120 protein-coding genes and 2 tRNA genes (1 of these 122 running past the window's edge) are annotated in these 110,771 nt (G+C 57.6%); 43 read left to right on the top strand and 79 right to left on the bottom strand.

Features of this window, described 5'->3' with window-relative positions; translation table 11 throughout:
* Window positions 1–36: 36 nt before the first annotated feature.
* The 4 genes from MWU39_RS11995 to MWU39_RS12010 form a co-directional block, all read right to left on the bottom strand.
* Entirely contained in the window at window positions 37–2,262 is a 2,226-nt protein-coding gene (locus MWU39_RS11995) for a PBP1A family penicillin-binding protein (protein ID WP_247160375.1), read from the bottom strand.
* Window positions 2,263–2,355: 93 nt separating this feature from the next.
* Window positions 2,356–2,760, bottom strand: a complete 405-nt coding sequence (msrB, locus tag MWU39_RS12000; protein ID WP_247160376.1) for a peptide-methionine (R)-S-oxide reductase MsrB — start codon at window positions 2,758–2,760, stop codon at window positions 2,356–2,358.
* 53 nt (window positions 2,761–2,813) lie between these two features.
* A complete protein-coding gene (locus MWU39_RS12005) occupies window positions 2,814–3,485 on the bottom strand; it encodes a glutathione S-transferase family protein (RefSeq protein WP_247160377.1) in 672 nt (223 codons plus the stop codon).
* Window positions 3,486–3,551: 66 nt separating this feature from the next.
* Window positions 3,552–3,920: a hypothetical protein gene (locus tag MWU39_RS12010; RefSeq protein WP_247160378.1), complete on the bottom strand. Its 369-nt coding sequence runs from the start codon at window positions 3,918–3,920 to the stop codon at window positions 3,552–3,554.
* Between the two features lie 123 nt (window positions 3,921–4,043).
* On the opposite strand from MWU39_RS12010, the gene MWU39_RS12015 reads away from it, so the two are divergent.
* Window positions 4,044–4,436 carry a VOC family protein gene (locus tag MWU39_RS12015; protein ID WP_247160379.1) on the top strand — a complete coding sequence of 131 codons (393 nt, stop codon included), beginning with the start codon at window positions 4,044–4,046 and terminating at the stop codon, window positions 4,434–4,436.
* 99 nt (window positions 4,437–4,535) lie between these two features.
* Window positions 4,536–5,234 (top strand): hypothetical protein, encoded by a 699-nt coding sequence (locus tag MWU39_RS12020; RefSeq protein WP_247160380.1) that lies wholly within the window; start codon window positions 4,536–4,538, stop codon window positions 5,232–5,234.
* 28 nt (window positions 5,235–5,262) lie between these two features.
* Here MWU39_RS12020 and metW read toward each other — a convergent pair whose 3' ends face one another.
* Window positions 5,263–5,850: a methionine biosynthesis protein MetW gene (metW, locus tag MWU39_RS12025; protein ID WP_247160381.1), complete on the bottom strand. Its 588-nt coding sequence runs from the start codon at window positions 5,848–5,850 to the stop codon at window positions 5,263–5,265.
* A complete protein-coding gene (locus MWU39_RS12030; RefSeq protein WP_247160382.1) occupies window positions 5,847–6,944 on the bottom strand; it encodes a homoserine O-acetyltransferase in 1,098 nt (365 codons plus the stop codon). The genes metW and MWU39_RS12030 overlap by 4 nt, the downstream gene beginning before the upstream one ends.
* Window positions 6,945–7,037: 93 nt before the next feature.
* Between MWU39_RS12030 and hisC the strand changes: the two genes are divergently transcribed.
* A complete protein-coding gene (gene hisC / locus MWU39_RS12035) occupies window positions 7,038–8,141 on the top strand; it encodes a histidinol-phosphate transaminase (protein ID WP_247160383.1) in 1,104 nt (367 codons plus the stop codon).
* Window positions 8,138–9,040, top strand: a complete 903-nt coding sequence (locus tag MWU39_RS12040) for a prephenate/arogenate dehydrogenase family protein (RefSeq protein ID WP_247160384.1) — start codon at window positions 8,138–8,140, stop codon at window positions 9,038–9,040. The genes hisC and MWU39_RS12040 overlap by 4 nt, the downstream gene beginning before the upstream one ends.
* Here the strand turns inward: MWU39_RS12040 and MWU39_RS12045 are convergent.
* Genes MWU39_RS12045 through ftsE form a run of 4 tightly spaced genes read right to left on the bottom strand, consistent with a single transcriptional unit; the run spans window position 9,037 to window position 11,958 of the window.
* Window positions 9,037–9,714, bottom strand: coding sequence for a lysophospholipid acyltransferase family protein (locus MWU39_RS12045; RefSeq protein ID WP_247160385.1), 678 nt, complete (start codon window positions 9,712–9,714; stop codon window positions 9,037–9,039). The two genes, MWU39_RS12040 and MWU39_RS12045, sit on opposite strands and share 4 nt — an antisense overlap.
* An 11-nt stretch (window positions 9,715–9,725) precedes the next feature.
* On the bottom strand, window positions 9,726–10,256 hold the full coding sequence (locus tag MWU39_RS12050; RefSeq protein ID WP_247160386.1) for a YdcF family protein: 531 nt from the start codon (window positions 10,254–10,256) through the stop codon (window positions 9,726–9,728).
* An 11-nt stretch (window positions 10,257–10,267) separates the two neighbouring features.
* Window positions 10,268–11,224, bottom strand: coding sequence for an FtsX-like permease family protein (locus MWU39_RS12055; protein ID WP_247160387.1), 957 nt, complete (start codon window positions 11,222–11,224; stop codon window positions 10,268–10,270).
* Window positions 11,224–11,958, bottom strand: a complete 735-nt coding sequence (gene ftsE / locus MWU39_RS12060; protein WP_247160388.1) for a cell division ATP-binding protein FtsE — start codon at window positions 11,956–11,958, stop codon at window positions 11,224–11,226. The genes MWU39_RS12055 and ftsE overlap by 1 nt, the downstream gene beginning before the upstream one ends.
* 166 nt (window positions 11,959–12,124) lie before the next feature.
* Here ftsE and MWU39_RS12065 point away from each other — a divergent pair, with 166 nt between their 5' ends.
* On the top strand, window positions 12,125–13,030 hold the full coding sequence (locus MWU39_RS12065; protein ID WP_247160389.1) for a zinc-ribbon domain-containing protein: 906 nt from the start codon (window positions 12,125–12,127) through the stop codon (window positions 13,028–13,030).
* Window positions 13,031–13,139: 109 nt separating this feature from the next.
* Window positions 13,140–13,226 (top strand) — tRNA-Leu (locus tag MWU39_RS12070).
* Window positions 13,227–13,877: 651 nt separating this feature from the next.
* Here the strand turns inward: MWU39_RS12070 and MWU39_RS12075 are convergent.
* From MWU39_RS12075 to MWU39_RS12100, 6 genes are all read right to left on the bottom strand, one after another.
* Entirely contained in the window at window positions 13,878–14,762 is an 885-nt protein-coding gene (locus MWU39_RS12075; RefSeq protein ID WP_247160390.1) for a cupin domain-containing protein, read from the bottom strand.
* A gap of 345 nt (window positions 14,763–15,107) precedes the next feature.
* The gene (locus MWU39_RS12080; RefSeq protein ID WP_247160391.1) at window positions 15,108–16,964 is read right to left on the bottom strand and encodes an asparagine synthase-related protein; all 1,857 of its coding nucleotides are present in this window, start codon (window positions 16,962–16,964) and stop codon (window positions 15,108–15,110) included.
* A gap of 5 nt (window positions 16,965–16,969) precedes the next feature.
* Window positions 16,970–17,263, bottom strand: coding sequence for a PqqD family peptide modification chaperone (locus MWU39_RS12085; RefSeq protein ID WP_247160392.1), 294 nt, complete (start codon window positions 17,261–17,263; stop codon window positions 16,970–16,972).
* A gap of 21 nt (window positions 17,264–17,284) precedes the next feature.
* Window positions 17,285–18,232, bottom strand: coding sequence for a hypothetical protein (locus MWU39_RS12090; protein WP_247160393.1), 948 nt, complete (start codon window positions 18,230–18,232; stop codon window positions 17,285–17,287).
* A gap of 209 nt (window positions 18,233–18,441) precedes the next feature.
* Complete coding sequence (locus MWU39_RS12095; RefSeq protein WP_247160394.1) at window positions 18,442–19,092, bottom strand: 2OG-Fe(II) oxygenase; 651 nt, start codon at window positions 19,090–19,092, stop codon at window positions 18,442–18,444.
* Complete coding sequence (locus MWU39_RS12100; protein ID WP_247160395.1) at window positions 19,079–19,663, bottom strand: hypothetical protein; 585 nt, start codon at window positions 19,661–19,663, stop codon at window positions 19,079–19,081. Before MWU39_RS12100 ends, MWU39_RS12095 begins: the two co-directional genes overlap by 14 nt.
* A 236-nt stretch (window positions 19,664–19,899) precedes the next feature.
* Between MWU39_RS12100 and MWU39_RS12105 the strand changes: the two genes are divergently transcribed.
* From MWU39_RS12105 to fghA, 3 genes are read left to right on the top strand one after another with little or no spacing between them, the layout of a single operon-like run.
* Window positions 19,900–21,006 (top strand): S-(hydroxymethyl)glutathione dehydrogenase/class III alcohol dehydrogenase, encoded by a 1,107-nt coding sequence (locus tag MWU39_RS12105; RefSeq protein ID WP_247160396.1) that lies wholly within the window; start codon window positions 19,900–19,902, stop codon window positions 21,004–21,006.
* Entirely contained in the window at window positions 21,006–21,377 is a 372-nt protein-coding gene (locus MWU39_RS12110; protein WP_247160397.1) for a cupin domain-containing protein, read from the top strand. The genes MWU39_RS12105 and MWU39_RS12110 overlap by 1 nt, the downstream gene beginning before the upstream one ends.
* 1 nt (window position 21,378) lies before the next feature.
* Window positions 21,379–22,227 (top strand): S-formylglutathione hydrolase, encoded by an 849-nt coding sequence (gene fghA / locus MWU39_RS12115; RefSeq protein WP_247160398.1) that lies wholly within the window; start codon window positions 21,379–21,381, stop codon window positions 22,225–22,227.
* A gap of 69 nt (window positions 22,228–22,296) precedes the next feature.
* Here fghA and MWU39_RS12120 read toward each other — a convergent pair whose 3' ends face one another.
* A complete protein-coding gene (locus tag MWU39_RS12120; protein ID WP_247160399.1) occupies window positions 22,297–22,905 on the bottom strand; it encodes a TetR/AcrR family transcriptional regulator in 609 nt (202 codons plus the stop codon).
* Window positions 22,902–23,414 (bottom strand): flavin reductase family protein, encoded by a 513-nt coding sequence (locus MWU39_RS12125; protein ID WP_247160400.1) that lies wholly within the window; start codon window positions 23,412–23,414, stop codon window positions 22,902–22,904. The genes MWU39_RS12120 and MWU39_RS12125 overlap by 4 nt, the downstream gene beginning before the upstream one ends.
* Before the next feature lie 256 nt (window positions 23,415–23,670).
* Here MWU39_RS12125 and nhaA point away from each other — a divergent pair, with 256 nt between their 5' ends.
* On the top strand, window positions 23,671–24,864 hold the full coding sequence (gene nhaA / locus MWU39_RS12130; RefSeq protein WP_247160401.1) for a Na+/H+ antiporter NhaA: 1,194 nt from the start codon (window positions 23,671–23,673) through the stop codon (window positions 24,862–24,864).
* On the top strand, window positions 24,861–25,727 hold the full coding sequence (locus MWU39_RS12135; protein ID WP_247160402.1) for an alpha/beta hydrolase: 867 nt from the start codon (window positions 24,861–24,863) through the stop codon (window positions 25,725–25,727). The genes nhaA and MWU39_RS12135 overlap by 4 nt, the downstream gene beginning before the upstream one ends.
* Here MWU39_RS12135 and MWU39_RS12140 read toward each other — a convergent pair.
* The 18 genes from MWU39_RS12140 to MWU39_RS12225 all read right to left on the bottom strand — a co-directional run bounded on the left by MWU39_RS12140 (window position 25,714) and on the right by MWU39_RS12225 (window position 41,127).
* Window positions 25,714–26,103 (bottom strand): flagellar protein FliS, encoded by a 390-nt coding sequence (locus MWU39_RS12140; RefSeq protein ID WP_247160403.1) that lies wholly within the window; start codon window positions 26,101–26,103, stop codon window positions 25,714–25,716. The genes MWU39_RS12135 and MWU39_RS12140 overlap by 14 nt on opposite strands.
* 17 nt (window positions 26,104–26,120) lie before the next feature.
* Entirely contained in the window at window positions 26,121–27,503 is a 1,383-nt protein-coding gene (fliD, locus tag MWU39_RS12145; RefSeq protein ID WP_247160404.1) for a flagellar filament capping protein FliD, read from the bottom strand.
* Window positions 27,504–27,613: 110 nt separating this feature from the next.
* Window positions 27,614–28,744 (bottom strand): EscU/YscU/HrcU family type III secretion system export apparatus switch protein, encoded by a 1,131-nt coding sequence (locus tag MWU39_RS12150; RefSeq protein WP_247160405.1) that lies wholly within the window; start codon window positions 28,742–28,744, stop codon window positions 27,614–27,616.
* Window positions 28,741–29,538, bottom strand: a complete 798-nt coding sequence (locus MWU39_RS12155; RefSeq protein ID WP_247160406.1) for a flagellar biosynthetic protein FliR — start codon at window positions 29,536–29,538, stop codon at window positions 28,741–28,743. The genes MWU39_RS12150 and MWU39_RS12155 overlap by 4 nt, the downstream gene beginning before the upstream one ends.
* On the bottom strand, window positions 29,535–29,807 hold the full coding sequence (locus tag MWU39_RS12160; RefSeq protein WP_218404195.1) for a flagellar biosynthetic protein FliQ: 273 nt from the start codon (window positions 29,805–29,807) through the stop codon (window positions 29,535–29,537). Before MWU39_RS12160 ends, MWU39_RS12155 begins: the two co-directional genes overlap by 4 nt.
* 13 nt (window positions 29,808–29,820) lie before the next feature.
* Complete coding sequence (fliP, locus tag MWU39_RS12165) at window positions 29,821–30,609, bottom strand: flagellar type III secretion system pore protein FliP (protein ID WP_247160407.1); 789 nt, start codon at window positions 30,607–30,609, stop codon at window positions 29,821–29,823.
* Window positions 30,609–30,887 (bottom strand): flagellar biogenesis protein, encoded by a 279-nt coding sequence (locus MWU39_RS12170; protein ID WP_247160408.1) that lies wholly within the window; start codon window positions 30,885–30,887, stop codon window positions 30,609–30,611. Before MWU39_RS12170 ends, fliP begins: the two co-directional genes overlap by 1 nt.
* Window positions 30,884–31,204, bottom strand: coding sequence for a FliM/FliN family flagellar motor switch protein (locus MWU39_RS12175; RefSeq protein WP_247160409.1), 321 nt, complete (start codon window positions 31,202–31,204; stop codon window positions 30,884–30,886). Before MWU39_RS12175 ends, MWU39_RS12170 begins: the two co-directional genes overlap by 4 nt.
* Complete coding sequence (locus MWU39_RS12180) at window positions 31,201–32,148, bottom strand: FliM/FliN family flagellar motor C-terminal domain-containing protein (RefSeq protein WP_247160410.1); 948 nt, start codon at window positions 32,146–32,148, stop codon at window positions 31,201–31,203. Before MWU39_RS12180 ends, MWU39_RS12175 begins: the two co-directional genes overlap by 4 nt.
* A complete protein-coding gene (locus MWU39_RS12185; protein WP_247160411.1) occupies window positions 32,145–32,732 on the bottom strand; it encodes a flagellar basal body-associated FliL family protein in 588 nt (195 codons plus the stop codon). Before MWU39_RS12185 ends, MWU39_RS12180 begins: the two co-directional genes overlap by 4 nt.
* 33 nt (window positions 32,733–32,765) lie before the next feature.
* Window positions 32,766–34,349: a hypothetical protein gene (locus tag MWU39_RS12190; RefSeq protein WP_247160412.1), complete on the bottom strand. Its 1,584-nt coding sequence runs from the start codon at window positions 34,347–34,349 to the stop codon at window positions 32,766–32,768.
* Window positions 34,346–34,828: a hypothetical protein gene (locus tag MWU39_RS12195; RefSeq protein WP_247160413.1), complete on the bottom strand. Its 483-nt coding sequence runs from the start codon at window positions 34,826–34,828 to the stop codon at window positions 34,346–34,348. The genes MWU39_RS12190 and MWU39_RS12195 overlap by 4 nt, the downstream gene beginning before the upstream one ends.
* Window positions 34,794–36,122: a FliI/YscN family ATPase gene (locus MWU39_RS12200; protein ID WP_247161080.1), complete on the bottom strand. Its 1,329-nt coding sequence runs from the start codon at window positions 36,120–36,122 to the stop codon at window positions 34,794–34,796. The genes MWU39_RS12195 and MWU39_RS12200 overlap by 35 nt, the downstream gene beginning before the upstream one ends.
* Before the next feature lie 8 nt (window positions 36,123–36,130).
* Window positions 36,131–36,778: a FliH/SctL family protein gene (locus MWU39_RS12205; RefSeq protein ID WP_247160414.1), complete on the bottom strand. Its 648-nt coding sequence runs from the start codon at window positions 36,776–36,778 to the stop codon at window positions 36,131–36,133.
* On the bottom strand, window positions 36,762–37,808 hold the full coding sequence (gene fliG, locus MWU39_RS12210; RefSeq protein ID WP_247160415.1) for a flagellar motor switch protein FliG: 1,047 nt from the start codon (window positions 37,806–37,808) through the stop codon (window positions 36,762–36,764). Before fliG ends, MWU39_RS12205 begins: the two co-directional genes overlap by 17 nt.
* Window positions 37,805–39,442, bottom strand: a complete 1,638-nt coding sequence (gene fliF, locus MWU39_RS12215; RefSeq protein ID WP_247160416.1) for a flagellar basal-body MS-ring/collar protein FliF — start codon at window positions 39,440–39,442, stop codon at window positions 37,805–37,807. Before fliF ends, fliG begins: the two co-directional genes overlap by 4 nt.
* Before the next feature lie 3 nt (window positions 39,443–39,445).
* The gene (gene fliE, locus MWU39_RS12220; RefSeq protein WP_247160417.1) at window positions 39,446–39,802 is read right to left on the bottom strand and encodes a flagellar hook-basal body complex protein FliE; all 357 of its coding nucleotides are present in this window, start codon (window positions 39,800–39,802) and stop codon (window positions 39,446–39,448) included.
* A complete protein-coding gene (locus tag MWU39_RS12225; RefSeq protein ID WP_247160418.1) occupies window positions 39,799–41,127 on the bottom strand; it encodes a sigma 54-interacting transcriptional regulator in 1,329 nt (442 codons plus the stop codon). The genes fliE and MWU39_RS12225 overlap by 4 nt, the downstream gene beginning before the upstream one ends.
* 270 nt (window positions 41,128–41,397) lie before the next feature.
* Between MWU39_RS12225 and MWU39_RS12230 the strand changes: the two genes are divergently transcribed.
* On the top strand, window positions 41,398–42,216 hold the full coding sequence (locus tag MWU39_RS12230; protein WP_247160419.1) for a flagellin: 819 nt from the start codon (window positions 41,398–41,400) through the stop codon (window positions 42,214–42,216).
* Between the two features lie 105 nt (window positions 42,217–42,321).
* Here MWU39_RS12230 and MWU39_RS12235 read toward each other — a convergent pair whose 3' ends face one another.
* Genes MWU39_RS12235 through flgB form a run of 15 tightly spaced genes read right to left on the bottom strand, consistent with a single transcriptional unit; the run spans window position 42,322 to window position 55,453 of the window.
* Window positions 42,322–43,143: a class I SAM-dependent methyltransferase gene (locus MWU39_RS12235; RefSeq protein WP_247160420.1), complete on the bottom strand. Its 822-nt coding sequence runs from the start codon at window positions 43,141–43,143 to the stop codon at window positions 42,322–42,324.
* Complete coding sequence (locus MWU39_RS12240; protein WP_247160421.1) at window positions 43,140–45,578, bottom strand: HAD family hydrolase; 2,439 nt, start codon at window positions 45,576–45,578, stop codon at window positions 43,140–43,142. Before MWU39_RS12240 ends, MWU39_RS12235 begins: the two co-directional genes overlap by 4 nt.
* Window positions 45,579–45,630: 52 nt before the next feature.
* Window positions 45,631–46,566 (bottom strand): flagellar motor protein MotB, encoded by a 936-nt coding sequence (locus tag MWU39_RS12245; protein ID WP_247160422.1) that lies wholly within the window; start codon window positions 46,564–46,566, stop codon window positions 45,631–45,633.
* A 1-nt stretch (window position 46,567) separates the two neighbouring features.
* Window positions 46,568–47,431, bottom strand: a complete 864-nt coding sequence (gene motA / locus MWU39_RS12250; protein WP_247160423.1) for a flagellar motor stator protein MotA — start codon at window positions 47,429–47,431, stop codon at window positions 46,568–46,570.
* A 37-nt stretch (window positions 47,432–47,468) separates the two neighbouring features.
* Complete coding sequence (locus MWU39_RS12255) at window positions 47,469–48,386, bottom strand: flagellar biosynthesis protein FlgL (RefSeq protein WP_247160424.1); 918 nt, start codon at window positions 48,384–48,386, stop codon at window positions 47,469–47,471.
* An 18-nt stretch (window positions 48,387–48,404) separates the two neighbouring features.
* Complete coding sequence (gene flgK, locus MWU39_RS12260) at window positions 48,405–49,745, bottom strand: flagellar hook-associated protein FlgK (protein ID WP_247160425.1); 1,341 nt, start codon at window positions 49,743–49,745, stop codon at window positions 48,405–48,407.
* Window positions 49,745–50,047 (bottom strand): rod-binding protein, encoded by a 303-nt coding sequence (locus MWU39_RS12265; protein ID WP_247160426.1) that lies wholly within the window; start codon window positions 50,045–50,047, stop codon window positions 49,745–49,747. Before MWU39_RS12265 ends, flgK begins: the two co-directional genes overlap by 1 nt.
* The gene (locus MWU39_RS12270; RefSeq protein WP_247160427.1) at window positions 50,044–51,150 is read right to left on the bottom strand and encodes a flagellar basal body P-ring protein FlgI; all 1,107 of its coding nucleotides are present in this window, start codon (window positions 51,148–51,150) and stop codon (window positions 50,044–50,046) included. The genes MWU39_RS12265 and MWU39_RS12270 overlap by 4 nt, the downstream gene beginning before the upstream one ends.
* Before the next feature lie 28 nt (window positions 51,151–51,178).
* Window positions 51,179–51,883, bottom strand: a complete 705-nt coding sequence (locus MWU39_RS12275) for a flagellar basal body L-ring protein FlgH (protein WP_247160428.1) — start codon at window positions 51,881–51,883, stop codon at window positions 51,179–51,181.
* 14 nt (window positions 51,884–51,897) lie between these two features.
* Complete coding sequence (flgG, locus tag MWU39_RS12280; RefSeq protein ID WP_247160429.1) at window positions 51,898–52,689, bottom strand: flagellar basal-body rod protein FlgG; 792 nt, start codon at window positions 52,687–52,689, stop codon at window positions 51,898–51,900.
* Between the two features lie 43 nt (window positions 52,690–52,732).
* Entirely contained in the window at window positions 52,733–53,473 is a 741-nt protein-coding gene (flgF, locus tag MWU39_RS12285) for a flagellar basal body rod protein FlgF (RefSeq protein WP_247160430.1), read from the bottom strand.
* A 10-nt stretch (window positions 53,474–53,483) separates the two neighbouring features.
* A complete protein-coding gene (locus MWU39_RS12290; RefSeq protein ID WP_247160431.1) occupies window positions 53,484–54,296 on the bottom strand; it encodes a flagellar hook basal-body protein in 813 nt (270 codons plus the stop codon).
* A gap of 28 nt (window positions 54,297–54,324) precedes the next feature.
* Window positions 54,325–54,678, bottom strand: a complete 354-nt coding sequence (locus tag MWU39_RS12295; RefSeq protein ID WP_247160432.1) for a flagellar hook capping FlgD N-terminal domain-containing protein — start codon at window positions 54,676–54,678, stop codon at window positions 54,325–54,327.
* A 2-nt stretch (window positions 54,679–54,680) separates the two neighbouring features.
* Window positions 54,681–55,091 carry a flagellar basal body rod protein FlgC gene (gene flgC / locus MWU39_RS12300; protein WP_247160433.1) on the bottom strand — a complete coding sequence of 137 codons (411 nt, stop codon included), beginning with the start codon at window positions 55,089–55,091 and terminating at the stop codon, window positions 54,681–54,683.
* 2 nt (window positions 55,092–55,093) lie between these two features.
* Window positions 55,094–55,453 (bottom strand): flagellar basal body rod protein FlgB, encoded by a 360-nt coding sequence (gene flgB, locus MWU39_RS12305; RefSeq protein ID WP_247160434.1) that lies wholly within the window; start codon window positions 55,451–55,453, stop codon window positions 55,094–55,096.
* A 326-nt stretch (window positions 55,454–55,779) separates the two neighbouring features.
* On the opposite strand from flgB, the gene MWU39_RS12310 reads away from it, so the two are divergent.
* On the top strand, window positions 55,780–56,376 hold the full coding sequence (locus MWU39_RS12310; protein ID WP_247160435.1) for a MotA/TolQ/ExbB proton channel family protein: 597 nt from the start codon (window positions 55,780–55,782) through the stop codon (window positions 56,374–56,376).
* A complete protein-coding gene (locus MWU39_RS12315; RefSeq protein ID WP_247160436.1) occupies window positions 56,373–56,795 on the top strand; it encodes a hypothetical protein in 423 nt (140 codons plus the stop codon). Before MWU39_RS12310 ends, MWU39_RS12315 begins: the two co-directional genes overlap by 4 nt.
* Here MWU39_RS12315 and MWU39_RS12320 read toward each other — a convergent pair.
* A complete protein-coding gene (locus MWU39_RS12320) occupies window positions 56,792–57,808 on the bottom strand; it encodes a GGDEF domain-containing protein (protein WP_247160437.1) in 1,017 nt (338 codons plus the stop codon). The genes MWU39_RS12315 and MWU39_RS12320 overlap by 4 nt on opposite strands.
* Before the next feature lie 254 nt (window positions 57,809–58,062).
* Between MWU39_RS12320 and MWU39_RS12325 the strand changes: the two genes are divergently transcribed.
* The 6 genes from MWU39_RS12325 (at window position 58,063) to MWU39_RS12350 (ending at window position 63,252) form a co-directional block, all read left to right on the top strand.
* Window positions 58,063–58,596, top strand: coding sequence for a flagella basal body P-ring formation protein FlgA (locus tag MWU39_RS12325; protein WP_247160438.1), 534 nt, complete (start codon window positions 58,063–58,065; stop codon window positions 58,594–58,596).
* A 69-nt stretch (window positions 58,597–58,665) separates the two neighbouring features.
* Window positions 58,666–58,965 (top strand): flagellar biosynthesis anti-sigma factor FlgM, encoded by a 300-nt coding sequence (locus MWU39_RS12330; RefSeq protein ID WP_247160439.1) that lies wholly within the window; start codon window positions 58,666–58,668, stop codon window positions 58,963–58,965.
* Window positions 58,962–59,279 (top strand): flagellar protein FlgN, encoded by a 318-nt coding sequence (locus MWU39_RS12335; RefSeq protein WP_247160440.1) that lies wholly within the window; start codon window positions 58,962–58,964, stop codon window positions 59,277–59,279. The genes MWU39_RS12330 and MWU39_RS12335 overlap by 4 nt, the downstream gene beginning before the upstream one ends.
* Window positions 59,280–59,369: 90 nt before the next feature.
* On the top strand, window positions 59,370–60,374 hold the full coding sequence (locus MWU39_RS12340) for a transglycosylase SLT domain-containing protein (RefSeq protein WP_247160441.1): 1,005 nt from the start codon (window positions 59,370–59,372) through the stop codon (window positions 60,372–60,374).
* The gene (locus tag MWU39_RS12345) at window positions 60,371–62,512 is read left to right on the top strand and encodes a flagellar biosynthesis protein FlhA (protein WP_247160442.1); all 2,142 of its coding nucleotides are present in this window, start codon (window positions 60,371–60,373) and stop codon (window positions 62,510–62,512) included. Before MWU39_RS12340 ends, MWU39_RS12345 begins: the two co-directional genes overlap by 4 nt.
* Window positions 62,512–63,252 carry a sigma-70 family RNA polymerase sigma factor gene (locus MWU39_RS12350; RefSeq protein ID WP_247160443.1) on the top strand — a complete coding sequence of 247 codons (741 nt, stop codon included), beginning with the start codon at window positions 62,512–62,514 and terminating at the stop codon, window positions 63,250–63,252. Before MWU39_RS12345 ends, MWU39_RS12350 begins: the two co-directional genes overlap by 1 nt.
* Here MWU39_RS12350 and MWU39_RS12355 read toward each other — a convergent pair.
* The 3 genes from MWU39_RS12355 to MWU39_RS12365 form a co-directional block, all read right to left on the bottom strand.
* Window positions 63,249–66,569 (bottom strand): amidohydrolase family protein, encoded by a 3,321-nt coding sequence (locus MWU39_RS12355; RefSeq protein WP_247160444.1) that lies wholly within the window; start codon window positions 66,567–66,569, stop codon window positions 63,249–63,251. The two genes, MWU39_RS12350 and MWU39_RS12355, sit on opposite strands and share 4 nt — an antisense overlap.
* 70 nt (window positions 66,570–66,639) lie before the next feature.
* Window positions 66,640–67,938: an acyl-CoA dehydrogenase family protein gene (locus tag MWU39_RS12360; RefSeq protein ID WP_247160445.1), complete on the bottom strand. Its 1,299-nt coding sequence runs from the start codon at window positions 67,936–67,938 to the stop codon at window positions 66,640–66,642.
* Window positions 67,938–69,281, bottom strand: a complete 1,344-nt coding sequence (locus MWU39_RS12365; RefSeq protein ID WP_247160446.1) for a phosphotransferase — start codon at window positions 69,279–69,281, stop codon at window positions 67,938–67,940. Before MWU39_RS12365 ends, MWU39_RS12360 begins: the two co-directional genes overlap by 1 nt.
* 68 nt (window positions 69,282–69,349) lie before the next feature.
* On the opposite strand from MWU39_RS12365, the gene MWU39_RS12370 reads away from it, so the two are divergent.
* Window positions 69,350–70,690: a dienelactone hydrolase family protein gene (locus tag MWU39_RS12370; protein ID WP_247160447.1), complete on the top strand. Its 1,341-nt coding sequence runs from the start codon at window positions 69,350–69,352 to the stop codon at window positions 70,688–70,690.
* A 69-nt stretch (window positions 70,691–70,759) separates the two neighbouring features.
* Here MWU39_RS12370 and MWU39_RS12375 read toward each other — a convergent pair whose 3' ends face one another.
* A complete protein-coding gene (locus MWU39_RS12375) occupies window positions 70,760–71,521 on the bottom strand; it encodes a M48 family metalloprotease (RefSeq protein ID WP_247160448.1) in 762 nt (253 codons plus the stop codon).
* Between the two features lie 30 nt (window positions 71,522–71,551).
* Entirely contained in the window at window positions 71,552–72,979 is a 1,428-nt protein-coding gene (locus tag MWU39_RS12380; protein WP_247160449.1) for an aldehyde dehydrogenase family protein, read from the bottom strand.
* Between the two features lie 174 nt (window positions 72,980–73,153).
* Here MWU39_RS12380 and MWU39_RS12385 point away from each other — a divergent pair, with 174 nt between their 5' ends.
* Together MWU39_RS12385 and mtnP are read left to right on the top strand one after the other, a co-directional pair.
* Window positions 73,154–73,858, top strand: coding sequence for a glutathione S-transferase family protein (locus tag MWU39_RS12385; RefSeq protein ID WP_247160450.1), 705 nt, complete (start codon window positions 73,154–73,156; stop codon window positions 73,856–73,858).
* Between the two features lie 42 nt (window positions 73,859–73,900).
* The gene (gene mtnP / locus MWU39_RS12390; protein WP_247160451.1) at window positions 73,901–74,767 is read left to right on the top strand and encodes an S-methyl-5'-thioadenosine phosphorylase; all 867 of its coding nucleotides are present in this window, start codon (window positions 73,901–73,903) and stop codon (window positions 74,765–74,767) included.
* A 51-nt stretch (window positions 74,768–74,818) separates the two neighbouring features.
* Here mtnP and MWU39_RS12395 read toward each other — a convergent pair whose 3' ends face one another.
* Window positions 74,819–75,322: a MarR family transcriptional regulator gene (locus MWU39_RS12395; protein WP_247160452.1), complete on the bottom strand. Its 504-nt coding sequence runs from the start codon at window positions 75,320–75,322 to the stop codon at window positions 74,819–74,821.
* Between the two features lie 101 nt (window positions 75,323–75,423).
* On the opposite strand from MWU39_RS12395, the gene MWU39_RS12400 reads away from it, so the two are divergent.
* The gene (locus MWU39_RS12400; protein ID WP_247160453.1) at window positions 75,424–75,831 is read left to right on the top strand and encodes a nuclear transport factor 2 family protein; all 408 of its coding nucleotides are present in this window, start codon (window positions 75,424–75,426) and stop codon (window positions 75,829–75,831) included.
* 12 nt (window positions 75,832–75,843) lie between these two features.
* Here MWU39_RS12400 and MWU39_RS12405 read toward each other — a convergent pair whose 3' ends face one another.
* Window positions 75,844–76,137, bottom strand: coding sequence for a YciI family protein (locus MWU39_RS12405; RefSeq protein WP_247160454.1), 294 nt, complete (start codon window positions 76,135–76,137; stop codon window positions 75,844–75,846).
* Window positions 76,138–76,317: 180 nt separating this feature from the next.
* On the opposite strand from MWU39_RS12405, the gene putA reads away from it, so the two are divergent.
* Entirely contained in the window at window positions 76,318–79,461 is a 3,144-nt protein-coding gene (putA, locus tag MWU39_RS12410) for a bifunctional proline dehydrogenase/L-glutamate gamma-semialdehyde dehydrogenase PutA (protein ID WP_247160455.1), read from the top strand.
* A gap of 46 nt (window positions 79,462–79,507) precedes the next feature.
* On the top strand, window positions 79,508–80,035 hold the full coding sequence (locus MWU39_RS12415) for a hypothetical protein (RefSeq protein WP_247160456.1): 528 nt from the start codon (window positions 79,508–79,510) through the stop codon (window positions 80,033–80,035).
* Between the two features lie 10 nt (window positions 80,036–80,045).
* Here MWU39_RS12415 and MWU39_RS12420 read toward each other — a convergent pair whose 3' ends face one another.
* Entirely contained in the window at window positions 80,046–80,501 is a 456-nt protein-coding gene (locus MWU39_RS12420) for a PaaI family thioesterase (protein ID WP_247160457.1), read from the bottom strand.
* 80 nt (window positions 80,502–80,581) lie between these two features.
* Between MWU39_RS12420 and MWU39_RS12425 the strand changes: the two genes are divergently transcribed.
* The 6 genes from MWU39_RS12425 (at window position 80,582) to MWU39_RS12450 (ending at window position 85,135) form a co-directional block, all read left to right on the top strand.
* The gene (locus MWU39_RS12425) at window positions 80,582–80,923 is read left to right on the top strand and encodes a helix-turn-helix domain-containing protein (RefSeq protein ID WP_247160458.1); all 342 of its coding nucleotides are present in this window, start codon (window positions 80,582–80,584) and stop codon (window positions 80,921–80,923) included.
* Entirely contained in the window at window positions 80,920–81,186 is a 267-nt protein-coding gene (locus MWU39_RS12430) for a hypothetical protein (RefSeq protein WP_247160459.1), read from the top strand. Before MWU39_RS12425 ends, MWU39_RS12430 begins: the two co-directional genes overlap by 4 nt.
* A gap of 91 nt (window positions 81,187–81,277) precedes the next feature.
* The gene (dcd, locus tag MWU39_RS12435; protein WP_218404148.1) at window positions 81,278–81,832 is read left to right on the top strand and encodes a dCTP deaminase; all 555 of its coding nucleotides are present in this window, start codon (window positions 81,278–81,280) and stop codon (window positions 81,830–81,832) included.
* Between the two features lie 66 nt (window positions 81,833–81,898).
* On the top strand, window positions 81,899–82,960 hold the full coding sequence (locus MWU39_RS12440) for a helix-turn-helix domain-containing protein (RefSeq protein ID WP_247160460.1): 1,062 nt from the start codon (window positions 81,899–81,901) through the stop codon (window positions 82,958–82,960).
* 103 nt (window positions 82,961–83,063) lie between these two features.
* On the top strand, window positions 83,064–83,600 hold the full coding sequence (locus MWU39_RS12445; protein WP_247160461.1) for a hypothetical protein: 537 nt from the start codon (window positions 83,064–83,066) through the stop codon (window positions 83,598–83,600).
* 359 nt (window positions 83,601–83,959) lie between these two features.
* The gene (locus tag MWU39_RS12450; protein ID WP_247160462.1) at window positions 83,960–85,135 is read left to right on the top strand and encodes a saccharopine dehydrogenase NADP-binding domain-containing protein; all 1,176 of its coding nucleotides are present in this window, start codon (window positions 83,960–83,962) and stop codon (window positions 85,133–85,135) included.
* Between the two features lie 79 nt (window positions 85,136–85,214).
* On the opposite strand, the gene MWU39_RS12455 is transcribed toward MWU39_RS12450, so the two are convergent.
* Together MWU39_RS12455 and MWU39_RS12460 are read right to left on the bottom strand one after the other, a co-directional pair.
* Complete coding sequence (locus MWU39_RS12455; protein WP_247160463.1) at window positions 85,215–87,410, bottom strand: TonB-dependent receptor; 2,196 nt, start codon at window positions 87,408–87,410, stop codon at window positions 85,215–85,217.
* 186 nt (window positions 87,411–87,596) lie between these two features.
* Window positions 87,597–87,671: transfer RNA gene (locus tag MWU39_RS12460), tRNA-Gly, on the bottom strand.
* A 235-nt stretch (window positions 87,672–87,906) separates the two neighbouring features.
* On the opposite strand from MWU39_RS12460, the gene MWU39_RS12465 reads away from it, so the two are divergent.
* The 4 genes from MWU39_RS12465 (at window position 87,907) to MWU39_RS12480 (ending at window position 90,603) form a co-directional block, all read left to right on the top strand.
* The gene (locus tag MWU39_RS12465; RefSeq protein ID WP_247161082.1) at window positions 87,907–88,845 is read left to right on the top strand and encodes a tetratricopeptide repeat protein; all 939 of its coding nucleotides are present in this window, start codon (window positions 87,907–87,909) and stop codon (window positions 88,843–88,845) included.
* Window positions 88,797–89,462: an LON peptidase substrate-binding domain-containing protein gene (locus MWU39_RS12470; RefSeq protein WP_247160464.1), complete on the top strand. Its 666-nt coding sequence runs from the start codon at window positions 88,797–88,799 to the stop codon at window positions 89,460–89,462. Before MWU39_RS12465 ends, MWU39_RS12470 begins: the two co-directional genes overlap by 49 nt.
* 74 nt (window positions 89,463–89,536) lie before the next feature.
* Window positions 89,537–90,181, top strand: coding sequence for a TetR/AcrR family transcriptional regulator (locus tag MWU39_RS12475; protein WP_247160465.1), 645 nt, complete (start codon window positions 89,537–89,539; stop codon window positions 90,179–90,181).
* Window positions 90,178–90,603 (top strand): MAPEG family protein, encoded by a 426-nt coding sequence (locus tag MWU39_RS12480; RefSeq protein WP_247160466.1) that lies wholly within the window; start codon window positions 90,178–90,180, stop codon window positions 90,601–90,603. The genes MWU39_RS12475 and MWU39_RS12480 overlap by 4 nt, the downstream gene beginning before the upstream one ends.
* Window positions 90,604–90,612: 9 nt before the next feature.
* Here the strand turns inward: MWU39_RS12480 and MWU39_RS12485 are convergent, their stop codons facing one another.
* The 6 genes from MWU39_RS12485 to argB form a co-directional block, all read right to left on the bottom strand.
* Window positions 90,613–91,239 carry a MarC family protein gene (locus tag MWU39_RS12485; protein WP_247160467.1) on the bottom strand — a complete coding sequence of 209 codons (627 nt, stop codon included), beginning with the start codon at window positions 91,237–91,239 and terminating at the stop codon, window positions 90,613–90,615.
* Window positions 91,240–91,294: 55 nt separating this feature from the next.
* Window positions 91,295–92,056, bottom strand: coding sequence for a hypothetical protein (locus tag MWU39_RS12490; protein WP_247160468.1), 762 nt, complete (start codon window positions 92,054–92,056; stop codon window positions 91,295–91,297).
* 45 nt (window positions 92,057–92,101) lie between these two features.
* Entirely contained in the window at window positions 92,102–92,752 is a 651-nt protein-coding gene (locus tag MWU39_RS12495; RefSeq protein ID WP_247160469.1) for a hypothetical protein, read from the bottom strand.
* Window positions 92,749–93,642, bottom strand: a complete 894-nt coding sequence (folD, locus tag MWU39_RS12500; protein WP_247160470.1) for a bifunctional methylenetetrahydrofolate dehydrogenase/methenyltetrahydrofolate cyclohydrolase FolD — start codon at window positions 93,640–93,642, stop codon at window positions 92,749–92,751. Before folD ends, MWU39_RS12495 begins: the two co-directional genes overlap by 4 nt.
* 30 nt (window positions 93,643–93,672) lie before the next feature.
* Entirely contained in the window at window positions 93,673–93,945 is a 273-nt protein-coding gene (locus MWU39_RS12505) for a YggT family protein (protein ID WP_247160471.1), read from the bottom strand.
* A gap of 129 nt (window positions 93,946–94,074) precedes the next feature.
* Window positions 94,075–94,962 (bottom strand): acetylglutamate kinase, encoded by an 888-nt coding sequence (argB, locus tag MWU39_RS12510; RefSeq protein ID WP_247161083.1) that lies wholly within the window; start codon window positions 94,960–94,962, stop codon window positions 94,075–94,077.
* Window positions 94,963–95,201: 239 nt separating this feature from the next.
* On the opposite strand from argB, the gene MWU39_RS12515 reads away from it, so the two are divergent.
* The 4 genes from MWU39_RS12515 to MWU39_RS12530 all read left to right on the top strand — a co-directional run bounded on the left by MWU39_RS12515 (window position 95,202) and on the right by MWU39_RS12530 (window position 97,600).
* Window positions 95,202–95,543 carry a DUF2282 domain-containing protein gene (locus tag MWU39_RS12515; protein ID WP_247160472.1) on the top strand — a complete coding sequence of 114 codons (342 nt, stop codon included), beginning with the start codon at window positions 95,202–95,204 and terminating at the stop codon, window positions 95,541–95,543.
* A gap of 493 nt (window positions 95,544–96,036) precedes the next feature.
* Window positions 96,037–96,507, top strand: a complete 471-nt coding sequence (locus MWU39_RS12520) for a hypothetical protein (protein WP_247160473.1) — start codon at window positions 96,037–96,039, stop codon at window positions 96,505–96,507.
* Window positions 96,508–96,581: 74 nt separating this feature from the next.
* A complete protein-coding gene (locus MWU39_RS12525; protein WP_247160474.1) occupies window positions 96,582–96,935 on the top strand; it encodes a hypothetical protein in 354 nt (117 codons plus the stop codon).
* Between the two features lie 5 nt (window positions 96,936–96,940).
* A complete protein-coding gene (locus tag MWU39_RS12530) occupies window positions 96,941–97,600 on the top strand; it encodes a hypothetical protein (protein WP_247160475.1) in 660 nt (219 codons plus the stop codon).
* 18 nt (window positions 97,601–97,618) lie between these two features.
* On the opposite strand, the gene MWU39_RS12535 is transcribed toward MWU39_RS12530, so the two are convergent.
* Window positions 97,619–97,825, bottom strand: coding sequence for a hypothetical protein (locus MWU39_RS12535; protein ID WP_247160476.1), 207 nt, complete (start codon window positions 97,823–97,825; stop codon window positions 97,619–97,621).
* A gap of 250 nt (window positions 97,826–98,075) precedes the next feature.
* Between MWU39_RS12535 and MWU39_RS12540 the strand changes: the two genes are divergently transcribed.
* Window positions 98,076–98,525, top strand: a complete 450-nt coding sequence (locus MWU39_RS12540; protein ID WP_247160477.1) for a hypothetical protein — start codon at window positions 98,076–98,078, stop codon at window positions 98,523–98,525.
* A gap of 190 nt (window positions 98,526–98,715) precedes the next feature.
* Here MWU39_RS12540 and MWU39_RS12545 read toward each other — a convergent pair whose 3' ends face one another.
* Window positions 98,716–99,273: a DUF4440 domain-containing protein gene (locus tag MWU39_RS12545; protein WP_247160478.1), complete on the bottom strand. Its 558-nt coding sequence runs from the start codon at window positions 99,271–99,273 to the stop codon at window positions 98,716–98,718.
* 146 nt (window positions 99,274–99,419) lie between these two features.
* On the opposite strand from MWU39_RS12545, the gene MWU39_RS12550 reads away from it, so the two are divergent.
* On the top strand, window positions 99,420–99,890 hold the full coding sequence (locus MWU39_RS12550) for a hypothetical protein (protein WP_247160479.1): 471 nt from the start codon (window positions 99,420–99,422) through the stop codon (window positions 99,888–99,890).
* Window positions 99,891–99,897: 7 nt separating this feature from the next.
* Here MWU39_RS12550 and MWU39_RS12555 read toward each other — a convergent pair whose 3' ends face one another.
* The 3 genes from MWU39_RS12555 to MWU39_RS12565 all read right to left on the bottom strand — a co-directional run bounded on the left by MWU39_RS12555 (window position 99,898) and on the right by MWU39_RS12565 (window position 102,558).
* On the bottom strand, window positions 99,898–100,155 hold the full coding sequence (locus tag MWU39_RS12555; protein WP_247160480.1) for a DUF465 domain-containing protein: 258 nt from the start codon (window positions 100,153–100,155) through the stop codon (window positions 99,898–99,900).
* Between the two features lie 127 nt (window positions 100,156–100,282).
* Window positions 100,283–101,257, bottom strand: a complete 975-nt coding sequence (locus MWU39_RS12560) for a PIN domain-containing protein (protein WP_247160481.1) — start codon at window positions 101,255–101,257, stop codon at window positions 100,283–100,285.
* A 251-nt stretch (window positions 101,258–101,508) separates the two neighbouring features.
* Window positions 101,509–102,558 carry a ribonucleotide-diphosphate reductase subunit beta gene (locus MWU39_RS12565; protein WP_247160482.1) on the bottom strand — a complete coding sequence of 350 codons (1,050 nt, stop codon included), beginning with the start codon at window positions 102,556–102,558 and terminating at the stop codon, window positions 101,509–101,511.
* 274 nt (window positions 102,559–102,832) lie between these two features.
* On the opposite strand from MWU39_RS12565, the gene MWU39_RS14605 reads away from it, so the two are divergent.
* Window positions 102,833–104,140, top strand: coding sequence for a GGDEF domain-containing protein (locus MWU39_RS14605; RefSeq protein ID WP_247160483.1), 1,308 nt, complete (start codon window positions 102,833–102,835; stop codon window positions 104,138–104,140).
* Between the two features lie 129 nt (window positions 104,141–104,269).
* Here MWU39_RS14605 and MWU39_RS12575 read toward each other — a convergent pair whose 3' ends face one another.
* From MWU39_RS12575 to MWU39_RS12600, 6 genes are all read right to left on the bottom strand, one after another.
* On the bottom strand, window positions 104,270–104,629 hold the full coding sequence (locus MWU39_RS12575; RefSeq protein WP_247160484.1) for a PilZ domain-containing protein: 360 nt from the start codon (window positions 104,627–104,629) through the stop codon (window positions 104,270–104,272).
* A gap of 120 nt (window positions 104,630–104,749) precedes the next feature.
* Entirely contained in the window at window positions 104,750–106,780 is a 2,031-nt protein-coding gene (locus MWU39_RS12580) for a ribonucleoside-diphosphate reductase subunit alpha (RefSeq protein ID WP_247160485.1), read from the bottom strand.
* A 656-nt stretch (window positions 106,781–107,436) separates the two neighbouring features.
* Window positions 107,437–108,339, bottom strand: coding sequence for an alpha/beta hydrolase (locus MWU39_RS12585; RefSeq protein WP_247160486.1), 903 nt, complete (start codon window positions 108,337–108,339; stop codon window positions 107,437–107,439).
* Window positions 108,340–108,518: 179 nt separating this feature from the next.
* Window positions 108,519–109,037 carry a hypothetical protein gene (locus MWU39_RS12590; protein WP_247160487.1) on the bottom strand — a complete coding sequence of 173 codons (519 nt, stop codon included), beginning with the start codon at window positions 109,035–109,037 and terminating at the stop codon, window positions 108,519–108,521.
* A gap of 280 nt (window positions 109,038–109,317) precedes the next feature.
* Complete coding sequence (locus MWU39_RS12595) at window positions 109,318–110,238, bottom strand: TraB/GumN family protein (RefSeq protein ID WP_247160488.1); 921 nt, start codon at window positions 110,236–110,238, stop codon at window positions 109,318–109,320.
* Between the two features lie 49 nt (window positions 110,239–110,287).
* On the bottom strand, window positions 110,288–110,771 hold the 3' portion of the coding sequence (locus MWU39_RS12600; RefSeq protein ID WP_247160489.1) for a hypothetical protein. It continues 203 nt past the right edge of the window; only the last 484 of its 687 coding nucleotides appear in the window; its start codon lies beyond the right edge, outside the window — the gene reads right to left on this strand; its stop codon occupies window positions 110,288–110,290.

Below are 110,771 nucleotides of genomic sequence, written 5' to 3' on the forward strand. Positions count from 1 at the left end.
CTCAGCGCCCTTCTCTTTGTTTACTTTCAGGCCCCGCTATCGCGGCGGCGGCTGAGCCGGAGGCGGCCTTTGCTGACTCGGTTCGAGAATGCCCGGAGGAGTGCCTCCGGTCGGGTCGGGCGGCAACGCGCCTCCAGTAGCCCGCTCAAGAAAGTCCTCGCTCACGGCAGTCGGGGGCTCCTCTGGTGCCGGCGCATCAGGCCGTTCGCCGTCAACATCAAATGGATTGTCTGAAGGGTCACGGCGTCCGGGCTCAACCAGATTGCCTTGCTCATCGATAAAGTAATAATCGTCGGGATCGCCGAACAGATATTCCTCATCGGGTTCCAAACGCCATTCGGGCAGATTGAGCTCAGTATCAAACTTCTCGACAGCGCGGTCTTTTACGGCGTAGCGCATATAGGCGGCGAAGGCGCGGGCAGGTGCGCGTCCACCTTGCAAGCCGGGAACAGCCTTCGCATCATCGCGGCCCATCCAGACGCCAGTCGTAATCCCTGATGAAAATCCGACAAACCAGCCGTCTTTGTTTGAACTGGTCGTTCCCGTTTTGCCGGCTACAGGCCTGCCAATCTGGGCCGCACGGCCCGTACCTGTTTGAACAGCGGCTTGCAGCAGATCAGTCATTCCTGCGACGACATAATCTGGCACCAGAGCCGTGTCTCGCGGCTTCTCTCGCTCATAGAGCAGCTCTCCGCTGGCTGTCGTCACTTTGAGAATACCGTATGGCTCAACCGATTTGCCCTTTGCAGAGATAGAGGCAAAAGCGCGGGTCATCTCGATCAAACGGACTTCGGATGAACCGAGAACCATTGAAGGATAGGTGGAAACAGGCGAGCTGACGCCAAAACGCCGCGCCATTGACGCAACCGTACCAAAGCCGACCTCATTACCCAGCTGTGCGGCGACGGTGTTGATCGAATAAGCAAAGGATGTGCGCAGGCTTGTCTCGCCAACATTGCGCCCATTCGAATTGCGCGGGCTCCATCCATCAATCGTGACAGGCGTATCAACCACGCGGTCGTCTGGTGTGTAGCCCGCTTCCAGTGCTGCCAGATAGACAAACAATTTCCACGAGGAACCGGGCTGCCGCATCGCATTGGTAGCGCGGTTGAAATTGGTTTCGACATAATCGGTGCCGCCCACCAGCGCGAGAATTGCGCCATCACGATCGACACTGACCAGCGCCCCCTGTGATCCGTCCGGCGTGTTGGATGCAATTGATGCGGTCGCAGCGCGCTGCATACCCACATCAAGTGTCGTCCAAACCTCGATTGGTGCGAATGTTTCGGGCAGCAGAATATCGAGCTGCGGGAGCGCCCAGTCGGTAAAATACCGCACCGAATTTTGCCCCGACTGCTGTTTCAGCTCAACAGTATCAACATCGACTGAAGCCTGCTCAGGAGTGATATAGCCCTGCTCTCGCATCAGCCGTAAAACCACTTTGGCGCGGTTCACCGCCGCTTGAACATCCGCAGTTGGGGAATACCGGCTTGGCGCTTTCACAAGACCGGCGATGATCGACGATTCGGCAACGCTCAATTCCCGCGCCGGGTGGCTAAAGAATTTGCGGCTCGCGCTGTCGATGCCATACGCACCGCCGCCGAAATAGACTTTGTTCAGATACAGCTCGAGGATTTGTTCCTTCGAGAATTTCCACTCTAACGCCATCGCCAGAACGGCTTCACGCGCCTTACGATCAAAGGTACGGTTCGAATTGAGGAACACGTTCCGCGCCAACTGCTGCGTGATTGTGGACGTGCCGCCAACCCGCGACCGCGAGCCCGTAATCCCTTCGACAACTGCGCCGGTCGTCCGGATCGGGTCGACACCGTAATGCGAGAAATATCGCTTATCCTCGACGGCGACCATCGCGTTTTTCATGTTGTCGGGGATGTCATCGTAATCGAGCCATTCGCCAAAGCTCGGGCCGATCTCGACGATCTCGCTACCATCGCGCGCACGAACCAAAATGGTCTGCGCATTTTGAGTGGATTTCAGCTGGTAGAAACTCGGGATAGACTGCGCGGCGAAGCCGACTGCAAAGGCGAGGAAAATTGCACCGAGCAAAGCCGCAGCTCCGCCCCAAAGCGTGAGCCGTTTTACCCACCGCCAAAATGCTGACCCGCCTCCAACAGCAGCAGCTTTCTTTGGCTTCTTGCGCTTTTGAGAACGCGAGCCAGACCGCGACGAAGCACGCTCCGCCGCCGCTCGGCGAGAACCGCGCTTGCCCTTGTTTGTCACACGGTCACCGCGTTTCGACATTATTGCTCATTCAGCCTGTTCATACTTCCTCGCTGCTCTTGCATAGGCAAGTTGTAACGCCGCGTGAACACTGGGGCCCAGGCTTATCCGTGCTTATCCGTCTTTCTCGAAATCGAGCGCGGCGGAATTGATGCAATACCGCATGCCACCTGCCTCTGGCGGACCGTCGGGAAAGACATGGCCAAGATGTCCGCCGCAATTGGAACAGAGCACTTCAGTGCGGATCATGCCGAACGATACATCGCGCTTTTCTTCGACGGTTTCACCCTGTGCAGGCTTCGTAAAAGCAGGCCAGCCGCATCCGCTATTGTACTTCGAATCGCTGGCGAACAGCACCGCCCCACACCCGGCGCAGGCATATTCGCCTTCTTCGTAGAACTTGTCATATTTGCCAGTGAATGCGCGCTCGGTGCCCGCTTCGCGCAGAACATGGTATTGTTCTGGCGAGAGCTTCTTGCGCCAATCATCGTCGCTTAGTGTTTTGGGATCGTCAGTCATTCATGTGTCTCCATCACACCATAAATGGTGCGGGCGACAACATGTTCCAACCCTCAACCATCGACCAATGCGTAATGCGCAGGCGGTTTGATCACGTCCATACGCTCGGTAAGAAGCGGCCGGAAGCTTGGGCGGCTCTTGAACACTGCGTACCAGCCGCGCGTTTGTTCGTGCCCCGTCCAATCGATTCCGCCAAGGTAATCCGCCACAGAAATCTGCGCAGCCGCGGCAAGGTCTGCCATGCTCATCGTTGATCCGGCAAGCCAAGGGCGATTGTCGATCAACCAATCCATGTAGTCGAGATGACCGTGAGCCATCTTCATCGCTTCTCGCAAGGCGCGGCTATCTGGTGGCTGGCGCAGTACAATCCGCTTCTTCATCCGCTCTGACAAAAGCGGCGCGGTTACATCGTTGTAGAAGTTCTCATCGAACAAGGCGGTCAAGCGGCGGATTTCGGCGCGGCCAGTCGCGGTGCCGTTGATCATCGGCGAGCGGTCCACAGTCTCTTCGAAATATTCGCCGATCGCCCGGCTATCCGCGATCACCACATCCTTTACCTCGTTCACCAGAACAGGTGTGCGGCCAGCCGGATTGAGGTTGTAGAACAAGTCAGATGCTGCCCACGGGTCTTCGCGCACCAATTCGTACGCAATGTTCTTCTCACCCATCAGCAAGCGGATTTTGCGACTAAAAGGACAGAGGGGGAATTGATAGAGTTGCCACATTACACCTTATCCAATGCCCGAATTTGGCAGAGAAATCCATCGCAATACGCTGCGGTGCACAACTATTCAGACGCCGGAGGAATCCAGCATGACAAGGCATGCTGGCATAACCTTCTGAACCTCTCCATTGTCGGCGAGACGCTGCGCTTCCTTGCCAACCAAGTCCGCGATTCCATCCCGGTCGAGGCCGGTTTCATCCATCATTTGAGCCATTGAGCGAACAAAGAACTCACGCCCTCGGGTGGTGACATCAGGCCATTTCAGGGCATCTTCGTGGCCGTTCGCTTGACCATACGAGATCAAGGCAAACGCTGCCGAACAGCGCAGAACGGCTTTGCTCTCTTGCGAGAGTTTAGTCGCGGCGGCCGCGTTATCAGGCGTCGTGGCCTGCGCAGATACGCTCAAAAGCGCTGCGCTAATCAAGGTTGTCATCATAACCCACTCACTAGCACGGGCGATGTGAACCGCACACTACAGGTTGCATTTCAGGATTGGTTCTTGCCGCAAAGATGCGCCTCGCTTACTCAAAGCGTCCATCCAAGAGAGGAGATTCCCCAAATGCTTAATCACATCATGATCGGCAGCAACGATATCGAGCGCTCCAAGGCGTTCTACACCAAGGTGCTTGGCGTGCTCGGCGCAGGCGAGCCGATGGCTCACGTCAACGACACCGGCCAAACCCGTTTGTTCTACATCCATAACGGCGACACGTTCTCGATCAGCGAGCCGATCAATGGCGAGCCCGCCAATTGCGCCAACGGTTTCACTATCGGCTTCAAGTGCGACTCGCTTGATCAGGTGAAGGAACTTCACGATGTCGCCGTCGCCAATGGCGGCACCACATGCGAAGACCCTCCCGGCCCGCGCGAAGGCAGCATGGGTGTGATGAACCTTTGCTACTTCACTGATCCAGACGGCCACAAAATCTGCGGCATCCACCGCCCGGGCTAAACGCCAATAACGGTTGATAGTCTCACGGGGTCTCGCTTATCGACTGGCGAGACCCCGTGAGAAACAAACGCTTACCCAACTGTTCAAAGGATCAAATTCATGAAAATCCGTGCTACATCGAAACCTGTGTCGCTCATTGTTGCTTTATCGCTTGGGCTTACCGCTTGTGGCGGGGATAGCGATGCAGAAAGCACGACCGGCGGCGATCGCTCTTCAAGTGATGACGCAGCGTCCGGCGCGGCCTTCACGCTGGAAGACAACGGATTGGACATTTGCTTTAAAGCGGCGGCGGAGAAACTTGGCGCGAACACCAAAGTGGCCAGCCTTTCGACGAATTTCGGGGTCGGCGAAAACCTTGAGCAATACACTGTGGTGTCAACGGAACCTGGCCAGTTGAAGAGTTGCTCGTTGGACTACCAAGACCCCGAAAACCCGAATAAGCTGCTGCGCACGGATATGGATGTCGCAACTGGAGAGTTTAAAGCGCCTCAGCCTGTTGAAATCAGCGTCATGGGAAATGCTGCTGATTTCAGTCTGGAGAATATCGTCGTGCCTCTATCCGACATCAAAACAGCCGGATTTGCCGGAACTGTTGATGGAGCCAAAGCGCAGCTGGATGAAACCTTCAGCAGCCATGCTTTATCGAGTGTCCGTTTATCGGGGCCAAACCCGGGCCGTGCAGAGCACAGCATTTCTGTTGATTTTGTGGGCCGGCTCAAATCCAACGACATCCTTGACCAAGGAAGCATTGCCTTCGCAGTCGATGGCAGCCAGCTGTACAATAATATCGGTAAGTAAGCCTGATCGCCTCCACGGGTCGTCGCCCTCAGCGGCTCAGCTGAAACACCGCAAATTCGGCGCGCCAGTTTGATGCTGGTGCGCCGATTTGTTTTTCGCCGGAGAAAAACCACTCGCGTTCGATCTTTGCGCCCTTCGCTTTGGCAAGTTCGCGGAAGTCGTCGATCGTCACGTGGTGGATGTTGGTCGTCTCATACCAGCTTACTGGCAAAGCCCGTGTAACCGGCATCCGGCCACCAAACATCAAAGCGGCGCGCGTGCGCCAATGGGCAAAATTCGGGAAGCTGACAAAAGCCTTCGTTCCGACCCGCAGCAGTTCATCAAGGATGAGATCGGGACGAACCGCCGTTTGCAAAGTCTGGCTGAGAATTGCGTAATCGAACGCCTTGTCGGGATAATTCACGAGATCGGTGTTCGCATCGCCCTGAACCACCGAAAGTCCGCGCGAAACGCAGCGTTCGACCAGCTGCGGGCTCAATTCCATTCCGCGCGCATCGACGCGGCTGGCACTTTCCAGTTCAGCCATCAAAGCGCCGTCACCGCAGCCGATATCCAGCACCCGTGAGCCGGGCGCAATATGAGCCGCAATCGCGGCGAGATCTGGACGCAAACTCATCCGATAAAGCCCTTAATCACGCGGTCCAATTGCTCGTGCGGGAGCAAGAAGCTGTCATGGCCATTGGGCGCGGACAATTCGACGAAGCTGACTTTTGCTCCCGCTGCATTAAGCGCATGAACGATGTGCTGGCTTTCTGATGTTGGATAAAGCCAGTCGGTATCGAAGCTGACCAGACAGAACCGTGCCGAAGTGCCCTCGAATGCATTGGCGAGTTTCCCGCCGTGCTCCTCCGCAAGATCGAAATAATCCATGGCGCGAGTGATATAGAGGTAGGAATTTGCATCGAAGCGCTGGGTGAAGCCGCTGCCCTGATAGCGCAGATAGCTTTCGACCTGAAAATCCGCGTCAAAACCAAAGCTCTTGCTGTCACGGTCTTGCAGGCGGCGACCGAATTTCTCCGTCAGCCCCTCTTCGGAAAGATAGGTAATATGCGCGGCCATGCGGGCCACCGCGAGGCCGTTATCCGGCGAGGCTTCGCCGGCGTAATAATCGCCATCTGACCAGGCGGGGTCGGCCATGATCGCTTGCCGACCCACTTCATGAAACGCGATATTCTGAGCCGAGTGCCGCGCAGTCGATGCAACTACGAGCACACGCGCAGCGCGGTCTGGCCAGTTGGCAGCAAGGCTTAAAGCCTGCATCCCGCCCATCGAACCTCCGACGACCGCGTGCAGTTCTTCGATACCCAGCCCATCGAGCAATGCCACCAATCCGCGCACCATGTCGCGGATGGTGATGACCGGGAAACGCATCGCATAGGGCGCGCCTTCGCTCGCCTCGCTCGCGGGGCCAGTCGACCCCATGCAGCTGCCGATCACATTGGCACAGATCACAAAGTAGCGATCCGTATCGATATGTTTGCCGGGCCCGACCATGCGCTCCCACCAGCCGGGTTTACCAGTGATCGGATGGTCACTGGCGACAAATTGATCGCCGGTCAGCGCGTGGCAAATCAGGATCGCATTCGACTTATCATGAGCCAGTTCACCATAGGTTTCATAAGCAATCTGGGCGTCAGTGAGCACCTGACCGCTATCAAGCGGTAGGTCATGCGGGATCGCATGAATTTTCGATGGCTCTCCGGCGTTCATAGGCGAAGCGGATTGGGCGAGCGCCGCCGCCCTGTCAATTGCTCTGTTATTGCCCTGTTATTAAACGCGCGAAGCGGTTATCGCCCACCCGCTATGACGACGCAGCCAGAACCCAAACCGTGGATCCTTGGCATTCACGCCTACACGCCGGGCAAATCCACCGCGAGCGATGGCCGCGCATTGGTCAAATTGTCCGCCAATGAAAACCCGCTAGGCTCTAGCCCGGCGGCAATGGCGGCGATTGCCGAAACACGCGCAGAGGCGGCGACCTATCCTGATCCCGGCGCACATGAATTGCGCGAGAAACTGGCCGAACTGCACGGCTTGGATGCAGACCGCATCGTGTGCGGAACAGGCTCGGACGAGCTGCTCAACCTCGCGGCTCAGGGGTTTGCTGGGCAAGGCGATGAAGTGCTGTTCAGCCGTCACTCCTTCGCGGTTTACGATATCGCTGCACGGCGCTGCGGCGCGACGCCAGTAGAGGCCGACGACCGCGATTTCATCGCCGACGTCGATGCCTTGCTCGCCGCAGTGACAGAAAAAACCCGGGTTGTGTTTCTCGCCAACCCCAACAATCCGACAGGCACATGGATCGCGCCATCCGAAGTCGAGCGGCTTCATGCTGCATTGCCATCGAATGTGTTGCTCGTGATCGACGAAGCCTATGCCGAGTATCTCGATCCAGATTTGCAGCATGTAGGTTTCGATCTTGCCGCAGCGCACGACAATGTCTTGGTGACACGGACATTTTCGAAAATCTACGGGCTTGCCGCAGAGCGGATCGGATGGGCGACCGGTGCGCCCGGCCTGATAGACGTGCTCAACCGCATCAGAGGCCCGTTCAACGTGACTGTAAGCGGTCAGAAAGCAGCACTGTCGGCGCTCAGCGACCAGAGTTTTGTTAACGAAAGCCGCGCGCACAATACGTCTGAGCGCGCGCGTTTCGCAGAGGCTATTGCGGCGCTCGGCAATCACGGCCTTTCGGTTGTGCCAAGCGAGGCCAATTTCTTGCTCGTGGAATTCGCAGGCGATGTCACTGCCGTGGCTGCGCTCGATGCAATCGCAAAGGCTGGTTATGCGGTGCGTCACTTGCCCGAACCGGGACTGAAACATTGCCTGCGCATCACCATCGGCAAAAGCGAAGATATGGACCGAGTCACCGCAGCCCTGCGCGAATTATGCGGAGAGGCAGCATGATCAGCAATGTTGCGATTATCGGCCTTGGATTACTGGGCGGCTCAATCGGCCTTGCCATCGATGAACTCGCGCCAGAGATCACTACTACCGGCTATGATCGCGATCCGGCAACGCGCGCCGCAGCAGCCAAGCGGAACCTTGTCGGTACGGTCTGCGAAACAGCCGGTGAAGCGGTCGCCAACGCAGATCTTGTGATCCTGTGCGTGCCCGTTGGCGCGATGGAGGATGCCGCGCGTGAAATGGCTGATGCTCTCCCCAAAAACGCAATCATCAGCGATGTCGGCTCTTCGAAGCAAAGCGTGGGTGAAGCTCTCGCCAAGGCTCTGCCAGATCACACCATCATCCCCGCGCACCCAGTTGCGGGCACCGAGCAAAGCGGGCCAGAAGCAGGCTTTGCCTCGCTGTTCACCAATCGCTGGTGCATTCTCACTCCGGCGGCTGACGCCAATAAAAATGCCGTCCAATCGCTCAGCGAATTCTGGACGAAGCTCGGCGCGAATGTCGAGATTATGGATGCCGAGCATCACGATCTCGTCCTGGCTGTGACCAGCCACATTCCGCACCTTATCGCCTTTACGATCGTGGGCACCGCCAGCGACCTTGAAGAAGTCACGCGAAGCGAGGTGATCAAATATTCCGCTGGTGGCTTCCGCGATTTCACACGCATTGCGGCCTCCGATCCAGTGATGTGGCGCGATGTGTTCTTGTCTAACAAATCAGCCGTGCTGGAAATGCTGGGCCGTTTCTCAGAAGACCTCACCGCCCTACAACGCGCGATCCGCTCAGGCGACGGCGATACGCTGCATGAACTCTTCAGCCGCACCCGCGCGATCCGGCGTCAGGTGATCGAAGAAGGGCAAGATGATGATCGGCCCGACTTTGGACGGGAAGATCATTAGTTCAGAGCGTTAAGCGCTGCGTGCGCGCGCGCTTCAACCTCGTCACGCGGCAATCCAGCCGGTATGGTTTCACCCACATGATACGTGATGGTGCCCGGCTGTTTGATGATCCGGTTGTAAAGCGGTCCGCTGTTCACCGCGACCGGCACGACTGGCAGTTTGAGCAATTTATAGATACCCGCAAAGCCCGATTGCAGCGGCGGTTTCTTGCCATGTTCAACGCGCGTCCCCTCAGGGAAGAGCACCAGCGGGCGCCTCTCCTCAATCCGCTTGCGAGCTGTAGCAATCATCGCACGCAGCGACTTGGCTCCGCCGTCGCGAGCAACCGGAATCAGGCCGTAAACCTTCGCCGAAAACCCCCAGCCCGGAATCGCGAACAATTCTTTCTTCGCAAAGACCGTCGGAAAGGCAAACAAGCGCGGCATATCAATCGCCTCGAAAAAGCTCTCATGCTTCACGAGGATCAGCACCGGTTCGTCCGGGATCACACCTTCCTGCACGATTTTAATTCCAAGCAGGTTGGTGACGCACCAATGATGCCACACGCCCCATGTTGCCACGACATACCGCAAACGGTTCCGGCCAAATGGAATGGCGAGCACCGACGCGACCACAAGAATGGCCGAAAACCCGTAAAAGGCGGGGTAGAACAAAAGGCTGCGTAGAATCGCCACGATGTGCGCCATTAGAGGCCGATTAGGCCGGACGTCCAGCTTGCTAGCAGCTTATGGTATTCAAGAAACAACGATCCGAAGCTCGGCTCTGATGGAACGGCATCACGGATAACCTTCACACCGTCAGGCAATTTGCGAGACAGCTCGCCCGCCGCACGCCGCATATGCCAATCTGTTGTGACCAGTCGAAGCGAAGACACCTCATTGTCTTCGACCCATTGGGCGATTTCCGAAGCGTTTCCGCGCGTGTCCACCGCTGCAAAGCCCAGAGTGATACAGCATTCGAGCATCTCTTCATCGACATCGAATTGCGCAACAAATTCCGCTGGTTTCACCTCACGGTCTACACCGCTGACCAACATCCTTTTCGCGAGGTCTGCATCCAATACCGCCAGACCCTGAGCAATGCGTCCCTCGCCGCCGGTCGGCACCACAACGGCATCGGTTGCTATGTCATCTGCCGGTTGCGGCAGCGCGACGACAAACCACAGGAAGCCGATAGCCCACAGCAGAAAAATTGCGGAGATAGAACGTTTGATCACAGGATAGAGACTTACAACATCGACCTGAGAGCAACCTTAATGGTCACGCGCGCGGTCAACAGCGCCAAGAGCACTCCAGCAATCGGGATTGCCGCGATGATAAGCCAGTCGCTCCATGCCAGACCACCTCCGCCAATCATTCCGCTATCCAGCGCTGCAAACTGCTGACCAAGCAGCCAGACTGCGGCGATGCCCAACGCTAGGCCCACCAGCGATCCAAAGGCTGCATCCCTAACAACCGAGCGTTGAAAAATCCGCGTGACCTGTGCGTCTGTTCCGCCAAGGAGGTGGATCACTTCCACCGTCTCACGATGGTTGGAAAACGCGCTGCGGGCCGCCAACCAAACGGCCGCTCCGGTGGCGAATGCCACCAGACCGATCAGAGCCAAGGCCAGATATTGCAGTGCGGCCAGCGCATCATAGACTGGCTTCAACCAGTCGGACTGCGCATCAACGCGGGTGCCTGGCACAGCTTCATCCAGCGCGGCCTGCAAACCTTGAACTTCGCTCGCCGATGCGTTGCGGGACAATTCGACATCTATCAAAGCAGGGACAGGCACATCGTCGCTGCCCGCTGCCGCGCCGAGCCATGGTTCAAGCAACGCGTTCAGTTCCTCTTCGGGAACGACGCGCACTGATGTGACCAAAGGTTGATCTGCCAACGTTGCTGCGGCGCGCGCCGCCAATGCATCGCGGCGCTCACCGTTGGCCTCGATAATCTGGACTGTGACCGCGCCAGAAAGATCCGCGCGCGCATTTTCTGCTAGGTTGCGCAGCGACAGCCCTCCCGCTGCCGCGATAACGACCAAAGCGATAAGGATGGCGATGACCCAAGGAATCGGTCCGCCAAATTTTGTCTGCGGCAGCAAACGAGCTGCCAATCCGCCGCGCATCTTCGGATAGTCCGGATGATCGGCAGGCTTGGCACTCTCAGTTGCCGTTTGTTGGGGAAGTGGCGGCGTCCCCATCACCCGCCCTTCTTGCTGTTTTCAGGCCGAGGAGGGAATTTCAGAGCGCCGGTCGGGTCTGAAAGCCTGCCCTTGTTGAGCCGCATGATCAGCGAATCCGGCACTTTCTTGAGCAAATGCACATCGTGGGTCGCCACCACAACAGTTGTGCCGACGCGGTTATTGAGCGCCTCAAACAGACGCAGCAATTTAAGCGCCATTTCAGGATCAACATTGCCCGTCGGCTCATCGGCGATCAGCATTTGGGGACGCGCAATAACCGCGCGAGCAATCGCCACGCGTTGCTGTTCACCGCCGGACATTGTCGCCGGGATCGCTTGCGCGCGGTGGGACAAGCCCACCCAATCAAGCATATCGGACACCGCTTTGATCACTTTGGTTTCGTTCGTTCCCGCCAGTCGAAGTGGCAGAGCGACATTGTCGAATGCAGAGAGGTGCTGAACCAGGCGAAAATTCTGGAACACCACACCAAGCCGTCGCCGAAAATCGGGCAATCGATCACGCGGAAGAGTGATCATGTCTTTGCCGAACATGCGGATCGCGCCGCGCGATGGTCTCTGCGAAAGGTAAAGCAGCTTCAACAGGCTTGTTTTGCCAGCGCCGCTTGCACCGGTGAGGAAGTAGAAACTGCCCGGATAGAGCGTGAAGCTCAGATCGCTCAAAACCTCTGGATCGGTGCCATAGCGCAGCCCGACATTGTCGAATTTCACTATTTCACTCGGGCGATCATTCATGCGGCGGGCTTATCAGCGGCTCTCGTCTCGGGAAAGCGCGCAATGAGCGATTTCACCGCAGAAACCGCCAAGGGGGCGCTCCAATGTGGAAAAAAGCACGCTATTTCATCGTTCGGGCCTGCTTACTCTTGTGCGCGTACCCGCCATCCTTAATGCAAATGACGCAATGATAATTTCCTGCCCCGCCTGTTCGACCCGGTATGTCGTGCCCGATACCGCAATCGGCGCCGAAGGTCGCACAGTCCGCTGTGCGAAGTGCAAGCATAGCTGGTTTCAGGATTCCGAACCGCTCGATCTAACGCGGCCCGTAGAAGAAAACGCAGTGAAGGCTGAGCCGGCGCAGGCTGAGAAGCCAATACCAGCCGCGCCGACGAATGACGCCGCTGATGCAGGACCATCGATCAGCCATTGGCGCACCGAAGATCGTGAGGACATTACGAGGCCATCGGCGCCGGCCGATGTCGAAACATCTTCTGTATCCGTGCCTGAGCCTGAGCCTGAAATTTCAGAACCACCGGTCCACAGTGCTTTTGACGACGATACAGATCCGCTCGCCGATCAAAGCATCCCGGATGAGGCCTTTGACGACAGCGAGTATGACGACGAGCCATCACAGTTCGACTATGTCCCGCCGTTTCGTGCACGCCGCAATCCGCTGAAAATGTGGACGATAGCCGCTGCGGCATTTGCTTTGATGGCAACCGGCACCGTTGTTGCTGTCAATTATTACGGCCTGCCCGACTGGTTCCCGCTCCAACGCCCGACATTCGGCATTGGTAAGCCCGACCTCACTCTCGACTTTCCAGCTGCCGAACAACGGACCGAAACCCTTGAAACCGGGGAAGAGATTTTTCGGGTTGGCGGGACGATTACAAATTCCGGCCGCGAATCGACCACAGTGCCAAGTTTGCTCGTTGTGTTCAGAGACGAGCGTAAGCGCAATGTTGGGACTTGGGTAATCGTCCCTTCGAAGCGCGAGCTTGCACCGGGTGAGAGCCTGAATGTGACCGAAGCAATCGCAGATATTCCGGCATCGGCGACCGAAGCAGAAATCGGCTGGTCGCCAGCCTAACCTTTAATAATCGCACGGGGCGCTCAAACCACTTGCGCCGCGTGATACCCCTTGCTAGTGGCGCGCTCCTACCAAGCGGGGCCATTCACATCGCCCCTGCTGACTGTGTGCGGTCGTGGCGGAACTGGTAGACGCGCAACGTTGAGGTCGTTGTGGGCTAACGCCCGTGGAAGTTCGAGTCTTCTCGACCGCACCAAACAGTCCAAAGTGGGCTTTGATATCGGTCTACAACCGTTTCAGCCCAGACCATTTCATATTGCCGCCTTAGAGCCCGCTATTATCGTGTCGCTCTTACCCACGCGAATTTTGAGATAGTCAGCATTCTCATCGGCACGTCCCGGAATATCCTTGCGGCCTAGATGTTGGACGGCCTTGGTTAAACCCAGTCAACGTTCCGGTCACCGATGTCGTTAAACATCCTCCGCCTCGCGTGGTCTCAAAATCCCAATCAGCTGAGCTGCGCAGTGAAATCACAGTCTTGATGAGTTATTCGCGATACCAGCGCGACTGGATGATCGAGAGGCAGCCGCGCGCAAGCATGCCCAACGGCTCTTTCGAGTAGCTAACACATACGAAGTTCAGTTTGAGATCGGACCCAGCATAAAAGGCGCGCAGATCACCGAGACAACTTCGATTTATCGTTGCGGGGAGGAAGGTTGAAGATCAATCGGCTGCTGTCACCGCGCGATACGCGAGCAAGCTCATAGGAATGGCGTCGAGATGCCCGTCCATGCACCGATATCGAATGGATGTCAGCTCGATCCACTGCCTCTAATGTCGCGACAAGCGGTTTGGACGACGATGTGACCGACTTTCCACCTCGCCGTTTCACTTCTGGATCAAGGATTTACAGTAGGTCGTCCGCAGATTTCGAGAAAAGCTGCCCGAATGAATTCGTCATGTGTTCTCGTGCCCGAGCTCGCATCATTTGCTGTGCGGCTTCACGCAAAGCATCGAGGTCGGAAATTCTTCCAAGCCAAGAAGAAGATTCAATGCCGGCAGGCCGGGAATGACCTTGATGGCCTGCGTCCAATACCGAAGAGCGAAACGTTTCGTCTGTATCACCAAGGTCTTGTACCAGTTCCGAAATCACATCGAACCATGTCAAGGGAAGCAAGTTAATGACCAGATGAAGGGAATCCCGTTCATTGGCCATCGCATGGTGGACATGACCGCGAGGAATGAACAACGCATCGCCGACCCGGGTTGTATGCTCACTGGCATCAATGAACTCAAAGCTTTCCGGTCGTGCCTCGGACTGTCTTGGATGAGCGTTGGCCGTCTGTGCGAAGCTGTCGACTTTCCACTTCTTGGTGCCGTGAAGTTGTACTGCCAGCACATCGCAAACATCGATATGGCTGGGCGTCGAGCGAGCACCCGCCGGGCTGTACATCGCGGCAATGGTTACGTTGAAGTAACCCGTTTGCGCCAGAGTTGCCGCCAGCTCGCGAAGGCGCTGGTCCATCAACTCAACTCGTTTGACGTAGATGCTGGTCTTCGACGCCTTCAGATGTATGAGCGTGTCCAGATTAAGCGACCCATTGGGTCTGATCGCTTTCGACCAAGTGTCGCTGCAGGGACCTTCCCGGCCATTCGCATAGAATCGAATTTCTTCTTCATTGCGCCACCGATGGTCGCGCAACAATTCAAAAAATGATTTCAGACAAAAATCATTGCCGGGCAGGAGCTTGTCCGACAGGAAAGCAGTCTTTCCCTCGATGTGGCTTCGCACGATTTTCTCAGCTGACTCTGCAGAGCAAAGGCCGTTAAATAATCGTGGCGAAAGCGCGATTTTATCGACGTCAAATATCCCGGAATTCTCAGCCTAGAAGCACCAGAGACTGAGCCTCCAACTGGGCTCAGGACATTTGGAGTATGCTAGGGAACTCTGATGGGTCCGGGAAGGGACCAGTCGCTGTACCCGCGATATCAAGGACATGCAGTTCAGGCTTCTCAAACGGCTTCTTGCTAACAGTTTGCTCTTCGGTGCTCGTTGCCATGGTATTCTCCCTTAATCCCGTCAAAGACCATCTGACCGGCGCGTTGTCAACATTCGGTAGGCTGGGTATCGAAATCTTCAGTTTTCTCGAAGCCATAAACACAATTGGCGTACATGCCACATGACATGGCGTGACCTCATAACAAGCGGATCCATCGGATTGACAGGATTGTCGATAAGCGTCTGTGTTGCGTCGAAATCTTCACGGACAAACAGGGTCTGAAGTTCTTGTGGCAGATCATCAAAATGGATTTTCGGGTAAGATTCAGATCGCAATTCTGCCCCGAGAAACGGGCCCATATCTTTCGTAGGCTGCCATGCAATGCTCGCAGGAATTGTATCGGCGACTGCGTTTCTGTGAAGAAGGCGCCCCATCTGGCCTTGCCGCTTCTCAATCGAGGGGGTGCCAAGAAACATCTGTATCAACCGGCGATCGTAAAGCGGGAAGCGATAATCCATCCCATACGTCGCTGCGAACAGGGCCGAAGATTCCAGTCTTCCAGTCCGGCCATATCGGAATCCAGGGGAAAGCGCAGCGATCTTGTTGAGCTTACCCTCCTCGACATCGGGGAGCATCCACGTCTCGATCCGCTTTTTCAGGCCGCTATCCTCGAAATATTCGGAAGAAACAAACGACGCCGCGAGCTTCGCAGAAAGCTGCGAGCGGAGGCCACTGTTTGGATCATGCGGCCCCTCAATCAATCTCCTCAGAAAGCGTGCAGACCGACGCATCGGGCTGCCCTCGATCTCGGCAAATACCGCGCGCCATTCGCGCCGGTGGTGCAATTCATCGATCAGGTGCTTGGCGTAGCTGGTGACAATCTCATCTCCGCCGAAACCGGAAAGAACACTGCGAACGCCAAGGCCTTGCGCGCTTGCAAAGAATCCTGCGCTCAAGAGCGGCTGGCCGTGCTCTGGAGGATGGCCGATAGCTTTGATCGCGCGGTCTACGCTCTCATCAATACGCAGGATTTCAGGCGTGATATCCCTTTGGTTGCAAAAGGGTCCCAATGCAGCGGACAGTTCATCAAGCAGGTCGATCTCGCGCTGGTGAACAACCATCGAATAAGTATACAAGCGATCCAGATCGTGCGGGAAAACCTTGACCAATCGGCCGAGTATTGATGCTGAATCCAGACCTCCCGAATTTTCGGCGCCAATGAGAAATTCGCTGCGGGTGCGGACATCCACTGCATTGTTGAAACCTTCACGATACCGCTCCACCCATGCTGCGTCGCGGGTCGTCGAGTGCGGAGCTTCCAGATCAAACTCGTGATAGCGCTGTGGTTCTTCGGGCTCGCCGTTTCTTATCGTGAGGTGATGACCGGGTAGAATCCGAAGAACGCCTTCATAGGCCGTCTCTTCTTCCGCAAGGCTGAATCCCGAAGCAAATAATGCGATCCAATCCAGATTGGGCTTGCGGGATGTGCCCTCAATGTTCTTGATCGCTGCAATTGATGTTGAAACGACGAAATGGCTGTTTGTGCTGGTGTAAAAGAGTGGCTTCACACCAATGGCGTCTCGGGCACAAAAGGATTCATTTGTGGCCGGATCGTGGATGATGAAGCTGAAATCCCCTTCCAACCGATCAACGCAGTCTGTCCCCCATTTGCGATACGCCGCGAGGATGATTTGCGGGTCAGACAAGCTGGTATGGTCCGACAGACGCAGTTGAGCACACAGTTCAGGTCGATTGTCCAACCGCACCCAACAGGCAATGATCCTTCCTGTTTCTCGGCAAATCTCCGGCGTGCGTTCTAGCAAAGATGTCGGCGTATTGTGATGAAGTGCCTGTGCAATCAGCGCTCTATCATCGTCCCACCCGCCCGCTGCATCAGGGGGGGTGTATGGGGCGAGCGCATCAATCAAAGCGTCGCTTCGGACAATTTCTCTAGGCGGCTTCCCGCCCTTTCGAGCCAGTATTGCGGCAAACATGCCGATCAGTCAGCTGGGCGCACCAGCCCCTTGTCCAGCAACATGGCCAAGTATTCAGAGATCAGGCTTTCAGGATCGCCTGCGCCTTCCATGTCGTACTCTGCTTTCAGAGCAGCGACCAATTCGCCCACACATAGAGGATCGGCGAGCTTTTCCCATATGAAAGGCCCGCTGCCAGTGAGCGCGAAATAGGACCCTTGCTGCACGTCCATCATGACCAATTCGCCGTCCATATCCGTCGCCACCACGTCGCTAGCTCGAACATATCGGACGTCTTCTGCAATTGTTATTGTGCTCATTCTGGCCCTTTCCGATGGCATCTAATCAATAGAGAGAGCGGCCAAATTGGGCAAGTGATGCGATTGTTGAAGATCGAGGATCATGTCGACCAGCGCATCAATCTCAAAACCATCGCGAGAACGCGAAACCCTTACTATCTCAGTCGCCTCACAGAGTTTCGATACTTGGGCCAAGCACTGCTTTTCGTTTTGCAGGGCGAGGTTGAAGATCGGACGATAAATGTTGTTACGAAGTGCGGTGAACTTCGAGAAACCGATGAGAGGAGTTGCAGTTGTCTGGTCAGACGGGGTTTGATCCAGAAGCACAATCAAACCGGGCTTCAATGGCGCCGGGCTTACGGGTTCAGGCAATGGAACATTCCACTTGGGACGATCGCCTGGTATTCTTTCGAGACCGCGTTCGTCCACCCCAAGCTGGGCGACGGCATCATCCCATAACTTAATCCGGGCCAAACCGGGGTAGATCATTCCATCCGATGCAATCGGGCAGACATCGTCGGACAGCACACCATATCCGCGTAGCATCATGGCCGCTGCTGTGGTCGACTTGCCCGCACCTGATTCCCCCATACAAATCAGCGCAGTCCCATCGGGCATTGCAAGTGCATTGGCATGGAGTACCAAAGCGCCTCGTTGCGCGAGCAATGCGCCCATTCCAGATCCGAGCAAGTAAGCGCGAAGCTCTGGCTGAGTGAGACAATCGCTCGCTTGGTAGCTGATCGTCCTTCCATCCAGGATCCGCATCGTCAGTTTGCCCGGGATGTGCATCCAGATTTCTCCGGGTTGCCCCCTAAGGTAATCGTCAATCTGAGGGAGTTCGGCAGATGCCGACCAGTCCAACTGCTCTTCTCTGATGTGAATGTCGGGCGAAGCTTCATCCGGTGTGGGCATCAGCTCTGGCAAGGAGATATCACTCGCGACGACGAGCCCGTGGATCACTCCTATCACTTTCGATGCGGTGGATGACAAAACGATCGAAACTCCCGGTTTCAGTTATACTTCGTTGGCCGGGCAATGGCGTACCGATAGTCCTTTGGTCCACTTACCTTTGCACCGTATCATCAAAAAGCAATGGTCGAACAGCAACGCTCCACGGTGTCTGTCGCGCTGTGCAAGGCCAAGACCAAATCAAGTTTCGCACATCGAGGGAGCAACACAGAAGGTGTAGGGGTCGAGGCTCATTCTTGGGTGCTGGGTTCGCCCGTCTGATTGATCCAGCAATTTACCGAAAAGCGTCCTGCCTCAAAATCCTGTGAAGGCACGGCTATCGGCAGCACTTCGTGGAAAAAAATGGAAGGGAAGAACAGCATAGTGTTGTTCTGGGGTTCGACCCGAACCGATTGCGTTTGATCCAGCGAATAGAGCTCGAGCTCACCGCCTTGAAAGCGCTTTGGCTGAGTGCAGTAATAGTAGACGGCGCTGATCACTCTGAAACGTCCTGCCTCGCCCCGCACGGTATCGATATGCCGAGAGAAAAACGCTCCGTCGCCATTGTGCACTGCTTCAATCTCGAAGCGATGGGCTGCGGGAAAAGGAACGCCGATCGCATCTGCTATCCGAGCTTCGCAAGCTCGGATGCGCCGCTTAAAAATTTCCTTAAACACTGGATCGATCTTGCGTTGTCCTGAGCGCCGCGTGCCTGTGTTGACGATGCCTCCCTCTATTCGACCATCACGGTTTTCCGTGATCTGGCTCGGCGCATAATCCGTTTCATGAGCGAGTGAATCTTCGAGTAGCGCCGCATGTTCGGATGGAGACAGAAAATCGGTTTCCACGTGGTGTCGGGGCAGCCGCGCGGTGACCGAAGTCGAAATGTTAGCTTGCTTCATAATAGCTATCGATTGGATCGGCGGCGCGTCCATCAAACGGACGCTCCGCAAATTCTCCGTCGGCAAGCACATAGTGGAAAAGCAATTGCATCTGCGAAGCTCCGACAAATGGTTGTCGCCAATGAGGGACCTCGTGACCTTGGTATAGCAATGCGGTTCCGAGCTTTAGGCTGAGAGCCTGCTGATTGGACTGCATATCCTCGATCCAGATCGGCCAGTCGACGTCTACCGGGTTTCGATCAATGGTAATACTTGCGCTGATTTCACACCCAACGCGGTCAACGTGACGCTTTAGCTCCGCGCCTTCTTCATAGATTCGCCAATATGCAAAGCTTTCAACCAGTTTGCGGCCGATGGCGTCTTCGAACACCGGCCGGCAATGCCGCAAAAGCATCTCTCCGATTGCGGGGGAGTATTCATCCCTAGCCTTGAATACGCAGCCTGAATTTCGTTCCCGCATTGGGGAATGCCTTGCTTGGTGAGAGAGCGACGCAACCGCGAGGTCAAGCTTCGATTGATCGAACAGATCCTCGATCACAACGTATCCGCGTTCCCAGAAGTGATTTTTCACTGTTCGGTCCAGTCCATAGTGTGGCGCGTGTCACAATTCTTAAAGATCATGCCGCATCTATCGAGGCATGTCCATTTGGACCTCTGGAAGAGGCCTGACCGCTGCAATAGGAGCCTTACGCAGCTCGGGCGGAGCAGAGATGCGTGGGGTGTCCAGCGCCCAATCCACTCTCGCGATGATCGCGCTGCGTGCTATGGCTCGCGGCGATATCCAGATTCGCGAGAGGAACCCGCCAAATGAAGACCCGCGCCGCCGTCGCCTTTGAAGCCAAAAAGCCGCTCGAGATTGTCGAGCTTGATCTGGAAGGGCCAAAGGCGGGCGAGGTGCTGGTTGAAATCATGGCCACAGGCATCTGCCATACCGATGCATACACTCTGGATGGTCTCGACAGCGAAGGGCTCTTCCCAAGTGTGCTCGGCCATGAGGGTGCCGGGATCGTGCGCGAGGTTGGCGCAGGCGTTACTTCGGTAGTGCCGGGCGATCATGTCATCCCGCTTTACACGCCTGAATGCCGCGAGTGTAAAATGTGCCTGAGCGGAAAGACCAATCTGTGCAGCGCGATCCGTGCGACGCAAGGTCAGGGGCTGATGCCGGATGGCACTTCGCGTTTCTCCTACAAAGGCGAGACGATCTACCACTATATGGGCTGCTCCACGTTCTCGAACTTTACAGTCCTGCCCGAAATCGCGGTTGCTAAAATCCGCACCGATGCTCCGTTCGAGACCAGCTGCTACGTCGGGTGCGGTGTGACTACAGGCGTCGGCGCGGTGGTCAACACAGCCAAGGTAGAGCCGGGAGACAATGTCGTGGTTTTCGGCCTTGGCGGGATCGGCCTCAACGTAATCCAAGGTGCGAAGATGGCAGGCGCAGAACGGATTGTGGGCGTCGATCTAAACCCAGCCAAGCGCGAATGGGGCGAAAAGTTCGGCATGACCGATTTCGTCAATCCCAAAGAGACTGCGAATGTGGTCGAACATCTGGTGGAGCTGCTGGATGGCGGAGCGGATTACTCGTTTGACTGCACAGGCAACACAGACGTTATGCGCGACGCGCTGGAATGCTGCCATAAAGGCTGGGGCACATCGATCATCATCGGCGTTGCCGAAGCGGGCAAAGAAATCGCGACGCGCCCGTTTCAGCTGGTGACTGGTCGCAACTGGCGAGGCACCGCTTTTGGCGGAGCGAAAGGCCGGACCGATGTGCCCAAGATCGTCGATTGGTATATGAACGGCAAAATCGAGATCGACCCGATGATCACGCACAAGCTGACGCTTGAAGAGATCAACAAGGGCTTCGACCTGATGCATTCGGGCGAAAGCATCCGCAGCGTGGTGGTCTTTTGATGGAGGCAAATGACACCCCCTCCAAGATCAGCCTGGACGAGAAATTCGCTCTGTTCTCCGACCAATGGGCTCCGCGCCTCGCTGCACGTTACAATGGCAACGAAGTGCGCCTCGCCAAGGTCGAAGGTGAGTTTCAGTGGCATCACCACGCTGAAACGGACGAGCTGTTCCTTGTGATCGACGGTGAGCTCGACATGGAGTTTCGAGACCGCACAGAGCATATGACGGCAGGTGATATGATCGTCGTACCGCGCGGAACCGAACATCGCCCTTGCGCGCGTTCGGGCGAAGCGAAGCTGCTGATTATGGATGCCGAAAACACGCCCAACACCGGCGATGAAGCCACCGCGTTCAAACCGGTCGAGGTGTAAATTGAACCTTGAAACCATCTCCACAACGCGCAGTCACGGAGGCACTCAGGGGGTTTATTCGCATGTCTCCAAAGAGACCGGCACGGATATGACATTCGCCGTGTTCGTTCCTAATCATGCTCCGGGCGAAAAACTGCCGGCCCTATGGTATCTCTCTGGCCTTACCTGCACCCACGCGAACGTCATGGAGAAAGGCGAATACCGCGCCGCTTGCGCGCAGCACGGGATCATCTTCGTTGCTCCGGACACCAGCCCGCGCGGCGACAAAGTGCCCGATGCAGATGACGAATATGATTTTGGGAAAGGCGCCGGGTTCTATGTCGACGCCATTGAGGAACCATGGTCGAACAATTACCGCATGCGCAGCTATATTGAGCGCGAATTGCCGGAAATCCTGGCTGCCGAATTTCCTGCTGACATGCAGCGGCAGGCGATCACTGGCCATTCGATGGGTGGCCATGGTGCACTCACCATCGGGCTGCGCGGCGGCGGGCGTTTCCGCTCAATCAGCGCGTTCAGCCCAATTGTCGCACCCAGTCAGGTTCCTTGGGGCGAAAAGGCACTCGGAAGATATCTAGGCGACGATCGCGAGGTGTGGCGCGAGTATGATGCAGTCGCTTTGATCGAAGATGGCGCGCGGCACAGCCACATCCTCGTCGATCAAGGTACAGCGGACAATTTTCTCGAAGAACAATTGCAAACGCATCGCCTCGCCGAAGCTTGCGAAGGTGCAGGAATGGCAGCGGAAATCCGCATGCAGGATGGCTATGACCACTCCTACTTCTTCATTTCCACCTTTATGGCCGAACATATCGCCTGGCATGCGCGGCATTTGAAATCGGAAGGGTGATCTGGTGGTGTAAGGCGAACGCTGACGCTGTTTCGCTGCACCCAAATGATCCTGTACTAAGCTCTCGTCCTAAGCCGGAGAGATAAGGCGCGAAATTTGTCCGCGCAGTTCGTCACGATAGGCAGCTTGGACCTTTGCGAGCTCATCGGCTCCATAGAAACGTTCAATAACCGCGCCAGACGCGACGAAATATTCTATCGATGAGATCAAAGTGTAGACTGCAGCCAGTTTCTTGGAAAACGGCATGTCCGCTTTGCCTTCGATCAGATCAAGCCTCGCAACGATGGCATCCAGGAAATTCTTGAGATGCCATTCTTCCGGCGGAGCATTGCGCCTTTGGTTGTCGAGCAATTCGCGCATCAGAACAGTCGTGTCCAGCGGGTTGGCAAGTGCGACCCTGTAAATGCCGAGGATCATATCCTCAAATTGCCGCGCGGCAGGCGCGCCGGGCGATGTGCTGGATTTTACAGCCGCGAGCAGCCGCTGCGAAATGCGCTTGAACACCTCTGCGTAGAGGTCCTCTTTGCGCTTGAAGTGATACAGAAGAGCTTGTTTGGAAAGATTCAAGCGCCCGGCGATCTGCGCAATGCTGGCTCCGTAAAAGCCTCGCGCTGCGAATTCTTCGGCGGCAACGACAAGCAATTGCTCGCGCGTCGCCTCTGGCACTTCACGGCTCATGACTTCACCGCGCAAAAGCGCCCTTCAAAGAAGCCAAGTGCAGGAACAGTGCCCTCTTGCCGCGACATAGCCAGAACCTCCCCCAAAATCATCGTATGATCGCCTGCAGGATAGCTGTTCCATCGGCGGCATTCAAATGCGGCGAGCGCCCCTTTTAAAACAGGCATGCCTGTCGCTGTCTTGTCGAAATCGGAAGCACTAAGAGCGCTGTCGCCCCGCGCCGCATAACGACGTGCGAGAGCCTGTTGCCCATCGGCAAGAATGCTGAACGTAAATCTCTCGGCGTTCAGGTACTCATCATACTGGCTCGCAGAATTTTGGAGGCTCCAGCAAAGCAGCAGAGGGTCTAGCGAAACCGAAACCAGCGAATTGATCGTCATTGCAGACAACCCGCCAATATCACTTCCGTCGCTGTCGCCATTTGCGCGGTCGAAAGCGATCACGCACACACCTGTGGCGAACAAGCTCATCAGCTTGCGAAACTCGGCCTGCTGGGCCGCGTCTGCCATGGGTGGATGTGACAAGAATAACTCCGGTAGGCGTATTGGGTGGAAAGCAAATGATCAGGACTGCGGGCGCGTTCCCCCAGACCGCCGCAATTGTCAATCAATGTCGAAGTTTATCGGGATCGAAGCCAGTGATTTCAACGCAGATTGCCGAATGCGAACGATTTAATCCAATTTATTCCGATTTTCGGGCACCGATGCACACTTTGCACGTTCTATGCTGCAACAGATACAGAATCTTGCATAGGATTGACGGGACATGATTGATCGGGTGGGCGCCGCGCTTAAGGACTTTCTCAAAAAGGAGAGCGCTGGGGGCATTGTTCTTATCATTGCCGCTGCTTTGGCATTGGTGATTGCCAACAGCCCTCTTGCGGCCGGTTACTTCGGCACGCTCGAAGGAAAGCTAAACTTCTCTTACGGAGCGTTTGAGATCAACAAGCCGCTGCTGCTGTGGATCAATGATGGTCTTATGGCGATCTTCTTTTTCCTCATCGGCCTCGAAGTGAAACGCGAAGTTCTCGAGGGACAATTGTCGAGCTGGAACAAAGCGTCGCTGCCTTTGATCGCAGCGGTCGGCGGGATGGCAATCCCGGCGCTTATCTTCCTCGCCTTCAACTGGAATTCGCCGGAGACTATCAATGGCTGGGCTATTCCTGCCGCAACCGACATTGCCTTTGCCCTTGGCATTCTGTCACTGCTCGGTCCGCGTGTCCCCGTTGCTCTAAAAGCGTTGTTGCTCGCGGTTGCAGTGATTGACGACATTGGCGCCATTACCATTATCGCGATTTTCTACTCCGGCGAATTGAAGCTCGATATGTTGCTGGGAGCAGGCATTACGTTTGCTGTGCTCGCTGCGGTTGGCCGAGCGAAATTCGGCTCTCGCATCCCTTACGTTCTACTCACCGTTCTGATGTGGGTCTTCGTGCTCAAATCGGGTGTCCACGCAACGCTCGCCGGTGTGGCCGCCGCATTCTGTGTACCGATGGTGTCGCGCCGCGGCGAACGCCTGCTGGAAAAGATGGAACACGGACTGCACAGCTGGGTCGCCTTTATCATCATTCCGATCTTCGGTTTTGCCAATGCGGGCGTTTCGCTTGTCGGCATTTCGCCTGCCGACTTGCTCGCTCCGCTGCCGCTTGGCATCGCGCTGGGTCTGCTTATCGGTAAGCAGATCGGTATCTTCGGTTTTGCTTGGGTCGGCGTGAAGATGGGCTTTGCCACGCTGCCTGAAAATGTCGGGTGGAGGCAGATCCATGCGCTGTCGTTGCTGGCGGCGATCGGCTTCACCATGAGCCTGTTCATCGGCAACCTCGCCTTCACCGATCCGGCGCTGGTCGATGCGGTCAAACTGGGCGTCCTGTCAGGTTCGCTAGTTGCCGCACTCGCAGGGTTCTTCATGCTCAAGGCCACCTTGCCCGAGCCGGCTTTGGGCGATACCGCGAAAGCATGACACCCACGCAAAAGACCCTAGAGGTCAATGATATCAGCCTCGCTTATTTCGAATGGAATGGCGGGGCTGATGCTCAAAAACCCCCGATGGTGTTCGCGCATGCGACTGGCTTCCACGCCCGTGTATGGGACACGATCATCGCGCACTTCCCGGATCGCCATATCTTCTCATTGGACATGCGCGGTCACGGGCGATCAACCGGCGGTCCAATAGAACATTGGCAGCAGCTTTCCGGTGATGTCTGCGCCTTTCTGGATGCGCGAGGGATCACTGGAGCGGTCGGTATTGGTCACTCAATGGGCGCACACACTCTGCTTCAATCCGCAGCAGACAGGCCGAATGCATTCAGCAATCTCGTGCTGTTCGATCCGGTGATCCTCGCGCCAGAATTCTACACCGATGGTACGCCTTGGTTTACTCCCGACAGCCCTCATCCAGCCAGCAGGCGCAAGCGCGATTTTGACAGCGTTGAGGCTATGATCGAACGGTTCGGATCGCGTGACCCGTATGACATTTTCGACCGCCGAGTGTTCGAGGATTACTGCCGCTTCGGTCTTCTTCCGAAAGCCGGTGGCGACGGCTTTGAGCTCGCGTGCCCGCCCGAAGTGGAAGCGAGTGTTTATGCTTCCAGCCGAAGCAATGCAGGCATCCACAAAACTGCTGCGGCACTGGACATTCCGGCCACCATCATTCGTGCCAAGCAGACCAAGACGATGGACTTCAAAGGCTCCCCGACATGGCCAGAACTCGCATCGACCATGCCGAAAGGGCGGGACATGCCGCGCCCCGACATGACCCATTTCCATCCCTTTGAAGACCCCGCAGACGCGGCGCGGATTATTGCCGATGCTATGCGGCCCTAGCCGGAGCCTGTTGAGCAGCGTCTAGAAGGTCGCGAAAATCATCGCGCGCCTGACGAATTTGAACAAGATCGGGTCGCACCAGATTGCTGCCAATCGTCGCCGCAAGACCGCCATAAAATTGCATCAATTGGCCGCGCATCGGATTGTCCGGCGAAACAGACCGCACGAGCCAAATTGCGATACTATGCGCCCGGCCAATGCTCTCTGTAGGAGGCGAATTAGCGGAACGCTCCAGCGCGAGCGACGCCTGACTCAGGGCGCTGACCGCCTCTTCAAGGCATATGCGGGTAAGTTCGCCGTTTGACGATGCCTCGATCCTCGCGTCCAGATCAACACGCCGGTAAGCGGCATCGGGTTTGGATGAAAGCATCTGCATTTTCGGTCACAATCCGCTTAGTTCGAGCTGTTCCAGATTTCGATCTGCTGCTGCAGGAAGCCCAAAGTAGATTGCGAAGCAGAGATTTGACGCTCGGCAGAAACAAGATTGCGGGTAAGTCTTTCGCGCAAGCCATCTTGCTGTTCGGCGATACGCTCTAACCGGCTGTCATTGCGTTCGATCTGGTCCTCATAGCGCGATACCGATCCACCGAGAGAACCCGGGTCGCCTGTTACTGTGTTGGCCCGCGCAAGATTGTCCATCGTTGCGAAAACACCGAAAGGTCCGTTCGTGAACATCGCCGCCGCACCTTCAGGGCTGGCAACAAGCGTTTCGTTCAGGCGATCAGTATCCAGCCGGAATGTGCCATCTCGGCTCAACGAAAGCCCCAGGTCCGAAAGCGTATTCGGCTCTCCTTCTGCCGCGCTTGGCATAACAATTTCGCTGGTCAGTCTTGCAAGGTCACGCTTGAGTTCGCGCGCACCTGGATCATTGCCCAAAGCGCCGCCTTGAGCAGCGGCGACCTCATTCAACTGGCCAGTCAAATCATTCAGCGCCGCGACGAAATCAGCCATCACAGTGGTGATTGCTGCACTGTCATTGGAGAATGCGATGTTAGCGGGCGCGCCCACATTGGTCCCGCTCAGCTCCAGTGTCATACCTTCTGGCAAACCGGTAACGGAGTTACTGGCGCTGCGCATTGCAACGGTATCAAGTTCGAAAATCGCGTCCTGCGATGTTTGCCGCAATTCGCCCGCATCCGTTGCAGGTGTCCACCCCAGATAGCTCAGATCACCGGGTGTTTGTGTTGGGGACGCTGCTGAACTCGTCGGCTCGAGCACAAAACCGTTATCGGCTCCATCGCGCCCTTTGATTACGAGCTGAGCACCGCCGGTTCCTTGAGCGACATAGGCATTCAAATCTCCGCCGCTTTCACCCGAAATTTTCGCGGCCAGAGTTTCAAGCGTGTCCGAGGCATCCACTGCGATGTTGAGCGCAGTCTGCGCAGTGTCTTCGGTAAAACTCGCTCCATCGACTGCGCCGAAGCGGATCGTCAAACTGCCTTCACCGACCAGATCGTCGGCGCTTGTGTAGCTCTGCGACACCAGTGTCTGACTTTGGGCAAGCTGACTGACCTCAAGGGTGTAGCTTCCTTTGGGGCTGGTTCCGGCAGCGGAGGCGACAGTAGCAACCGAAGCGTCGCTGATGCTGGCTTGAGGCGAAAGATCGCCATTGCGGACCCGGTCACCCAAAGCGGATGCAAGCTGTGTGAGCGAGTTGCGCAACAGGGAAGCCGCGGAAATGCGCGCTTCAAGAGCGCTATTGCGCGCGGCCAAGTTATCGCGTTGGAACGAATAGGTCGCATCGGAGATATCCTCGGCCAGTTGGATGAAATTCACCCCACTACCCGCTCCCAGCGATGAAATAATTGATGCGCCGACATTTTCCATATCGCTAAGAACGGCTGCCTGCCCGGATGCTTAAGCCGCAACACCGTAAAGCGGATGGATCAATCCTGCGGGCGTCCTTCAGCATCGAAACGCAGATCCTTCGGCACATCGATGGTGGGCAGTTCTGGCGTCTCCCCGCGTTTGAGCGAGAGAACGAAAGCCACCAGAGTGGCGACCGCGATGTAAAGCTCCTCACGAACCATCTGATTGGTACGGGTTGTGAAGTACACCGAGCGGGCAAGCGCGGGATAGCGTAAGACGGGAAGCCCATCTTCAGCGGCAATCTCGCGCATCGCCATCGCCGTTTCGCCCCTGCCCTTTGCCAATACCACAGGTGCGGGAGCAATGGCTGGATCATATGTCAGCGCGACAGAGAAATGCATCGGGTTCACAATAACAAATTGCGCGTCTTTCATCGCCGCTCCGACCCCGCCCCGCGCGAGATCACGCTGACGCTGGCGGCGGGCCATCTTTACCTCTGGTGAGCCTTCGGATTGCTTATTCTCGTCGCGCATATCTTTATGGCTCATCTTGAGCCGTTTGGAGCGCTGGAACCGCTGCAATGGGTAATCAACCATGCCGATAATGCAGAGCCCGACGACAAGATAACCGACCAGCGTCAGCCCGGCATCCCATGCGAAGGACAATTGTCCTTCCAAGGGGCCGCGCCCGAGCCCCACCACAATCGGGATGTTTGCAGACGCCCACCACCACGCAATAGTACCAAGCAGCACAAGTTTCAGAATGCCTTTGCCCAGTTCGATCAGGCCTTGCATGCCGAACATCCGTTTTAGTCCGGACAAGGGATTGATACGGGAACCTTTGAATTTCAGCTGCTGGGGAACGAAACGCCCTTCTCCCAGAAGCAATTGCGATCCCGCTGTCATCACGATCACCGCCAATCCGATTGCAAATATCGGCGGCAGAATAGTTTCTGCGGCAGAGCCAAACATAGCCTGCGGCGTGAAGCTTTGCAGATCGCCGTGATCAAACCGGAAGCTTGATTTCGCAACGCGCCTAACACTTTCAAACAACCATGGACCGACCATCACAAGCATCAGGGTGCCAATAGCCATCGCAGCGGCCGTGCTGACCTCTTTTGATCGCAGGACATCGCCTTTCTTGGCGGCATCGGATTTACGTTTCTCGGTCGGCTCAAAGGTTTTTTCGCCAGTGCTTTCTTCGCTCATCCCGCGCGCTCCGCGGCGGCGATCAAACCAGCGGACTGATCCAATGTCGCGTGCAGCAAAGCGATGAATTGTTCGACGACAATCGGCATGACCACAATCAGAGCCGTAAGTCCCGCCAGCACACCAGCGGGCAAGCCAAGTGCAAACAGATTAAGCGCCGGCGCAGACCTAGAGATCACTCCTGTGACAATCTGGACCAGCAGCAATACCAGCACCACAGGCAGCGCAATCGCTGCGGCGGTCGCAAAGCCATAACCCATAAACAGCACAACATCGCGGGCTTGCATGTCGCCCATGGCAAACGAGCCTGCAGGGACCATCCGATAGCTTTCGATGAGCAATTCAAACCACAGCAAATGTCCGCCAATTGCGTAGAAAAGCAGCGTCAGGATCAGACCGAAATACGTGCCGAGCGCGCCCGATTGCGCGCCGCTGTTTGGATCGATCGATGTCGCGATTGCGAGCCCCATAGTGCCCGCGATCTGTTCAGCGGCGATGAGCGGAATAGCAAAGGCAATTTGCAGTAAAAAACCCAAAGCAGTGCCGATGATCACCTCCTGCAGAACCGCCAGAATTGCCGCGAAGCTCATCATATCGGGAAGGTCGGGCAGCGGAATCCAGATCGAAATAAAAACGGCAAATGCTAGTGCCAACAGCGCGCGAAGCTGAAACGGGACAGACATCCCGCCAATCATCGGCGCCGCAATCAGCGCCGCGCCGCAGCGGATCGACAGAAACAAGATCTGCCACAATTGCCCTTCGATGGACCCGAAACCGAAATCGAGAACATTCACGCGGAGACCAAAGCGATCTGCGCAAAAATCTCACGCAGGAAATCGCCCAGCAGCGCCATCATTGTTCCGCCCAAAACCACGAAGACAAGCGCCACGATCCCAAGTTTCGGGACAAAGGTAAGGGTCTGCTCGTTCACAGATGTTGCCGCCTGAATGATCCCCACGATGAGGCCGATAACAAGCGCCGCGATCAAAACAGGGCCAGCGATCAAGGCTGTCACCCAAAGGGTCTGATCAGCGAGAGCCAGAAGCTGTGCGTCTTCCTGCATTGCCTGGCCGCCTTCACCCAAAGCTCATGGCGAGGCTACCCATCAGCAGCGCCCAACCATCGACTAGAACGAACAGCAACAGCTTGAACGGCAGCGACACAATGGTTGGCGAGAGCATCATCATGCCGAGGCTCATCAAGACGCTCGCCACCACCAAATCGATCACCAGAAACGGTAGGAACAGCATGAATCCAATCTGAAATGCAGTCTCCAACTCGCTGGTGACGAATGCGGGAAGCAGGATTGAAAACGGCACTTCAGAAGGGTCTGAAAAGGCCCCAACACCCGCAATGTCCGCAAACATCATCAGGTTCGCCTCACGCGTCTGCCGGATCATGAATTCGTGGAAAGCCTCACCCGCACTGGCAATCGCGGCATCCGCGCTCAATGAGCCAGCGGCATAGGGTTCAATCGCAAGACTGTTCACTGCGTCGAGCGTCGGCGCCATCACGAACAGAGAGAGAAACAGCGACAGTCCCACCAGCACCTGTGTCGGCGGCGATCCCTGCAGGCCAATCGCCTGACGTAGGATTGAAAGCACCACCAGAATACGCAGAAAGCTTGTCATCATCAGCACGAGAGCGGGCAGGATGGTGAGCAAGCTCATCACCACCAGCAATTGCAGCGATGTGCTTAGCGGACTGCCCTCACCGGCACCGTCACTGCCCAATGCGCGTTCCATCGCGCTTCCGATTCCAGAAGTATCGGACGCCGGGGCAGCAGCAAAGGCGGCCTCTGGCTGAATGGCGCAAACGAGCGCTGCGATCACGGCGATCGCCTGAACTGCGAAGCGGGTTTGCATTATTCCGCTCCGGCCAAACGGTTCGCGTCAGCCTCGCCAAGGCGTACAAGGCCTTGCCGCGAACAACCGATCAGTATTTCGCGATCATGAAACCGGACGACGGCCAGTTTAAGCCCCGGAGCGATCAGATTGGTCTGAATAAGCTGCACTGACTGATTGCCGCCCTGCGCCGTGTTCAGCCGGGTTTGAAGGTAGCGCGTCAGCCGCAGGCTTCCCCAGATCAACAGACCGAGCAGTGGCAGCAGCAGCGCGAGTCTCAAGACATATTCGACCATCATGATTGCACCGCTCCAACAGAAGCATCAGCCGGTAACGAAGCGGCATCTGGCGTTGTTGGACCGGGCACATCATCCCCGACTAGGCTGACTATCCGCAGAGCAAAGCGACCATCTTGTGCGATCACTTCGCCTTGCGCGATGACCCGGCCATTTGCGGTCACATCCAACAATTCATCCGTCAATCGGTTGAGCGAAACAACGCTGCCTTCGCTTAAGGAAAGCACTTCCTTGAGGGGAAGTTCAGCCCTGCCAAGCTCGACAGAAAGTCGGACAGTGACATTACCAAAACGATGGAGCGCAGATGGGATGGCGGTCATGATGACACCTCTTGAGATGGGAAACGGGTGACCCGGATCGCCATCCGGTCTTCGAGAGAACCCAAACTGCCGAGCGCCACAGTCTCGTCACCAAGCCGCAAGGGTACATCGCGCGCAATGGTGAGCGGAATGTGATCGCCGGGTGCAAGATCATCGAGGCGTGTGAATGAGAGCTCAAATTCGGCAAGAATGGCCTCCAGCCCTATCGGAATGCCGGAGAATGGTGATGCGAGAGCGGCCTGATCTGGCGTCAGTTTTGCCGCCTGGTTGGGTGCAGAATTGGATCCGGCGAGCAACACGCCCAGCGTGTCGTCGGGCACGGCAATGAACGCCTCCCAACTCGCATCATTTCTTGCGACAATCCGTAAAAGGAACAATTGGCAATCGCGGTCGGCGGCAAACGGCTTCAGCCTGCTAGCGCTCTCGCTCCGAACGATCACCTCGCCTTGGGGTTCATCGCCGTCATGCCCGCTTGCCTCACCAGCGCTAGCCCGCGCAATGGCCTTGGCAATTGCTGTCGCAATCTGATCGAGAAGCAAGGCGGCGGAGCGAGGCAATTGTTCCGGCTGTTCTTCGCCAAGAGCGCCTTCGCCGCCAAACGATCGGTCAGTCAGAGCGACAGCGGTTGGCCAATCCATCGAAAAGAGGACAGTCCGATTGTCAGAGCCGCAGCGCAGCAGGCTATTAGCCGCTACGGGACCGATGCGCGCAAAGACCTGCTCTCCCTTCATTGCCTTAGCATCTGCAAGCGTCACTGTTGGACGCCCACCAGCCAAAAGGCTTTCGAGGTCTCGCGACAAGGCACGGGGAAACTCGCGCTGCCATAGTGATAACGCCTCGGCGCGCTCTTCAGGTCGGGGGCCACGGCGCGCCAACTCGTCACAATGACGGGCCAGCGGGCGGGCATCCGCAAAGGCTTTCTCGCTTGATAACTCCATGCTCATTGGACCAGAAACCCTTTGAAATGAACGGCTTCGATCCCGCCGAAACCCTCATTCTCTTCGAGCACATCATTGATGGCGGCGGTCAGGCGGTCAGCCAATTTTTGCTTACCCTCAACCGAGTAGACATCTGCCTCCGGCGTTGCGGCGAGTTGCGCGAGAATTGCCGAACGGATGGCGAGTTCGTGGTTTTGAACCCATTGCAACACACGACCATCACGGCGGGTCGAAACAGCCAGCTCGACTTGAATCAGTCCTGGTGAATCGGCGAGATTTGAAGTGAAGCCATCGTCAAATCCGTAATAGACCGTGCGGAATTCGCTGCCGCCATCGCCATAGACGGTTTCCCCGCCATCTTTGCCTTTGCTGCTTTCAGGCAAAGCATAGGGATCGCTTTCACCCTTTCGCACCATTTGCGGAACGTCGGGACCGGTTTCCGCATCGCCCCCGATAAACCCGGCGGCGAATGCTCCGTACGCACCGCCTGCACCGACCCCGAGCATGACCAATGCGATAAGGACGATTTTCATCATCCCACCCTTGGCCTTTTCGGGCTCTTCGGCCTTTTCTTTCTTATCTTTCGCCATTGAATCTCAGCTCCTTGGAGCGAACTCAGTCGATCAAGCGAACAGACCTTTGCTGGTCAGATTGTGCTCACTTGATCGGGGATCGCTTTCTTCAGATGCTTGATGGTCCAAAGATGGTTTAGACGAAGCTTGGGTTGACCCTGTGGAAGACCCGTAGTGCGGATGACCACTTTGGCCCGCTGCGCTTCCCGAATGCCCGCCAAAGCTGCTGTTCGTGCCGCCATTTGGCTGCCCTGTAGAACCGCCCTCATGCCCTCGAGAGCTTGCACTCGATCCCATGTCAGCGCCCAAAGTAAGGGCACGGTCTGGCAATGCTGCCTGCAATGATGGAAGAAAACCGGGATCGCGGCTGCTCAAGGTTGCGCGCAAGTCCCCTGCCATCTGCTCCAAACGCATATTCACCACACCGAATTCAGAGTGTTTCAGTGCCACTTCTGGTCGGAGGTTGCGCCCGCTCTCTCGCGCTTCAGTCAACTGCGTGACCGCATTTTCCAGGTCGACGCTAGGCCGGATTTCGGGCGGTGGCACAGGCGATGCAGGATTTGTTGCTATGTTTGAGGCTGGCGAAGGGACGCCCATCGTATGGGTCGCGGCAGGCGATGTTACGCTTACCGCGCTTGTCACGTGGCTCGTCGATTGCACCACCGGCTCGGTTTTCGGTACAGGGCCTTCTTGCTTAGGTGAATCGGACTTTCTCGGTTTGGGCGGCAAAGGGATGACGATGGTTGAGTCGTCGTGCTTTGTCTCAATCGATTTCACTTGATCTGGAGGAGCTGCCTTGTCGGCTACATCGCGCCTAACAACGGCATTTTGACTGACAGAGACCAGCGGGCGGATCTCGAATTGATTGCCAATCGAGGGAGCAGCGCTGGGCAGAACCGCGGCCTCTTGTACCGGGACTTGGGCACCGACATCGTCTGTCTCCACCTCAGTAAAAGCATCCTCAGATGTCACCGCAGCGACCTTTAAAGGGGGCGCACGCAAGGCGACCGGATCAGCTGTTTCGCCTGCCTTTTCAGCTGCAGGAACGGTTGCCGAACCAGTCGCGGCGAAATGCCGACCCTTTTCCCTGTCGCCTTTCGGTTGATCCAGCAAAGGCTTGGCCATCGTCTCCGCTGAGTTCACGTCCTGTGGCAATGGTTCAGAATGTGGCTGGCGCAAAACTTCGCGCAGGTCTGTAGATGAAGGTACAACAGGTACATTGATCGCCTGATCGATCACTGCCGCGCTTTTTAAACTCTGCCTAGAAGGCTCGAGTTGCGGCATAGGCAAAGTGGCTAGCAGTGCTTCGTGAGAAACAGCAGATCGTGAAGCAAGCGGCAATTCCTCGCCAACTAGCGGCATTGGTTTGCCGGTCGGAGGTTGGGGTTTTGCCGCGCTGACACTTTGGCCAACTGGCTGACTGGAAAGATCAGTTGGGCTAAATGGAAAGCTTTCAGCCAGAGGTTGGCCGCTTTGTCCGAACTTGGCTTCGAGAACACTCGAAAATCGCATTTCTAACGGTATTTCAACGCTTTCTGTCACTGCCGCATCAAGATCGACAGCGATCATACCTTGGCCCGGTCCAGCGTTCAGACCTGAAATCAAAGAATGTGCGTGCAGCATGTTCGGGTTCATCGGGAATTCCTCAGTTCGTCTTTCGCGCTAATCTGCAACTTGCGTGCCACGTCCTTCTGGTGAGCAGTTTCGCGCTGCTCTTTTTCCGATTCCAAATCCAGTTGCGCTTGGACTGCGCGCTCGCTTAAGCGGCGCATCCTGTTGTCGGCAGCGGCCAAAGCCTCCTGACCACGTTCGATCTGACCTAGTGCGTGATGGCGGGATTGTTCAGCGCGGCCAGCCAGCGCCGCAAGAGAACCTGAAAACTGGCCAAGCCTGCTCACACTTTCACCGTCATTTTTTCCGGCGCGGGATTGATAGAAGACCGCAAGCTCTCGGCTTTTGGTGGCGAGGGCTGCGCTCTTGGTTTCTTCGGTTACGGCTTCCGCAAGTGACCGTATCGCCTCGCGCCGAGCTATCTTTGCTAGCATCTGTTGACGACGAAGCAGGGTCAGCTTTCGTTGCTCACGCATGAGCGGAAACCTGCTCAGAAATTTCACCAAGCTGCACCAAGCTATCCGGTAGGTTCACCGCCTCGCCGCGCGCCTGCGTCAGAAACGCGTCAATTGTTGGCGTGTGCTCAAGCGCGACGTCCAAAACGCGGTCGGAGCCTGCGCGATAAGCACCCATCAGCACCAGATCGCGGTTCTCCTCGCGGGTGGAAATTAATGAGCGCACTTGCTGCGCCGCTTTGACGATAGATGGGTCGACCAAATCATCCATCACGCGGCTAAGCGATGCGGGGACATCGATAGCAGGATAATGGCCACGCTGAGCGAGCTCCCGGGAGAGCAAAATGTGCCCGTCCAAAATCGCTCGCGCTGTATCAACTACAGGGTCACGGGCATCATCACCATCGGCCAGAACGGTATAAAGACCCGTGACCGATCCGCCGGTGCTCGCAGAATTCCCTGCCCTTTCGACCAGCTTGGTAATGGCTGCCAAAGCAGACGGAGGATACCCGCGGGCAGCACCGGGCTCTCCGAGCAACAGCGCCAATTCGCGCGCGGCATGTGCCACGCGTGTAAGACTATCCAGAATGAGCATTGTCTTCTTGCCTCGGGCGCGAAAGTATTCGGCAATGGCGCTGGCATATTGCGCCGCGCGCAGCCGCAGATTTGGCGCATGGTCAGCCGGGACTGCGACCACAACCATCCGCCCGCGCCTGGCGCCCTGCATATGGCGGTTGACGAAATCAGAGACTTCGCGCGCGCGCTCACCAATAAGAGCGACGACGATAATGTCGGCCTCTGCATGACCAGCCATAGTATCGATAAGCACCGATTTGCCGACACCGGACCCTGCGATCACGCCAAGCCGCTGTCCCACACCCATCGTCGCCAGGGCATTGATCGCGCGCACGCCGCAATCGAATGGCACCCGAACGGGCGCGCGTTCCAATGCGCTCTCACGGTGTCCAGCGAGTGGCCAGCTCTGATCAAGTGCCAGCGCAGGGCCACCATCAATCGGCTTGCCCAAACCGTCGACCGCGCGGCCCAACAGGGCCTCGCCAAGCCGCACGGCCCCGGGATTGCCCATCGCTCTGACGGGGGCATTCGGACGGAGTAAAACCGTATCGCCCAAAAGCATCATCAATGAATGCCCGCTGCGAAACCCGATCACTTCGGCAAGAGAGGCTTCGCCATCGTCATTTTCTATCGCTCCCAGCGAACCAATCGGCAGCGGCAATCCGGCGACTTCGACAAGACCCCCGTCGCAGGCGACGACCTTACCCGTAAGCACCGGAGCATTAGAAACATTGAGACTGCGCATTCGAGCGAGTTCGAGCTGCATTTCATCGATCATCCCTGCAGCGCCTCCGCGATTGCGCGGCGCCATTGATCCGGTCCGTCGTGCACCTCGCCGTCGCCGCTTACCAGTCGAAGCGACCCGCGCGGTATGTTTGCATCCGGCATGATCGCCCAGCCCTGCGGTGCGGATTTGCCGAGCATTTCGATATCAAGGGGGTTGAGATGCAGCGAGCAATGCTCTGCCGCCATTCCCAGCGCCTTTGCGGCCCCCTTCACTCGCTCCATCAAGCCATCTGCATTGAGCACACTGGCATCCAGAACCTGCCCGCACAGTGACAAGACCGTCTCGGATAGGGCTTGCGCAAATGCGTCCATCGCCGCTTGATCAAGCGAACGAAACGCCAGCCGTAGATCGCGCTGCTGACCGGCAGTAACGTCAAACTCCGCTTGTGCGGCGGCCCGGCCTGCGGCTTCGCCATCAAGAAAAGTCTGCTGCAAGGCGTCCGCCTCATCAACGGATTGGCGCAAGTCTTCTCCAGCACTAGAATTGGGCTTTGTCTGAGATAGGCCCAGGCCGAATATTGCCCCTTCCTGGAAACCACCGCGACTGCCCATCGCCGCGATCCAATCCGGTGCGCCATTCGCATCCTGCACCGGCGTATCGGTCAACAGGCTGATCCAATCAGACGAACTCGCCATCATCGGCTCCAATCGAGATTTCACCTTGGTCTGCGAGATTGCGCGCGGTTTCGATAATCTTGCGCTGCGCAGCTTCCACATCGCTCTTCGCAAGGCGCCCGCGCAATTCGATATCGTCGCGAATTCCATCTGCCGCTCTGCTCGACATGGCTGCAAAGAATGGATCGCGCTCGCTGTCTTTAAGACCCTTCAGGGCATCGACAAGCGCTTCATTGTCAACATCACGTAGTAAGCGGCCCATCTCCTGCGGGCCAAGATCAAGCAGCATTTCGAAAGTGAACATCTGCTCTTCGATTGCTTCGGCGAGCGAAGGATCAATTTGCGCAATGGCTGGCAAGACAGTGTTGCGAACTTCGCCCGCGGCCAGATTGATAAGGTCCGCTGCTTCGCGAGGTCCGCCAAGCATCAACGAACTGGCACCGAAGCTTGCCCCGATCCGCTGCGACAGCAAATTATCGATCATGTCGACCGCTTGCGGCGAGATTGGTCCGATGCGGGCGATCCGTCCGACAACTTCGGATTGTGCTTGTTCAGGCAGACAGGAAAGAACTTCCGCCGCCGATTCTGCCTCCAACATCAAAAGGAGTGCAGCGATTACTTGAGGGTGCTCGCCTTCGACCAGTTTCAATATGACTTTTGGCGCGAGCCAGCGGGCCATTTCGATACTGCGAGGACGGCTTTCGGGCTCAATCCGCTGCATCATACTTTCCGCCTTGGTTTCACCCAAAGCCTGAGTCAGCAAAGCGCGGACTTGCCCTGATCGATTACGAGCCGGAAGCACTTCGCGGTCGGCCTCGGTCACGAAATCGCTAATCGCCTCGGCAATGCCGTTCTGATTGATTTCTCCCAACTCGCACATCGCTCCGCCCAACCTTTCCAGTTCGCCCGGGCCAAGTCGCGACAGCAATTTCGCGGCTTCGTCTTCGCCAAGCAGAGTGAGGAATACGGCCGCTCGCTCAATTCGGCTCATCGCTGGAAGATCATTGGATGTGATCGATCCGCCTGCGTCTATCTGTTCGGCTGCACTCATGATACGGGTGCCTCATCTTTGGGTGGCTGAAGCATCCGCTGAAGCGCTTCGACAGCACGATCAGGCTGCGAAGAGGCCAGCTGACGAGCCAGATCCACTTGGCGGGGCAAGTCGACTTGAGACGCAGCAATTTGCACTGCGCCGCTCTCGATCACAGGATCGTCGTCTTCAATCTCCTCAGCTTCATCGTCATTGCGCAGGCGCTTCATCAGAGGGCGCACAACCATCAACAAAACAAGCAGCACGGCGAGCAACGCGGTGCCGTAACGCAGAGCCATCGCAAACCAGGGCTGCTCATAGAAAGCGACCGGGGTGACTTCTGCGGTTTCGAATGTGCTGGTCACGACTTCGACCTGATCGCCGCGCGCTTCGTCGGCGCCGACCGCTGCACTCACCAGTGATTGCAGCTGCTCGGCGGTAAGCGGTGCCGCGGCTTTGAGCGCCTCGTCACTGACAGCAACCGCGACAGAAAGTTTCACAAGGCCGCCTGGACGTGTGCTTGTCACTGCGACTTCGCGGCCCAGTTCATAGTCGCGGCGCGTAGCAGTCTCACGATCGCCGGACGTCTGCCCAGCGCCCTCTGTGACTGCCGCTTCCGTCGCTTGAGGTGCTTCGTCGACAAGAGCTGCGTCAGGCGGCGGGGTATTTGCCGTTACACCCGGAACGCCGCCTGATCGGGCGCCCGATGAACGCATCGAACTGCGCTCGCTTTCGCTGCGAACCACGCCGTCTTGATCATAGCTTTCCCGCGCGGCGGTAACTTCGCTTTGATCGAGCTCAACCTGCACCTGACTCGAAAAATTGCCGTCGCCAAGCAGCGGCATCAAAAGGCTGGTCACTTGCTGGCGCAGTTTGCTTTCAAACTCGCGCTGCAAAACCAATCCATCCATCGACGGATCACGCGCGGAAGACAGCAACCGTCCGTTCTGATCGACCACTCGGACCGATTCAGGCGTCATACCGGGGACCGATCCCGACACCAGATTGACGATCGCTTCGACTTGATCCTGACCCAGTGAACGGCCCCCAACAAGTCTTACCATGACCGACGCGGTTGGTGCATTTGTGTCCCGCACAAAGACCGAGCGTTCGGGCGTGGCGAGATGGACACGCACTGCTTCGATCCCGTCAATTTCGCGGATGGTCAGCATCAATTCGCGCTCTCGCGCGAGCCGCAAACGTTCGCCTTCTAACGTTCGGCTTGAACCGAGAGGGATAGCGTCAAGCATTTCGCTCGCGCCCTCCGGCGCGGCCAATCCTGCGTCGCTGGCAACCGCCATGCGTGCTCTGTAAAGCTCGTCTTCACCGACCGTGACGACACCTGTGCCGCTATCGATGGTGTAGCCGATTCCGCTTTGCTCCAGCGTTTCGACGACTTTGGCGCGCTCGCCATCGCTCAAATTGGAATAGAGGATACGCTGCGGGCCTTGAGAAATGCCGAAATACAGCGCTGCAATTATCGCTATCGCGCCAAGTCCAGCCAAAGCGGGCAATGCCCGGCGAATGGCCGGCTGACTGATGAAGGCGGAAATTTGACTCCGCCAATCTCCTGATTGGGAGCGAAAGCCGATCGTAGGATCGACGACCGGTATGGCCTCACCACCAGCGGGGACGGGCATGGTTGCATCAGCCATCTATCAGCTCCCCATCCGCATAATGTCTTGGTAGGCAGAAAGCAGTTTGTTGCGGACTTGCAGGGTCGCTTCGAACGCGACGCCAGCTTCCTGACGCGCCAGCATGACCTGTGCGATATCCGTCACTTCGCCGCGTTCATACGCAGCCTGCATATCGCCAGATCGCTTTTGTACGGCGCTGACCTGTTGCAAGGCCGTGCCCAATGTGGCGGCGAAATCGGCACCTGCTGGCGCAGCCGGAGCACCTGCCGTAGCATCTGTCGCAGCACGCACATCTCGAAGCGCCTCGCTACGGGCGAGAACTTCCTGACGCAATGCCAATACGTCTTGAACGCCGGAGGTTGGTCGAACGCCGTTCATGCCTCACCTCCCGCAGCAAGCAAGCCAGATTCCCGCATCGAAGCGAGGCGATAGCGGAGCGTCCTCTCGGATATGCCCAAGCTGCGCGCGGTTTTTGCGCGGTGGCCGCCATGACTTTCAAGGGCAGTCAGGATGGCCTGCACTTCTGATTGAAATGCCACATCGGACAGTTTCCCGCCTGCTCGCGCAAACGTTAGTGACGCAGCGCGGTCTGCACCGGCCTCATGGACAGGTCTAACCGGTTGATCGAAGACAATGTGCTCCGAACCGATTTGATGGGAATCACCCGCCAACAAGATCGCGCGGCGAATGACATTTTCCAGCTCGCGAACATTGCCAGGCCATATATGCGTCTGCAGCAAAGCCAGCGCCTGACCCGAAATCCAATGGGGCAACTCGTCACGGCAGGCATGACGCAGCAACATTCCGAAAGCGAGCGGTGCGATATCGCCGGGCCTGTCTCGCAAAGCGGCCAGCTCGAGAGGGAACACGTTGAGGCGATAGAGCAGGTCTTCGCGGAAACGCCCTGCTTCCACTTCGGCGCTGAGTGTCCGATTGGTGCAGGCGACCACCCGAACATCAACGCGCACCGGCTTTGTCGCACCCAGTGGTAAGACTTCGCCCTCTTGCAAAGCTCGTAGCAGTTTGGATTGCAGCGCGAGCGGCAGCTCACCCAATTCGTCCAGCAGCAAAGTGCCGCCATCTGCAGCTTTGAATAAACCATCTCGGGCCTCGCCAGCCCCGGTAAAGGCTCCTTTGCGATGACCGAACAACAAACCCTCAAGCATAGCTTCGGGCATTGCGGCACAGTTGACTGCCACAAATGGCCCTTTGCTGCGGGCCGAGAGGCGGTGAACAAATTGGGCAAGCACTTCTTTACCCGTGCCAGTCGGCCCTTCGAGCAGAACCGGTATCTCGCTGCCAGCAATTCGCTGCGCCAAAGTAAGTAAGGCGAGGCTATGATCATCAGCCGCAATCGGCCAACCGCCTTGCGCTGCTACCGCGAGAAACGCCGCGCGCGCTGCATCCATTGAACTCTCAGAATAAGCCAGTGCGATCCGGTGATCCGCCTGCCGGCCAAGCGAAGGAAGCTCCGCCTTGGTCAGATCAATCTCAATCCTGTCAGGCCGGCGGCCTCCCGATGGGCAAGGGAACCTCCCGCTTTCACCCAAAGCAATCCGATCCCTTTGCCAATCCTTTGCAAGAAGCGGCAAAGTCGTGCCGAGAAGCGCGCGATGGCGACTTTCAAAATCGCCCTCACAAACATTGTCGGCATCGTCTTCAAAAGAGGGCGCCTGATGGGCGTCGTACGGTGAATTCAGCATAGCAGAACCAATGGGCCTTGTTACTTTCACGACTGTTTTCGTGTGTCGGAAAGGATTTGCCGCCTTGCCGGCCAAAATAGAGGTAATTTAAGCCCCCGTAGGACCCCTTAGTCGCGGATATTCCGGTGTTGAGCATGCTCGAAACACCGCTTTGCCTAGGCACAAATGGAAAAACGATCTCATGTCCTTAAACATCCAAACAGATGGCCGCTCTTAGGTTCACCAGCGGCGAGCCCCTCTCGCTGCGGAAGACCATCGGGAGTTTGACCAATGTCCGTAATTAACACCAACACCTCTGCTCTGCGTGCTGCCAACTCAGGCATGCAGGCCAACCGTATGCTTGATACTGCGATGGAGCGTCTATCGACGGGTCGCCGGATCAACAGCGCCGCTGATGACGCGGCCGGCCTTTCCATTGCAACCGGTTTCACATCTGAAATTCGCGGCCTCAACCAAGGCATCCGAAACGCGAATGACGGGATCGCCCTGGCACAGACCGCTGAAGGTGCGCTGGACGAAGTCTCCAACATGCTTCAGCGCGTTCGCGAATTGGCGATCCAGTCCAGTAACGGAACGCTTGATTCAGAAGATCGCGGCTTCCTCGACACCGAAGTCACCGAGCTTGCAGGCCAGATCAACGACATTCTGAGCAACACCGACTTCAACGGCGTGTCCTTGTTCAGCACCACGAGCGGCACCGACGTGACAGTCGACATCGCAATCGATGCCGGTCGCACAGTCACCCTGACCAGCACCGGAATTGATGGCACTGCAATCACAGCTGCGGCCCTTGATGTCAGCACGTCGACCAATGCGGCGACGGCAATCACAAATGTCGATTCTGCATTGAGCAGCGTCAACACCGCGCGTTCATCGCTGGGTGCCGGACAAAACCGGCTTGAATCGGCAATCAACAACCTCACGACCACATCGGCCAATCTCACCGATGCGCGGTCGCGGATCGAGGATACCGATTACTCTGCCGAAACCACGGCCCTGGCGAAGGCTCAGATCCTGAGCCAGGCATCAACCGCGATGCTCGCCCAAGCGAACCAGTCACAGCAGAACGTGCTGTCACTCCTGCGATAAAACGCACTCTCCGCCGCTCCCGATGGGGGCAAAAGGAAAAGCCCGGAGCCTTTACGGTTCCGGGCTTTTTTTGGTTGGCAAGCAATGGGATTAAAGAGCGTGGCGCTAAGCCGGTGTTGCAGTCCGGTCCTGCCAGTCAATCACCTCCAGGTAATTGCGCAGCCGGTTCTCCTCAAGCCGCGCAATCAATGGATTTTGGTGAAAGGGCAGCAGGAATTGAGCGATTGCTTCCGCCCAAGGAGCGTCCGCATCAAAGATGATGCCCAGCCCGAAAACCGCTGGCACATGCACGTAATAAAGCGGACGCTCTTCGGTGTCCGCTTTGGCTATGAAGTCCTCTACAGCAGTGAGCACCCCGTTCCGCGGGCCGCCCGCTTTCAATGCCACTGCGAAACTACCGCTGCCGCGAAAGCCGCGCCCTTTTAAGACACCGTCATCGTCGAGGACGACGCCATGGTCATAACTGTGGGGGTGACGCCAATCGGCTGGAACCCGCGATGGCGCATAGTAAAAATCGCGGCGCGCGCATGGCCATGAAACATCGTGCAAGAACGCAAGCAAAGGCCGATCAGCCTCGCAGCATATCCGGTCGACATGGACGAGCTCATTGAACACCGTGAAATAATTGTGATCGCCGTCAATAAACCACGCATCGGCTGGCCCTGCGGTTTCCAGCGCATCCAGACTGGGCTGTTTCACATGGCAGACAGCGCTGCTGCCTTCTGCCCATTCAGAAAAACTGGGATCCGGTTCGGGATCGTAGCAGGTCAGCATGCCTCCCTGTTCTTCGCAATGATCGGCCAGCTCTCTGGACATCCCGCCGAACTCGCTTCCGATCTCCGTTATATTTGCAGCTTCTGCCTCCTTGAGACACGGCATGATGATGGCGGAAAATTCAGACATCGAATGGATTAACAGGTTGCTCATGCGGCTTTCTCCTTAACTGAGATGGATGCTGCACGAGCAGCAAACGGCACGGCGCTTTCGCCGCGTTTTCTAAGCGGGCGGAACACGAATTCCAGCATCTGAGGCTCATCGCTGGCGTGAAGCGCACTTGGCGTCACAAGCGCGAACGCATTTTCCGAAGTGCATTCGAAAATACCCGGGGTGCGCTCTTCCAATCCGTCGAATTGCGGCGTCACAAGCGTGGGCCTTGTGTCGTTGACAACACCGCCCGCAAGGCCGCTCACGGGAGCGCATGTGACCGAAGCAATCTCGATCCATTCACACGCTGCCCCGACTTTCAGAGCAACGCCGTTCCCTTTGTCGCCGAGCGGAACGCGTGCGGCAAAATAGCCATCATGGGTCGCGCGGGCTTCGACAATTGCTTGCGCCGTGTCGGCCGCATTCACATAGAAGACAGCCATCTCGAGCGTAGCAGGCGCATAGTCAGTGTAACTCAGCCCCAGTCCAAACCGCTTCTGCGCAATCAGCGCGAGCCGCGTGCTCATATCCTCTTGGGCAAGCTCAGCAGGCAAGAACATGCGGGCCGACCCTTTCATATAAAACAGACCGCGGCGCTGCATCCCTTCGCGCGCGTGATCAGGATCGAACAACGGCACCATCCGCTCACTGCCCATATTCACATCGTGTTCGAACCGGCTGACTATGCGCAATTCATGCGGCAAAGGCAGGAACATAAACCGGCCCAGCGCCGCCGCCGCCGCGCCGTCTCGCCACGCTTGTTCTGAATTGACATCCTGAGCGCGAGTAACGGGCGGATTGCTAGCAGCCTTGGCAAAGGCGACCACACCGCGTTGTACCGCATCACGCACCTCGCTTTGCTTGCCTTTGACGGCGCTATCTTTGCGGATCGGATCGCCCGTTTCAGTGTAGTCTACGACAGAGCCGAGCTCGCATGTCGCCAATTGCTCAATCACTGCGACATTGCCGCATAAAGCTTCCAAAAACTCGGGATCGAAATTGCGCGCATCGATCAATCCGCGCTTGTCGAGCCCCGTGGCCTGCATCTCACGCAGCAGCAGATACCGGCCAGCCACATGGACATCGAATGCCTCGCTGAGCAGCGCATCAACCCGGTTCTGCGCGCTCCCGTTGTAACCGAGGTCGACGAGCATCAGCGTGTCTCCCGGCTGCGGGTCAACGGCTTGGCGTATATGTTCGGTCAGACGGTCGGCGAAGGCGCGCGCCCTACGAATTGTCTTTTTTTGCCGCTGCCCTGTGCGCAGTTCCATGAGCAATCGCGCGCTGGCTTCAGACTTGTCGGCATCGCTTTGCGGGTCGCCGATAATTTGTGTGATTTCGCTCTCATCAAGCAGCATCTGCCGCGCCAATGTAGAAGGGTTCAGCCCATGCTCCAAGGCGACGTGCTGTTCATAGGCTTCGCGCGTGGTCAAAGAGGCTGCGGTTGCCACGAAACGGCTGATCTCAACCCTTGCGGTCTCCGGCGCCGGACTGCCTGCCATATGGACGCACCATGGCAAATGGCCATCGCGCAGCATAAACAGCCAGTGGACCTTCCCGCCATTCGCCTTGGCAAGAGTTTGTGCTTCGCCGTGGAGCCAGCGGTCAAAACCCGCAAATACCGGGCCTAGAACCGCGAAGCCCAAAGCATCCGCTGCGTTCTCAAGCTTGGGTTCGCCATTTGAGAGCAAAGCCCGGTGCGGTTGAAGGCCACGGATCTGTCCCGCCTTCTCACCGATAAGTTGTGCAAACGCGCGCTCGAAACGCAGGCGTTGCTTGGCTGTCTCTTCGAACTGCACAAGGTGCCGAGCGGGCACGCCCAATGCACGCGATGCATCGTAATCCGCCGCTTTATTATCACCCAGATGAAACGCTTCATGAGGCCGGCACTTCATTGCTTTCAGCGCTTTGGCGAGCAACCCTTCTCCTTTGGAGATGCCGGCCTGCGAAGAGGCAAACACGCGGTCAATCAAATCCGCGACCTCGTCGCCTGCGGCATCCCGGATAAGCTGTTCCAGTTGCGCCGCATCCAGATAGGTGTCGGACACAATGATGACAGCCAGACCCCTCGCCTTGGCAACCCGCATCAGCTCGACAGTCGGCGCAAATGCAAAGCATGCCCGCGCTTCTGCGGTAAGCTCTTCGGCTATTGCCTGTTCGCGATCGGCAGGCTGCGCATTGGGCAAGGCTTGCTCATAGATCTCGGCGAGCCCGACCTCGTTGCTCCGCCGCAAAGTTCGGCGTGCTTTTCTCGCATTCGCCTCGCCCACTATTCTTTGGCCCGGTAAGACCGCTGAAAGCCCGGAAAACAGATCGGTCGGCGCATGGCAATCGCGCCACAGCAGCGTGTCGAAACAATCGAGTGAGAGAAGTTTGACGCCAGCCGGAGCGTGTTCGAGCGCCTCCGGCAATTCGTGTGGCAGGATCGTTTCGGTCATTCTCTCGCTCCGTCTTGGACTGGCAGCGATGCGCCGCCATCTGGCGAGAGAGCTAGTTAGACATGGTTGATGGACTAGTGCCGGATGCCTCCGCACGATTACCTATTGGCAAGCGCGGCCGCGTGCGCTGCGAGCGGGCTTCTGGTTTGAGCAATAGGAGCGAGATACGCCGATTGCGCGGATCGCCCGGATTGTCCGCGATAAGCGGCTCTCGATCGGCCACCCCTTCGATTCTTGCGAAACGCTGCGGGCTCATCCCGTTCAGTATGAGCGCCTGACGCGTAGCTTCCGCCCGGCCGGTTGATAGCGACCAGTTATTTGCCATCACACCCGACCGCCATGGCAAAGAGTCGGTATGGCCCCGCAGGATCAACGGCGCGCTTTCCCCCTCGATACTGCCAGCAATGATATCGAGTATGCCGCGTGCCTCATCGGTGAGGATGGTAGTGCCGAGAGCAAACATCGAAAAATCGGCATCGTCGACCAGGTCAATCCGAATGCCATCGGGCGCACGCATTACGCGGACCTGTTCTGCCAAATGCCGCAGCTTCTTCTGTTTCGACAGTTCATCTGCGATTGTCTCGCGCAATTCCTTGATACGTTCGGCTTCCGCTTCGCCGCGTCCGCCACCTTCAACGGGTCCACCAGTTGCACCGCGTGGAATGGTGATCGACTTGGTCCCGGTCTGTCCCTGTGCGTTAGGGTAATTGTCCGCATCGGTGATCGAGCTGCCGCCCAGCATCCCATCTGAACCCGCGCCTTCCTGCCGCATTTTGACGAGCGTAGGCGTGAAGTAATCAGCCAATCCTTTTCGCTGGTTTTCTTCCGTCGCGCCGAGCAACCAGAGAAGCAGGAAGAACGCCATCATTGCCGTCACAAAATCGGCATAGGCAACTTTCCAGGCACCGCCATGATGGCCATCGGCAGCGGCTATCGTGATTTTCTTGACGATAATGGGCGCAGGCGGCGGCGCAGTTTCTTCAGCCATCCTATCGACCCCGCATCAAATCGAGCAGATCGGTCAGCTTTGGACGATGCGCTGGCGGCAGACCCGAGCGCGCAGCTTCCAAGACAAGCGGTTGAGGGTAGCCATGAAGGCTGGCGATAATCACCTGTTTTATCGAATGAAAGATCTGTTGATCGTGTGCATTCACCTGTTTCAACCGGCCTGCCATGGGGCCTGCAAATCCATAGGCGAGCAGCACGCCGAGGAATGTCCCAACAAGCGCGCCGCCGATCATCTTGCCAAGGATTTCGGGCGGCTCGTTGATCGAACCCATCGTCTTGATCACGCCCAGAACCGCAGCAACAATTCCCAGCGCGGGAAACGCATCGGCCATGGACTGGATAGCGTGAGCGGGTTCTTCCATCTCGTGCAGCTGGGTCTTGATCGAATTGTCGATCACGTCCTCGACCGCGTGGGTATCCAGCGTTCCGCTTGAAACCACCATAAGCGTCAACGGATCGCAGATCAGATCGCGGACGGCCGGATCATTTTGCAGTTTCGGATACTCGCTGAAGATGGTTGAGCTTTCCGGGTCGGTGACATGGCTCTCAAGCGCGACGGCCCCTTCCGCGCGAAGCAATTTCATCAGCTGGCTACAAAGCGCGATGGCATCGATATGGTCATCGTCCGAATATTTCGGCCCTTTGAAGACCTTCGCAAAACCGCCGCCCAACAGCTTGATCTCGTGCATCGAGTTGCCGATCAACACGGCGCCAATCGCCGCCCCGCCAATCATCATCATTTCAAGCGGCAGCGCCGCGAGAATAGGCCCCATGGCCCCTCCGGCGAGCACAAACCCGCCAAACACCATGATGATCAGAACAATGATACCGATGATGGCAAACATCTCGATAGGCTCCTGTTAAATGCGACTGGCCAGCGCGTTAAAGCGCGCGGAAAAGGGACAGCGAACTCACCCGGGCAAAGCTGGCCTGGCTGGCTTCGAGTGCGGTGAGGGTTTGCTGCAATTGCGCGATTGCACTGGCGATATCGGTGTCACCAACTTCGGAACGCTGTTCTGCGACCGAAATTGACCGATCGGCCTGATTTTGTTGGACCACTTCAACCCAAGCGAGCCGGGTTCCGAGAACGGCCTGGTTACGGGTCGCGGATTCGAGTGCAACGTCCAATCCCTCCAATGCGGCCTGCGCCGCTGCAGTCGGGTCTGCTGCGCCGCCGCGCAAAGCGGCCGCCAACCCATCCACCAGCGCGAATGTATTGGTTGGCGCGCCGCCAGCGGAGAATTCGAACACATCATTGCCAGCCACACCGCGTTCAATTTCGGTGCCCGGTGCAACCCTGACCGATCCGATCTGGTTGTTGCCCGCATAGGTGACACTGCCCGCGCCATCGCGCGTAAAGGCTGGCCCGGCGGCAGTGCCCGCGAACAATGGTTCTCCGGTCAGGGATGTAGCATTGGCCCTATCGAACAGCTCTTCGCCGAGCTGTTCCAGCTCCTCCGCAATGGCATTTCTGGCAGCTTCCGGCAGTGTGTCACTGGCCGCTGAGAGAGCGAGTTCGCGCGCTCGAGCGATAACATTGGCGACCCCGCCCACTTGATCGGCAGCGAAGGTCAGATCCTGTGCCAGTTTGGCCGCGTTTTCTTCCTCAATCTCTCCCAATCGCTCCAACCTGTCGAGCGAACGCAAACGCGCCGCGCCGGTCGGATCATCCGATGCGCGTTCGATGCGCTGTCCGGTTGCGACCTGCGTTTGCAGACGCTCGATCGAACCGCGCAGCTCGGCCATTTGGCTCAGAGAGCGATTGAAATAGGCGGCTGTCGAATTGCCAACAGTGGTCATTTGCCGTTTCCCTTCGCTCTATCTCAACGCCAGAATGGTATCGAACAGGTCGGCTGCGACCTGTATGATCCGGCTGTTTGCTTCGAATGCTTGCTGCAAGCGGACGAGCGCGGCAGCCTCCGCATCCAGATCGACACCGGTTGCCGTAAGCAGCGCGGTTTCGGCGCTCTGCGCGACAATCGTTAGGCCCTCGCGTCTGGTGTCTAGGCCGGAAATCCGGCTGGAAATGCCAAGCAGCAGGGTGTCAGTCGTCGTCGCAGGTCCGTTGCCGGCGGAAAGCGCACCGATCAGATTTCGAAGATTGGAAACATCGCGGCTTCCCGTAGGAGCACCTGCCGGCGCAGTCGCGATCTCTGATCCGCCTGTCAGCGCGACCTCGATGCTCTCAGCTGAATTGCCTGCAAAGAAAGCGGGCGCAGCGGCGCCAGAACTGGTCGAACCCGATGCCTGTGCCGTGTTGGCGGCGGTGATGATTTGATTGGCAATTCCATCAAGCTCCACCTGCATGGTGGCCATTTCATCGAGCGCGGTCTGTCGGCCCGAAAGCGCCCCACTCGAAGGGGCGAATGACTGTCCGTTTGCGTCAAAGGTTACGCGGCCCTCGGCATCCGCCGTGAAGCCAAGTGTTGCCGCGTTGGCGCCAGTGACGAGTCCCACTTGCGGCGATCCAGAAAGACTAACCGTCGCGGCTCCGAACTCGTCGAATTGCACATCAATTCCGAATTGCTGAGAGAGATCGCGTAGGCTCGCATCCCGCGCATCGAGCAGTGCCGCTTTGGCAGCAGTGCCATCACGAACCTTCACCAATTCGGCATTGGTCCGGGCAATTTCATCTGCGATAGTTTGGGCGGATTGTACGCCCACTGTGACTTCGGCCTGCAACAGGCTGCGGCTTTCTGCGAGAGATCCGTTCGCTAGCTGAAATGTGTTGCTCAATTGCCGGGCTGTTTCCAGCGCCGATGTACGCAGCACCGGATCCAACGGGTCGCTTTCCAAGCGGACGAGCGCGGCTTCTAAATCAACCAGCCCTTCAAACAGGCGGGATTGCTCAATCGCAGTCTCTGCGCCGCGCAAACCGTTCATTTCGGCTTCCGTCCGCGCCAGATCGGCTGTCGCACTGCGGAATTGCAACTGCACCAGCTCGCTTTCGGCCCGCGCCACCGTTCCGATGCGCACACCGCCATACGAATTGGCCGAGTTTAACCCGATCGTCGCGCTGCCGACCACCTCGCTTTGGGCAAGTGTCCGGCGCGCATAGTCCGGGTTGGACGCATTCGCGATGTTCTGCGCTGTCAGTTCAAGGCTGGCGCGCGCCGCCGCAGCGCCGCTGCGGCCGATCGAGATAAGTGCGGTAGGCATCACATACCCCCATGCCCATCAACATATTGAGCAAGCTGTTCCTCGATACTCCGTGCAAACCCGAAGGAGCCCGATTCCGCAGCGATTTCAGCGAAGTGTTCATCGCGCATTTTCTCGAATTGCTTCAGCCCGCCTCCGGTTAGCGGTGCATCTTCGGCAAAGCTTGAGGCGCGCGCCGTTTCGAGCATGCGGCGGATCATGATCGCCTCGAAACCCTGCGCTGCTTCGCGCAGCTCCCGCCGCTCGGGCGAGAGTGTGTCGGGCAATGTGCCGATCGAAGGAGAAGATGGCGCGATAATCACAGCACCACCATTTCGGCCTGCAATGCGCCCGCCTGTTTGAGGCTTTCGAGGATCACAACCAGATCGGCTGCGCCCACGCCAAGCAGGTTGAGCGCGTCAACTATCTCGCTCAGCGAGGCCGCTCCTGGCATCAAAGCAACTCGGTCAGACCGCTCGGTCACGGTGATATCGGATGCCTCTTCAACCGCTGTTTCGCCGTTGGCAAAAGGTTCGGGCTGCACAATGCGAGGGGTTTCGTCTATGCGAATGACAAGCTTGCCATGGCTAATCGCAGCAGGCGAAAGGCGCACCGACTGATTGATTACCACCGTGCCCGTCCGACTGTTGACGATCACCTTGGCCGCGACCGGTGCTGGTGTAACGGCCAACATCTCAATCTCGGCGAGCTTTGCCGCGCGGATGTCGTTTCCAAATGGCAGAGTCAGTTCGATACTCACGCCATCCGAAATGCGCGCCATTCCGGGATAAATCCCATTGATCGCATCGCGCACACGGGACGCGGTAAGAAAATCGGCGCGGTGCAAGTTGAAACGCAAAGTGCCTTCCCGGTCGAAACCGGTGGCAACCGCACGCTCGACCGATGCGCCGTCTGCAATTCTGCCGACAGTTGTGACATTGACCGTCAGCTGCGATCCGTCGCGGCCGGAGACACCCAATCCGCCAACTGCAATATTGCCCTGAGCCATCGCGTAGATCTGGCCGTCTGCACCATAAAGCGGAGCCAGTACCAAGGCACCGCCGCGCAGGCTTTTGGCCTGACCCAAAGTTGAAACAGTGATGTCGATCCGTTGGCCCGGCTTGGCAAAGGCAGGCAAATCAGCCGTGATGATAACCGCAGCGGCGTTGCGCAAATTGGGGCTGATGCCGGGCGGCAATTGCAGGCCCAGCCGGCCAGAGACGCCCTTCATCGCTTCGGTCACGTATTGAAGATTGTCATCGCCCGTACCCTGCAGACCAACCACCACACCGTAACCGGTAAGCTGGTTGGTCCGTAGACCTTCGAATTCGCCCAAGTCGCGAATACGTTCGGCAGATCCGCTGACGGGGGTCATCACCGCGATCAACGCGATGATGAGTCCGATTAGTTTGGAAATTCTGGTCATGTCGCAGTTCCTTGCATGTCAGGGCCGCTCAAAACGGCGAGATGAAGTTGAAGAAACGCGACAGCCAGCCCGGACGGCTCGCCTGCTGCACCGCGCCCTTGCCGGAATAGATGATCCGGGCATTGGCGACTTGAGACGATGGCAGGCGGTTGTCGGCATTGATGTCGATCAGGCGGATTCGTCCGGCGAATTGGACCCATTCCTTTCCCTGACTCAGCGACATCTGCTTTTCTCCGACCACCTCTGCGGTGCCATTGGGATAAATCGCGGCAATCGTGACCGCGACGGTTCCGGTAAGCTGGCTTTGCTGGGCAGCATTGCCTCCACCTGAGAACGAACCTTGCGCTGCAGGATTAAGGGCGTTCGGATTGAGAAAGCTGAGCGGACCGGCGGTCGGTGGCGTGATAGAGAACCCACCATCGCGGTTTGTCTGGCCGGTGGTGCTTTTGGAGGTCGATGTGTTTTCAACCAGCACGATGGTCACCATATCGCCCAGTGACCGGGCGCGGGTTCCGACATGCAGCCCCGCATATCCCTGCCCCACGCGAAAGATAGAGCCGCGATTGTCAGCCCGCGAAGGCGCGGCATGCTCGCCTTGCGCTGTAATCGCGACCAAAGGCGAGGCGGGTGGTGGTGGCGCGGTGAATCCCGCTTTCGGCCCTCCACCGCCCATACCCATACAGGCGGAGGTCGCGAATGCGGCCAGTGATATTGTGAGTGTGCGAATACGCATGTTCATAGCTCCCATCAGAGGGTCTGGTTTGCATTGCGGAGCATTTCATCGACCGCGCTGACCATTTTTGAATTGATCTCGTAGGCGCGCTGCGCCTCGATCATCTCCACCAGCTCCTCGACAACATTGACGTTGCTGGCCTCCAGCATTCCCTGACGCACATTACCGCGTCCGTTTTGGCCTGCCGGTCCGACTTCCGCCTGACCGCTGGCCCCGGTTTCGACGAGGAAGTTGTCGCCGATGGCGCGCAATCCCGCCGGATTGACGAAGCTGGCGACAGTAAGCTGGCCGAGCTGAACCGCCGCGGCGCTGCCGGGCTGCGAGGCGCTAACGGTGCCGTCCGGTGCAATGGCTATCGACTCCACGCCTTGAGGAATCTGAATTGCTGGCGTGACGGTGTAGCCTTGCGAGGTGACCAACTGGCCCTCGGGCGACAGAGTAAAGTTGCCCGCACGGGTATAAGCTGTTTCGCCGCCACCCGGCAGTTCGACCTGAAAGAACCCGGGTCCATCCAACGCCACATCCAGCGTGTTGCCAGTGGTGTTGAGCGTGCCCTGGCTATCAATCCGGCTCGTGCCCATCACCTGAACACCGGTGCCCAGATTGAGGCCAACAGCATAGGCGGTCTGCCCGGTCGATTGCTGTCCGGCGACGCGTTGCTCCTGATAGGCCAGTGTGGCGAAATCGGCGCGATCACGCTTAAATCCCGTGGTGCCAATATTGGCGAGATTGTTCGCAATAACGCGCATCCGCGCATCTTGTGCTTCAAGTCCTGTACGAGCGACATGGAGAGCCGAATTTGGCATGAAAGATCCTTTCGAATTCGAAGAATAGGGTGTGTGATCAGGCTCAGCGCATCGCCATCAATCGGCTGCCCGCTTCATCAAGTTCGCCAGCAGTGCTGATGATCTTGACCCGTTGTTCAAAGGCTCGCTGCGCCTCGATCATGGCAACCAGTGCATCGGCGGTTTCGACGTTAGATTGCTCCAACGCGCCCGAAGTCACCTGCGCGGTCGGATCAGCGGGAAGCACCCCGCCGCCCACCACTTTCAGGAAACTGTCGATGCCTTTGGCCAGCACGCTGCCATCGGGTGATGCCAGCTTGATCCGGCCCAGCGGCTCAGCAGGAGCGTTGGGTGCCGCCGGATCAGACCCGAGCACGGTTCCATCCTGAGCGATGCTGATACTAAATCCGGCAGGCACCGTTATCGGGCCACCTTCTCCCATGACTGGAAGACGTTCGCCATTCTCGATCAGGCCCGAAGGGGCAACGCGCAAATCGCCGCGCCGCGAATACAATTCCCCGCCATCTGGGCCCTGATACGCGATCAGGGCTTCTCCATTGACCGCGATGTCCATCGGCTGACCTGTGGACGTAACGCGGCCTTGGGTCATATCCGCACCGCGCACGCTGCCGCGCGCCATGGCACGCGCTTCGGGTGAGCCATCTCGCACCGTCGCCGCCTTCACGGAGAACACCTCTCCGCGAAAGCCGGGCGTTGATGCGTTGGCGAGATTGTTCGCAACGGCCCGCTGGCGGTCCATTGCGGCGTTCATCGCCGTCAGCGCGGTGTAGATCAGGCGGTCCACGGTTCAGCCCTTACCGTTGCAGGTTCAGGACGGTTTGCGAGATCGCTGTAGCGGTATCGATTGCGCGGGCATTGGCCTGAAAATTGCGCTGCGCGGTTAGCAGCGAAACCATTTCCTCAGCCAAGTCGACATTGGAGCGTTCGAGCGTGCCTGACAGCAAGTCCCCGACATTGCCGATACCCGGTGCGCCATAGACCGGCGCGCCGGAATCGCCGGTCGCCTCCCATTTGGTTTGACCGATCGAGCGAAGACCGTTGGCAGCGGGGAAAGTCGCGAGAGCGACAGCCGCCACCGGTTCGGTCGTCCCATCGGTATAGGCGGCGGTGACCACGCCGTTGCGGGCAATCGACACGCTTGAAAGCGTTGCACCAGCGGCATTGGTGGTCGGAATGGTTGCGTCGGCGGGTGTGGTGCCGGTTACCGTGCCAGTTGCATCAACCGGATAGGCCTGCACCAGATCGCCATTGGCGTCTTGCAACGATCCGTTGGCGTCGATCTGAAAATTGCCATTGCGCGTGAACGCTAGATCGCCGGAAATCGGATTGGCGGTGGCAAAGAAACCGCCGCCATTGATAGAGACGTCCAGGCTGCGCCCGGTCTGTTCAATTGGCCCGAGCGAAAAATCCTGATTGATCGAAGACACCGCAGCGCCGATGCCAGGCGTGCGACGCGGATCATTGGCAGAGCCATTCGCGACCAGATCGCTAAACTGCGCGTTGCTTTTCTTAAAGCCCGCCGTCTCGGCATTGGCGATATTGTGCGAGATCACCCGCAGATCGGTTTCGGCGTTTTTCATACCGCCAAGAGAAGTGAAAAAGGACATGGTCGGAAGGTTCCTTGTGTTGAAAAAACTATGCGGCGGGGTTGGCCGATCGAACCGCTTCGATTGCGGCGCGGCTTGCCTCTGCGGCTGCATTTTGCGCAGCGATGAGGTTGTCGAGTTTGGCCGAAATATCGTTCAGCGTTTCGCTAGAATCCGTTGAAGCCGCGAGTGAGGAAAACTGCGCCATCTGCGCCAGCATCTCTTCGTTATTGGCTGGCTCCAGCGGATCTTGCAGCGACAATTGCGTCGTCAAAAGACGCAGAAAGTCGGCCTGATCCAGCGAAGCAAGGCCGTTGCTGTTCGATGGACCCGAAGGGGTGTTCAATCGGTCCAATGTTTCCTGCACATTGGCCGTGGCGGGCGCTGTTGGGGTGACATTCATGTTCAATTGCTCCTGAGAGTTTCCAGCATCAGCTGCTTGGCCGTCGTCAGCGCCTGAACCAGGTTCTGATACTGGCGCGCGCTTTCCATGATCTCGATCATCTCGGCGCTTTCATCGACGGGTGCCTCCCACACATGCCCTTCGGCATCGGCGAGAGGGTGATTGGGATCGTATCTCTTGGTCGGTGCTGTCTCGCTGCGAATAATCCCGTCGCTGCGCACACCAGACAGACCACTTGCCTGATCGAGCTCGCTGGCAAAACGCACACGGATGGGGCGGTATGCTTCGGCCTCACTGCTCGCGACCGACCCCGCATTGGCGAGGTTGGAAGTGGCCGCATTCATCCGCACCATCTGGGCAGACATGGCCCGCTCGGTCATCGAAAACAGCGTCATCCGGTTACCGTCAGACATCGTCACTCACCCTTCAGCGCGCGAGTGAGCATGTTGACCTTGCCCTGAACAAAGCTGAGCGTTGCTGAGTAGGCCATGGCGTTTTCAGCAAAGGCCACCTGCTCGCGCCCGAGCTCAACCGTATTGCCATCCAGTGAGGCCATGGTCGGCACTTTGTAGACCATATGCGCCATGTCATCGGCGCCAGAGTTTCGGCCATCATTTCCGGCTGAAAGCCGAGCATTAAGCGCGGCGGCGAAATCAATGTCGCGCGCTTTGTATCCGGGAGTGGCGGCATTCGCGATGTTGGATGCAAGCACACCCATGCGCTTTGAGCGCAACTCCAGCGCCGCGCCATGGATACCAAAAATCTGTTCGCTCATATTCGAACTCCTTCGCCACCTCCCAGCAATCAATGCCGTTTGGTTTTGCGGAAGTGTTTTGCAGGAGCCGTGCCAAATGCCCAAAAATGGTCATTTCCCGCCCGTCCACCGGCCAATCGCGCGACAAAAGCAAGATTGGCGGCAAAACGGTGCCGTGCTCCGGCAAGGCTCTGCCAGTTTTATGCATCAGCCCCCTTAATCAGCGATCGGCGAGACCGTTCTTGCTTTTGGGAATGCTCAGACTGGGAAGGTCAAAACAGGTGCCATTTGAGGTAGGATACTTACTGGACTGGCGCGCGCTCACGATTGTTCTAAGCGGCACCGCCATGGCCACATTGGCGCGGTGCGGTTGGTCTGACTTGCAGGTTGCGGGGAGGAGCCTCACCCACATTTGGCGCCCGAAATTTGATGCTGATGCCAATCGCGCGGCCCTTGCCCGATGTCTTCAGGCGCTTGATCGCTCCGGGCAGCTGGTGGCCGAAGTCGAGCTTCCGCCAGACCCGGCCACCGCTGCAATTGTTGATGTCTATCTGCGCAGTGGATCATACGACGCCCTCCACCAGACACGCCGCGCAGCGCGCACATCGCGCGAAGTCCGCCGGGCTCAGGCGGTTCGTACTTTCGAATATGCCGGGGAACTTGCCCCCGTTTTTGGCCTCGTAGGGACATTGTTTGCCATCACACAAATCGCACCTGCAGAGGGAGCGAATATGACCGACGCGACCCTTGGCGCGGTTGCCACAGCGGTGCTCTCATCGCTTTACGGCGTTCTGACAGCGCATTTTGTCTGCATCCCACTGGGCAAGGCTATCGAACGCCAGGGCGAGCGCGATCAATTGGCGCGCGACACTCTGTTCGAGTGGTTCGAGGCTCAGATTGAGACGAACAAGCCTGTCAGAGCGCGCATCAGGAAAGTCGCATGATCTCTAAACAAAGTGGCACTTGGCAGATCATTCTGGCCGATCTGGCGCTGATCCTGTTTCTGTCGACGCTTTTGGCGGTGCCCGGCCTATCGGATAGCGAAGAAGACGAAACGCCAAGCGAACCACTGGAATTCGCGCCGTCTCAGGCGCTGTACCGGCCCGACCCAGACGGGCCAGGACTGTCCGAGTGGTTGGATCAGCAGGTTCAGGATCCGCGCGCGACGCTGACCATACATGCACGTTATCGCGATGGTGAAAGCGAGCGGGTCTGGCAACAAGCGCAGTCACTGGCCGTTGACGCAACAGAGCAGGGTTGGACCGTTAGACTGGTTATTTCTCAGGACGCCAGCAGCGATATCTATGCGAGCATCGGATATGACGCGCCAGTCGCAGGCGAGCCGGACAGTGATCAAAGTTAAAGAGCGATGATCCGGTTGCGGCCCTGCTCCTTCGCCTGATACAATGCGCTGTCCGCCCGAATAAGGGCGCTGCGCGGATCAACATCCTGTGTCACTTCGGCGACGCCGCCAGAGAATGTAATCTTTCCAAAGGACTTGCCGGTATCACGGTTCATCAGAGTTTTGGCCGCTTGCGCGCGGCGAATACCGTCAATCTTGCGCCATGCCGCCTCTTTATCAAAACCGTACAGCAAGAGCACAAACTCCTCACCGCCATGCCGCGAAACGAAGCAATCATCGCTCGCATGTTCGCTTAACAGCTGACCGATGGCGCACAGCACCCGATCACCAACCTCATGGCCGTGCCTGTCATTGATAAGTTTGAATTTATCGACATCGCAAAATGCCACGCACAGCGGCTGACCCTTGCTGCGAGCATCGGAAGTTGCCGATTTGAAGCGGCGTTCAAAAGCTCTGCGATTGGGCAACCGCGTGAGGTGGTCGACATCGGCTTCCATCCGGGCTTGTGCCAGACTTTGCCGCAATTGATCCGATTCCGCCTGGCTGCGCTCCATCGCTTCTTCGGCCTGCTCGATCCGTTGAAGCATTGAACGAGAAAGAGTGATGATGCGATCAACCTCGCCATGTGTTTGCGCATCGGCATCGGCCTGTTCGATTGCCTCGATTTGGACGTCCAGCGCTTCACGATGGCCGGTTGTCTCATCGTGCGCGGATTTGGCGGTCTGCGCAAATCGCATCAACGCATACTCCATCTGATCCATCAGCTTTTCGAGTTCAACTATGCGAGCATCGGTTTCCGGATCGAGCCGCATGACCGTTTCAAGCCAACGCTGATCTATCGGATCGCTGGACATCTCGCGCGCAGAGAAGGCTGCGGCCAGTTTGCTCTGACTCCCGGAAAGCGCGCTGCAGATAACCGCCAAATTGGGGCCGGTGACTTCCAAGTCATAGCGCAGGGCAAAATCGGAAATACGCTTAAGCAAATCCAGCCGCGCCTCGTGTTGTCGGGACATAGGCTTTGGATTGCTCGCAGCTTTCGTTTGGCTTTCAATTTTCGATAGAGCGTTCATCGCCTCGCGCATCCTCTTCGCATTCAATTGAATCGGTACGCTGCATAATTTGCGCAGGTTTAAGCCTGCTCTGAACTGGCCACAGGGTTGTCACGTAGTTGCGCGCGGATCGCATTTGGCACGGCGCTTGCTGTGTTCTGACCATCAATCGGAGAGTTTGCGCAACACCGCACACGCTCCCCATTCAGGAGGTCAAAATGCGATTTTCATTCAACACTGTCGGTTTCGCGCCGCTCGCCGGGATTATGCTTTTGCCACTTTGGGCACCAGCTGTGGGGGCAGACACCCCCGCCGGATCGGGCTTCACAGATCCTGCAGAGATCGATCGGACCGTGTCGACTTTTACAGGCGCACAAATCGGTGAAATCGGCGGCGCCCGATCACCGGCAGACCGACGATTGCGCCTAGCCCATTGCAGCGCGCCGCTTTCCGCAAGTTGGCACGGCAGAAACCAAAGCACCGTGAAAGTCGCATGCCTCGATCAAGGGGGTTGGCATGTCTTCATCGCGACACGGCCACAACAAGCCGCGGCAGCCAAAACGCAGATTGTGAAGCGCGGTGATCCGATGACAATATTGGTGCGCGGCCGCGGTTTCACAGTGCAACAAAATGGTGAAGCGATGGAGAACGGCACAATCGGTGAATGGATCGGTGTGCGCACTGCGCGCAGGGCGACCCCGGTGCAGGCAAGGATCGAACGCCCGGGCCTCGCAATCATTCCCGCCAACTAATTTGGCCTCTCCCCCTTAATCACCGCTCCAACAAACCGTTCTGGTGATTAGAATTCCATCTGGAGACTGATGATGCCGTCTATCGAACTGAGCAAATTGCAAGGGGTCAGCGCCCCGCGCTCTGTGTCCGGCAGTGACCGTGCGCAGATCGAGGCGCGCAGCCCACAATCGCGCCCGTCCGCGCCTGTCGGCGCCGAATCCGGCGTAAAGCTGGAAGTTGGCAGCGCTGTCGAAGCGGGCAAGCCGCCCATCAATAGTGAGAGAGTTGCGGAGATCCGCAGCGCTTTGGAACAAGGCAGCTACCCACTTGTTCCGACCGAAATAGCCGATGCAATGATCGCAGCGCGAATCAGTCTGGAGATTGCATGATGGCGTCTGACCTGACCGGCAATTTGCGGCAAATGATTGCCGTTCTGGAACGCGAGCGGCAAGCGCTTGCCTCTTTGGATGCCGATGAGCTGACATGCTCGGCTCGCGAGAAGGCGGGCCTTTGCGACCTTTTGGCTGATGTAAGGCCGGATGCGCTCGACAATGAAGCACGCGGGCTTGCCGAAACGGCGCGCCAGCTAAACGAAGTAAACCGCCGTGTGCGCAATTTGCTCGCGGCCAATGTCGCCGCGCGGATTGACGCGCTCAGCGGCGTCACGGGTCAGCTTCATCAAGCAAGCTTTGCCCACGCCTGAAGCCCATTAACCCTAACTGGCACGCCTGTTGCTTTGATCTGGATCGCAAGCGCCGAATAAACGGCGCGTACCAGTGAAAGCAGTCTAACGATGAGCCAGCCTGTGATGCCCGCCGTCAATATTCGGCGAGATTTTGAAAGCGCCGCACGTACCCACCGCGAAGCGAGCTTTCCCAATCCCTCTGCTCGCCCGGCAGAGGTTCCAACCACTTCAGGCCCCGTAGAACAGGCCATTGCGACCGCTGCAAAGCGAACCAGCGTCGATTTCGATTTCCTTTTGGCTCAGGCTCAAGTGGAATCCGCGATGAACCCACGGGCCAAAGCCCGATCATCATCGGCAACGGGACTGTACCAATTCATCGAAAGCACCTGGCTCGGCACAATGAAGCGGCATGGCGCGCGCTTTGGGCTTGGCAATGTAGCAGACCAGATTAATGCGACGGCCAGCGGCGGTGCTCATGTCCCCGACGCCGGTCAGCGCAAGGCCATCCTTGAAATGCGCAATGACCCGCAAATCGCCTCGCTTATGGCAGCGGGTTTGGCAGAGGATAATCGCGCCAAGCTCCTCCCGGTCTTGGGCCGTGAACCAGCCAATAACGAACTCTATCTGGCACATTTCTTGGGCGCGGGTGGGGCCAGCCGGTTTCTAACGGCAATGGCGCAAAATCCGGATCAGAGCGCTGCTGCGATTTTTCCCCGTCCGGCATCAGCAAACCGGCCTGTCTTTTATGACGCGGGCGGCACCCCGCGCAGCCTTGCCGGAGTGATGGATTTTCTATCGGATAGACTTGATCGGGCGTTCGCAGACGCTCCCGCACAGCCCGCCATGCAAACAGAATACTCGGTCGCTTCGCTCGCGCCGCAGCGCCCGGCCACTTTGGTGGAAAGCGCAGCAATGTTTGCGCCTGCACGCCCGCCAATAAATCCCAGCGGTCTTCCAGCGCCCGCCATTGGCCGGCTATCGCAAAACAGACCTCCGATGTCGGACTTGCTCAGCGCCACTTTCGGTGAAGTCGGCGGTCTTGCGAGTGCAAGCCCAGCGGCCGCGAAACGCATTGAGCGTGCTTACAATCAATTGAAGGCGTTCGGTCTATGAGCGTCTCTGCAAACACCACAAGTGGCGGCGCCATATCTTGGCTCGACCGTCTAAAATCTGCGCCTGCAGCCATGGCATTGCCCGTGGGCATCTTTGCGCTGTTCGTGCTGATGGTGCTGCCGATCCCCACGACACTGCTCGACATGTTCTTTGTCCTCAACATCGCGATCACCGTTGCGGTTTTGATGGTCGCTTTGAACGCGCGCGAGCCGCTCGATTTCTCCTCATTCCCGTCCGTTTTACTCTTCGCCACTCTATTGCGCCTCGCGCTCAATGTTGCATCGACGCGGATCGTGCTGGTCAACGGGCACGAAGGCGGCGCGGCGGCGGGCGAGATCATCGAAAGCTTTGGCCAGTTTCTGGTCGGGGGCAATTTCGCTGTCGGCCTGTTCGTGTTCACCATCCTGCTGATCATCAACATGATCGTCATCACCAAAGGCGCAGGCCGAGTGTCGGAGGTGTCCGCGCGCTTTGTTCTTGATGCCTTGCCCGGAAAACAGATGGCAATCGATGCCGATATCGCGGCGGGGTTAATCACCGCAGACGAAGCCCGCGCGCGCCGTTCCCAAGTCACAATCGAAGCCGATTTTTATGGCTCGATGGATGGTGCGTCAAAATTCGTGAAAGGCGATGCGATTGCGGCGCTGCTCATCCTCGGTGTGAATATCATCGCCGGATTCGCCCTTGGCATGGCAACGCATGGCCTTTCCGCGGGCGAAGCCGCTCAGCTCTACATCACTCTGGCCGTTGGCGACGCGTTGGTCGCTCAGGTGCCAGCATTGCTGCTTTCTATTGCCGCCGCCGCGATTGTAACGCGGGTTTCCGATACCCGCGATTTGGCAGGCCAGATTGGCGGACAGTTTTCGGACCCGCGCGGCTGGCTTGCCGTGGCTTTGATCTTGCTCGCTATCGGCATGGTACCAGCCATGCCTCAGTTGATTTTCTTCCCCGCTGCGACGATTGCCGGGGTGATCTGGTGGAAGTTGCGGCAACGCGCTGCTCTGCCCGCAGAAGTCGCACCGCCCGCCGAGGACGTGCCGCCAGACCGCATCGAGCTTTCGGATGTCAGCGATCAAACGCTGGTCACGATTGAACTTGGCTATGGCCTCGTACACCTGGTCGACAAAGCCAAAGACGCCCCTCTGCTCACTCGCATCACCGGCATTCGCAAGCAACTCAGCCGCGATCTCGGCTTCGTCCTGCCCCAATTCAGAATTCGCGATTCGCTGGATATGAACGCGCAGGATTATTCCGTGACTGTCGGCGGGGTCTGCGTTGCCAAGGGCAGCGTGAAACCTGCCAAACTGCTGGCAATTGATACCGGAGACGTGCGCAGTGGCCACGGGCTGACAGGAGAAGCCACCCGCGACCCGAGCTTTGACTGCCCCGCTTTATGGGTTGACCCATCGCTCCGCGATCATGCCATCGCCGAAGGGTTTCTGGCAGTCGATCCGAGCACTGTCATCGCAACCCACGCCAATCAGGTTCTGCTCGCGCAAGCGCACGAATTGCTCGGTCCGGTGGAAGTTCGCGATCTGCTCGATGATTTGAAAGATCGTGCACCTGCACTGGTCGACGCCGTTCATCCAGATCCGCTTTCTCTTGCGGCGATGACCCGCATTTTACGCGCTCTTATTGCCGACGGGATCGGCCTCTCTCACCCGCAGCCGATCTTCACCAGTCTGGCATTGGCGCTGCAGACAAATCAGGATTTCGAGGCGTTGATCGACGCGGTCCGAAGCGACCTCGGAGCGCGGCTTGTTGCCCGCATCTGCGAGCCTGGAACGCCGCTGAAGGTTGCGACACTGGATGCCGGACTGGAAGCGGCAATCCTTGGCGGAATGCCTGATCCTGCGACTGGCCACCCTCTGATTGAGCCCGATTGCGGCGCCATGATCGTGCGCCGGATCAATGAACTGATCGATGAGTCAGCCGGGGCGATCGCTTTGATAGTGCAGCCGCCCGCACGCCGATCTCTCGCAGCGCTGCTGCGTCAGAGAGCGAAGAGCTGCCAAGTCCTTTCCATCCATGAATTGCCCGCGACGCAAAGCGTCGAGGTGATTGGCGTGATCGGTGCAACCGAACCCATCCCCTCGGTCGCTGACGCGCAAGCCGAACTCGCAGAGGAGACTGGCTGATGAAACACGATCAAACCGCTTTCCATGCCCAGCATCACGAGGCCTATGGCACCTCCTCGCGAGCCGAAGTCGAAGACCGCGTGCGGCGGTTCTTACCCTTGGTGCATCGCGCCGCGTGGCACATCTATGGCGCGGGCCGTGATGGGCTCGAAGTCGAAGATCTGGTGCAGGTCGGGATTATGGCACTTACGGAATGCGCACAGCGACATAGCGGGCCGACCGAAGATGGCTTCGCCGCCTATGCCAAGATCCGAGTTCGCGGGGCGATGCTCGATTGCATCCGCAAGCTGATGCATGGCAGCCGGACCGCGCGCAAGAAACGGTCCGTGTACGAGCAGACCATCGAACGCCTGCGCGGCGAATTGCTGCGTGAACCCAGCCGCGTTGAAATCGCGAGCGCGATGCAGATTAGCGATGGCGAGCTGTTGGAGATCGAAGGGTCCGCTGTCTCTGTTTCATCGATCACCGACGAGTATGATGAGAGCAACACCGCGTTCGCCAGCGATGATCCTGACCCGTTCGAGGCGCTGTGCGAGTTGGAGGATCGCGAATTGCTCATCACCGCGATGACCCAACTGCCCGACCGGGCAAAGCTGGTCCTGCAATTGTTCTTTGTTGAAGAAATGAACCTGACAGAGATCGCGCAGGTGCTGGAGGTGTCAGTCCCCCGCGTCCATCAGCTGCGCGCCAAGGCCTTGAAAGACCTGCGCGCGCTGATGGAGCAGGAAATCGAGGCTTAGTTCGAACCGCCATCTCCGTCGCCGTGATTGTGGCCACCGCCAGCATGGGTCGCCGCACCGGAGCCGCCCGCACTGCCGCCCTGACCGCCTTCCCACCAGTAAGCCCGGCGTTTCTGTGTACCGGTTGCGACCTCGTTCATGGTCTTGGAATCGTACATCCGCCCGCCGATCATCACGCTTTCGATCTTGTCAGAATCGCGGATGTTCGCGGTCGGGTCAGCGGTTAGAACCAGCAAATCGGCAAGCTTGCCGACTTCGAGGCTGCCGACATCTTTATCCATGCCGAGCGATTGAGCCGGGGCAATCGTCGCGGCCTTGAGAGCCTCGACCGGAGTCATCCCGCCGCGCGCGAAGCTCCAGATTTCCCAATGCGCGCCGATCCCAGCCTGCTGGCCATGCGCGCCGATCGATACCTTCACCCCGCGCTTGGCAACTTTACGCGCTTCGCGTGCAGCATCGTCATCGACAAAAGCCCAATCAGGCGCCTTGGTCCGGCGCGCTGTGCTCGCCAACAGGATCTTCGGCGGCGTATGAATCATCAAAGGATGATCGAACACATCGGTGGCCTGACGCCAGTACGGATCACCGGCGAGCCCGCCATAGGTGACGTTCAGGGTCGGCGTGTAGTTTGAATTCGATTGACCGAAAAACTGCAGAACGTCTTCATACAGCACATCGCCCGGCACGTTGTGTTCGATGGTGGAATTACCATCCGCAATCAGGTTCATATCCATCCCGAACAGGGAGCCACCTTCGGCCACGACCAGCATGTTTTCCTCGGCTGCCGCGCGGGCAACCATCTGGCGCTGCTCGCGGCGCGGCTGGTTGTAGTTTTTGACCGAGATGCCGCCTTGTGCCTTGATCCGGCGAACATGAGCGAGCGCATCATCATAACTGTCGATCCGGGCGTAAACGCTCGGCGCCTTTGCACCGTAAATGATCTCTCCTGTCGAGAAGATACGCGGCGCCAGCAATTTGCCCGCCTGTTGGCGCTCTGCCGCAGCAAAGATCTGGCTCGCATCGCTGGACGGATCGTGCAGCGTGGTCGTGCCAAGCGCCAGATCCTGCACCAGACGCCAGTTTTGCTGCGGGATGAGATCACCCGTTCCATGCGGCCCATGGTGGTGCGCATCGACGAAGCCGGGCATAATGGTTTTGCCACTGGCATCGACGGTCACCGCGCCACTAGGCACGGAAACGTCACCTGCCGCGCCGATGGCTTTGATACGGTCGCCTTCGATCACAATCACACCATTTTCGATCACGCCTGCATCGTCATCACCCAGCCCTGCGGCCATGGTCAGAATGCGCGCGCCGGTGATCGCCACTGTACCGCTTGGCTTATCAGCGTTGACAGTGACCGCCATCGAAATGCCGGTTTCTGGGGGCGTGTAGCCCTGTTCTTCTTCATCGCCTTTGGGTGCGTTGCGGAAGAAATCGGAAACCGTAGCGCTTTGCAATTGCGGACCGATTGACCAGAACAGCGTCTCGCCGCCATTGGCCCAGCCGAGATAATCTGCACCGCCAGTGCTGACCTTTGTAACCGGCAGTCCGCCGCCTTTCTCGCTCACATCGACCGGCTTGCCGCCGGGGATAAGCGGCATAGCAAAGACTTCGTAATTCTGGCGAAACGCCACCGTCTGTCCATCGGGCGCGATGCGGAAATCATTGGCGAGATCGCCGCGCGCATGGGTGCGCTGCTTCTCGCCATCAAGGTCTGCAGAAACCAGCGTCAGCTTGCCGCCGCTAAACGTATTCATGAAGATGCGATCGTTTGATGCAGCGAATTGCGGTGTGCGTCCGCTGCTGCTGACCCGCATGGCTTCGCCGCCGCCAGACGGCATCACATAGATGCCAGTATTCTCCGAGTAATCGGGCGCAGTCAGATACCCGCCAGAGCGCTTTTCAAACGCGATACTGCGCCCATCCGGTGAAAAGACGGGATTGCCATAATGGCCCGGCATATCCGTAATCGCGCGGGCATTCTGGCCGTTGGCGCTGGCAACCATGATCTGGCCCAGCCCATCATCGGTCCATTTGACATAGGTGATGCGCGAACCATCGCGGCTGAAGGAAGGAAATGCTTCCACTGCATCACTGCCATCGCTGGTAAGCGGCCGCGCCGCATCTCTGCCGCGTGCCGATTTGGTGTGAAGTTTGCCAAGGCTTTCAAAGACAACGCGGCTGCCATCGGGCGAAAGCGTGCCGAATTTCGCCATATTGGTGGTGAACCGATCGGGCGCTACGTCGATTTCAGGGTGCGGGGCATCGGCAATGCCGCGCGTGTCCGAAATGCTGAAGGGTATCTCTGCAAAGCCCGAGCCATCACGATTGATCCGGTTCAGCTTCCCGCCAGCCCAGAACACGATTGCGCTGCTATCTGGCAACCAATCCATATTCGGATACACACCGTAAACCGCCCAAGTTTCCTGCAAGTCGAGATCGAGCGCGTCGTAGATCATGCGCTCTTTACCGCTGGCGAAATCCTTCACCCACAGTTTGCTCTTGTCCTTGTCGCGCCGGACGAAAGCGATCTCTTTGCCATCTGGCGAAGGTGCCGGGCGCACTGCGCCGCCATAGCCATCGACCACGGTCGAAACCTCTCCGGTTTCAAGCTCGTGTTTCTCAATCGCGAAAATGCCGGAATTGGAATCCTGCGCGTAAATAAAGGTGTTACCCGGCGTGGTGTTGCGGGTGTAGTAAATCGCGCTGCCATCGGGCGCGAAAATCGGCTCACCCAGCTCTTTTTGCAGCGCTTCGTTAGCGCGTTTGACAACCTGAACACCGCCTCCGCCAGAAACGTGATACATCCAGATTTCGCCTGTTCCGGCAGAACGCTGGGTGGTGAAGTGCTTCTTGGCTGCAATGAAGCGCCCGTCGGGTGACCAAGTCGGCTGGTTGAGCAGGCGGAAGCTTTCCTTTGTGACCTGACGTTTGTCCGACCCGTCCCGATTCATCACCCAGATATTGTCGCCGCCGCCGCGATCCGAAGTGAAGGCGATGCGTGATCCATCAGGGGAAAAGCGCGGCTGAACTTCCCAAGCCAGCCCGTCAGCTATGCGCGTCGGCGTGCCCCCGGTGATCGGCAATGTGTAGATATCGCCCAACATCGTGAAGGCGAGCGTGCGGCCATCCGGCGCGACGTCGACATCCATCCACGTGCCTTCGTCTGTTTCAATCGGAACCTGCTCAATGGTCGCACCCTTTGGCGCGGTGATGTCCCAGCCTTTGTCTTCGCTCTTGTCATCGTCGGCGTAAGCGATGGTAGGCGCGGCAAGCATGGAGCCTGCAAGAAGGGCGGCGGTAAAATGGCGCATTCGAATTCTCCCCGTGTTGGCGAGAAGAGTAGCGGCACGAAAGGATATTGCTAGGGGGAGACAGAAGTCGTTAGTCGAATTGCCTCTGCATCTCTTTCTTTCGGGGCCCCAGATAACCAAAAAGATAAGCGCCGACTTTGCGCATTTGTATCTCTTCGCTGCCTTCGGTGATGCGATATCGCCGGTGGTGGCGGTAGATATGCTCGAAAGGTTTGTGGCGTGAATAGCCGATGCCGCCATGGACCTGCATCGCACGGTCGGCGGCTTCGCAGACCAGCCTGTTCGCCCAGTAATTGCACATCGAGACCTTGTCGGAGATCGTCCGCTCGATCTCCTCATGCGGCATATTGTCCATTTCCCATGCCGTCTTGAAAATCAGCAGGCGCAGCATTTCCGCCTGCGTTGCCAATTCGACCAGCGGAAACTGTATGCCTTGGTTCTTGGACAGCGGCTCGCCGAACGGTTTGCGCTCCCGCGCGTATTTAACGCTTTCATCGATGCAGAACATCGCCGCACCGCAGCTTGAGGCGGCTTGCCGGATACGGTTCTGATGGACGAAGCTTTGCGCCAGCGCGAGGCCGCGTCCTTCCACGCCAAGGATCGCATCGTCCGGCACCCAGACATTGTTGACCGAGAGACGCGGGTGATCGGTGGGCATATTGAACGTCCACATCCATTCCTCGATTTTCAGCCCTTCGGTGGGGTTGGGGACGAGGAAGCAGGTGATCCCGCTCGCCTGTCCCGCCTCGCCCGATGTGCGGGCAAACATCGCGCAATGCGTCGCGACATGCATGCCGGTGATCCACATCTTCTCGCCATCTATCCGCCAGCCATCCACGCCGTCGCGGGTCTCACGCACTGCAGTGGTTTCCATGTGGGTGGCATCGGAGCCATGATCGGGTTCGGTCAGGCCGAATGCGACGCGGCGCTCCCGGTTGAAACCGCCTGTGATGAACTCCTGCTTCTGCTCCTCTGTTCCCCATTGATCGAACATGGCGACGAAGGGGAAATTGCCGACGATGCTGTGTTCGTTTTGAAGATCATTGTGCAAGCCCAGCCCTTGGCGCGCGAAGTGTTCGCGGATGACAGCCATCCAGAGGTTGCTGCCATCCTTGCCGCCATATTGCTTGGGCGCGGAGAAGCGCCAATGGCCGGCCTTGTCCGCCCGCGCCGTGGCCTCGCGCAGCAACGCCTCCCAGTCCTCACGCGGCAACCCGCCCGCTTCAAAATCCGTCCGCTCATATTCGCGGCGGTGATCGAAGAAGCGGATATTGTCGTCCGCCTGCTCAAGCGGCTTGATCTCAGCCTCGATAAAGGCGTCGAGTTCGTCGAGATAGGCTTGCAGGTCTGCGGGAATTGCGAAGTCCATTATTCTTTTCCTGTCCACTTTTTGCGGGCAATTGCGAGCGCGGGGTATTTGGGCACATCCTGCATGATCGTAGCAAGAATTGCCTCACGCAGTTGAGTGAGCAAACCTGTATCTGCCAAGGTCGCTTCGCCAGACATAGCTTGTCTCGCCAACGGTGCATTTTCAAATGCGGGGATCGCCGTTGCATCATAGCGCGAGATCATACCCAGCGCATTTCGGGCAACGGCGTATTGGAAACGGTCGTGCCCCTCGAAACGATCTTTGACCGTTCCGAGCCATTCGTGAATGGCAATGGCCAGTTCACCATCGGTCGCCTCGCCAACTTGCGGAGCTGCGCTTGGTGATTGGACAAGGCGGCTCCGTTCTTGCTCAGGCGCATCCTCTTCCAACAGCATCAGCAGATCGAGCTCCTGCTCGCTCGTGCGCCGCGAAATGACGACCCGCTCTAGCATCCGATCCTCACCGCTGCGCCAGATTGCCGCCATTTTCAGACAGCCCAGCGCCCACCACACGGTACGGTGGATCAGCCAATAGCGGAAGCGTTTGCGGTCCACTTTGCGCCCGCCATTCGCCTCGTAAGCGTCAAAATAGGTCTCCAGATCGCCCAGACCCAGCGCGGGGCGATCATACCGCGCGAACCGCCATACAGCCATGCAACCAAAGGCGAGATCTTCGTGATAGTCGCCGAAATGCGCCAACTCCCAATCGAGCACGCCGGTCAGCCAGCCATCCTGCGCAAGCAGATTGCCCATGCGGAAATCGCCATGATTGAGCACCGGCTCGTTTGCCTCAGGACAATTGTCCTCCATCCATTTCAGGCCAAGCGCGATGATCGGGCGGTCGCCGCCTGCCTCCTCGAATTGGCGTTTCAGATCGGCGATTACTGCGCGGTAATCCATCACCGGCACAGCCTGCGGCACGTCGTCCCGTCCAAGCGAATGAATGCGCGCCAGATTCGCCGCGCATTCCGATAACAACCGGTCCGGTTCATCCATGTTGAGGATGTCTTTCGGGTTCGGAGTTCCCGGCAAAGCGCGCATCACAAAACCGCTGCCGATGCCGTCATCCGGCTCCAGCTCAACCACCACTTCGGGCGCAGCAACGCCTGCTGCGCCTGCTGCTCGGATCACAGCGGCCTCAACATCGTGGCCAAACGGGCGGTCTTTCATAAATTCGAGGCTTGGCGCGCGGCGCAGAACAAATGCATCATCACCGCACTCAAACCGCCAGCTTTCCATGGTCGCGCCGCCGGTCAGCCGCACAAGGTCCGATGGCGCGGTCAGCCCAGCACAGGCCATCACCCGGCCAAGACCATCCAGCAATTCGTCTGGCGCAATCGACATCTCTTCCCCTAACCCCCATTCGCTGCGATGAGTGCAGCGCTATCATGTCACAATCGGAATAGGTCGCAATGAAGAAACGTCATATCGCGCTCGCCGCGCTCGCTCTGATCGGGGTTGGAGCAGGCAGCGCCGTCATTATCGCCAGCCCCACCGTGCACAAAGGGGCTCCTGGCGAAATGCCCGAACTGGGTCGCTATGGTGAATTCTCCGTCGGCACGCAGGAATTCACGATGGAATTGCCAGACCGCGTGACGTTTTCGAAAGCGGCGATGGTAACGGGCGGCATTGAACCTACCGAGCGGGCGCTCAAAGTGCGGATGTATTATCCGGCGGCCCCCAACGGTCAGGAGCTTGTCAGCTACAGCCACACGATGGCACCGCCGGATATGGAGCCGGTGACGCTGGATTACACGGGCCGCGCCTATGAAGGCGCTCCCGTCGTGGCTGACCGCACAGCATACCCCCTTGTCATAATGAGCCACGGCTTCAACGGTTGGAGCACTCAGTTTAGCAACCTCGCCGAACACATCGCATCGCGCGGCTATGTCGTCGCTTCGATCGATCACGCTGACATGCAGTTGGAAGGGCTGACCGACTTTCTGCACTCTTTCGCGCAAGTGCTGGCGAGCCGATCGCTCGATCAGCGGCAAGTGCTTGCGCAGATTCTGAAACGCAATGCCACCGAGGATAGCGGCATTTTCGATGCCGTTAATCCCGAACAGGTCGCCGTGATCGGCTATTCGATGGGCGGTTATGGCGCGCTCGCCACTGCGGGCGGCGATTATGATTATGAAAGCGGCACATTCGGCGCAGTCCCCGCCGAAGCGCTCGATCCCGTCCGTGCCGCGGGATCCCAAGACGCCGGTATCGATGCGGTCATTGCCTTTGCCCCTTGGGGTGGGCAATCGGATAACCGCGTTTGGAGCGCGGACACGCTGTCCAAGATCACCGTGCCCGTATTGATAGTTGCGGGCAATCAGGATGACGTTTCCAATTATGAAGACGGCATCAGCTGGATTTTCAATTCATTGAGCGGAGCGGATGCGCATATGCTCGTTTTCCGAGAGGCGCGGCACAACATTGTCGGCAATGATTTCGACTTGCCCGAAGGCGCGCCGTTCCGCGCGATGGAATTCGTCAAAGAACCAGTATGGCGGCAAGACCGGATCAACGGCATCAACCAGCATTTCGTCGCCGCGTTCCTGGATCTGCATCTGAAAGGCGACGCGGACAAAGCTGCCTATCTGAATGTGCCAACGTCCAACGCCAATGAGGGCCAATGGGATGTCTCCACCGGCGAGCAGCTCAACGGCAAAATGGCAGGCTCTAACGAGACAGAGCACTGGCGCGGGTTTCAACGTCGCTGGGCCCTCGGCCTCGACATGCTGCAAAAGCCTGCTGGCGAATAGGCCCGATTGCACAAAGAAAAAGGCCGCGCGGATCATCTCCGCGCGGCCCTTTCTTTGATAGGCTGAAAATCAGCTGATCTTCTTGCGCATCCGCTTCGCGCGTTTCGCGGGGCTTGGATGGGTCTTCAGCAGTTCGATACCGCCGACGCTCGCGCTCTTCGCAGCAAGCTTATCCATCGCAGTGGCACACGCTTCCTGATCATAGCCATTATCGGCCATAAACTTGAGTGCATAGTCATCCGAGCGGGTTTCCGCCTTCTGCGAATGCTGGGCGTACATCACATCCTGGATCAAGCCACCGAGTTCGGACTCGGCGATCCGCTTTACATCGCTGCTCGCTGTGCCAGCAACGCTCAGCGCGGCGTCCTGTTGAAGAGCCCGTTTCAGACGCTTCTGGCCATGTTCCAGCTTAACGTGACCGATTTCGTGGCCGATAACGCAGCGCACTTCATCGTCGTTAAACTCGTCCATAAGGCCAGCCATGATCCGCACAGTGCCATCACCCATGGCGAACGCGTTCACGTCCTTAACAAGGTAGGCTTTGATGTCGAGGTCCAGCCCGTCATAGCTATCGAGCCCTTGGGTCAGTGCCGCGAGCCGTGCGCCATAGGGATCATCGAGAGTTGCAACCGGATTGTCCGCGTCCATTTTCTCGGACATTTGCCCGAAATACGCGACGATTTCCTCATCCGAAACACTCGCAGCTTCGGCCACTTTCTTGGCCGAACCAAGAATGCCGCCAAGGCTTTGCGAATTCGCTGGGACTGCTGCCACTGCAAGCATCGCGCCGACACCTGCCAGCGCTGCAGCTGTGTTTCTGAACGCTTTCATTATACCAAACTCCCTGAAAATAATGTCAAATCAAGCGACTACATTATCCTTCTTAATAGTAATAACCTGCGGATAGGTAAATTCCTTTAGGCCTTCTTTGCCGTATTCTGCACCAAAGCCCGACTGCTTGTGCCCGCCAAATGGCGCGAACGGCGAAAGGTGCATGAATTCGTTTATCCAGACCGTGCCGGTTTCAAGCTGTTCTGCGATTTCCTGACCCTTCTCGGTATCGGCGGTCCACACGGCGCCTGCGAGGCCATATTCGGACGCATTGGCGCGCGCGATAGCCTCTTCCTCGGTCGAGAATTTCATCAGCGGCATAACCGGGCCGAACTGTTCCTCGGCGACGATCCGCGCGTCTTCCGGTGGATTGTCGAGGATGGTCAGCGGCACGAAGTAGCCTGTGCCCGACGGATCTTTGTCACCGCCGGTTAGGAATTTGTAGCCGTTGTCTTTGGCATCCTGGATCAGTTCAAGAACGCGGTCATATTGCTTCTTGTTCTGGATCGGGCCGACGCCGGTGCCCTGCTCGCTGCCGTCACCGACCACAACAGTCTTGGCGAAATCGGCGATAGCTTGGGACAGCTCGTCATAGATGTCTTCGTGGATATAGACACGCTTGGCCGCGATGCAGACCTGACCCGCGTTCTGGAAGCTTGCCCAGAACAGCTGCTCTGCGACCTTTTTGGGATCGGCATCTGGCATCACGATGGAGGCATCGTTGCCGCCCAGCTCCAACGTGATCCGTTTCAGATCGGCGCTGGCGCCTTCCATGATTTTCTTACCCGTCGCGGTCGATCCGGTGAAGGTGATCTTATCAATATCGGCATGCGATGTGATCATCGGGCCGAGCACATCTTCGCCGGTGATGATGTTGACGGTGCCCGCGGGCACTTTGTCCGCGATCAGTTCCGCGATGCGCAGAGTGGTGAGCGGTGTGAACGGCGAAGGCTTCAGCACAATGGTGCAACCCGCCATCAGAGCAGGCACGATCTTCTGGATCGCCATCATGATCGGGAAATTCCACGGCACAATGCCGCCCACTACGCCCACAGGCACGCGGCGGTGACGGTGCAGGCGGGTGTCGTCATCCTGAATAATCTCTTCTTCAAGCTGGAGCGTCGATTGCGCCGCGGCAAGACCGGCCGCGCCGAAAATCTCACCTTTAGCTTGAGCATGCGGCTTGCCCTGCTCGCTGGTCAGCAGACGGTAAAGTTCGTCCGCATTTTCCTTGATCACGCCGGAGATCGCCATGCAGACAGCCTGACGCTCTTCGAAAGTGGTTTTCTTCCAGACCTTGAACGCGGCCCGCGCCGCAGCGACGGCCTTGTCGAGTTCGCCCGCACCGGATGACGGAACCTGTCCGATCACTTCCTCAGTCGCAGGATTGACGACATCCAGCCATTCGCCGTTATCCGTCATCTCGCCATTGATCAGGTTCTTATATTGCGTGACCATGATTGTTCCTCTCTCGAATCTCTTTGAAATCTCTCTTGCATCCGAAGGTGGACCTTCGGGCACAAAAATCAATCACGAATGCTGCGTGCGGCATCCGCCTTGCGGTGGAACGTAGCGCCAATCAGTTGCGCTTTGCAACGGGCGCTTTATGCAAATCGCAAAGAGGAGACACAGATGACCGACGCCCCCAATGATCTCGTACTGTATGGCAGCCCGCTTTCGCCTTTCCTGCGCAAGGCGGCTGCGCTTTGCATAGAAAAGGGCGTCGCATTCGATGTCGAGGCGGTCGATGTCTTCAACCCGCCGCAATGGTTTCGTGACATCTCACCGATGAAGCGTATTCCGGTTCTGCGCGACCGCTCAATCGCCGAAGAAGGCATCGCGGGCACCATCGCCGATAGCTCCGCGATCTGCGCCTATGTCGAGAAAAAGCATCCCGAACCTGCGCTCTATCCGGCCGAGCCATTCGCCCATGGCCGCGCGCTTTTTATTGAGGAATATTCCGACACCCATCTCGCCGCGACGGGCGGGCTCGGCATTTTCCGGCCTATCTTTTTCAATGCGCTGCAAGGCAAAGACCCTGATCTTGAAAAAGCCAAAACCACTTGGTCGGGCGAAATGCCAGCGATCCTTACCTTCCTCGATAATGCGCTGGGCGAGAGCGAGTATTACGCCGGAGATACGCTGTCGATTGCCGATATTTCCGTAACGGCAACGCTTATACAAATCGCGTTGGTCGCGAACATGCCGCTGGGCGATTATCCGAAACTTGCGGCGCATTATGACCGCGTTTCTGCGCGCCCATCCATCGCAGGACCTTTCGCAAAAGCTAACAAGTTCATTCGCAAGACCTTGCCCGATCTGTTTGACCTGACCTAAGGCTCTGCGCGGTCAAACCAAGTAAGAGCGGGACGCGCAAACATGGCGAGCGAATGGTGCATCGGGATCATCGGCGGATCGGGACTCTACGATATAGAGGGCCTCGAAGACGAGCAGTGGATCGCGATTGAAACCCCATGGGGTGAGCCTTCGGATGAAGTGCTGTGCGGGCGCATCGGCGATGTCAAAGTCCGCTTCCTGCCGCGCCACGGACGCGGCCATCCCGTCTCGCCCAGTGAGCTGAACAGCCGCGCCAATATCGATGCGCTGAAACGCGCAGGCTGCACCGATATCCTCGCAATCTCCGCCATCGGATCGCTGCGCGAACAGATCGAGCCGGGGCGCTTTGTCGTGGTCGAACAATTCATCGATCGCACCGTAAATCGCGAAAGCACATTCTTCGGCAGCGGCTTTGTCACCCATGTCTCCATGGCCGATCCCGTCTGCCCGCGCCTGTCAGAAATGGCCGGAAAAGCCATCGCCGCCTGCAAAGGCAAAGTCGCCGTCGGCGCGACCTATCTCGCGATGGAAGGACCGCAATTCTCGACCCGCGCCGAAAGCCTGATGTACCGCCAATGGGGCGCCGATGTCATCGGAATGACAGCCATGCCAGAGGCAAAGCTGGCCCGCGAGGCGGAGTTACCTTACGCCCTGATCGGCATGGCAACCGACTATGATTGCTGGCGCGAAGGCGAGCAGGTCGATGTCGCACAGGTCGTCGCGCAGATGCAGGCGAATGGAGAATTGGCTCGCGACACCATCGTCAAGTTCATCGAAAGCCTGCCCAAAAAACGCGCCGCTTCGCCAATCGACACCGCTCTGGATGATGCCGTCATCACAGCGCCGGATGAGCATGAGCCAGCCATGCTGGCAAAATTGGATGCGGTGGCGGGGCGCTTGCTCAACTAACGGTGCAGCGCGTGAGTCTGATCTCTTTACAGCCCAGCGCCAACCATAGTCCTATTCGGACGATTTAAAGTCAGCGGGAATCGGGCAGTTGGCGCATTTCTCGCTATCGCACATCCGGCATATGCGGCGCCGCCCAAGATCGTCGTCACTCGCCGACTTCAAAACCTTGCGCAACAAATCATCCAGCATGTCGCGCTCTTCGTCCGCAAGAGACTCAACAAGAGGGCGAATGGCTAGCAAGCGCCCTTTCAACAGTTCCTCTCGCTTTTCCATTCCAGCGTCAGTCAAATAAAGTGCGTTGGAGCGTTTGTCGCTCCCACTGCGGCGCTCAACAAGATTGTCAGCGACCAGTCTGTCGATCAATCGCACGGTGCCCGGATGGCTCAACTGCAAGACCTTCCCCAGCCGGTCATTCGACAGGCCAAAGCCATAACCGATCACGACCAAAGCCGCAGGGGTTTCGCCCGCCCGGTGCAAAATATCGAGCGCGGATGCCTGAATCCGATCGGCCACTGCCAGCCCCAAGGCACCCAAAAGGTTTACGGTGCTATCCATCATTTATCTCGCTCAAAACAATTGCACTCACTTTCCGATTGACGATATGTGCGCTGCGCACATATATGACTAACCACACCACTCTTCAAATGGATAGTCCTATGTCTAACGCATCACTCTCACCCGAACATCAAGACTTCTATGAACGCTTCAAGTCGTTCTGGGCCGCACCGTCGGGTGATCGCGTCGCAGAACTCATTGCGCCCGAAGCGACCATCCATTTCACTGGTGCGGGCTTTATGACAGGCGCGCAATACGCCGCATGGATGGGAGAAGCCTTGCCAACGTTCGAGGACATGACCGTCACCCCGATGGACTGCGCAGGCAACGGCGAGATACTCTACATCGCTTGGGAGGCATCTGCCCGCCTTCACGGCGAACAGCGGACCTATCGCGGCGTAGACCGTTTTCGGATCAAAGATGGAATGGCGATTGAGGAGCACGTCATCTTTGATTCGGCCGTACTCACTCCAGAAGGTCGCGGCGGCATCGAACAAAAAAGCGGCTAGGCCCCGCTCCCATCACTCTGCCTTCCAGCGCCCCTTAACCGGCTCAAATTTGTCCACCCGGATCGACTGCCACACGCCGCCGACCAGATAGGGATCGTCGTTCACGGTTGCTCGCGCTGCCGCTTCGTCTTCGGCTTCGATAATCAGCAGCGAACCGACAAAATCGCCGTTCTTGTTCGTCAGAGGCCCTGCGGCGAGATAGTTCTCGTCATGCTGGGCCATCCATTCCCGCTGGGCTTCAAGGTGGACCGCACGCAGCGTCTCGCTGTTCTCACCATCGCGACAATAAAAGCAGAATTTGGCCATCGGATGATCGTACCTAGCCCGCCGTCCCCGATCAAGCGGCAACACATGCGGCCAACTGCGTTCGACTTTGCTTGATGTCGCGGCTTTGCGGGTGCAAATCGGGCTCAGAAGTCCGAGTCGCATCGTCCATCCAGCATGGGCAGCGGCGGAGATGCTACAGGGAAAAGAGACCATCACGACGTGACCACGAACGCATTGCCAGACAACACCGCCCATTTCCTCGACCGCGCAGAGTTGCGCCGCGCTTATCGCGCCGAAGAGGAAGCGTGCATCGCGCAGCGCATCGAACAGGCCGCGCCCGCGCGAAAGGTGGCGGATGCTGCGGCTGATCTGGCGATTGATCTGATCAATGGTGCCCGCGCGCAAAAGGCGAGCGGCGTGGATGCGTTCTTGCAACAATACGGCCTCGATACCGAAGAGGGCATCGCGCTGATGTGTCTCGCCGAAGCCTTGCTGCGCGTGCCAGATGAAGAGACCGCCGATGCTCTGATCCGCGACAAGATCGGCGAGATCGAATGGGGCGATCATCTGGGCGAAAGCTCATCGACATTCGTGAACGCTGCGACGTTCTCCCTGATGCTGACCGGCGAAGTTCTGGAACGTCCCGAGGAACACCAGAAGGGCATGGGCCGCGTGCTGAAAGGCACGATGAACCGTCTGGGCGAACCTGTAATTCGCAAAGCGACTTTGCAGGCGATGCGCATTCTCGGCGGGCAGTTCGTCTTTGGCCGGACTATCGGCGAAGCGCTCAAACGCGCCAAGCCGGAACGCGCAAAAGGCCTTACCCATTCGTTTGACATGCTGGGCGAAGCGGCGATGACATTCGCCGATGCCGCGCGCTATGCATCTGCGTATGAAGGCGCGATTGATCGTTTGGCGAGCGAAGCGAAAGGCGGGGTTGGCCCGTCACCGGGTATCTCGGTCAAATTGTCGGCGCTGCACCCGAAATACGGCTATCTCCACGCCGAAGAAGCGCGGCAGGACATCGTGCCGATCGTCAAACGTCTCGCGATGAAAGCCCGCGATGCGGATATTCACTTTACGCTCGATGCCGAGGAAGCAGAACGGCTTGAGGTTTCGCTCGACATTATCGAGACGCTCGTCAGTGATGATCAACTGTTCACTCGCGAAGACGGATCGCGTTGGGACGGGTTCGGCCTTGCGATCCAAGCCTATCAGAAACGCGGCGTGCCGCTGTGTGATTGGGTGGCCAAACTCGCGCGGCGGCATGGGCGCAAGCTGTTCGTGCGGCTTGTCAAAGGCGCTTATTGGGATAGCGAGATCAAGGTCAGCCAGGTCGGCGGATACACCGATTATCCGGTCTTCACGCGCAAGCTGGCCACCGACGTATCCTACCTCGCCTGCGCGGCTCGCCTGTTCGAGCATGACGACGTGATCCGCCCGGCCTTTGCGACGCACAACGCCTACACCGTGGCCGCTGTGAAAGAGATGGCGAAGGGGCGGGGCTTTGAGTTCCAGCGCCTCCACGGCATGGGCGAAGAAGTCTTCGATGCTCTCGGCAAGATCGAGGGCAATGATCGCACGCCTGTGCGCATCTACGCGCCCGTTGGCGGACACAAAGAATTGCTCGCCTATCTCGTGCGCCGCTTGCTCGAAAACGGAGCCAATACCAGCTTTGTAAACCGCATGGGCGACGCCGATATTCCGGCCAGCGAATTGGTTGGCGATCCGGTCGAAGAACTCGCCGCAATGTCGCCGCGCCGCAACACCGCCATTCCGCTGCCGCGCGATATTCTTGGAGAGCGCGTCAACAGCGCCGGAGTCGATCTGTCCGATCCGCTGGTGCTTGGCCCGCTTCAGGAGCGTTTGAAGCGTCTGGAAAGCATTCAATGGCGCGCTGAACCAACCTTCCCCGCCGAAGAACCCGGCGAAATCGCGCCGATCACAATGCCGCATGACCTCACGGCTGAGGTCGGCACCCGCCGCGATGCGACCGCAGAGGAAGTGGACGCCGCATTCGCCCGCGCCGAAGCGATCCAGCCGGGCTGGGACGCATTGGGCGGAGAAGCGCGCGCGTTGTTGCTGGAAGAAGCCGCCAACCAGTTCGAAGCGCATACCGACGAGTTTCTATCTCTTTGCCAGCGCGAAGCGGGAAAGACTCTGCTCGATGGCGTGGCCGAACTGCGCGAAGCGGTCGACTTTCTGCGGTATTACGCCGCAGAGGCGCGCCGCCAGTTTGACGAGCCGCTTTATCTGCCCGGCCCGACCGGTGAGGAAAACACGCTTCGCATGCACGGCCGCGGCGTTTTCGCCACGATCAGCCCGTGGAATTTCCCGCTCGCGATCTTCACCGGCATGGCCTCGGCTGCACTCGCGGCGGGCAATGCCGTGATCACCAAACCAGCGGAGCAAACCCCGCTCACTGCGGCGCTTGCCGTGAAGCTGATGCATGATGCGGGTATCCCGCCAGAGGCACTGCAACTGCTGCCCGGTGCAGGCGAAGTGGGTCAGCTCATCACGTCCGATCCCCGCATCGCTGGCGTCGCTTTTACCGGCTCGACCGAGACGGCCCGCCTGATCAACCAATCGCTCGCTGGACGCGACGGGCCGATTGCGACTTTGATCGCGGAAACCGGCGGCCAAAATGCGATGATAGTCGATTCATCGGCGCTGCCCGAGCAGGTCGTGCGCGATGTTCTGGCGAGCGCATTCCAGTCGGCGGGTCAGCGGTGCTCGGCATTGCGTGTGCTGTATCTGCAAGATGACGTCGCCGATGAAATGCTGGAGATGATCCGCGGCGGATTCGAGGCCCTGCATGTCGGCGATCCGGCGGACCTCGCCACCGATGTCGGCCCTGTGATTGATCCGGACGCACAAGCCGCGCTTGAACGCCATGTCGCACGCAGCATCGCTTCCGAGCGTAACGTAACGCGTTGCTTCATGCCTGAAGGCACCGACAAAGGCTGCTACGTCGCGCCGACCATTATCGAGGTGGATTCGATCCTCGATCTGAACCGTGAAAACTTCGGCCCTGTCCTGCATGTGGCGCGGTTCAAATCCGAAGAGCTGAGTCAGGTCATCGAAGATATCAACGCGACCGGATACGGCCTGACGCTTGGCCTGCACAGTCGCATCGCCGCCACGCGCCGCTTTGTTCAGGCCCGCGCGAAAGTCGGCAATTTCTACGTCAACCGCAACCAAATTGGGGCGATTGTCGAAAGCCAGCCATTCGGCGGCGAAGGCTTGTCCGGCACCGGTCCCAAAGCGGGCGGCCCGAACTATCTCGCCCGTTTTGCAACCGAGCGCGTGACCTGCATCGACACAACAGCGGCGGGCGGCAACGCCACTCTGCTCGCGAGCTAAAAAGGTTTACTTGCGGGCAGACGGGGTTGCGCGATAAAAGCGCTTCATGCCCAAGTTTCTGATTCACCTTTTCACCCTGCTCGCGCTCGTCTGGAGCGGCCCTGCGCTCGCCGATGTGCAGATCCACTTTCACAGCGTGAACGGATCGGTGCTGTTTGGACGGTACCCGCACACATTCTTTGTGCTGGAAGGCACGCTGGAATCGAACGGCAAAGCGGTGAACGAGAATTACGGCTTCTCCGCCCGCAAGGCGACCACAGCGGTTCTGCGCGGGCCGGTGGAGCATATGGTGCTCGCCGAAAAGCCGAAATTTATCAAGAAAACCAATCGCCATTTCTCGATGACGATTACCGACGAGCAATATTACCGGATCATCGCCGAAAAGGACAAATGGCAGAACGCGCCGGGCAAATATTACAGCCTCGACACGCGCAACTGCATCCACTTTGTAGGCACAATGGCGAAGATACTCGGCCTGAAGGTTGAATATCCTGAAGACATGCTGCGCCGCCCGAAAAAATGGCTCAATCACGTCACGGCGCTCAACCCGCAGCTTGGCGCAAAGCAGATATAGGAGCGGAAGCTCAGCTCGCTTTCGAAGTCGCTATGCCAGTCGGCACGATGGTCGCTTGAGCCACCGCGACAAGCACTGGATCGCTGCCTCCGTCTTCTGACCACACATCCGCGCGCACGACGACCTGCCGCTTGCCCGCTTTCACAACGCTGCCTTTGGACCGCAGCTTTGCGCCCTTTGCCGGGGCGAGGAAATTGATCGTGTAGCTGCCCGTCACCACATCGCCGACAGCGGAACTGGCCGCCCATGCGCAGGCATTATCAGCCATCAATCCGACGATGGCACCGTGAGCAAAGCCGTGATGCTGAGTCATTTCCGGCCGAACATCCATCTCGATCTCGGCCACCCCCTCCCAGCAACGAACCGGCTCAAGCTCCAGAAAGCTGCTGAACCCAGACCGCCCGACTGCGATCCTTTTCATATAATCGAGCACTTGCTGTTCATTATCGAAACCGGGTCTGGACATATTCAAATCCTTAAGTCTGGAAATAAGACTTAATTCAATCACGCTTGTGCTTTGCTTGGTCAAGTCTAAAATGCAGACCTATGAACCCGCTCGAGCTTTCCACGTCTCCCTGTCCCGTTGGCCGGGCGTCGCGCATTCTCGGGGACCGATGGGTCATTCTGATTGTGCGCGAAGCATTTTTAGGAGCGACACGGTTTGAAGAATTTCTGCCCAATACCGGCATCAATCGCGCCGCGCTGACATCGCGCCTTACCGCTCTGGTCGAGCATGGAATTCTGGAACGCGACCCTCCCGAAGGACGCCGCGCCGAGTACAAACTGACAGAGGCTGGCCGCGAGCTGGCCCCCGTTATGGGCGCGATGCGCGAATGGGGTGATAAATGGCTGTTTGATGGCAAAGGACGGACGAAAGAGAAGCAATGACCTTGTCCGAGAATCCACGGCTGATCACAGCTCACTCGGTTGTTTTCAATGATGGCAAGTTCATCTTGGAAACATACAGTTTTGGGACCTACTGCCTCTACTTCAAGAACGTCGACGATGCCGCCTGCATCCGAGATGACCTCTTCGACGATCTTTCAGATGCCATGGAGTCATGCTTGGATGAATACGGAATTCCGCTCGACTCTTGGGAGTTATTAGAAGCGCATTCCCCAATCATGGCGCCCCTTGATCCCTCAATATAGGCGTCAATGAATATGGCAGCGCGTCAATCCTCCCACACCTAAAACTACGCCAACGCTTGCCCCGTCCGCGCCCTTCGGGAATCACTGCGTCATGGCTATTCTTTCAGACAAATGGATTCGTGAGCAGGCTCAAACCAACGGCATGATTGAGCCGTTTGAGGAAGCGCAGCGCCGCGATGGTGTGATCTCTTACGGGCTCAGCTCATACGGGTACGACGCGCGGGTTGCGCCAGAGTTCAAGATTTTCACCAATGTGAACTCTGCGACGGTCGATCCAAAGAAATTCGACGCAAACAGCCTCGTTGATCGCGAAACCGATGTCTGCATCATCCCGCCCAACTCCTTTGCTCTGGCACGCACCGTCGAGTATTTCCGCGTACCCGAAGACGTGCTGGTCATCTGCCTAGGCAAAAGCACCTATGCGCGCTGCGGTATCATCGTGAATGTCACCCCGCTTGAGCCGGGCTGGGAAGGCCACGTGACGCTGGAATTTTCCAACACCACGCCGCTGCCTGCAAAAATCTACGCCAATGAAGGCGCGTGCCAGTTTCTGTTCCTGAAAGGGAACGAGCGCTGCGAGACCAGCTACAAAGACCGCGCGGGCAAATATATGGGCCAGCGCGGGGTGACGCTGCCACGGTTGTAGAAGGCAATGTGGGACGGGCTTGTTCTTGGCTGGCGAACGGCGATCCTTATCCCGCCAATACTTGCCATGCTGGTCATCGCAACCGCCCTAACCCGAGCTTTGGCAAACCACACCGCGAACCGGTCACTCGCGATCTTACTCGTCGTTTTGGTTGGGACACTTACGCCATGGGCAATAGGGTTCGCTGGTTTTTATGATCGCTGGCAATGGCTCAGCTTCGCCCCCTTCTCACATCCTCTAGCGGTCGCCCCGCTGTTCTATTTCTATCTGTTCGCGCTCGTCCATGGCCGGCTTCCGGGAAGGCTCAGCCTCCATCTTGCCGCCCCGATTATATTCGGCGCTGTGATGGTGATCAGTTTCCTGCTGCCTGCTGATGCGAAATCGACCTGGGCGCGCATTTCCTCTGGCGGGTTCGACATTGTGGTCTCTCTCGGCATTGTCGTTGGCTTTGCAATGTACGGGCGTTTGAGCTGGCTGTTGCTCCGCCGCTACCGCGTGTGGCTGGCGAGTGAGCGGAGCGACGATGACCGTTTTGCAGCGCGTTGGCTCCAGAACATTCTGATCGGCGGTGCTGCGCTTTTGGCAGTATGGGCTGTTTACGAAGTGACCAATGCTGTGATCGGGCTTAGCTATCGCGGTCTGATGGGCCTGTATATCGTAATCGCTATCCTAGGCACGGCGCTTGCAATCGAGGGCTGGCGCCATGCGCATTTGCCGTTCCCCTCGATGCCCTTCGGCCTAGATGCAGGCTTGCAAGAGGACAAACAGGCCGAGCCTCGCCCGACTCTCGTGAAAGACGCCAACCGCTGGGTTGAACAAATCCGCCAAGATCGCCTTTACGAAGATCCAGAAATCTCGCTTGCCCGCGCCGCACGGCATCTTGGAACGAACCAGTCCTACCTCTCACGTGCGGTGAATGAGCAGTTCGGAATGAACTGGTCCGCTCTGATCAATGGGATGCGGAGCGAAGCGGTCGCAGAGCGGCTTGCCGTGGATGCATCTGCCGATATTCTCCGCACGGCGTTGGAGTGCGGCTTCAATTCCAAAGCCAGCTTCAACCGCTCCTTCCGGGCGCACCATGGCATGACACCATCTGCCTTCAGGCGCGAAACGTCTCAGAACGCATAAACGTACAGCGTTTTGGGATGTGAGACGCGCGGGCAAGAATTCCGAGCCATCTGTCTTTTCAGCGACGGCCAATCGGGCCCACGCCTCTTAAAAAGGACTAACGATGTTTCAATCTCTCACCGTTCTCGCCGCACTTGCCCAAGTCACCGCAGCGACCGCCGATGCTCCTCAAACCGCAGTGGATGCCTTCACTGGATTGGAAGGGAATTGGCAGGGTCAGCTCGAATATCGCGATTATCAATCGGATACGATGCAGGCGATCCCAATGCGCGTCGAATTCGACACGATCCCTGACAAAACCACGTTCCTCCAACGGGCAGAATTCACTGATCCCGGATTTCCTGTGCGGATCACGACTTTGATCAATGTTGCAGGTGCGGACACGAACGTCGCCATTTCACGCGCCGGTCGTCCGTTCGAAACCTACACGCAAAATGCGCGTCTCGCGCCGGGCGCGATCGCCGATAGCTGGACTATAACATTTACCCGGGTCGGCGAAGACGACAATCGCCCCGCTGCCATCCGCGAAGTCATGACCCGCAAAGCAGAGAGCCTGACCGTCACGAAAGAGGTCGATTTTCTCGACGATGAAGCAGCGGAATGGGTGTTTCGCAACCGGGTGTCGCTTTCTTCTGAATAGAGCCAGCTTTGGTTTGATATATTGGGCCGCTCGGGGAACCGGGCGGTCCCTTCTTTTGGAAACCTCGCTTTCGAAAAAGCTTTATTTGCGGGCCAATTTTCCTACTCGTCCACGCCGCGCTAGTCTGGCTGCGCCCGCTACATTGGCTCGAATATGAAAGGCCGGCCATGTTGGAGAGTTGTCACCCACGTCCTACACGAGCAAGCATCTGATTTCGCCGCATATACTCATGTAGGACACAGATGACACTTCGCCCAATCTGTCATGTGTGTCCTACACAGGAACAAAGCGCCCTCCCCGCGACTTTGACTCTCGCACCCCTCGTGCGCATTGCTGCGGGGACAAAGGAGACAATCTGAATGGCTACCCCAGAATTTGACATCATCATCTACGGCTCGACCGGTTACACCGGCCGCCTCGTCGCCGAGTACCTTGATCAGCATTACGGCAACCGTGATGACGGCCCGAAATGGGCCATGGCTGGCCGCTCTCAGGAAAAACTGGAAGCCGTTCGCGATGAAATCGGCGCGCCTGCCGATACGCCTCTGGTGGTCGCCGATGCGGATGACATGGCTAGCCTCGAAGCGATGTGCCACCGCACCAAAGTCGTCCTGACCACTGTTGGCCCATACCAGCTTTACGGCGACAATCTCGTCGCGGCCTGCGTGACGACCGGCACCGATTACGCCGACCTTTCCGGCGAGCCTGCATGGATGGCGGAGAAGATCGCCGAGCATGAAGAGAACGCCAAGAAATCGGGTGCGCGCATCTGCTTCTCCAGCGGGTTCGACTCGATTCCGTTCGATCTCGGCGTGTTGATGACGCAGAAGGAAGCGCAAAAGCGCTGGGGCATGCCTGCTCCGAAAATTCGTGGCCGCGTGCGCGCGATGGCGGGCACGTTCTCGGGCGGCACCGCAGCTAGCCTTGGCGCGACGATGAAGGCAATGGCGAAGAACCCGTCGCTCATCAATGTCATGCGCAGCCCGTTTGCTCTGACACCGGGTTTCGAAGGGCCAAGCCAGCCTTCGGGCATGATCCCCGCTTACGAGAAGGATCTGGACAAATGGGCCGCTCCGTTTGTGATGGCGCCGATCAATACAAAGAACGTCCACCGCACCAACTTCCTGCTGGGCCACCCTTACGGCGAAGACTTCCAGTATGATGAAATGATGCTCACCAGCCCCGGCGATGCGGGCAAGAAAATGGCTGAGGCTGCGACGGAAATGATGAAGAACCCGTTCGGTGCGAAACCGCCAAAACCGGGTGAAGGCCCGAGCAAGGAAGAGCGCGAGAACGGCTTTTACGATGTGCTGTTTGTCGCTGACATGCCCGATGGCGAGAGCCTGCATTACAGCGTCAAAGGCAAGTACGATCCGGGCTATGGCTCGACCAGCCGGATGCTGTCGGAAACCGGCATCGCGCTGACCGAAAGCGATGCGCCGGGCGGCATCGGGACACCGGGCTCATTCCTTGGCGAAGCTCTGGTCAAGCGGCTTGAAGAGCATGCCGATCTGAAATTCACCGCCGAAAACTAAGCGGCGGCAAAACGTCAAATGAAAAGGGGCGAGCGCCGGTTATGCCAGCGCCCGCCCCTTTCGTTTTCCTACTTCCGGATCAGAAGCTAAGGCGAACGCTCGCCCGGATGTTACGGCCAGCCAGCGGGACAAAGTCTTTCGTAAAGCTCGCATGGCGGCGGCCATTCACGTCAAATACGTTGTCGGCGGAAAGCTGGACAAACACGTTCTCATTGTTCGCCAGCGGACGCCACGCGACGAGGAAGTTGACGAGCGCAAAATCCGAAGTCGGTGTTTCGAATGCGGCAATCTGGTCCTGTTCGGCAAACCACTGCACTTCGCCGCGCACGTCAAACGCATTGGTTTGCGCTTCGAGACCAGCGAGGAAGCTGAGCGGTGGAATGCGCGGGACGTTGGTGCCATCGCCAAGCTCGGCATTGATATACGAGCCGTTGAAATCGGCGATCAGGCCGAAATTGCCGGTGTCGAACAAAGGAAAGGAAACCTCGCCTTCGACACCGAAATAGGTGGCATCCTGTTGGAGATAGACGAACACGGGAAGATCATCTTCCTCCAGGCCGGTTTCGGTGAGATAGATGTAATCGTCGAACCACTGGTTGAACACAGCCGCGCTGAAGGTGACACCGCCGACTGTGCCGCGAGCGAAGGCTTCTACGCCCCATGCGCTTTCGGTGGACAGGTCGACATCGCCGATTTCAAACGCCTGCGTTGCGATATGCGGGCCGTCGGAGAACAGCTCTTCGGCACTCGGTGCACGCTCGGCGCGAGAAAGGTTGACACCAGCGCGGAATGCTTCGTCAGCTTCGTAGATGAAGCCAGCAGCACCGGAGAACGTATCGAAATCGCGCTCGATACCCAGCGTGCTTGCTTCGACAGAAGTGGTTTCATAGCGGGCAGCGAGTTCCAACTGGAACGGCCCCTTGCCGAATTCCTGCAGGCCGAAAACAGCGAACTGATCGGTGACGTTAGGCGGCACATACGCTTCGGCGCCTTCGGCAAAGAAATCACGGTGGCGGTACTGAATACCAAATCCGCCGCGCGATGGGCCGGTTTCGTTTTGCGTGAGTTCAAGCCGCGCTTCGATGCTTTCGCTGTCGAAGGTGGTGCCAACCTCATCGCCTTCAAATTCGGTGTGGGTGTAATCGGAATAGCCCGCCCGCAGTTTCAAACGGGAGAAGAACCCATCGCCCAATGCAATGTCACCTTTGAAATCAGCGCGGACCTGCTGAAGTGCGATGGTGACGAGCTCTTCGCCTTCCTCCTCACCTTCTTCTTCGCCCTCTTCGCCTTCTTCACCGTGGTGATGGCCAGCGCCCGGACGGGTCGGGACGCCATAATTGGTGTCGTAATAGCCGACCGATGCTCCAAACGTGCTTCCTCCGAGAATGACGCCAAAGCCGCCATTGATCGTATAGGTTTCGCTGGCCGAGTTCGGAATGACGTCTTCCTGATTGGCAGCTTCACGGAACTCTGCCGCTTCTTCAAGCTCGCCCTCGGCTTCTTCTTCGGCGGCTTCTTCGAGCAGTTCAGCCCGCAGTTCAGGGCCTACCTGAAAGCCGGGGATTTCAAGGTCGCCAGTTTCGCGCCAGCTGCCATCTACATGCAGCACGAAATTGTCACCGATCGGCACGTCAAGCGATGCACCGGCGGTGCGGAGGTCGCTTGCGGTGTCTGCCGCCACCAAGGCATCGAGGTGAAAGCCTTCGGCCGGAACGCGCGTCGGGATGCGTTTGTCGATCACATTGACCGCGCCGCCAATGGCTTGCGAACCATAGAGGAGCACAGCCGGCCCGCGCAGGACTTCGATCCGTTCTGCGGTCAGCGGATCGATCGAGGTCGCGTGGTCAACCGAGGTGTTGGAGACGTCAGCCGTACCGATCCCGTCCACAAGCACGCGCACCCGCTCACCTTGGAAACCGCGCAAGACAGGGCGCGAAGAACCGGGCGCAAAGCTGGTTGCGGAAACGCCGGGCAATTTGGCGAGCACTTCGCCGATCTGACCGTTCAGGTTGCGTTGAATTTGCTCCGCTTCGAAAACACTGGTTCCGGCGAGGATATCAAGCTGCTCAAGACCAGCCGCGCTGACGATGATATTGCCCTGATAATCAACCGCGCGGCTGTGCAGGTCATCTTCCGGAGCGTCCTTATCCTGTGCACCGCTTTCGGTCTGGTTCTCTTGCGCAGCTTCTTCGGCCAACGCAGGTGCGGCGGCCACGGCAAGCACCGCTGTCATAGCAATGCGGGATGCGATCAATTTCATGGGAGAGGTACTCATCTTGATAATGTGATAACGTAACATTGCTCTAGCAAGCTCGTTCCTCTTCGCAACCCCTTTTCGTCCACGCTCGACGAAAGGCCCGATTCCACCGATGACTGACGGGTTCCGTGCAAAATCCGAACGCAGAAGAGAGACGACCCCAAGCGGGGTAGCCTCTGACTGCTGCTTCGAATTTTGAAAAAATGGAGCGGGCGAGGCGATTCGAACGCCCGACCCCAACCTTGGCAAGGTTGTGCTCTACCCCTGAGCTACGCCCGCTCACTGGCGCCAAACAGAATCGGTGGAAACCACCCTCTCTGCTGGGGAGGCGGGCAATTAACAGCGGCCCGCGCTGCCTGCAAGCCTTAAATCGCGCAAAATTGCCTTGATCCTGCTCGCTTAGGCCTTCAGCAGTTTCGCAGGTACAATTCTGCGCTTCAAATCGGGCCGCGAAGCCCCACATGAGACGCATATCAAATTCGCACTCACATCAGGAGCACCTCCCTTGGCCAGCATGGGTCTGAACATCGAAGAACAAAAAGCCGTCGAACGTTTTCAGAAAAGCGTCGTCGAGCCGTCACAAACTAAACTGGTGATCCTCGATTTCTGGGCGGAATGGTGCGGGCCGTGCAAGGCGCTGGCGCCGATGCTGGAAAAGGTTGCTGCGGAATATGCCGATAAAGGCGTGATCCTGGCCAAGCTGGATGTCGATGAAGAAAAATTCATCGCCAGCCAGTTTCAGGTCCAGTCGATCCCGACGGTCTATGCCATGTTTCAAGGTCAACCTGTCGCCGACCTGACGAGTGCACGTAGCGAATCGCAGCTGAAACAGGTGCTCGATCAATTGCTGTCTCAACTGCCAATTCAGGCTGGCGCAGATGGTGATGCCGCGCCGCAAGGCCCGTCGGCCGAAGAGGTCGCACAGCATATCAAACTGGGCGAGGAGGCACTCGCCGCAGGCGATGCCGAAAAAGCCTTTGGCGTGTTTGCGCAGATCATTCAGTTCGACAATGAACATCCCGGTGCAATCGCCGGCATGATCCGTTCGCAGATCGCGATGGGCCAAGCGGACGAAGCCGAAAAAATGATGGAGGCCATCAAATCGAGCCCCGTCTACGAAAAAATCAAAGACGAACCGGCAATCGTCGCGGCCAATAGCGCGCTGGAACTGGCAGGAACGCAAGTCGATGATGGCGAACTGGCGAACCTGAAGAGCGCAGCCGATGCCGATGGAGCAAGCATGGACGCCAAGCTTGCCTATGCCGAAGCAGCCTTTGCTGCGACCCAACGTGATGCCGCTGCCGACACCTTGCTCACCATGGTTCAGGATGATCGTGAGTGGAATGAAGGGGCCGCGAAGGCCAAGCTTCTGCAGATTTTCGAAGCCGTTGGCCTCGAAGATGAATGGGTGGTCGCCACCCGCCGCCGTCTTTCCAAGATATTGTTCGGGTAAGCGGTTTGGCCCAGCGTCTTTCGATCTTTCCTTTGCCAGGTGCAGTGCTCTTTCCGGGCCTGCAGCTTCCGCTGCATATCTTTGAGCCGCGTTACAGGTCATTGGTGGGGGATGCGCTGGTGCGTGATCGACAGATTGCGATGATCCAACCGCAGCAGCCCATTGATGGCGCACCGCTGTTTTCGATTGGCACAATCGGGCGGATTGGCGAGATCGAGGCGATGGAGGACGGGCGGTACAACCTGATCCTTGAAGGCCAAAGCCGATTCAAATTGCTCCGGGAGATCGATGTCGTGACCGCTTTCCGGCAAGTCGAAGGTGAGCCGATCGATGACGATGAGGACGAAACGCTAAGCTATGCTCAGCGCGGCGGCTTCGAAAGCGAAGCACGCAAGTTTGCCGATCGCCAAGGTTATACGGTTGATTGGGATTCGGTCGAACGGCTTGATGACCATTCCTTGATCAACGGCGTGTCACAAATCGCGCCCTTCGACCCTGCCTCCAAGCAAGCTCTGTTAGAGGCGGAGAACCTCTCTGCGCGCTGTGAGCTGTTGGTGCAGCTGATGCAGTTCTTTGGCCGCAGCGATGGCGGTGAAGAGATCATGACACTGCAATAGCAGCCATGAGTTTGCGACATTTGATCGCATAAGAACGCTATCGGCCAGCCCCATATGTAACTAATCAGTTACATATGGATATCGCAGCACTTCCCACCAAAGGTGAACGCACCCGCGCGCATATTGTCGCAACTGCGGCAGGACTATTCTGGCGGCGAAACTTTCATGGAGTTTCTGTCGATCTGGTTGCCGAAGCCGCAAACGTGAACAAGGCCACGATCTACAGGTATTTTGCCGATAAAGGCGACCTTGCCCTCGCAGTCGTGCGTTACAATGGCGCGGTGACAATCGAAACGATCTTTGCCGGCAGTTTCGATACGTTCGCACAGCCGCAAGACCGCCTCGCAGCAATATACCGGTTTGCCTACGGCGCACATGCCAGCACGCATGAAGAAAGCGGCGATGTGTACGGCTGCCCTATTGTGGGTCTCGCGCTCGAACTTGGGCAGGATATGCCCGAAATCCGCCGGGAAGCGCAGCAGATCTTCGATCAGGTCGAAAACTATCTGACCATCATCGCTCGGGATGCGATTGCGGCTCGCGGGCTTGATCATCACGCCGAAACGCTTGGCAGAACGCTCACCCAGCTTTTGCATGGAGCCTTCGCATCCGCCCGTGTCGCTGCCGCGCCGGATCACATGCTGGACGCGGGCAACGCATCCCTAGCCCTAATCGGCTATCCGAACACTTCGATCCTTGAACGGGGAAATGCATCGTGACCAACCTACCCATATACTCTGCAGCGCTTGGCGCATTCTTGATCGTTCTTCAGGTGGTATTGATGCTCAGCGTCGGCCTGCACCGATCCAAAGGTCAGTTCCTTGGTGATGGCGGTGACCGTGATCTCGAACGGAAAGTCCGCCGACACGGCAACCTTGCAGAGAATTCAGGCTTGTTTCTCGTGGTGATTGCGCTGTTCGAAATTCTTGCGGGTCAGACAACCTTCGTACTGGTCTTGTGCATCGGCTTTGCCGCCGCACGTTCACTGCACGCGCTTGGCTTTGCATCACTTGCCGGTTCGCACGGCGATGATCTGACTGGTCTGCGCAAAGCATTTGCTGGCATGCGCGCCATGGGGGCAATGGGAACATTGCTTGTCGCAATAGGGTCGGCCTACGGGATCGTCAGCACAATCGCATAGGCTTAGTCGTCACCCCATAAAGCTGCCGCGCAGACCATCGATCACGTATTGCGCGGCAAGAGCCGATAACAGCACGCCGAGCAAACGGGTTATAACCGCCTCAACTTTGTCACCGAGCAAGCGGATAAGCGGCCCTGCTGCGACAAGGGCTGCAGCAGTGAGCACCAACACCAGTCCAAGCGCGAGAAACACCTCTGCTGTCTGTTCGAAACCGTCGGCTTCATTCATCAGAAGCATGATCGCCGCGATCGCGCCGGGACCAGCGAGCATGGGCATCGCCATTGGAAAAACCGAAACATCTTCGACTTCCGCGGCAGAGACTTTTTCGGCGCGTTCCTCGCGGCGCTGGGTGCGTTTTTCGAACACCATTTCAAACGCGATGAAGAATAACATCAGCCCGCCCGCAATGCGGAAACTGTCGAGCTGAATATGCAGCGCGCCAAGCAGGTCTTCGCCGAAGAAAGCGAAGATCGTGAGGATGACCGCGGCAATGGCTGTCGCGCGCAAAGCCATGTTGCGCGCCTGCGCGCCCGTCGCACCCTTAGTTAGACCTGCATAGATTGGCGCGCATCCGGGCGGGTCAATCACCACGAACAGGGTAATGAAGGCGGAGATAAAGAGCTCAGTAAAAACCATGCGGCGGCCTCTAGCAGAAAATTTCTGTCAGGATAGGCGCAGTCTGCCACGATCTCTATTCGGCAGGCGACGCGAACCCTTCATCAATCGCGGTAACCCATTCGCCGTTATAGTAATAGTCAGCAGCGATGTATTTCGTGCCGTCTGAGCCATGTTCCCAGCGCCAGCGCAAGGTGCCATCTCGCGAAAGTGTGGCGTCTCCAGGCACATCTTCAGAAAGGAGCAGTGGCGGCGGAGGAGGCACTGGGTCACCTCGCCGTGGGCATGTCGCAACAAGGCCTTGAACCGCGTCGATTGCCGTCACGACGATATCGCCATCTTCAAACTCGGCGCGCGGCGGCGGCTGCGGGTTGTCGCGGCCAGCCACATCATAAACCCATTTATAGCTGTTATCGCTTTGCCGCACCCATGTGGTCACATAGTTGCCTACAAAACCCTCTTGATCCTGAAACCGGCCAAGGCTGAGCGCGAGCGCTCCGTCGCAGCTCATCACGACTGTTCGCGGAGACCATTGGACGGCCTGCTCTGGGTTCTTGTTCTCACCAAAAACAGCGAGCGCACTTACAGGTCCATTGCGACCATGCAGACGCGCACCGCCAGCTGCATAATTGAGGCCAGCAGTGTATTGCCCATCTGTCTGCGCAGCACGAGCGTACGCAATCTCGGTCTTTACGATTGTACTGGGTTGAGCCGCGCCCGGTGCGCTTTGAAGTGCACGGGCTATCACCTTTTGCGAAGGGCCTCTTTGCGGAGTTCCGCAGGCAGTAACGGTCATTGCGAGAGCGCTGCTGAACAGGACAAGCGGTGCAGTCTTCATGGATTCTCCGATGCAATTGCCAGCGGCGATTGCAGCCTGCCCGATTTACTCAGCCTGACCAGCGGCAACTTTGTCTGCGATCACTGCCTTAAACCTTGAGCCATCCCAAATTTCGACTGTCAGAGTGCGGCCATCATCGACTGTGTAGGTCCAATTGTATCGCAGTGAGCCATCTGCCGACTGTCCAGCCTGACCTATCATGCCAGCGGGCTCGGGAATGTCCTTGCAAGAAGCCACCTGCGTCAGCGCGCGCTGCGGTGCCGGACGGGGGTTTTCGAGCGCGTCGCCATGCGAAACAATCCAGCGCCACTCGCCGCGTTGGTTTTCCGCCGCGTTCTCATACCGCCAGATGGTCGTGTAATAGCCGGGATATTCGCCCCACTGGATCGCGCCAGTCACCGCGCCCAACGATCCATCACAGGATACTGCGACGAGATGGCCCTGCCACTGGCTTTGCGGAAACCGCTCCTGCTCGCCGAGCCATTTCAGCGCATCGACGGGACCAGGGGCGAAGATGACGGCTCCAGGCGCAGCGGTTTTGGTCAGCGCAGCGATAACGCCCTCGTCCTGAGCCAATCGGTTTTGGAGATTGTCCGCCGCGATCAGTGGCATTCCCGGACGGACAGACCAGCTGCCCGAAGGTGTCGTGCAGGCGGTGACCGTCGCGGCCAAAGCAATGACCGCCAACGCCCTCATAAGTCTGCTGGAGCCTCAAGCCCGGCATTGCGATGCGCCGCGACAAGAGTGTTTCGCAGCAAGACCGCAATCGTCATAGGACCTACACCGCCAGGCACCGGAGTAATTGCCCCGGCAACCTCGCTGGCTTCGTCAAACGCGACATCGCCGACCAACTTGCCTTTTTCCTTACCTGGTTCAGGTGGCAGGCGGTTGATGCCAACGTCGATCACAGTCGCACCGTCTTTCAGCCAGTCTTTGCCAATCATCTGAGGACGTCCCACAGCGGCCACGACAATGTCCGCCCGGCGCACCACAGAAGCGAGATCATTCGTCCGGCTGTGCGCGATTGTCACAGTTGCGTTCGCATCCAACAGCAATTGAGCCATCGGCTTGCCCACGATGTTGGATCGGCCAATCACAACCGCTTCCAATCCGGAAAGGTCACCCAAGCGGTCCGTCAAAAGCATCATGCAGCCGAGCGGGGTACATGGGACAAAACCCGTCTGGCCGACACTCAATCGGCCTGCGTTGATGACATGAAATCCGTCGACATCCTTATCCGGACTGATCGCGGCGATAATGCTTTGTTCGTCGAGGTGATCCGGTAACGGCAATTGCACCAGAATACCGTCTACGCTGTCGTCATTATTGAGCTGCTCAACAAGCGCCATCAGCGCTTCGGATGTGGTGTCAGACGGCAGGCGATGCTCGAAACTCGCCATATTGGCGGCCAGCGTCGCTTTGCCCTTCGCACCGACATAAACTTGGCTTGCTGCGTCTTCGCCCACCAACACGACGGCGAGACCTGCTTTACGTCCGACCGACTTTTCAAAACCGGCAGCATACGCACCCACACGTTCGCGCAGGCGCGCGGCAAAAGCTTTTCCGTCAATTCGTGTGGCGGTCATATCGGGAACAATGTCCTGTAGTTTTGTCAGTTAAACGCTGCGGAGAACCGCCATCAAAATATTCGCGCCGATTATCAAAACCAGCGGAGAGAAGTCTATCGCGCCAGTGTTCGGCATAATGTTTCGGATCGGCCGAAGGATCGGCTCAAGCAGCGAATTGATGGACTGATAGACCTGAGCCAGAAACTGGTTCGACTGGTTCACAACATTGAACGCAAACAGCAGTCCGATAACAAATTGAATGATGATCAGCATCACAAACGCATTGAGGATGATGCCGGTGACTTCGATTAGGAGGTCCATAGTGCTTTAAACTGCCTTTGCTGCGCGCGCGGCCCGAACCATGCGCGGGTTTTGTCCCGTTTCAGCCGTGTTACCGTAGTAATACGCCTTGCGCCACCTTTTTCACTTAGCACCGATATAGGGGCGAGTTCAGGCGCGGACCAGTGTGCCAGCACCGCGAGCTGTGAAGAATTCGAGCAGCATCGCATGCGGGATGCGGCCATCCAGAACCACAGCGGCTTCGCAGCCTGCTTCAACCGCGGATACGCACGTTTCCAGTTTGGGCACCATGCCGCCTTTGATCACGCCATCTTCGCGCAATTTTGCAATGTCTTGCGGGGACAGATCAGGCAGCAATTCGCCATCGGCATCCAACACGCCTGCAACATCTGTCAGCAGAAACAGCCGCGCCGCGCCCAGCGCCGCTGCAACTGCGCCGGCCATGGTATCGGCGTTGATATTATACGTTGCGCCGTCTTCGCCGCCCGCAATCGGAGCAATCACGGGGATCATGCCTGCGGCAACGGCGGTATCAATCACACTCGTATCGACGTGAGCCGGCTCGCCAACAAACCCAAGATCGACAACGCTTTCGATCAGGCTTTCCGGATCGCGCGTTGTCCGCTCGACTTTGCGCGCAGTGACCAGCCCGCCATCCTTGCCCGATAGGCCCAACGCCTTGCCGCCAGCATTCGACAGCCAGCCGACCAGTTCTTTGTTGATTGCGCCGGACAGGACCATCTCTGCGATCTTCGCGGTCGCCTCGTCGGTTACACGCAGGCCATCAACAAAGGTGCTTTCAACGCCCAAGCGCGACAACATATCACCTATCTGCGGGCCGCCTCCATGGACGACAACCGGGTTGATACCGACCGCCTTCAACAGGACGATATCTTCCGCAAAATCGCGTGCAGCCTGCTTATTCCCCATTGCATGCCCGCCATACTTCACAACGAATGTACGGCCCGCATAACGCTGAAAATAGGGCAGCGCTTCGATCAGAACTTCGACTTTGGACAGGCCAGAGGCATCCGCCATTTTATCAGCAATATCGGTCATCGCGCCTGTCCTTTTCGCCTAGGTGCGGTGGTAAAACAGTTAGGTTGCGGCGCTTAGCCGCTTTGGACAATCACTGCAAAGCGGCACCTCCATTCGGCGCTTTGCCTGCACGGCTGACGAATTTATCGCTTGGCACTGTAACCAAAAGATGGTTCCTTACGAATTCTTGGGGAATGGCGAGCGTAAACCGCCACAAGGGTTTAATCAGGAGAAATACAATGAACACCACACGTCTCAAAGGCACAATCGCACTCGCAGCCGCTGCAGGCCTTGCCGCAGCATGTTCCGGCGGCGCTGATGCACCGGCAGAAGCAGACGCAGCCGCAACCGATGGCGATGTGCAAGAGATCGCTGCCGCTGACGGAGCTGGCGAAAAAGAAAAGTGCTATGGCATTTCCAAAGCTGGCGAGAATGATTGCGCCGCTGGCCCGGGTACAAGCTGCGCCGGCACCAGCGTAGTTGATTATCAAGGCAATGCATGGACCTATGTCGATGCAGGCACCTGCCTCGAAATTGAAACGCCGACTGGTAAAGGGTCGCTTGAGCCGATCGCAGCCTAAGGTTTCTAAAATCAGGCATATTTGAAATGTGCCGAGAATGGGCCGTGCGGAGCAATCCGTGCGGCCCTTTTCTTTGCTTCAAACTGCGGACGAATTTTTACAATATGAAGAGGTGACTACGTGTTAGTACGATAGCCGAGGCGCGGCGCAAGCACCCAGCAGCCCGGAAGAGACTGCATGCTCGCACGAACGAAGTGGAGATCAGGACTATGAGTACGGAGCCACCCGAGCAGTCTGGTAATCGAGACAAAGATCGTCGGGGGAACGACCGCCGGAAACAGCAATTGCCGTTCGACGGTGAAGATCGCCGCAAGGGTGACCGGCGAAGTGGCTTTGATAGACGAAAAGAGGCGCGCGACTGATCGCACCAACTTGGCATCACCGGGCAGCCTGTTAAACTGGCAATTCGATGTTCAAGCGCCCCTCTCGCAAACCGAAATTTCGCAAAGCCCGCCGATCTGTAGGCATTGCGAGCTGGTGGACAATTTGGCGCGTGCCGATCCTCCTCGCAATTGTCAGCGCAGGCTGGTGGTTCATCTATCGCCCCTATGTCGAAGAACAGGGCTGGCAGCGTGTGTCGTACCGCTTCGCGCAATGCGGCCAGCCATGGTCAGACGCACAGGGCTGCGTCGTCGACGGCGATACAGTGATCATCGGTAGCGGGCCGAACCGGCGGCGTATTCGCATAACTGGATATGACGCGCCGGAATTGGAGGGCGCTTGTCCAGCAGAGATCCGGCGCGCAATCAAAGCCAAGGATGCGCTGCACGCCTGGCTGGCGCTTGGCCCCTTCGAATGGAGCGGCGAAGACGATCCCCCACGCGATCAATATGGCCGCGAGCTTCGCGAAATCAGCCGCCCAGTGAGAGATGGTGAACGCGAATACCTAGCCCAACACATGCTGAGCCGCAGCCTGGCCTCAGAGAGCGGATGGGGCGCAACGCAAACCGATTGGTGCAAATAGGCGCGGCAATTTACCGACGGGGGTTGCTCTCGCGCGGCTCTCGCATACACTAACCATTGGATAGGGGATCGAATATGAGCGAACAGAGCACCAACAACGGCTTCGACTTTAACCAGCCGACCATCATCAGCCTGCTTTATCTGGGCAGCTTCATTACCGGAGTTTCCGGTCTCGTCGGCATCGTTCTGGCGCATGTCTGGCAGAGCGATAACGAAGAAGCTTGGGCCGCATCGCATTTCACCTATTTGATCCGCACATTCTGGGTCGGCTTTGTCGCAAGCATTATTGCGTTTTTCCTCACATTCATCCTGATCGGAATCCTGCTGTTTCCAGTGATCGCAATCTGGGTCGGCGTGCGCAGCGTGATGAGCCTTGTGAAAGCACAAAAGCGCGAGCCTATGCCCGACCCCGAAACGATGCTCTTTTGAGCCGCATGGGAAAGACTGAACTGACAGCGTCTGCTCTAGCAGCGGCCATCGCTCTGGCTGGGTGCTCTGCGCCGGACACGGCAACGCCTGATGATGGCGCGGCAGCCACCCCCCAGGATGAATTCTGGACTGCGTTATCCAGCCATTGCGGGAACGCTTTTGCAGGCAAGCTAGTCAGCGAGGATGCGGCCGATGCTGATTTCGCCGAAGCGGAAATGGTTATGCATGTCCGTGAATGTTCCGATGATCGGATCGCCATACCGTTCCATGTCGCGGCGGATGGCGAATGGGATCGGTCGCGCACTTGGCTTATCACCCGAACCGAAACGGGCCTCCGCCTCAAGCATGATCACCGCCATGAGGACGGGACGAAAGATGCCGTGACAATGTATGGCGGCGACACGGATGATGCGGGTTCTGCAACCTCTCAGGATTTCCCCGTGGATGCGGAGAGCACTGCCCTATTCGAGCGCGAAGGGCTTGCTGCCTCGGTCACGAATGTCTGGACCGTCGCGGTTGACGATGCCGATGTCGAAAACGGCGTGTTTGCCTATCAACTCAAACGAACTGTCGATGCTGGCGCGCCGGAGGACCGATTCTTCAGAGTGGAATTTGACCTCTCCGAAACCGTGGATGCTCCCCTACCCGCATGGGGCTGGGAATAGAGTCGCGCGTTAGCTCGGTTAGCCTTTAAGCGAAACGCGAACATGCGCTCCATTTTCGTTGGCAGCAGCAGCATCGCTATCAACTTTTTCGACTGATGCTTGAGGCGAAGGCGCTTCGGCCTGAAGCGCTTCTGTCGCGGGAGGGCCGCCGAGGACGAAGAAGATCACCAGCAATCCGCCCACCATTCCCAATGTGAGTCCGGCGAGGCCCTGTACGAATTTCATGCGATACCCTTCGTGTGAATTAACTGAACCCGGTAATGAGACGCCGAGGTGAAGAAAACCTTAGGAAAATGCCGAAAAATGGCGATTTTACGCGGCTTTACCGGCCCTGCCTTTGCCTCATCTGCGCAATCCAAGGCTTTCTGCGGGTGCCGATGGTGACGATCGGGTTAACGCGAATTCCCGCCAAACCTTTGCCTTACCCCGGACCATACCCTAGCCTGCTGGAAACGGCGGATTAGGGGACAGTTCAATGGACGAAAAAGCGCATGACAAGCAGACTGGCAAGCCCCAGACGGGTCTGAATCTGTCGCGGCCTATCATCGTCGGCATTCTGTTTTTGGGCAGTATTCTCGTTCCATTCTCGGGTATGATCGGCGTCGTGCTGGCGCATATCTGGCGCGGTGACAGCGATACGCAGGAGTGGGAGCGGTCGCACTTCACCTATTTGATCCGCACCTTTTGGGTCAGCTTTGTCCTGTTCATTGCGGCGTTTGTCGTATGGTTCGGCAGTTTCTTTGCGATGATCCCGCACAATGCCGGATCCGGCGGAGAGCCTTCCTTTGCTTTCTTTGCGATCTTCTTCGGCATGTTCCTTGTGTTTCTGGCGCTGATGGCATGGGGCTGCGTCCGCACAATTCTGTCGATCGTGCGCGCCGGCAAATCCGAACCCATGCCCAACCCGCAAAGCTGGCTGTTCTGAGCCCCGCGCCAAACCTGTAGGGAACACATGACAGATTCGCGAAGTGTCATGCATGCCCTACAGGGTGTTTCCGTTTGATTTGAGCGCCCTAACCATGTTGGACACAGTTGACACTTTGCCAACACTTGCGGGGCATTCGGCGCGCGGTGGCATTCCTTCCCGCTACCACGCAGCCCCTTTGTAGGAAAATTCAGCCCTCTTTTGGCGGGTATGCGGTCGCTTCGCCGTGATCGATGCTGAGGCTTTGTTGCAGGCGGAAACGCCCCTCTTCCGCCATCCATTTCCACGTATGGATATAGCGCGCGCCGCCCACCTGCACCCATGTCGGGCCGCCGGGATCATCCGCGCCGTAAGTGCCCGCCGGCCGCTGACGCAGTTCGTGGAATGTGTGCATCCCGCGCTCGAGCACGCCCCACTTGCCGAGCGGCGTGACCTGACGGCTTGCGGGCACGGAAAGGCGGCGGTTCTTGTACCCTTCGCTCTTCCCGCCCGGTTCGCGGTCGGCGCATTGCTCGGTAAGAATGCCGATAAAGGCGGCGCGATCCGGCGCGACCTCCCCGCCCAGATCATGCAGCATACGGAAATCTTCGGTCAGCAGCGGCTCAAGCTTGTCAGGGGCGCAGCCTTCGAATGCGGCCCAGAACAACGCGCTGTCATTGGCGATCACCCGAGCGCGCGCTTCCTCAATCGGAGGGATCGGCGCTGCGGTGGAAGCCTGCGTTAAGGCAAGTGCGATGGCGGAAAGCATGGATTATCCCCTTAGGTGTATTGCCATAATAATACACATAGGTTCGCCGCTATCAAGAGATAGTGCAGCGGATGCACTTTCGGCGGCGTTTCAGGAAGAGTAGTGCTTTTGCCGTTCGGCGGGGACCAGATCGAGGAGATCGACCGATGAGCCCAGTGACACCAAAGAAAGTTGAGCAAATTGACGTGCCCGCGGGCAGCCTGATCGCCAGGTTCGGCGTGGAGAGCGACTACCGCGATTGCTTTGCCCGCGAAGTGAGCGGCGCAGTGTCCTTGAGCGAATTTATCGAGCGGTTTTATTGCAGCGCAGCCTTCCGGCCAGAGCGGCTGGCGCTAGGCCTGATCGGGCGCGGCGCGAGCAATGCAGACGCGATGCGGCTCGCAAGCGGCGAGGCAAAGAGCTTCGCTGCGTGGAATGTCGTCGAGCGTTCTTCAAGCGAGATCCTGCTGCGCGATTTTTCTGGCGCGACGGCAAGCTGGCTTTCGGTCCAGCCGACGGGCGAAGGCAGCACGCGCCTTTTCTTTGGCAGCTGGCTTGCAAAGCCGGACCGGCCGCTGATCAAAGCGACCATCCCGATCCATGTCTGGTATTCGAAAGTCTTGCTCGCCGGAGCGTAAGGCGCGCTTAGGCCGCGGCGGCGCGTTCTCGGGTCACGATGGCGGTGATTTCGTCGAGCAGCGCAAGGCGGGTGCGCTTGAGCTCTTCGGTGCGCTCGTCACTGGCAGCCTCGGTCTGAGCCTCGATCCGGTGCACCTGACGATTGATCGCATGATACTCGTCGGCGAGCTTCGCATAATGCGCATTGTCACGCTTAAGCCGCGTCAACAGATCGCGATCCCGCTTGAAAATTTCGGTGAGTTCGTTGGGTGTGTGGGCCGACATTGGGGGCTCTCCTTACCTAGTGTGTGAGGAGGGTATGGACGGCGGGGTGGTGCGTGTCTTTGATGTGGGTCAATTGAGGAGACTAGCCCAAATTTGAGGGCACAGTCATTGCCCTTACGGCGAAGTCCTAAAATGGAATACCAAGATAGTCGACAGCCTCATATAACTGCTTATCGAGCTCTCCTGACGTCTCGTACCCGAACTTGTCATATAACTTGAGAAAGAATTCCTTTACGTCCTCGTCTTCCGAAATCCAGTTTATCTGCTCATTCTCAATCATAGCTTGAAACAAGCGGACAGCATCTTCGAGAGTGAGATCATCGAAAATCCCCTGAAGCTTTTCGACATAGGTGTGAGTTGTCGAAAAGCTCCTAGTTTTGGCCAAGCGACTTACCCATTCAGTTCGGAATACATCGCTTGGCAATTTGATCTCTGGGAAGTGCTTCTTCGCGAATTCGCCAAGACTTCTATATATGAACAAATCCGCACTCTTCTCGTCATGCCACTCATTCACCAGAGCCCTGTCTGGCAGATCTTTGTCGAGCTTCGAGAAGAAGTCTCCGTCCTGAGTGATGATGTGTAAGTCAGAATTTGTTGCGGCTTGATCTAAAAGCATTTCCCAATTTAGTTGGTCGCCTAGGCTATCACGCTTTCCAGGTGGATCGCCAAAGTCGCGTCGATCACGTGCTGCCATGAAATCGTGATCATCAGCAACAAGTAACTCCGAAACAAGCTCAAGCTGATTGACCAGATCATCTGCAGGTAAAGAGTTCGAATCAATGTAAGCGTCCAACTTTTCTCTCAAAGAGGACTTTGCCGCTGTAAGCGCTTTCGCGGCCTCATAGACGGCTACTGTCTCGTCAAAATTGGCAGCGAAACGGGGTATCTCAGGTGATGAGAAAGATTTCTCAAAGCGCCCCAGAGCACGGCTTACTTCAGCATCGCGATTACGCGCGATCTCTCTTTTGACTTGATCAGTTAGAAAGAGCTTAATTTTCTTGGCTTCACAAAGAGCTCTGAACTTCTCTAGTTCGTCAAGGGCATCTGTAGAGTAGGCGAAAAATCGGAGATAAATGTTCGCATCAATAAACACCTGCAACATTGTCTTTAGGGCCCTAAATTATCTGCCATACGCCGCGCGGCGGTCCCTTTTTTATTCTCTTCTCTTTGACAAGTAAATCACTAGCCCAGCGGAGCTCATACTGCCAAGTGTAGAAATACTTACCAGACGCCCTAATTTTCGTTTCGTAGTTATCCCATACGAACTTGCAAACCTCGGCAATTGTTGCCTTACCTTTGCCTGCCCGAAGCGCCTGCAAGATTGGGTCTTTTAGGTCCTCACGGATCAAAGCCTCACTCCGCCGCTTCAACCTCGCCAAACATATCCGGACCTTCATCCGCCGCTTCTTCTTCGTTGGCGGCTTTGGCGTTCTGGCGGTTGTCGAAGCTGTTCCACACGGTGTTCCAGTCGCCGGTGGTGGCGCCTTTGGAATATTCGGTGGCGCGCGTTTCGAAGAAGTTGGCGTGCTCCACACCGTTCAGCAGCGGGGTCAGCCATGGCAGCGGGTGCTCTTCGATCAGATAGATCGGCTGCAGCTTCAACTGCTTCAAACGCCAATCGGCGATGTAGCGGATGTATTTCTTGATATCGGTCGGGGTCATCCCTTCGACCGGGCCCATTTCAAAGGCGAGGTCGATAAAGGCGTCTTCGAGGCGGACGGTTTTCTGGCAGATATCGATGATATCTTCCTTCACCGCCTTGGTCAGACAGTCCCGCTCTTCGCAGAAGGTGTGGAACATCTTGATGATGCCTTCGCAGTGGAGGCTTTCATCGCGGACCGACCAGCTGACGATCTGCCCCATGCCCTTCATCTTGTTGAAGCGCGGGAAGTTCATCAGCATGGCGAAGGATGCGAACAGCTGAAGCCCTTCGGTAAAGCCGCCGAACATGGCGAGCGTGCGGGCGATATCCTCATCCGTGTCGACGCTGAATTCGTGCATGTAATTGTGCTTGTCGGCCATTTCCTCATATTCGAGGAACGCGCTGTATTCGCTTTCCGGCATACCGATCGTGTCGAGCAGGTGCGAATAGGCCGCGATATGCACGGTTTCCATATTGGAAAACGCTGCCAGCATCATCTTGATCTCGGTCGGCTTGAACACGCGGCCATATTTGTCGTGGTAGCAATCCTGCACTTCGACATCGGCCTGCGTGAAGAAGCGGAAGATTTGCGTGAGCAGGTTGCGCTCATGCTCGGTGATGTTCTGCGCCCAATCGCGGCAGTCCTCACCCAAGGGCACTTCTTCGGGCATCCAGTGGATCTGTTGCTGACGTTTCCAGAAGTCGTAAGCCCACGGATATTCGAACGGCTTGTAGGTAGAGCGAGCTTCGAGCAACGACATGTTGTGCATCCTTGGTTTGTGTTCAGCTACCCATATAGGGAAACAGAGCAACGAATCGAAGGCAAGCAGGGATGATTCGGCGGGGATAAACCGTGTATTTTCTGAGTCGAATGGCGGGCGCCCGATTGGGTGATGCAAAGCGCGCATGAAACCAAGGGGTTGCGGGTTGCATTGCGCGCATGTGGCGAAATGCGCGGTTAGGCTAACGGCCCGTTAAACAAACACGCCTATCACCAGCAGCGTGGGTGTAGAGGGCTCTTTCATACCGGCCGCAGTGGTGGCCGAATATCCGGCATTCTCTCAGCAGGAGTGCGCAGCGGACAGGATCGACGCATCCGCAATCGAAGAGCTCAGTGTTTCAGCCGATCAAACCGGGCGCTGGCCGCCAAAGGTTCGCGATCTTTACCGCGAAGAGATTGAGGCCCGCGTCTACCGCGAGCATCACTTTCTCTTCATGCTCGGCTTTATCACGTGCCTCGCGACGATTGGCATCGACGCGCTGATCAACCCGGCCATGGCCAAAGAAGGCGCAATTTTACGGGTCCTGCTCATCGGGCCGGTCACATTGCTGGCAATGTTCGCTGCGAGCAAACGCTGGACGCAGGTGGTTTTGGCCTGCGTTATCATCTCTCCGGTCACATTCGCCGGCATAATCACTTACCTCGCGTTCCAACTGCCCCCTCACTATGCGGCAACCTATTTGACGGCGACGACGCTCATTATCGGGCTCGCGAATATCGTGCTGCCGCTTTCCATGCGCGGCCTGCTGGTGTTTGATTTTGCATTTATCGGGACCGTCCTGACTGTGCTGGCATTGGGGCCGGACAGTGCGTTGATTGATCGCGCCCATTATCTGTTGCTGTTGAGCGTTGTGGCGTCAGGCACATTGCCATTGGCGGCCCGGATCGAGCAGTTGCGCCGGCGCAATTTCCTGCTGAACCTTCACACCCAATTTTCGGCGAGCGAGCTGCGCGATGCCAACCGCAAACTGCGCGATCTTTCCGAGCGCGATCCGTTGACCGGCGCCCTAAACCGGCGCGGTCTTGCGCGTATTTTTGACGAACGCCTGACGTCGGCGTCGGCGTCGGCGCAGGCTGGCACGAACGGCGTGCGCGCGGCAATGATTATGGTCGATATCGATCACTTCAAACACTTCAATGATACCCATGGGCATCTTGCCGGTGATACGTGCCTGACGATGGTGGCGCAGGCCCTGCATTCGGTCATCGGTGAAGAGCGCTATGTTGTTGCACGCTATGGCGGTGAGGAGTTTATCGTTGCTCTTTGCGAAAGCTATTCGGGTCACGCCAGCGACCTCGCCGAAGACATCCGCAAAAGGATTGCTGCCCTGCTAGTTCCAGTTGGGGGCGAGCATGGCCCTAGCGGGCGCTCGCTCGTCACGGCGTCCCTCGGTGTGGGACTTGGCGCGAACCTGATCGTCCCGGTCGCATACGGGGATTGCGAATTCATTCGCGAAGAATTGATCGAGATGGCCGACGCAGCTCTCTACAGCGCGAAGAATTCGGGCCGGAACCGGGTTGAATTGGTCGGACGCGCCGATCCGATTGCTCACTCGGCCTAACGGCAAAAGTTACTCGGCAAGCAAACGGCGTTCGCTGCATGGCCTGTAAGGCGCACGCATTTCGCAAGCGATTATGACATGGAGTTGTTGGTGAGCGGCGATTTGCTCAGCCGCCGATAAAAACCGAGCTCAACAGAACCGGTTCGGCAGGCTCTTACCCATCGGTTCGAATTCGCCCGGCGTCATATCTTTCGAAAGATCGGGAACGTGACCATCCAAAGTCTGCTCAATCACCTCTTCGCTGAGCGGCGTAACAAAGGTCACACCAATGTCGCCGCCGTCGCTCCATTTGATCTTGGCGCGATGCGGACCTGAGCTTCCGACGAAAATTTGCAGAGGCGTGCCAGGCGTGAATTTGCCCGGACCAGGTGCAAACCGGCAACCTCCGGTCGAAAGGTCAATCAATGTCACGTCGACCGGCGAACCGAGACCGGTGAAATATCGGCCCGGCAGGGAAACGGTTTTGCGCGAGGTTTGACGTGTTTGCATAACGCGCGCTGCGTAACAGAGGTTTGCTTAACGTTACGTAAAACCAGCCTCCGAAGGCTCTCAAAAGAAAACCCCCACGAAGCATCGGCCTCGCGGGGGTCAATCTTTGAAATCAGACTGTTACTGACAGCTGAGGCATTCCTCATAATCGGTCTGCTCTGCGGCCAGTTCAAATTTGGCTGCATCGGCGGTGTTATCCGCTTCGACGCCGCCGGCAAAGCCCGCGCGCTGAACCGATTTCGACCGGAGATAATACAGCGATTTGATGCCTTTTTCCCAAGCCTGGAAGTGCAGCATCATCAGATCCCACTTATCGACATCCGCCGGGATAAACAGGTTCAGCGACTGCGCCTGATCGACATAAGGCGAACGGTCAGCAGCGAATTCGAGCAGCCAGCGCTGATCGATTTCAAAGCTGGTTTTGAAGCTCGCCTTTTCTTCCTCGCTCAGGAAGTCGAGATGCTGAACCGAACCGCCTTTTTCGAGGATCGAGTTCCAGACATTGGTCGAGTTCTTGCTCTTCTTGTCGAGAATCTTCTCAAGATACGGGTTCTTCACGATGAAGCTGCCCGACAGGGTTTTGTGGGTGTAGATGTTCGCTGGGATCGGCTCGATGCAAGCGGACGTACCGCCGCAAATGATCGAGATCGATGCCGTCGGTGCGATCGCCATTTTGCAGCTGAAGCGCTCCATCGCGCCCATTTCTGCGGCATCAGGGCACGGTCCGCGTTCCTGAGCGAGCAGCATCGACGCTTCGGATGCTTTCGCCTGAATATGCTTGAACATTTTCAGGTTCAGCGCCTTTGCCATCGCGCTTTCAAAGCCGAGGCCTTTTTGCTGGAGGAAAGAGTGGAAGCCCATCACGCCGAGACCAACCGAACGTTCCCGCTCAGCGGAGTATTTGGCGCGGGCCATCTCGTCCGGCGCGCGATCGATGTAATCCTGCAGGACGTTGTCGAGCATGCGCATCACGTCTTCGATGAATTGCTTGTCGCCGTTCCACTCATCCCATTTTTCGAGATTGAGTGAAGACAGGCAGCACACCGCCGTGCGGTCATTGCCAAGGTGATCGATGCCAGTCGGCAGCGTGATCTCGCTGCACAGGTTCGATGTCGAAACCTTCAGACCCAAATCGCGGTGATGCTTTGGCATCATGCGGTTCACGGTGTCATTGAACACGATGTAAGGCTCACCAGTGGCGAGGCGTGTTTCAACGAGTTTCTGGAACAGCGAACGCGCATCGACTGTGCTGCGCACTTCGCCGGTCTTCGGTGATTTCAGATCGAACTTCGCACCGTCGCGGACAGCTTCCATAAACTCGTCGGTTAGCAACACGCCGTGGTGCAGGTTCAATGCCTTGCGGTTGAAGTCACCCGACGGTTTACGGATTTCGAGAAATTCCTCGATTTCAGGGTGGCTGACATCGAGATAGCAAGCCGCCGAACCGCGGCGCAGCGACCCTTGCGAAATCGCGAGGGTCAGGCTGTCCATGACGCGGACGAATGGAATGATGCCGCTGGTCTTGCCGTTGAGGCCGACAGGCTCACCAATACCGCGAACGTGGCCCCAATATGTGCCGATGCCGCCGCCTTTCGAGGCCAGCCAGACATTCTCGTTCCAGGTGTTCACGATGCCATCGAGGCTGTCGGATACAGAGTTCAGATAGCAGCTGATCGGCAGACCGCGCGATGTGCCGCCATTCGACAGGACAGGCGTTGCAGGCATGAACCACAGGCGCGAGATGTAATCATAGAGACGCTGGGCGTGTTCCTGATCATCGGCATAGGCATCCGCAACGCGTGCAAACAGATCCTGGAAATTCTCACCGGGAAGCAGATAGCGATCGATCAGCGTTTCTTTGCCGAATTCGGTCAGGTTCGCATCGCGCGATTCATCGATTTTGACATCGAACCGGCGATCATTAACCTTCTTGCTATCAGGCTCGGCCGCGCTTTTGGCGGCTTCGCCAATGGCACCAGCCAGCGCTTCGCCAGCTTTTGCCGCGATCAGCTCTTCGCTGCCTTTGTCGCTCGTCTTCATGCCTACTGCTTTCGCCTCGGTTTCGGCGCTTGATGCTGCGCCGTTTTCTGTTTCTGTCACTACGTCGCCCGCGTTTTCATTTGGCACGCTATCGCTCGCTTTAAATTCCATTACAGCCCCGTTTGTATCCCCGAATCGGAGCACGTCACCTTCTAGCGAAGAAATGCGTATGTTCCGATTCTGTTCTCTACCGACAGATCAACAGAAAACCCACAGGCTATCCTGTGGTTTATCCTCTAATCATCCTATTCGGATCCGCTTCGCCTGCCCCAGAGACTCCGATCCCCTGCGCAAACACCCCAGTTTTCTATATATGGGGTCGATGCGCTGCGATCACTAGGTATTGTGGGTAAGCAGCCCCGAATAACCACTAGATACTGAATCAGGCGCTCGATTGGCGCAAGAGGGTAAATGTCGATTAACGTAAAATCGGCCTGAGTTTGGCGGGTGTATTACAATGCTGCAACGCCGCGACGCGGCAGAAATCCTAGGCTTGTCGGCTGCGCAACCCCTAAAAGGAATCTGCGAAAAAATTTTGGCGGGTAAAAGGCATCAGATGGGCTTGTGAATCATTCGAATCCAAGTGCGCAATATTCGAATCCAGAAGGCTCCCTCGGCGACATCTGAAATAGCGCAGGCGGAACAACGCTCTGCGAATTTCGCGCCGTTTTGAAGCGTGTCGTGGAGCACCGAAAAGCGGCGCCAATGATTCGCGCCAAAGGCCGCGCGCCGGGCCGGCACGCGGCGTCAATTCAGCGATGGTTGGATCAGGCGGAAACGCTGACAGACTTGACGTGATCGACGATTTCCTGAGTCACGCGGCCGATCAGCTCGACCGGGATATCGTGGCCCCATCCCGGAATCGTCACCAGCTTCGCGCCCGGAATATGCGCCGCAGTATCCTGCCCGCCTTCCAGCTTCACCAGCGGATCATCCTCGCCGTGCAGCACCAGCGTTGGAGTGGTGACATTCTTCAACCGCTCACGCCGATCGCCATCGTCGATGATCGCCGCAAGCTGGCGCGGGAGGCCCGGAGGATAGACGCTGCGACGAATCGCCTTCAGCACTTTTTCCTCGCGGCGCTTCGGATCGGCGGGATAGCCTGGGCTGCCGATGCTCTGCTGAACATTGATCCCGTGGGCCAGCAGGTCCTGCTCTTCCAATGACGTAAGCGGCGCGATCAGCGCTTCCATCGCCTGCTTGTCCGCCTGCGGCACTTTGGGATTGCCGGTGGTCGACATGATCGATGTGAGCGAAAGCAGCTTGTCCGCATGGTTGATCCCCATCAGCTGGACGATCATTCCGCCCATTGAAGCGCCAACGACATGCGCACGGTCAATCTTCAACGCATCGAGCAAGCCCGCCGCATCGTCCGCCATTTCCGCCAGCGTGTATGGCACCCGCGCGGGGAAACCGATCATCTTGCGCAGTACCTGCATTTTGAGACCGGGAGCCTTCGCGCCTTCCATCTTCTGGCTGAGGCCGATGTCGCGGTTGTCGAACCGGATTACGCGGTATCCCTCGCCCACCAGCGCTTCGACAAATTCGTCCGGCCACAGCACCATCTGAGCACCCAGACCCATAACGAGCAGGATCGGTTCGTGATCCGGGTTTCCGTTATCTTCGTAGAACAGCTCGATACCGGTGTTGGGCGTGATGATTGTCGGCATGGTTCAGGCGGCCTCTCTTACAAATACGTTTTGTTTGAAGACGGGTCTGCCGCATTGCCGCACGCACCGCAACCCACCTGCCTATTAAGGGACTGGCGACAGATGGGTTGCGGCACCCAGCCCCCGGCGCGAAGCCAAAAAAACGCGCCGGAGCCCTTTTGTCAGGCGTAGAGCTCTCCCTATCCGCCCAGCAAAATGATTGCGCCTTCGGGATCTTTCGAAGCAAAGCGCTCCGCCCGAGACTTTTTGATTTTTGCGGCAAGTTCTGAATGTATCTTGCGGTTATCGGCGAAGATGATCGCAGCGAGAAAGCGTGTGCCCGCAGGTCGCGTCACTGGAACATCGGCCAATGTGCCAAGCCGCCGGACGGCGTTTTCTGCGCTTCGGCGGGCCGCATAGTTGCCGTTACCATCGAGCACAGCGATGTTATCGGCTTTGCCGTCCGCGCCGAGCGTAAAGGCGACTTCGACAACCGCGTTGTTTGGCCGCAACTTACGGGTCATCGGGTCGCGCATCAGCGCGCGGTTCAGCTCTTTTGTGGTATCTTTCTGCCATTCGTTCATCGCGCTTTGAGAGCGCACGACGATGTCCTCGGACATGGCGGCTGACTTTTCACCAGCAGCAACCGGAGCGGCAACAGGTAGCGCGATAGCAGCCGCCAGGGCGGCAGCGGATACAAGTTTGGTAATTACAGTCATCAGGATCATCCTCTTCATCAGGGTTCACGAAGATGATCGATCGCAAGGACCAGACGCGCCGAGCACCAGTCCCAATTACTCGTGGCTAGGCTTTGTCGGTCGATCTGACGCGATGAATGAATGGTATAAGCTTTAGGGGTGCTCACCGCGTCGGAGCTGGAGTCGCCTTAAAGAAGCATTCTTTCAATCGGTGATCGTCTGGCGACGTAATATGTCGTCCAAAGACGCCTGAGAGCCGATAAACTGCATTAGGCCCGCCCAAGCATGTCGGCCTGCGGCGTCACCGCCAGAGCGGCCCACCAATTTCAAAGCCGCGCGTTTCCAGACTGTCGAGCACACCCTCGCTCTCGGCCAGCACCCGTAAAGGGACGACAGCGACCGTGGTGCCGTCCGAAGCAGCCGCACCTTCGATCATGTCGATCCATGTCGCGCGAATATCCTCGCCCAGTTCGGGATCAGCCCACGGCCAGCATGTGCCCAGGGCCACCTCAAGCGGGTTTTCCATCACGGCAGGAATATCGAACTTGCGCCAGTCATCGCCGCGTTTCTCAATGATATCCGGGCCCATTTCTGTCGCGGTCATCGCCGCTTCGAGGCAGGCAATGTGCGAGGCGGGCGGCGCCTCGGCCAGATTATCGAGCAGGTCTTCACCGCGAAACCGCTCAGGCCGCTCTATTGGCACATCAGCTTTCTTCGCCGCCTTGCGCACAATGTCGGTCGCGTCATCATCCAGCGTGTCGTCATCAAAATCGAGTCTACGCGCAAGCAGATCGAACGCCGTCATCAGGAAGCTGCCGCGATCATAATCCTTGTCATATTGTTGTTCGAGCGCAGCCAACCGCGCACGCTGATCCAGATCGAGGTAGTCGGCAGCGACGCTTTTATCGGGAAGCTTGGTAAAACTGCCCCCACGAAAGATCAGGCGAAAAACATCACCGGGAGAAATCTTGGGCCGTGATCGGATGATAACGCGGTCGGCCTCGCCAGTCGCGTCCTTGAGCCGGTCGGGAAACCACGGCGTACTTTCAGGCACAGCGCGAATTTCACCAACCAGAATAACGGTGCCGGTGTCAGTATAAATCGTCCACATCGGCGCACCCGAGCGCTGCGCGGCGACGACGATTTCGTTTTGGGTGGGGGGTTCTTGGGCAGCAATAGACTGAGCGGAGATACAAAGCGTAAGAAAGATGAGTGCGCGCATTTTCCTTCCTTCAGCGTGGCAACATTACCCTTTCCTGTATACTCTCTCCTCAGTTGTCCTCATTGGGGAAAGAGATTGCAACAAAATGCTTGAAACCGAAGTGCTCCTTCAGCTTCGGGCCAAGAGACTGCGCAATTTTCTGTGAACTCTTACGAATGCCCGGGAGCATCTCGACTAACCCGTCTCCGCCACTTTCCAATCCTATAAAGGTTGGGGCAAGTTTTGCGTATTGCTCTTGCGTCGCCTCAAATGAAACGACGTCACCATCGGCTTTTGTCGCGAAACCACTTTCGGCGAGCACGCCCTTGTACTCGATGATCCGATTAAAGCATTCGAAAGCGATTTTGTGGCCACTCTCAAGCTCTTTGATCGCCATTGTAAGTTCATTGTCTTTGGTCCGGGCAACAAGTGCGAGCTCGTTTGACGTGATTGCTTCAGGCGGTCTTGAGAAACCTATGACGTCGAGAATTCTTGGCCACGCTGGCTTTTCAAAACCACCGTCGTCATTCTTTGGAACGCAGTTAGAAATATGC

It is taken from the genome of Erythrobacter sp. F6033, assembly GCF_023016005.1.
Lineage (GTDB): Bacteria > Pseudomonadota > Alphaproteobacteria > Sphingomonadales > Sphingomonadaceae > Erythrobacter.

What these genes read in the sequence shown, in the direction of transcription:
- MWU39_RS11995 (WP_247160375.1), bottom strand. Translation starts at nt 2,262, where the DNA reads ATGTCGAAACGCGGTGACCGTGTGACAAACAAGGGCAAGCGCGGTTCT.
- msrB (WP_247160376.1), bottom strand. Translation starts at nt 2,760, where the DNA reads ATGACTGACGATCCCAAAACACTAAGCGACGATGATTGGCGCAAGAAG.
- MWU39_RS12005 (WP_247160377.1), bottom strand. Translation starts at nt 3,485, where the DNA reads ATGTGGCAACTCTATCAATTCCCCCTCTGTCCTTTTAGTCGCAAAATC.
- MWU39_RS12010 (WP_247160378.1), bottom strand. Translation starts at nt 3,920, where the DNA reads ATGATGACAACCTTGATTAGCGCAGCGCTTTTGAGCGTATCTGCGCAG.
- MWU39_RS12015 (WP_247160379.1), top strand. Translation starts at nt 4,044, where the DNA reads ATGCTTAATCACATCATGATCGGCAGCAACGATATCGAGCGCTCCAAG.
- MWU39_RS12020 (WP_247160380.1), top strand. Translation starts at nt 4,536, where the DNA reads ATGAAAATCCGTGCTACATCGAAACCTGTGTCGCTCATTGTTGCTTTA.
- metW (WP_247160381.1), bottom strand. Translation starts at nt 5,850, where the DNA reads ATGAGTTTGCGTCCAGATCTCGCCGCGATTGCGGCTCATATTGCGCCC.
- MWU39_RS12030 (WP_247160382.1), bottom strand. Translation starts at nt 6,944, where the DNA reads ATGAACGCCGGAGAGCCATCGAAAATTCATGCGATCCCGCATGACCTA.
- hisC (WP_247160383.1), top strand. Translation starts at nt 7,038, where the DNA reads ATGACGACGCAGCCAGAACCCAAACCGTGGATCCTTGGCATTCACGCC.
- MWU39_RS12040 (WP_247160384.1), top strand. Translation starts at nt 8,138, where the DNA reads ATGATCAGCAATGTTGCGATTATCGGCCTTGGATTACTGGGCGGCTCA.
- MWU39_RS12055 (WP_247160387.1), bottom strand. Translation starts at nt 11,224, where the DNA reads ATGGGGACGCCGCCACTTCCCCAACAAACGGCAACTGAGAGTGCCAAG.
- ftsE (WP_247160388.1), bottom strand. Translation starts at nt 11,958, where the DNA reads ATGAATGATCGCCCGAGTGAAATAGTGAAATTCGACAATGTCGGGCTG.
- MWU39_RS12065 (WP_247160389.1), top strand. Translation starts at nt 12,125, where the DNA reads ATGATAATTTCCTGCCCCGCCTGTTCGACCCGGTATGTCGTGCCCGAT.
- MWU39_RS12080 (WP_247160391.1), bottom strand. Translation starts at nt 16,964, where the DNA reads ATGTTTGCCGCAATACTGGCTCGAAAGGGCGGGAAGCCGCCTAGAGAA.
- MWU39_RS12085 (WP_247160392.1), bottom strand. Translation starts at nt 17,263, where the DNA reads ATGAGCACAATAACAATTGCAGAAGACGTCCGATATGTTCGAGCTAGC.
- MWU39_RS12095 (WP_247160394.1), bottom strand. Translation starts at nt 19,092, where the DNA reads ATGAAGCAAGCTAACATTTCGACTTCGGTCACCGCGCGGCTGCCCCGA.
- MWU39_RS12105 (WP_247160396.1), top strand. Translation starts at nt 19,900, where the DNA reads ATGAAGACCCGCGCCGCCGTCGCCTTTGAAGCCAAAAAGCCGCTCGAG.
- MWU39_RS12110 (WP_247160397.1), top strand. Translation starts at nt 21,006, where the DNA reads ATGGAGGCAAATGACACCCCCTCCAAGATCAGCCTGGACGAGAAATTC.
- MWU39_RS12120 (WP_247160399.1), bottom strand. Translation starts at nt 22,905, where the DNA reads ATGAGCCGTGAAGTGCCAGAGGCGACGCGCGAGCAATTGCTTGTCGTT.
- MWU39_RS12125 (WP_247160400.1), bottom strand. Translation starts at nt 23,414, where the DNA reads ATGGCAGACGCGGCCCAGCAGGCCGAGTTTCGCAAGCTGATGAGCTTG.
- nhaA (WP_247160401.1), top strand. Translation starts at nt 23,671, where the DNA reads ATGATTGATCGGGTGGGCGCCGCGCTTAAGGACTTTCTCAAAAAGGAG.
- MWU39_RS12135 (WP_247160402.1), top strand. Translation starts at nt 24,861, where the DNA reads ATGACACCCACGCAAAAGACCCTAGAGGTCAATGATATCAGCCTCGCT.
- MWU39_RS12140 (WP_247160403.1), bottom strand. Translation starts at nt 26,103, where the DNA reads ATGCAGATGCTTTCATCCAAACCCGATGCCGCTTACCGGCGTGTTGAT.
- MWU39_RS12150 (WP_247160405.1), bottom strand. Translation starts at nt 28,744, where the DNA reads ATGAGCGAAGAAAGCACTGGCGAAAAAACCTTTGAGCCGACCGAGAAA.
- MWU39_RS12160 (WP_218404195.1), bottom strand. Translation starts at nt 29,807, where the DNA reads ATGCAGGAAGACGCACAGCTTCTGGCTCTCGCTGATCAGACCCTTTGG.
- fliP (WP_247160407.1), bottom strand. Translation starts at nt 30,609, where the DNA reads ATGCAAACCCGCTTCGCAGTTCAGGCGATCGCCGTGATCGCAGCGCTC.
- MWU39_RS12170 (WP_247160408.1), bottom strand. Translation starts at nt 30,887, where the DNA reads ATGATGGTCGAATATGTCTTGAGACTCGCGCTGCTGCTGCCACTGCTC.
- MWU39_RS12175 (WP_247160409.1), bottom strand. Translation starts at nt 31,204, where the DNA reads ATGACCGCCATCCCATCTGCGCTCCATCGTTTTGGTAATGTCACTGTC.
- MWU39_RS12180 (WP_247160410.1), bottom strand. Translation starts at nt 32,148, where the DNA reads ATGAGCATGGAGTTATCAAGCGAGAAAGCCTTTGCGGATGCCCGCCCG.
- MWU39_RS12185 (WP_247160411.1), bottom strand. Translation starts at nt 32,732, where the DNA reads ATGGCGAAAGATAAGAAAGAAAAGGCCGAAGAGCCCGAAAAGGCCAAG.
- MWU39_RS12190 (WP_247160412.1), bottom strand. Translation starts at nt 34,349, where the DNA reads ATGAACCCGAACATGCTGCACGCACATTCTTTGATTTCAGGTCTGAAC.
- MWU39_RS12200 (WP_247161080.1), bottom strand. Translation starts at nt 36,122, where the DNA reads ATGCAGCTCGAACTCGCTCGAATGCGCAGTCTCAATGTTTCTAATGCT.
- MWU39_RS12205 (WP_247160414.1), bottom strand. Translation starts at nt 36,778, where the DNA reads ATGGCGAGTTCGTCTGATTGGATCAGCCTGTTGACCGATACGCCGGTG.
- fliG (WP_247160415.1), bottom strand. Translation starts at nt 37,808, where the DNA reads ATGAGTGCAGCCGAACAGATAGACGCAGGCGGATCGATCACATCCAAT.
- fliF (WP_247160416.1), bottom strand. Translation starts at nt 39,442, where the DNA reads ATGGCTGATGCAACCATGCCCGTCCCCGCTGGTGGTGAGGCCATACCG.
- fliE (WP_247160417.1), bottom strand. Translation starts at nt 39,802, where the DNA reads ATGAACGGCGTTCGACCAACCTCCGGCGTTCAAGACGTATTGGCATTG.
- MWU39_RS12225 (WP_247160418.1), bottom strand. Translation starts at nt 41,127, where the DNA reads ATGCTGAATTCACCGTACGACGCCCATCAGGCGCCCTCTTTTGAAGAC.
- MWU39_RS12230 (WP_247160419.1), top strand. Translation starts at nt 41,398, where the DNA reads ATGTCCGTAATTAACACCAACACCTCTGCTCTGCGTGCTGCCAACTCA.
- MWU39_RS12235 (WP_247160420.1), bottom strand. Translation starts at nt 43,143, where the DNA reads ATGAGCAACCTGTTAATCCATTCGATGTCTGAATTTTCCGCCATCATC.
- MWU39_RS12240 (WP_247160421.1), bottom strand. Translation starts at nt 45,578, where the DNA reads ATGACCGAAACGATCCTGCCACACGAATTGCCGGAGGCGCTCGAACAC.
- MWU39_RS12245 (WP_247160422.1), bottom strand. Translation starts at nt 46,566, where the DNA reads ATGGCTGAAGAAACTGCGCCGCCGCCTGCGCCCATTATCGTCAAGAAA.
- motA (WP_247160423.1), bottom strand. Translation starts at nt 47,431, where the DNA reads ATGTTTGCCATCATCGGTATCATTGTTCTGATCATCATGGTGTTTGGC.
- MWU39_RS12255 (WP_247160424.1), bottom strand. Translation starts at nt 48,386, where the DNA reads ATGACCACTGTTGGCAATTCGACAGCCGCCTATTTCAATCGCTCTCTG.
- flgK (WP_247160425.1), bottom strand. Translation starts at nt 49,745, where the DNA reads ATGCCTACCGCACTTATCTCGATCGGCCGCAGCGGCGCTGCGGCGGCG.
- MWU39_RS12270 (WP_247160427.1), bottom strand. Translation starts at nt 51,150, where the DNA reads ATGACCAGAATTTCCAAACTAATCGGACTCATCATCGCGTTGATCGCG.
- MWU39_RS12275 (WP_247160428.1), bottom strand. Translation starts at nt 51,883, where the DNA reads ATGCGTATTCGCACACTCACAATATCACTGGCCGCATTCGCGACCTCC.
- flgG (WP_247160429.1), bottom strand. Translation starts at nt 52,689, where the DNA reads ATGCCAAATTCGGCTCTCCATGTCGCTCGTACAGGACTTGAAGCACAA.
- MWU39_RS12290 (WP_247160431.1), bottom strand. Translation starts at nt 54,296, where the DNA reads ATGTCCTTTTTCACTTCTCTTGGCGGTATGAAAAACGCCGAAACCGAT.
- MWU39_RS12295 (WP_247160432.1), bottom strand. Translation starts at nt 54,678, where the DNA reads ATGAATGTCACCCCAACAGCGCCCGCCACGGCCAATGTGCAGGAAACA.
- flgC (WP_247160433.1), bottom strand. Translation starts at nt 55,091, where the DNA reads ATGTCTGACGGTAACCGGATGACGCTGTTTTCGATGACCGAGCGGGCC.
- flgB (WP_247160434.1), bottom strand. Translation starts at nt 55,453, where the DNA reads ATGAGCGAACAGATTTTTGGTATCCATGGCGCGGCGCTGGAGTTGCGC.
- MWU39_RS12310 (WP_247160435.1), top strand. Translation starts at nt 55,780, where the DNA reads ATGGCCACATTGGCGCGGTGCGGTTGGTCTGACTTGCAGGTTGCGGGG.
- MWU39_RS12315 (WP_247160436.1), top strand. Translation starts at nt 56,373, where the DNA reads ATGATCTCTAAACAAAGTGGCACTTGGCAGATCATTCTGGCCGATCTG.
- MWU39_RS12320 (WP_247160437.1), bottom strand. Translation starts at nt 57,808, where the DNA reads ATGTCCCGACAACACGAGGCGCGGCTGGATTTGCTTAAGCGTATTTCC.
- MWU39_RS12325 (WP_247160438.1), top strand. Translation starts at nt 58,063, where the DNA reads ATGCGATTTTCATTCAACACTGTCGGTTTCGCGCCGCTCGCCGGGATT.
- MWU39_RS12330 (WP_247160439.1), top strand. Translation starts at nt 58,666, where the DNA reads ATGATGCCGTCTATCGAACTGAGCAAATTGCAAGGGGTCAGCGCCCCG.
- MWU39_RS12335 (WP_247160440.1), top strand. Translation starts at nt 58,962, where the DNA reads ATGATGGCGTCTGACCTGACCGGCAATTTGCGGCAAATGATTGCCGTT.
- MWU39_RS12340 (WP_247160441.1), top strand. Translation starts at nt 59,370, where the DNA reads ATGAGCCAGCCTGTGATGCCCGCCGTCAATATTCGGCGAGATTTTGAA.
- MWU39_RS12345 (WP_247160442.1), top strand. Translation starts at nt 60,371, where the DNA reads ATGAGCGTCTCTGCAAACACCACAAGTGGCGGCGCCATATCTTGGCTC.
- MWU39_RS12350 (WP_247160443.1), top strand. Translation starts at nt 62,512, where the DNA reads ATGAAACACGATCAAACCGCTTTCCATGCCCAGCATCACGAGGCCTAT.
- MWU39_RS12355 (WP_247160444.1), bottom strand. Translation starts at nt 66,569, where the DNA reads ATGCGCCATTTTACCGCCGCCCTTCTTGCAGGCTCCATGCTTGCCGCG.
- MWU39_RS12360 (WP_247160445.1), bottom strand. Translation starts at nt 67,938, where the DNA reads ATGGACTTCGCAATTCCCGCAGACCTGCAAGCCTATCTCGACGAACTC.
- MWU39_RS12365 (WP_247160446.1), bottom strand. Translation starts at nt 69,281, where the DNA reads ATGTCGATTGCGCCAGACGAATTGCTGGATGGTCTTGGCCGGGTGATG.
- MWU39_RS12370 (WP_247160447.1), top strand. Translation starts at nt 69,350, where the DNA reads ATGAAGAAACGTCATATCGCGCTCGCCGCGCTCGCTCTGATCGGGGTT.
- MWU39_RS12375 (WP_247160448.1), bottom strand. Translation starts at nt 71,521, where the DNA reads ATGAAAGCGTTCAGAAACACAGCTGCAGCGCTGGCAGGTGTCGGCGCG.
- MWU39_RS12380 (WP_247160449.1), bottom strand. Translation starts at nt 72,979, where the DNA reads ATGGTCACGCAATATAAGAACCTGATCAATGGCGAGATGACGGATAAC.
- MWU39_RS12385 (WP_247160450.1), top strand. Translation starts at nt 73,154, where the DNA reads ATGACCGACGCCCCCAATGATCTCGTACTGTATGGCAGCCCGCTTTCG.
- mtnP (WP_247160451.1), top strand. Translation starts at nt 73,901, where the DNA reads ATGGCGAGCGAATGGTGCATCGGGATCATCGGCGGATCGGGACTCTAC.
- MWU39_RS12395 (WP_247160452.1), bottom strand. Translation starts at nt 75,322, where the DNA reads ATGGATAGCACCGTAAACCTTTTGGGTGCCTTGGGGCTGGCAGTGGCC.
- MWU39_RS12400 (WP_247160453.1), top strand. Translation starts at nt 75,424, where the DNA reads ATGTCTAACGCATCACTCTCACCCGAACATCAAGACTTCTATGAACGC.
- MWU39_RS12405 (WP_247160454.1), bottom strand. Translation starts at nt 76,137, where the DNA reads ATGGCCAAATTCTGCTTTTATTGTCGCGATGGTGAGAACAGCGAGACG.
- MWU39_RS12415 (WP_247160456.1), top strand. Translation starts at nt 79,508, where the DNA reads ATGCCCAAGTTTCTGATTCACCTTTTCACCCTGCTCGCGCTCGTCTGG.
- MWU39_RS12420 (WP_247160457.1), bottom strand. Translation starts at nt 80,501, where the DNA reads ATGTCCAGACCCGGTTTCGATAATGAACAGCAAGTGCTCGATTATATG.
- MWU39_RS12425 (WP_247160458.1), top strand. Translation starts at nt 80,582, where the DNA reads ATGAACCCGCTCGAGCTTTCCACGTCTCCCTGTCCCGTTGGCCGGGCG.
- MWU39_RS12430 (WP_247160459.1), top strand. Translation starts at nt 80,920, where the DNA reads ATGACCTTGTCCGAGAATCCACGGCTGATCACAGCTCACTCGGTTGTT.
- dcd (WP_218404148.1), top strand. Translation starts at nt 81,278, where the DNA reads ATGGCTATTCTTTCAGACAAATGGATTCGTGAGCAGGCTCAAACCAAC.
- MWU39_RS12440 (WP_247160460.1), top strand. Translation starts at nt 81,899, where the DNA reads ATGCTGGTCATCGCAACCGCCCTAACCCGAGCTTTGGCAAACCACACC.
- MWU39_RS12445 (WP_247160461.1), top strand. Translation starts at nt 83,064, where the DNA reads ATGTTTCAATCTCTCACCGTTCTCGCCGCACTTGCCCAAGTCACCGCA.
- MWU39_RS12450 (WP_247160462.1), top strand. Translation starts at nt 83,960, where the DNA reads ATGGCTACCCCAGAATTTGACATCATCATCTACGGCTCGACCGGTTAC.
- MWU39_RS12455 (WP_247160463.1), bottom strand. Translation starts at nt 87,410, where the DNA reads ATGAGTACCTCTCCCATGAAATTGATCGCATCCCGCATTGCTATGACA.
- MWU39_RS12465 (WP_247161082.1), top strand. Translation starts at nt 87,907, where the DNA reads ATGGGTCTGAACATCGAAGAACAAAAAGCCGTCGAACGTTTTCAGAAA.
- MWU39_RS12470 (WP_247160464.1), top strand. Translation starts at nt 88,797, where the DNA reads ATGGGTGGTCGCCACCCGCCGCCGTCTTTCCAAGATATTGTTCGGGTA.
- MWU39_RS12475 (WP_247160465.1), top strand. Translation starts at nt 89,537, where the DNA reads ATGGATATCGCAGCACTTCCCACCAAAGGTGAACGCACCCGCGCGCAT.
- MWU39_RS12485 (WP_247160467.1), bottom strand. Translation starts at nt 91,239, where the DNA reads ATGGTTTTTACTGAGCTCTTTATCTCCGCCTTCATTACCCTGTTCGTG.
- MWU39_RS12490 (WP_247160468.1), bottom strand. Translation starts at nt 92,056, where the DNA reads ATGAAGACTGCACCGCTTGTCCTGTTCAGCAGCGCTCTCGCAATGACC.
- MWU39_RS12495 (WP_247160469.1), bottom strand. Translation starts at nt 92,752, where the DNA reads ATGAGGGCGTTGGCGGTCATTGCTTTGGCCGCGACGGTCACCGCCTGC.
- folD (WP_247160470.1), bottom strand. Translation starts at nt 93,642, where the DNA reads ATGACCGCCACACGAATTGACGGAAAAGCTTTTGCCGCGCGCCTGCGC.
- MWU39_RS12505 (WP_247160471.1), bottom strand. Translation starts at nt 93,945, where the DNA reads ATGGACCTCCTAATCGAAGTCACCGGCATCATCCTCAATGCGTTTGTG.
- argB (WP_247161083.1), bottom strand. Translation starts at nt 94,962, where the DNA reads ATGGCGGATGCCTCTGGCCTGTCCAAAGTCGAAGTTCTGATCGAAGCG.
- MWU39_RS12515 (WP_247160472.1), top strand. Translation starts at nt 95,202, where the DNA reads ATGAACACCACACGTCTCAAAGGCACAATCGCACTCGCAGCCGCTGCA.
- MWU39_RS12525 (WP_247160474.1), top strand. Translation starts at nt 96,582, where the DNA reads ATGAGCGAACAGAGCACCAACAACGGCTTCGACTTTAACCAGCCGACC.
- MWU39_RS12530 (WP_247160475.1), top strand. Translation starts at nt 96,941, where the DNA reads ATGGGAAAGACTGAACTGACAGCGTCTGCTCTAGCAGCGGCCATCGCT.
- MWU39_RS12535 (WP_247160476.1), bottom strand. Translation starts at nt 97,825, where the DNA reads ATGAAATTCGTACAGGGCCTCGCCGGACTCACATTGGGAATGGTGGGC.
- MWU39_RS12540 (WP_247160477.1), top strand. Translation starts at nt 98,076, where the DNA reads ATGGACGAAAAAGCGCATGACAAGCAGACTGGCAAGCCCCAGACGGGT.
- MWU39_RS12545 (WP_247160478.1), bottom strand. Translation starts at nt 99,273, where the DNA reads ATGCTTTCCGCCATCGCACTTGCCTTAACGCAGGCTTCCACCGCAGCG.
- MWU39_RS12550 (WP_247160479.1), top strand. Translation starts at nt 99,420, where the DNA reads ATGAGCCCAGTGACACCAAAGAAAGTTGAGCAAATTGACGTGCCCGCG.
- MWU39_RS12555 (WP_247160480.1), bottom strand. Translation starts at nt 100,155, where the DNA reads ATGTCGGCCCACACACCCAACGAACTCACCGAAATTTTCAAGCGGGAT.
- MWU39_RS12560 (WP_247160481.1), bottom strand. Translation starts at nt 101,257, where the DNA reads ATGTTGCAGGTGTTTATTGATGCGAACATTTATCTCCGATTTTTCGCC.
- MWU39_RS12565 (WP_247160482.1), bottom strand. Translation starts at nt 102,558, where the DNA reads ATGTCGTTGCTCGAAGCTCGCTCTACCTACAAGCCGTTCGAATATCCG.
- MWU39_RS12575 (WP_247160484.1), bottom strand. Translation starts at nt 104,629, where the DNA reads ATGCAAACACGTCAAACCTCGCGCAAAACCGTTTCCCTGCCGGGCCGA.
- MWU39_RS12580 (WP_247160485.1), bottom strand. Translation starts at nt 106,780, where the DNA reads ATGGAATTTAAAGCGAGCGATAGCGTGCCAAATGAAAACGCGGGCGAC.
- MWU39_RS12585 (WP_247160486.1), bottom strand. Translation starts at nt 108,339, where the DNA reads ATGCCGACAATCATCACGCCCAACACCGGTATCGAGCTGTTCTACGAA.
- MWU39_RS12590 (WP_247160487.1), bottom strand. Translation starts at nt 109,037, where the DNA reads ATGACTGTAATTACCAAACTTGTATCCGCTGCCGCCCTGGCGGCTGCT.
- MWU39_RS12595 (WP_247160488.1), bottom strand. Translation starts at nt 110,238, where the DNA reads ATGCGCGCACTCATCTTTCTTACGCTTTGTATCTCCGCTCAGTCTATT.